The sequence below is a fragment of the Marimonas lutisalis genome (assembly GCF_005434965.1).
GTDB classification, from domain to species: Bacteria; Pseudomonadota; Alphaproteobacteria; order Rhodobacterales; family Rhodobacteraceae; genus Marimonas_A; species Marimonas_A lutisalis.
Window position 1 is genome coordinate 933,035 of the sequence record NZ_SKCI01000002.1, and the last position, 106,529, is coordinate 1,039,563.

Annotated in this window: 88 protein-coding genes and 1 tRNA gene (1 of these 89 cut by a window edge); 63 read left to right on the plus strand and 26 right to left on the minus strand. The window is 61.7% G+C overall.

Going from position 1 to position 106,529, the window contains the following annotated elements:
- The 3 genes in view from hisC to E0501_RS12715 are tightly spaced (each overlapping or abutting the next) and all read left to right on the plus strand, a layout consistent with a single transcriptional unit that may run on beyond the window.
- Nucleotides 1-373: the final stretch of a histidinol-phosphate transaminase gene (gene hisC / locus E0501_RS12705; RefSeq protein WP_137701708.1), read on the plus strand. It extends 710 nt beyond the left edge of the window; the window shows 373 of its 1,083 coding nt (coding positions 711-1,083); its start codon lies beyond the left edge, outside the window; the stop codon is at nucleotides 371-373.
- Nucleotides 373-1,290: a prephenate/arogenate dehydrogenase family protein gene (locus E0501_RS12710; RefSeq protein ID WP_137701709.1), complete on the plus strand. Its 918-nt coding sequence runs from the start codon at nucleotides 373-375 to the stop codon at nucleotides 1,288-1,290. Before hisC ends, E0501_RS12710 begins: the two co-directional genes overlap by 1 nt.
- Nucleotides 1,287-2,054 (plus strand): extensin-like domain-containing protein, encoded by a 768-nt coding sequence (locus tag E0501_RS12715; protein WP_137701710.1) that lies wholly within the window; start codon nucleotides 1,287-1,289, stop codon nucleotides 2,052-2,054. The genes E0501_RS12710 and E0501_RS12715 overlap by 4 nt, the downstream gene beginning before the upstream one ends.
- A gap of 435 nt (nucleotides 2,055-2,489) precedes the next feature.
- Here E0501_RS12715 and putA read toward each other — a convergent pair whose 3' ends face one another.
- On the minus strand, nucleotides 2,490-5,924 hold the full coding sequence (gene putA, locus E0501_RS12720; RefSeq protein ID WP_137701711.1) for a bifunctional proline dehydrogenase/L-glutamate gamma-semialdehyde dehydrogenase PutA: 3,435 nt from the start codon (nucleotides 5,922-5,924) through the stop codon (nucleotides 2,490-2,492).
- Between the two features lie 89 nt (nucleotides 5,925-6,013).
- Here putA and E0501_RS12725 point away from each other — a divergent pair, with 89 nt between their 5' ends.
- Both E0501_RS12725 and E0501_RS12730 read left to right on the plus strand, forming a co-directional pair.
- Nucleotides 6,014-6,505 carry an Lrp/AsnC family transcriptional regulator gene (locus E0501_RS12725; protein WP_235857836.1) on the plus strand — a complete coding sequence of 164 codons (492 nt, stop codon included), beginning with the start codon at nucleotides 6,014-6,016 and terminating at the stop codon, nucleotides 6,503-6,505.
- Nucleotides 6,506-6,535: 30 nt separating this feature from the next.
- Nucleotides 6,536-7,087 carry a tetratricopeptide repeat protein gene (locus tag E0501_RS12730; RefSeq protein ID WP_137701712.1) on the plus strand — a complete coding sequence of 184 codons (552 nt, stop codon included), beginning with the start codon at nucleotides 6,536-6,538 and terminating at the stop codon, nucleotides 7,085-7,087.
- 27 nt (nucleotides 7,088-7,114) lie between these two features.
- Here E0501_RS12730 and E0501_RS12735 read toward each other — a convergent pair whose 3' ends face one another.
- Nucleotides 7,115-7,585, minus strand: coding sequence for a hypothetical protein (locus E0501_RS12735; protein WP_137701713.1), 471 nt, complete (start codon nucleotides 7,583-7,585; stop codon nucleotides 7,115-7,117).
- Between the two features lie 99 nt (nucleotides 7,586-7,684).
- Between E0501_RS12735 and E0501_RS12740 the strand changes: the two genes are divergently transcribed.
- The 4 genes from E0501_RS12740 (at nucleotide 7,685) to E0501_RS12755 (ending at nucleotide 12,260) form a co-directional block, all read left to right on the plus strand.
- Nucleotides 7,685-7,770, plus strand: a tRNA-Leu gene (locus E0501_RS12740).
- 351 nt (nucleotides 7,771-8,121) lie between these two features.
- A complete protein-coding gene (locus tag E0501_RS12745; RefSeq protein ID WP_137701714.1) occupies nucleotides 8,122-9,087 on the plus strand; it encodes a TAXI family TRAP transporter solute-binding subunit in 966 nt (321 codons plus the stop codon).
- A 111-nt stretch (nucleotides 9,088-9,198) separates the two neighbouring features.
- On the plus strand, nucleotides 9,199-11,823 hold the full coding sequence (locus tag E0501_RS12750) for a TRAP transporter permease (RefSeq protein ID WP_137701715.1): 2,625 nt from the start codon (nucleotides 9,199-9,201) through the stop codon (nucleotides 11,821-11,823).
- A gap of 14 nt (nucleotides 11,824-11,837) precedes the next feature.
- On the plus strand, nucleotides 11,838-12,260 hold the full coding sequence (locus tag E0501_RS12755; RefSeq protein ID WP_137701716.1) for a universal stress protein: 423 nt from the start codon (nucleotides 11,838-11,840) through the stop codon (nucleotides 12,258-12,260).
- A 27-nt stretch (nucleotides 12,261-12,287) separates the two neighbouring features.
- On the opposite strand, the gene E0501_RS12760 is transcribed toward E0501_RS12755, so the two are convergent.
- Nucleotides 12,288-13,175, minus strand: coding sequence for a MurR/RpiR family transcriptional regulator (locus tag E0501_RS12760; RefSeq protein WP_137701717.1), 888 nt, complete (start codon nucleotides 13,173-13,175; stop codon nucleotides 12,288-12,290).
- A 120-nt stretch (nucleotides 13,176-13,295) separates the two neighbouring features.
- Here E0501_RS12760 and E0501_RS12765 point away from each other — a divergent pair, with 120 nt between their 5' ends.
- The gene (locus E0501_RS12765) at nucleotides 13,296-14,618 is read left to right on the plus strand and encodes an aspartate aminotransferase family protein (RefSeq protein WP_137701718.1); all 1,323 of its coding nucleotides are present in this window, start codon (nucleotides 13,296-13,298) and stop codon (nucleotides 14,616-14,618) included.
- A gap of 101 nt (nucleotides 14,619-14,719) precedes the next feature.
- Here the strand turns inward: E0501_RS12765 and E0501_RS12770 are convergent, their stop codons facing one another.
- On the minus strand, nucleotides 14,720-15,658 hold the full coding sequence (locus E0501_RS12770; RefSeq protein WP_137701719.1) for a LysR family transcriptional regulator: 939 nt from the start codon (nucleotides 15,656-15,658) through the stop codon (nucleotides 14,720-14,722).
- Nucleotides 15,659-15,875: 217 nt separating this feature from the next.
- Between E0501_RS12770 and E0501_RS12775 the strand changes: the two genes are divergently transcribed.
- The 6 genes from E0501_RS12775 (at nucleotide 15,876) to E0501_RS12800 (ending at nucleotide 21,791) form a co-directional block, all read left to right on the plus strand.
- Complete coding sequence (locus E0501_RS12775; RefSeq protein ID WP_137701720.1) at nucleotides 15,876-17,294, plus strand: form I ribulose bisphosphate carboxylase large subunit; 1,419 nt, start codon at nucleotides 15,876-15,878, stop codon at nucleotides 17,292-17,294.
- A gap of 89 nt (nucleotides 17,295-17,383) precedes the next feature.
- Entirely contained in the window at nucleotides 17,384-17,740 is a 357-nt protein-coding gene (locus E0501_RS12780; protein WP_137701721.1) for a ribulose bisphosphate carboxylase small subunit, read from the plus strand.
- A 108-nt stretch (nucleotides 17,741-17,848) separates the two neighbouring features.
- On the plus strand, nucleotides 17,849-18,658 hold the full coding sequence (locus E0501_RS12785; RefSeq protein WP_137701722.1) for a CbbQ/NirQ/NorQ/GpvN family protein: 810 nt from the start codon (nucleotides 17,849-17,851) through the stop codon (nucleotides 18,656-18,658).
- Nucleotides 18,659-18,725: 67 nt separating this feature from the next.
- Complete coding sequence (locus E0501_RS12790) at nucleotides 18,726-21,065, plus strand: nitric oxide reductase activation protein NorD (RefSeq protein ID WP_137701723.1); 2,340 nt, start codon at nucleotides 18,726-18,728, stop codon at nucleotides 21,063-21,065.
- Nucleotides 21,066-21,075: 10 nt separating this feature from the next.
- Entirely contained in the window at nucleotides 21,076-21,387 is a 312-nt protein-coding gene (locus E0501_RS12795) for a hypothetical protein (protein ID WP_137701724.1), read from the plus strand.
- Nucleotides 21,387-21,791, plus strand: a complete 405-nt coding sequence (locus tag E0501_RS12800) for a hypothetical protein (protein ID WP_137701725.1) — start codon at nucleotides 21,387-21,389, stop codon at nucleotides 21,789-21,791. Before E0501_RS12795 ends, E0501_RS12800 begins: the two co-directional genes overlap by 1 nt.
- Here E0501_RS12800 and E0501_RS12805 read toward each other — a convergent pair.
- The gene (locus E0501_RS12805) at nucleotides 21,788-22,258 is read right to left on the minus strand and encodes a MarR family winged helix-turn-helix transcriptional regulator (RefSeq protein WP_235857837.1); all 471 of its coding nucleotides are present in this window, start codon (nucleotides 22,256-22,258) and stop codon (nucleotides 21,788-21,790) included. The genes E0501_RS12800 and E0501_RS12805 overlap by 4 nt on opposite strands.
- A gap of 116 nt (nucleotides 22,259-22,374) precedes the next feature.
- Here E0501_RS12805 and E0501_RS12810 point away from each other — a divergent pair, with 116 nt between their 5' ends.
- From E0501_RS12810 to E0501_RS12850, 9 genes are all read left to right on the plus strand, one after another.
- A complete protein-coding gene (locus E0501_RS12810) occupies nucleotides 22,375-23,412 on the plus strand; it encodes a cupin domain-containing protein (RefSeq protein ID WP_137701727.1) in 1,038 nt (345 codons plus the stop codon).
- Nucleotides 23,409-24,107, plus strand: coding sequence for a fumarylacetoacetate hydrolase family protein (locus tag E0501_RS12815; protein WP_137701728.1), 699 nt, complete (start codon nucleotides 23,409-23,411; stop codon nucleotides 24,105-24,107). Before E0501_RS12810 ends, E0501_RS12815 begins: the two co-directional genes overlap by 4 nt.
- Before the next feature lie 85 nt (nucleotides 24,108-24,192).
- The gene (locus tag E0501_RS12820) at nucleotides 24,193-25,413 is read left to right on the plus strand and encodes a 3-hydroxybenzoate 6-monooxygenase (protein ID WP_137701729.1); all 1,221 of its coding nucleotides are present in this window, start codon (nucleotides 24,193-24,195) and stop codon (nucleotides 25,411-25,413) included.
- A 195-nt stretch (nucleotides 25,414-25,608) separates the two neighbouring features.
- A complete protein-coding gene (locus E0501_RS12825) occupies nucleotides 25,609-26,379 on the plus strand; it encodes a crotonase/enoyl-CoA hydratase family protein (RefSeq protein ID WP_137701730.1) in 771 nt (256 codons plus the stop codon).
- 1 nt (nucleotide 26,380) lies between these two features.
- Entirely contained in the window at nucleotides 26,381-26,857 is a 477-nt protein-coding gene (locus E0501_RS12830; protein ID WP_137701731.1) for a MarR family winged helix-turn-helix transcriptional regulator, read from the plus strand.
- Nucleotides 26,854-28,671, plus strand: a complete 1,818-nt coding sequence (locus tag E0501_RS12835) for a feruloyl-CoA synthase (RefSeq protein WP_137701732.1) — start codon at nucleotides 26,854-26,856, stop codon at nucleotides 28,669-28,671. Before E0501_RS12830 ends, E0501_RS12835 begins: the two co-directional genes overlap by 4 nt.
- 12 nt (nucleotides 28,672-28,683) lie before the next feature.
- The gene (locus E0501_RS12840) at nucleotides 28,684-29,559 is read left to right on the plus strand and encodes an amidohydrolase family protein (RefSeq protein WP_137701733.1); all 876 of its coding nucleotides are present in this window, start codon (nucleotides 28,684-28,686) and stop codon (nucleotides 29,557-29,559) included.
- Nucleotides 29,556-31,142, plus strand: coding sequence for an acyl-CoA dehydrogenase family protein (locus E0501_RS12845; protein WP_137701734.1), 1,587 nt, complete (start codon nucleotides 29,556-29,558; stop codon nucleotides 31,140-31,142). Before E0501_RS12840 ends, E0501_RS12845 begins: the two co-directional genes overlap by 4 nt.
- Before the next feature lie 248 nt (nucleotides 31,143-31,390).
- Complete coding sequence (locus E0501_RS12850) at nucleotides 31,391-32,722, plus strand: MmgE/PrpD family protein (RefSeq protein ID WP_137701735.1); 1,332 nt, start codon at nucleotides 31,391-31,393, stop codon at nucleotides 32,720-32,722.
- Nucleotides 32,723-32,799: 77 nt separating this feature from the next.
- Here E0501_RS12850 and E0501_RS12855 read toward each other — a convergent pair whose 3' ends face one another.
- The 3 genes from E0501_RS12855 to E0501_RS12865 form a co-directional block, all read right to left on the minus strand.
- A complete protein-coding gene (locus E0501_RS12855; RefSeq protein WP_137701736.1) occupies nucleotides 32,800-34,074 on the minus strand; it encodes an ABC transporter permease subunit in 1,275 nt (424 codons plus the stop codon).
- Nucleotides 34,071-34,889 carry an ATP-binding cassette domain-containing protein gene (locus tag E0501_RS12860; protein ID WP_137701737.1) on the minus strand — a complete coding sequence of 273 codons (819 nt, stop codon included), beginning with the start codon at nucleotides 34,887-34,889 and terminating at the stop codon, nucleotides 34,071-34,073. Before E0501_RS12860 ends, E0501_RS12855 begins: the two co-directional genes overlap by 4 nt.
- 135 nt (nucleotides 34,890-35,024) lie before the next feature.
- Nucleotides 35,025-36,032, minus strand: a complete 1,008-nt coding sequence (locus E0501_RS12865; protein ID WP_137701738.1) for a taurine ABC transporter substrate-binding protein — start codon at nucleotides 36,030-36,032, stop codon at nucleotides 35,025-35,027.
- A 369-nt stretch (nucleotides 36,033-36,401) separates the two neighbouring features.
- Between E0501_RS12865 and cuyA the strand changes: the two genes are divergently transcribed.
- The 5 genes from cuyA to E0501_RS12890 all read left to right on the plus strand — a co-directional run bounded on the left by cuyA (nucleotide 36,402) and on the right by E0501_RS12890 (nucleotide 46,876).
- Nucleotides 36,402-37,415 carry a D-cysteate sulfo-lyase gene (gene cuyA, locus E0501_RS12870; RefSeq protein ID WP_137701739.1) on the plus strand — a complete coding sequence of 338 codons (1,014 nt, stop codon included), beginning with the start codon at nucleotides 36,402-36,404 and terminating at the stop codon, nucleotides 37,413-37,415.
- A gap of 16 nt (nucleotides 37,416-37,431) precedes the next feature.
- Entirely contained in the window at nucleotides 37,432-38,742 is a 1,311-nt protein-coding gene (gene hisD / locus E0501_RS12875; RefSeq protein WP_137701740.1) for a histidinol dehydrogenase, read from the plus strand.
- A 64-nt stretch (nucleotides 38,743-38,806) separates the two neighbouring features.
- Nucleotides 38,807-40,633, plus strand: a complete 1,827-nt coding sequence (locus E0501_RS12880) for an acyclic terpene utilization AtuA family protein (protein WP_235857838.1) — start codon at nucleotides 38,807-38,809, stop codon at nucleotides 40,631-40,633.
- 455 nt (nucleotides 40,634-41,088) lie between these two features.
- Nucleotides 41,089-44,448 carry a glycosyltransferase gene (locus E0501_RS12885; RefSeq protein ID WP_235857839.1) on the plus strand — a complete coding sequence of 1,120 codons (3,360 nt, stop codon included), beginning with the start codon at nucleotides 41,089-41,091 and terminating at the stop codon, nucleotides 44,446-44,448.
- Nucleotide 44,449: 1 nt separating this feature from the next.
- Entirely contained in the window at nucleotides 44,450-46,876 is a 2,427-nt protein-coding gene (locus E0501_RS12890) for a DUF3131 domain-containing protein (protein WP_137701741.1), read from the plus strand.
- Nucleotides 46,877-47,136: 260 nt separating this feature from the next.
- Here the strand turns inward: E0501_RS12890 and E0501_RS21555 are convergent, their stop codons facing one another.
- The 3 genes from E0501_RS21555 to E0501_RS12905 form a co-directional block, all read right to left on the minus strand.
- Nucleotides 47,137-47,508 carry a hypothetical protein gene (locus tag E0501_RS21555; protein WP_235857840.1) on the minus strand — a complete coding sequence of 124 codons (372 nt, stop codon included), beginning with the start codon at nucleotides 47,506-47,508 and terminating at the stop codon, nucleotides 47,137-47,139.
- Nucleotides 47,509-47,716: 208 nt separating this feature from the next.
- The gene (locus tag E0501_RS12900) at nucleotides 47,717-48,583 is read right to left on the minus strand and encodes a dienelactone hydrolase family protein (RefSeq protein WP_137701742.1); all 867 of its coding nucleotides are present in this window, start codon (nucleotides 48,581-48,583) and stop codon (nucleotides 47,717-47,719) included.
- A 209-nt stretch (nucleotides 48,584-48,792) separates the two neighbouring features.
- Complete coding sequence (locus tag E0501_RS12905; RefSeq protein ID WP_137701743.1) at nucleotides 48,793-50,367, minus strand: ABC transporter substrate-binding protein; 1,575 nt, start codon at nucleotides 50,365-50,367, stop codon at nucleotides 48,793-48,795.
- Between the two features lie 99 nt (nucleotides 50,368-50,466).
- Between E0501_RS12905 and E0501_RS12910 the strand changes: the two genes are divergently transcribed.
- The 8 genes from E0501_RS12910 to E0501_RS12945 all read left to right on the plus strand — a co-directional run bounded on the left by E0501_RS12910 (nucleotide 50,467) and on the right by E0501_RS12945 (nucleotide 61,833).
- Complete coding sequence (locus tag E0501_RS12910) at nucleotides 50,467-50,817, plus strand: PqqD family protein (protein WP_137701744.1); 351 nt, start codon at nucleotides 50,467-50,469, stop codon at nucleotides 50,815-50,817.
- Complete coding sequence (locus E0501_RS12915; protein WP_137701745.1) at nucleotides 50,814-51,938, plus strand: ATP-grasp domain-containing protein; 1,125 nt, start codon at nucleotides 50,814-50,816, stop codon at nucleotides 51,936-51,938. Before E0501_RS12910 ends, E0501_RS12915 begins: the two co-directional genes overlap by 4 nt.
- Nucleotides 51,922-53,361 (plus strand): type III PLP-dependent enzyme domain-containing protein, encoded by a 1,440-nt coding sequence (locus E0501_RS12920; protein ID WP_161594613.1) that lies wholly within the window; start codon nucleotides 51,922-51,924, stop codon nucleotides 53,359-53,361. The genes E0501_RS12915 and E0501_RS12920 overlap by 17 nt, the downstream gene beginning before the upstream one ends.
- Before the next feature lies 1 nt (nucleotide 53,362).
- Nucleotides 53,363-55,558, plus strand: coding sequence for an urea transporter (locus tag E0501_RS12925; RefSeq protein ID WP_137701747.1), 2,196 nt, complete (start codon nucleotides 53,363-53,365; stop codon nucleotides 55,556-55,558).
- A gap of 118 nt (nucleotides 55,559-55,676) precedes the next feature.
- Nucleotides 55,677-56,258: a peptidoglycan-binding domain-containing protein gene (locus E0501_RS12930; protein ID WP_137701748.1), complete on the plus strand. Its 582-nt coding sequence runs from the start codon at nucleotides 55,677-55,679 to the stop codon at nucleotides 56,256-56,258.
- 155 nt (nucleotides 56,259-56,413) lie between these two features.
- Entirely contained in the window at nucleotides 56,414-57,517 is a 1,104-nt protein-coding gene (locus E0501_RS12935) for an efflux RND transporter periplasmic adaptor subunit (protein WP_137701749.1), read from the plus strand.
- A complete protein-coding gene (locus E0501_RS12940; protein ID WP_137701750.1) occupies nucleotides 57,514-60,594 on the plus strand; it encodes an efflux RND transporter permease subunit in 3,081 nt (1,026 codons plus the stop codon). Before E0501_RS12935 ends, E0501_RS12940 begins: the two co-directional genes overlap by 4 nt.
- Before the next feature lie 93 nt (nucleotides 60,595-60,687).
- Complete coding sequence (locus E0501_RS12945; RefSeq protein WP_137701751.1) at nucleotides 60,688-61,833, plus strand: NADH:flavin oxidoreductase/NADH oxidase; 1,146 nt, start codon at nucleotides 60,688-60,690, stop codon at nucleotides 61,831-61,833.
- Nucleotides 61,834-61,940: 107 nt separating this feature from the next.
- Here E0501_RS12945 and E0501_RS21365 read toward each other — a convergent pair whose 3' ends face one another.
- Nucleotides 61,941-62,084: a hypothetical protein gene (locus E0501_RS21365; RefSeq protein WP_205123493.1), complete on the minus strand. Its 144-nt coding sequence runs from the start codon at nucleotides 62,082-62,084 to the stop codon at nucleotides 61,941-61,943.
- Here E0501_RS21365 and E0501_RS12950 point away from each other — a divergent pair.
- Complete coding sequence (locus tag E0501_RS12950) at nucleotides 62,083-62,454, plus strand: M10 family metallopeptidase C-terminal domain-containing protein (protein ID WP_205123494.1); 372 nt, start codon at nucleotides 62,083-62,085, stop codon at nucleotides 62,452-62,454. The two genes, E0501_RS21365 and E0501_RS12950, sit on opposite strands and share 2 nt — an antisense overlap.
- 281 nt (nucleotides 62,455-62,735) lie before the next feature.
- Here the strand turns inward: E0501_RS12950 and eutC are convergent, their stop codons facing one another.
- Together eutC and E0501_RS12960 are read right to left on the minus strand one after the other, a co-directional pair.
- A complete protein-coding gene (gene eutC / locus E0501_RS12955) occupies nucleotides 62,736-63,494 on the minus strand; it encodes an ethanolamine ammonia-lyase subunit EutC (protein WP_137701752.1) in 759 nt (252 codons plus the stop codon).
- On the minus strand, nucleotides 63,491-64,903 hold the full coding sequence (locus E0501_RS12960; protein ID WP_328591475.1) for an ethanolamine ammonia-lyase subunit EutB: 1,413 nt from the start codon (nucleotides 64,901-64,903) through the stop codon (nucleotides 63,491-63,493). The genes eutC and E0501_RS12960 overlap by 4 nt, the downstream gene beginning before the upstream one ends.
- A 333-nt stretch (nucleotides 64,904-65,236) precedes the next feature.
- Here E0501_RS12960 and E0501_RS12965 point away from each other — a divergent pair, with 333 nt between their 5' ends.
- Together E0501_RS12965 and E0501_RS12970 are read left to right on the plus strand one after the other, a co-directional pair.
- On the plus strand, nucleotides 65,237-65,623 hold the full coding sequence (locus E0501_RS12965; protein ID WP_161594614.1) for a RidA family protein: 387 nt from the start codon (nucleotides 65,237-65,239) through the stop codon (nucleotides 65,621-65,623).
- A gap of 284 nt (nucleotides 65,624-65,907) precedes the next feature.
- Nucleotides 65,908-67,440 (plus strand): bifunctional aminoglycoside phosphotransferase/ATP-binding protein, encoded by a 1,533-nt coding sequence (locus tag E0501_RS12970; protein WP_235857841.1) that lies wholly within the window; start codon nucleotides 65,908-65,910, stop codon nucleotides 67,438-67,440.
- A gap of 183 nt (nucleotides 67,441-67,623) precedes the next feature.
- Here E0501_RS12970 and E0501_RS21155 read toward each other — a convergent pair whose 3' ends face one another.
- Complete coding sequence (locus E0501_RS21155) at nucleotides 67,624-67,845, minus strand: hypothetical protein (protein ID WP_161594615.1); 222 nt, start codon at nucleotides 67,843-67,845, stop codon at nucleotides 67,624-67,626.
- On the opposite strand from E0501_RS21155, the gene E0501_RS12975 reads away from it, so the two are divergent.
- Both E0501_RS12975 and E0501_RS12985 read left to right on the plus strand, forming a co-directional pair.
- Nucleotides 67,832-68,131 (plus strand): phasin family protein, encoded by a 300-nt coding sequence (locus tag E0501_RS12975; RefSeq protein ID WP_161594616.1) that lies wholly within the window; start codon nucleotides 67,832-67,834, stop codon nucleotides 68,129-68,131. The genes E0501_RS21155 and E0501_RS12975 overlap by 14 nt on opposite strands.
- A 509-nt stretch (nucleotides 68,132-68,640) precedes the next feature.
- Nucleotides 68,641-69,960 carry an ArgE/DapE family deacylase gene (locus tag E0501_RS12985; RefSeq protein WP_137701755.1) on the plus strand — a complete coding sequence of 440 codons (1,320 nt, stop codon included), beginning with the start codon at nucleotides 68,641-68,643 and terminating at the stop codon, nucleotides 69,958-69,960.
- Nucleotides 69,961-71,198: 1,238 nt separating this feature from the next.
- Here the strand turns inward: E0501_RS12985 and E0501_RS12990 are convergent.
- Complete coding sequence (locus E0501_RS12990; RefSeq protein ID WP_137701756.1) at nucleotides 71,199-72,218, minus strand: alpha/beta fold hydrolase; 1,020 nt, start codon at nucleotides 72,216-72,218, stop codon at nucleotides 71,199-71,201.
- 279 nt (nucleotides 72,219-72,497) lie between these two features.
- Here E0501_RS12990 and E0501_RS12995 point away from each other — a divergent pair, with 279 nt between their 5' ends.
- On the plus strand, nucleotides 72,498-74,234 hold the full coding sequence (locus E0501_RS12995) for a sugar phosphorylase (protein WP_137701757.1): 1,737 nt from the start codon (nucleotides 72,498-72,500) through the stop codon (nucleotides 74,232-74,234).
- Between the two features lie 12 nt (nucleotides 74,235-74,246).
- Here the strand turns inward: E0501_RS12995 and E0501_RS13000 are convergent, their stop codons facing one another.
- Both E0501_RS13000 and E0501_RS13005 read right to left on the minus strand, forming a co-directional pair.
- Entirely contained in the window at nucleotides 74,247-75,467 is a 1,221-nt protein-coding gene (locus E0501_RS13000) for a glycosyltransferase family protein (RefSeq protein WP_137701758.1), read from the minus strand.
- Nucleotides 75,460-76,254: an HAD-IIB family hydrolase gene (locus tag E0501_RS13005; protein ID WP_137701759.1), complete on the minus strand. Its 795-nt coding sequence runs from the start codon at nucleotides 76,252-76,254 to the stop codon at nucleotides 75,460-75,462. Before E0501_RS13005 ends, E0501_RS13000 begins: the two co-directional genes overlap by 8 nt.
- 206 nt (nucleotides 76,255-76,460) lie before the next feature.
- Here E0501_RS13005 and E0501_RS13010 point away from each other — a divergent pair, with 206 nt between their 5' ends.
- Together E0501_RS13010 and E0501_RS13015 are read left to right on the plus strand one after the other, a co-directional pair.
- The gene (locus E0501_RS13010) at nucleotides 76,461-76,880 is read left to right on the plus strand and encodes a hypothetical protein (RefSeq protein WP_137701760.1); all 420 of its coding nucleotides are present in this window, start codon (nucleotides 76,461-76,463) and stop codon (nucleotides 76,878-76,880) included.
- An 85-nt stretch (nucleotides 76,881-76,965) separates the two neighbouring features.
- Complete coding sequence (locus tag E0501_RS13015; RefSeq protein WP_137701761.1) at nucleotides 76,966-78,255, plus strand: NAD(P)H-dependent oxidoreductase; 1,290 nt, start codon at nucleotides 76,966-76,968, stop codon at nucleotides 78,253-78,255.
- Nucleotides 78,256-78,457: 202 nt separating this feature from the next.
- On the opposite strand, the gene E0501_RS13020 is transcribed toward E0501_RS13015, so the two are convergent.
- Nucleotides 78,458-79,447, minus strand: a complete 990-nt coding sequence (locus E0501_RS13020; RefSeq protein WP_137701762.1) for an MBL fold metallo-hydrolase — start codon at nucleotides 79,445-79,447, stop codon at nucleotides 78,458-78,460.
- A 331-nt stretch (nucleotides 79,448-79,778) separates the two neighbouring features.
- Between E0501_RS13020 and E0501_RS13025 the strand changes: the two genes are divergently transcribed.
- The 6 genes from E0501_RS13025 (at nucleotide 79,779) to E0501_RS13050 (ending at nucleotide 85,820) form a co-directional block, all read left to right on the plus strand.
- On the plus strand, nucleotides 79,779-80,639 hold the full coding sequence (locus E0501_RS13025; protein WP_137701763.1) for a helix-hairpin-helix domain-containing protein: 861 nt from the start codon (nucleotides 79,779-79,781) through the stop codon (nucleotides 80,637-80,639).
- Entirely contained in the window at nucleotides 80,563-82,299 is a 1,737-nt protein-coding gene (locus E0501_RS13030; RefSeq protein WP_137701764.1) for a DNA topoisomerase VI subunit B, read from the plus strand. Before E0501_RS13025 ends, E0501_RS13030 begins: the two co-directional genes overlap by 77 nt.
- Entirely contained in the window at nucleotides 82,296-83,495 is a 1,200-nt protein-coding gene (locus E0501_RS13035; protein WP_137701765.1) for a DNA topoisomerase IV subunit A, read from the plus strand. The genes E0501_RS13030 and E0501_RS13035 overlap by 4 nt, the downstream gene beginning before the upstream one ends.
- Before the next feature lie 239 nt (nucleotides 83,496-83,734).
- The gene (locus E0501_RS13040) at nucleotides 83,735-84,286 is read left to right on the plus strand and encodes a thiamine pyrophosphate-binding protein (RefSeq protein ID WP_137701766.1); all 552 of its coding nucleotides are present in this window, start codon (nucleotides 83,735-83,737) and stop codon (nucleotides 84,284-84,286) included.
- 5 nt (nucleotides 84,287-84,291) lie between these two features.
- On the plus strand, nucleotides 84,292-84,879 hold the full coding sequence (locus E0501_RS13045; RefSeq protein ID WP_137701767.1) for a thiamine pyrophosphate-dependent enzyme: 588 nt from the start codon (nucleotides 84,292-84,294) through the stop codon (nucleotides 84,877-84,879).
- Between the two features lie 167 nt (nucleotides 84,880-85,046).
- Complete coding sequence (locus E0501_RS13050) at nucleotides 85,047-85,820, plus strand: SDR family NAD(P)-dependent oxidoreductase (RefSeq protein ID WP_137701768.1); 774 nt, start codon at nucleotides 85,047-85,049, stop codon at nucleotides 85,818-85,820.
- A 29-nt stretch (nucleotides 85,821-85,849) separates the two neighbouring features.
- Here E0501_RS13050 and E0501_RS21370 read toward each other — a convergent pair whose 3' ends face one another.
- Nucleotides 85,850-86,044: a hypothetical protein gene (locus tag E0501_RS21370; protein WP_205123495.1), complete on the minus strand. Its 195-nt coding sequence runs from the start codon at nucleotides 86,042-86,044 to the stop codon at nucleotides 85,850-85,852.
- Nucleotides 86,045-86,193: 149 nt separating this feature from the next.
- Between E0501_RS21370 and E0501_RS13055 the strand changes: the two genes are divergently transcribed.
- The gene (locus E0501_RS13055) at nucleotides 86,194-86,913 is read left to right on the plus strand and encodes a serine hydrolase domain-containing protein (protein WP_205123496.1); all 720 of its coding nucleotides are present in this window, start codon (nucleotides 86,194-86,196) and stop codon (nucleotides 86,911-86,913) included.
- Here E0501_RS13055 and E0501_RS13060 read toward each other — a convergent pair.
- Nucleotides 86,853-87,560 carry an IS6 family transposase gene (locus E0501_RS13060; RefSeq protein WP_137701769.1) on the minus strand — a complete coding sequence of 236 codons (708 nt, stop codon included), beginning with the start codon at nucleotides 87,558-87,560 and terminating at the stop codon, nucleotides 86,853-86,855. The genes E0501_RS13055 and E0501_RS13060 overlap by 61 nt on opposite strands.
- 343 nt (nucleotides 87,561-87,903) lie before the next feature.
- On the opposite strand from E0501_RS13060, the gene E0501_RS13065 reads away from it, so the two are divergent.
- The 5 genes from E0501_RS13065 (at nucleotide 87,904) to E0501_RS13085 (ending at nucleotide 94,995) form a co-directional block, all read left to right on the plus strand.
- The gene (locus tag E0501_RS13065) at nucleotides 87,904-88,206 is read left to right on the plus strand and encodes a hypothetical protein (RefSeq protein ID WP_137701770.1); all 303 of its coding nucleotides are present in this window, start codon (nucleotides 87,904-87,906) and stop codon (nucleotides 88,204-88,206) included.
- A 158-nt stretch (nucleotides 88,207-88,364) separates the two neighbouring features.
- Nucleotides 88,365-90,503 carry an SdrD B-like domain-containing protein gene (locus E0501_RS13070; protein ID WP_137701771.1) on the plus strand — a complete coding sequence of 713 codons (2,139 nt, stop codon included), beginning with the start codon at nucleotides 88,365-88,367 and terminating at the stop codon, nucleotides 90,501-90,503.
- Between the two features lie 94 nt (nucleotides 90,504-90,597).
- Nucleotides 90,598-90,966, plus strand: coding sequence for a nuclear transport factor 2 family protein (locus E0501_RS13075; RefSeq protein ID WP_137701772.1), 369 nt, complete (start codon nucleotides 90,598-90,600; stop codon nucleotides 90,964-90,966).
- A gap of 1,235 nt (nucleotides 90,967-92,201) precedes the next feature.
- Complete coding sequence (locus tag E0501_RS13080) at nucleotides 92,202-92,918, plus strand: hypothetical protein (RefSeq protein WP_137701773.1); 717 nt, start codon at nucleotides 92,202-92,204, stop codon at nucleotides 92,916-92,918.
- 685 nt (nucleotides 92,919-93,603) lie between these two features.
- Complete coding sequence (locus tag E0501_RS13085) at nucleotides 93,604-94,995, plus strand: hypothetical protein (protein ID WP_137701774.1); 1,392 nt, start codon at nucleotides 93,604-93,606, stop codon at nucleotides 94,993-94,995.
- A gap of 909 nt (nucleotides 94,996-95,904) precedes the next feature.
- On the opposite strand, the gene E0501_RS13090 is transcribed toward E0501_RS13085, so the two are convergent.
- Together E0501_RS13090 and E0501_RS13095 are read right to left on the minus strand one after the other, a co-directional pair.
- Nucleotides 95,905-97,146, minus strand: a complete 1,242-nt coding sequence (locus tag E0501_RS13090; RefSeq protein ID WP_137701775.1) for a Coenzyme F420 hydrogenase/dehydrogenase, beta subunit C-terminal domain — start codon at nucleotides 97,144-97,146, stop codon at nucleotides 95,905-95,907.
- A 28-nt stretch (nucleotides 97,147-97,174) separates the two neighbouring features.
- Entirely contained in the window at nucleotides 97,175-97,999 is an 825-nt protein-coding gene (locus E0501_RS13095; protein WP_137701776.1) for an SAM-dependent methyltransferase, read from the minus strand.
- Nucleotides 98,000-98,293: 294 nt separating this feature from the next.
- Here E0501_RS13095 and E0501_RS13100 point away from each other — a divergent pair, with 294 nt between their 5' ends.
- From E0501_RS13100 to E0501_RS13115, 4 genes are all read left to right on the plus strand, one after another.
- Nucleotides 98,294-99,802 carry a flavin-containing monooxygenase gene (locus tag E0501_RS13100; protein WP_137701777.1) on the plus strand — a complete coding sequence of 503 codons (1,509 nt, stop codon included), beginning with the start codon at nucleotides 98,294-98,296 and terminating at the stop codon, nucleotides 99,800-99,802.
- A complete protein-coding gene (locus tag E0501_RS13105) occupies nucleotides 99,799-100,776 on the plus strand; it encodes an alpha/beta hydrolase (protein ID WP_137701778.1) in 978 nt (325 codons plus the stop codon). Before E0501_RS13100 ends, E0501_RS13105 begins: the two co-directional genes overlap by 4 nt.
- Nucleotides 100,777-100,988: 212 nt before the next feature.
- The gene (locus tag E0501_RS13110; RefSeq protein ID WP_137701779.1) at nucleotides 100,989-102,062 is read left to right on the plus strand and encodes a flavin monoamine oxidase family protein; all 1,074 of its coding nucleotides are present in this window, start codon (nucleotides 100,989-100,991) and stop codon (nucleotides 102,060-102,062) included.
- Between the two features lie 94 nt (nucleotides 102,063-102,156).
- Nucleotides 102,157-102,579, plus strand: a complete 423-nt coding sequence (locus tag E0501_RS13115; protein ID WP_235857842.1) for a thermonuclease family protein — start codon at nucleotides 102,157-102,159, stop codon at nucleotides 102,577-102,579.
- 227 nt (nucleotides 102,580-102,806) lie between these two features.
- On the opposite strand, the gene E0501_RS21560 is transcribed toward E0501_RS13115, so the two are convergent.
- From E0501_RS21560 to E0501_RS21375, 3 genes are all read right to left on the minus strand, one after another.
- On the minus strand, nucleotides 102,807-103,391 hold the full coding sequence (locus E0501_RS21560; protein WP_235857843.1) for a hypothetical protein: 585 nt from the start codon (nucleotides 103,389-103,391) through the stop codon (nucleotides 102,807-102,809).
- Between the two features lie 147 nt (nucleotides 103,392-103,538).
- Nucleotides 103,539-104,375, minus strand: a complete 837-nt coding sequence (locus E0501_RS21565) for a 3'-5' exonuclease family protein (protein WP_235857844.1) — start codon at nucleotides 104,373-104,375, stop codon at nucleotides 103,539-103,541.
- Between the two features lie 8 nt (nucleotides 104,376-104,383).
- Nucleotides 104,384-105,325, minus strand: coding sequence for a hypothetical protein (locus tag E0501_RS21375; RefSeq protein WP_205123497.1), 942 nt, complete (start codon nucleotides 105,323-105,325; stop codon nucleotides 104,384-104,386).
- A 575-nt stretch (nucleotides 105,326-105,900) separates the two neighbouring features.
- Between E0501_RS21375 and E0501_RS13130 the strand changes: the two genes are divergently transcribed.
- Complete coding sequence (locus E0501_RS13130; protein ID WP_137701780.1) at nucleotides 105,901-106,377, plus strand: hypothetical protein; 477 nt, start codon at nucleotides 105,901-105,903, stop codon at nucleotides 106,375-106,377.
- Nucleotides 106,378-106,529 lie beyond the last annotated feature (152 nt).

Sequence of the window (106,529 nt, forward strand, 5' to 3'; positions counted from 1 at the left end):
CGAGGTTATGACCCGCATCCGCCAGCCCTTCAACCTTTCGGAGCTGCAACTGTCAGCCGGGCAGGCGGCTGTACGCGATCGGGCATGGGTGGAAAATTGTGCGGCGCTGAACGCTGAACAGCGCGCGCGCCTGACCTTGGCGCTGCGCCAGCTCGGGGTGGCTTGCGATGACAGCCACGGGAACTTCGTTCTGGCCCGGTTTGCCGACGAGGCCGAGGCACTGGCCGCCGACGCGGCCCTGCAGGCCGACGGGATCATCGTGCGGCGTGTCGCCGGATACGGCTTCCCCGAAGGGTTGAGGATCACCGTGGGGGATGCCGCGCAGACCGGTCGCGTGATCGATGTGCTGACGCGCTGGCGGGAGGATATGTGATGGCCATTTCGTATGATCGTATCGCGCTGATCGGGCTGGGCCTGATCGCGGGCTCGATGGCGCTGGCGTTGAAGCGAGCGGGGTACAAGGGCGAGATCACCGGCTATGCCCGCACGCCGGAGACCCGCGCGGTGGCGCGCGAGATCGGCCTGGTCGACCGGGTGTGCGACAGTGCAGCCGAGGCGGTGGAAGACGCCGATCTGGTGGTGCTTTGCGTGCCGGTGGGTGCCATGGGGGCCGTTGCCGCCGAGATCGCGCCGGCGCTGAAATCGGGCGCAACGGTCAGCGATGTTGGATCGGTCAAGGCGGCGGTGGTCGACGCGGTGGCGCCGCATCTGCCTGAAAACATTCATTTTGTGCCCACCCACCCGATGGCCGGGACCGAACATTCGGGCCCGCGCGCGGGGTTTGCCGAGCTTTTCGACAACCGCTGGTGCCTGATCGTGCCGGCGGCCGGCAGCGATGCCGATGCGGTGGCCGCAATCGAAGCGATGTGGCAGGCGATGGGCGCCAATACCGAGGTGATGGAGGTGGAACATCACGACCTGCTCTGCGCAATCGTGAGCCATATTCCCCACCTGATCGCCTACACGATGGTCGGCGTGGCCGACGATTTCAGCCGCGTGAGCGAGCAGGAGGTGATCAAGTTTTCGGCCGCGGGCTTTCGCGATTTCACCCGGATCGCGGCCTCGGATCCGACGATGTGGCGCGATGTGTTCCTCAACAACAAGGAAGCGACGCTGGAAATCCTCGGCCGCTTCACCGAGGAACTTTTCGCGCTCCAGCGCGCGATCCGCACGGGCGATGGCGAACAGCTCTTCGACTATTTCACGCATACACGCGCGATCCGTCGTGGTATTATCGAAGCGGGTCAGGATACGGACGCCCCGGACTTCGGTCGGGCCAAGGTGAAATGAAGTTCAATAGACTGGTATCATTGGTAATTTTCCTCGGCTTGTCAGCGGGTGCGGCTTTTGCCAACGCACCGGACCGGTCGCTGCGCCCGATATCCCGGGCGGTGATCCCGGATGTTCCGCCGACACCTGCGCAGAAAACCGCCGAACCGGAACGACGCGGATTCCTGGGGCTTCTGCGTCCGAAACAGCGCAGCGAACGGGCGCAGCTTTTCGCTTCGAAAAAGCAGCGCGAACTGCAGCGTGGCATGGTGTGCGGAGACATTGCGATCCAGGGGGAGCCGGTCGGCCGCGTGCCGGGGCGGATAAGCGGCTGTGGCGTGAAGGATGCAGTCCGGGTGCGCTCGGTCGCGGGTGTCGGGCTCAGCCAGCAGGCGGTGATGGATTGCACCACAGCCAAAGCATTGAAATCATGGGTGGAAAAAGGCATGAAGCCGGCCGTGGGTAACCGTGGCGGGGGTGTGGCCCGGATCAAAGTGGCCGCGCATTACGCCTGCCGGACCCGCAACAACCAGCGCGGCGCGAAAATTTCCGAGCACGGCAAGGGGCGGGCGATCGACATCGCCTCGCTTACCCTGAAAGATGGCAGCGAAATCAGCGTGTTGCAGCATTGGGGGCAGGGCTGGCGCGGGCGTGCGCTGCGCGCCATGCATGCGCGTGCCTGCGGGCCGTTCGGCACGGTTCTGGGGCCGGATGCCAACCGCTATCACCGTGATCATTTCCACTTCGACACGGCGCGCTATCGCTCGGGCAGTTACTGCCGCTAATGTCACCGTCCCGGCGGCTTAACGCAGCCGCGGCGCGGCGAAAGCCGGGGGGTGATCTTCGGCTGTCCTCCGGCTGACATGCGTGCACCGCCGCAGCGCGGCAAATCTTTACGGTTTCTTTAGTTAACCGCGCGTGCGGTAGGCCGCCCCCCGGCACACGGCCCGCCCACCCACCCCCGTGCGCCGGGGGGCTTGGCGCGCCATGCCAAAGGCTGTGCGGGGGGAGAGGTTGGGATTTGAGTATTTGGACCAAGAAAGAGCGAAGGATCGGATGGCCCATGTCTCTTTCTTGGCAAAAATACTCAATGGCCTGACCTGTCGGAAGGCGGCGCGGTGGAGGATCAGGCAGGCGGATGATGGCCTGGCGGGGCCGAGGCGCCAGCCGAGGCCCCGCCCCGCCGCGACGCGTGGAACACGCGGCGCAAAACCTCGGGCTCAGGCCGCGCCTCCGAGTAGGGCTGCGTTTCCGCCCGAGGCGGTGGTGTCGACGCAGACATGGCGTTCGGTCATCACGTGGCCGGTATCGGGCTGGCCGGTGATCAGCGGCAGGATCCGGCCCGCGCGCGCGGCGAGTGCGCGGGCGTAGGCGCGGGCGTCGTCCGGATCGCCCCAGAAGATCGCGCCCGAGAACCCGCGGAGGGTTTGGAGCGCCGATGGGTCAAGCCGGCCCGATGCCTGCACCGCCCTTCCGCCGAGGGCGGTGACCAACGCCGCCTGTTCGGCGGCGGCTACGGCGCCCGGCCCGAGGCAGAGGAGAGGGGCGCGCGGCAGGGTGGTGAGGCGGTTCGATTCCCCGGTTGGCCCGGGCAGGGTGAGCGTGTTGCCATTCGAGGCGGCCGGGGCGGCGTCGAGCGCGCGCTGGGCTTCGTCCGCGCCCATGGCGCTGTCCCATGCCGCGGCCGTGGCCTGTGCGAGGTTGGCGCGGAAGCGCGCGAGGTAGTGCGGTCCGCCAGCCTTGGGTCCGGTGCCAGAGAGGCCCTCTCCGCCGAAGGGCTGCGAGCCGACGATGGCGCCGATCTGGTTGCGGTTGACATAGATGTTGCCGGCGTGAACCGCCTCGGAAACATGCTGTACGCGGTCGTCGATCCGGGTTTGCAGGCCGAAGGTGAGGCCATAGCCCGTGGCGTTGATGTCGGCGATCACCTGGTCGAGCTCCTCTGATTTGAAGGTGGCCAGATGCAGCACGGGGCCGAAGATTTCGCGTTCGAGATCGGCTATTCCCGCCACCCGGATCAGGGTGGGGGCGATGAAGGTGCCCGCGTTGGGGGTGCGCAGTTCGTGCACCAGTTGCCCTGCGGCGCGCGCCTTGTCGATATGGGCGGCGATCGGGCCACGGGCCTCTTCGTCGATCACCGGGCCGCAATCGGTAGAAAGTGCCCAAGGGGTGCCCATGGCCAGCTGGTCCATGGCGCCGGTAAGCATCCGGATGAAGTGTTCGGCGATGTCTTCCTGCACGTAGAGGCAGCGGAGCGCCGAGCAGCGCTGGCCGGCCGACTGGAAAGCGGATTCGACGATGGCCTGAACTGCCTGTTCCGGCAGCGCGGTGGAATCGACGATCATTGCGTTGAGTCCGCCGGTCTCGGCAATCAGCGGCGCGCCGGGGGCGAGATTTTCGGCCATGGCGCGGCGGATGATCTGCGCGGTTTCGGTGGAGCCGGTGAAGGCCACTCCGTCGACTCGGGCATCGGAGGTGAGCGCGGCGCCGATCGTCCCCGCGCCCGGCAGGAGCTGCAGCACGTCGCGCGGCACGCCGGCCTGGTGCAGCAGGTCGGCCGCGCGGTGGGCGATGAGCGGGGTCTGTTCGGCCGGTTTCGCCAGCACGGCGTTACCGGCGGCGAGCGCCGCGGCGATCTGGCCGGTGAAGATCGCCAGTGGGAAGTTCCACGGGCTGATGCAGGTGAAGGTGCCGGCCGGATCGCCGGCGGGGGCGTTGGCCGCATAGTAGCGCAGGAAGTCCACCGCTTCGCGCAGTTCGGCCACGGCGTCGGGCAGCGTCTTGCCCGCCTCGCGGGCGAGAAGGGCGAAGATCTCGCCGAAGTTTTCCTCGTAGAGGTCGGCGGCACGGTTCAGGATCGCGGCGCGCTCAGTCAGAGAGGCCTGCCACGGCGAGGCGGCGGAGAGCGCGGTTTCCACGTCGGCCGCGCTGGCCCAGGCGACGGTGCCGGGATGGTCGGCCGGATCGGCCGGGTTGGCGACCGGTTGCGCGTCGTCTGGGGCCGCATAGCCAGCCAGCAGCGGGCCGGCCTGCCAGTGATGGGTGAGGAACGGCGCGCGGGCGGCTTCGATCCTGTCGAGCGTCGGGCTGTGGGTGAGATCGAAACCTGTCGAGTTCGGCCGTTCGGGGGCGAAGAGTTGTGGCCCGGTGGGGATCTGTGGGGCGGCGTCCGACAGTGCTTCGAATGGATCGCGGGCGACGTCTTCGGGCGGCACGTCCTCGTCGACGATCTGGTTGACGAAGGAGGAGTTGGCGCCGTTTTCCAGCAGGCGGCGGACGAGATAGGCCAGAAGATCGCGATGCGCGCCGACCGGGGCGTAGATGCGGCAATGGGTGCCTTCGGCCTTGAGCACGATGTCATGCAGCGCTTCGCCCATGCCATGCAGGCGCTGGAACTCGAAATCGTCCTGGACCACGCCCATCTGGCCCGCCATGTCGAGCACGGCGGCGACGGTATGCGCGTTGTGGGTGGCGAATTGCGGGTAGATCCGATCGGTCATCGACAGGAGCTTGCGCGCGTTTGCGAGATAGCTGACATCGGTCGCCGGCTTGCGGGTGAAGACCGGGAAGCCGGCCATGCCTTCGACCTGGGCGCGCTTGATCTCGGTATCCCAGTAGGCGCCCTTGACGAGGCGGACCATAATGCGGCGGTCGAGCCTTTCGGCCAGCGCGTGCAGGTGATCGAGCACGAGGCCTGCGCGCTGGCCATAGGCCTGCACCACCACGCCGAAGCCGTCCCAGCCCGCGAGCGCGGGTTCCGAGAGCACGGTTTCGATGACATGGAGCGACAGCGTCAGGCGGTCGGCCTCCTCGGCGTCGATGTTGAGGCCCATGCCAGCGGATTTCGCCAGGAGCGCGAGCGAGCGCAGGCGCGGGACAAGCTCGTCCATGACGCGGGCATGCTGGGCGATTTCGTAGCGGGGAAAGAGCGCCGAGAGCTTGACCGAGATGCCGGGGTTTTCGCGGATGTCGGGGCGGGTGCAGGCGGCGGCGATGGCGGTGATGGCGCGGGAATAGGCGAGGTGATAGCGGCGCGCATCGCCCTCGGTGCGGGCGGCTTCGCCCAGCATGTCATAGGAGTAGGTATAGCCGCGTTTCTCCATCTTCGCGGCGCGTTCCATCGCGGCGGCGATGGTTTCGCCCAGCACGAACTGGCGGCCCATTTCCTTCATCGCGCGGCCGACGGCGGTGCGGATCACCGGCTCGCCCAGGCGTTTGACGGCGCCGCGCAGCGTGCCGATGAGGCCCGGTTCGGGATCGTCCAGCACCTTGCCGGTAAGCATGAGCGCCCAGGTCGAGGCGTTGACTAGCGGCGAGGTGGACTGACCCATGTGGCGGGCCCAGTCCGACGGCGCGATCTTGTCCTCGATCAGGGCGTCGATCGTATCGGCGTCGGGCACGCGCAGGAGGGCCTCGGCCAGGCACATGAGCGCGATGCCTTCGTCGGTGGAAAGGCCGTATTCCGCGAGAAAGACCTCCATCAGTCCGGGATCGGAGGCGCCGCGGATGCCGCGCACCAGCTCGGCGGCGCGGTCGGCGATTCGCGCGCGGGCGGTGTCGTCCAGCGCGGCGAGCCGGGTGAGATGGGCCAGGGTTTCGGCCTCATCGGCGTAGGTTGAGGCGTCGATCCGGGCGATGTGGGGCGGCAGGGACATGGTAATCTCCGTCTGTTTGGTCTAAATTATCACGAAGTTGGGAGGCATTTGGCCTGAAAGTTGCGTGTATTGCGGAGATTTGACCTGAATTGAGTGAAGAAAACGATCCAAAAGGTTTTGAGGAGCTGGACCGGTTCGACCGGAATATTCTGTCGATTCTGGCGAGCGAGGGCCGGATCAGCATTGCCGATCTGGCGCGGCGGATCGGGCTTTCGAAATCGCCGACGCAGGCGCGGGTGAAGCGGCTGGAGGAGAGCGGGGTGATTACCGGCTACCGTGCGATGTTCGACCCCATTCGCATGGGGCTGGATCACGTCGCCTTTGTAGAGGTGCGGCTGAGCGATACGCGCGAGGCGGCGCTGAGGGCCTTCAATGCCGGGGTTGCGAAGATTCCGCAGATCGAGCAGGCGCATATGATGGCAGCGAGTTTCGATTACCTGCTGAAGGTGAGAACACGGGACATGCGCGATTTCCGGCAGATCCTGGCCGAGACGATCACCACGCTGCCGCATGTCGCGAGCACGTCGACCTTCGTGGCGATGGAGGCGGTAAAAGAGGCCGATGTCGCAGATGTTATTTGACGCATGACCGGCCTGGCGCATGCTGGGGGTATGCGGTTCTTGCTATTCAGTCTGCTTCTTGCGGGCGCCGCGCAGGCCGAGACCTGCCCCGCGCCCCCCGATCATTCGGTCGCCTTTGCCCGGCTGGTCGAACGTTTGCGCGACGCGCCGGACGAGCGCGCGGCGCGACTGATCACCAACGAGATGTGGGAATTGTGGGCCGATGCGCCCAACCAGCAGGCGCAGGCGATCCTGGACCGGGGCATGACCCGGCGGGCGGGGTATGATTTCGCCGGGGCGATCGCCGATTTCGACCGGCTGGTGGAATATTGTCCGGACTATGCCGAGGGCTACAACCAGCGCGCCTTTGTGAATTTCATGCGCCAGGACTATGAGCCGGCGCTGGAGGACCTGAACCGCGCGCTGGAATTGTCGCCCACCCATATCGGGGCGCTGGCGGGGCGGGCGATGACGCTGATGGGGCTGGGGCGGATGGACGAGGCGCAGAACGATCTGCGCGTGGCGCTGGAGTTGAACCCGTGGCTGCCAGAGCGGGGGTTGCTGCAACCGGCCGAGACCGCGCCGGACGGATCGGATTTGTAGAACGAAATTTCCACCCGTCGAGGGTGGTCAGTGCCGGCGTTTGTCGCGGGAGCGTTGCCGGGCACGTTTCCAGGACCCGTGCACCGCCGCGAAGAGGGTGAAGAGCCCGAGGAACAGCAGGGCCAGAACGAAGAAGCCAATGAACCAGTTCCGGGCCATTTCGAGCGCTGTCATGTCGGCGCGCAGGCGAAGCGCCCCCAGAAGGGCCGAGAAGACGACGATCGTCAGGACCTGGCCGCGCTGGTCGCTTGGGATGCGTTCGTAGAGCCGGCCGAGGTTCAGGTTGGACAGGCGATTGACTGTGACCAGAAAGCCGATCCAGAGGCCCAGAAGGATGTAGCGCATGTTCGCATCGAAATCGCCGGGCTGGTAGCCGGACAGGAACAGACCGGTGGAGACAATCATCACCGGGACAAGCGCAATGCCAAGCGCGAGCATCATGCCGCGCTGAAACGCGCGCTTCGATGCGGATTTGTCATACGTTCCGTTCTGGTCCATGGGTGTTTTCTAGCCCCGGAATTTGGCAAGATTTTGGCCGGTTCGGGGTTTTGAAGAGCTTTACACGAGGTAATTGCCGGGTATGGTCGCCGGACCGGAGCGGGCGTGATGGAATGGTAGACATATCGGACTTAAAATCCGAAGGGGGAAACCCCGTGTGGGTTCGAGTCCCACCGCCCGCACCATAATCCGCAATCTGGGGCCGCGGCGCGCTGTCCGATCTGTTGCTACTGGCCGAACTCGCGAATCGCAAGGCCTGGACGGGCCGGGCGGCACGCCGCGATCCAAACGTTTGTTATGCATTGAAATCATCTGATTATCGTAGCAAATCCCCCGGATGCCTGCGAGATGACGACATTGGCATAACATATGTTCTGCTCTAGCGTGCCCGGGGGTAGACAACGGGGAGCAAGAGACCGCATTCTTTACCCACGACAGGCCGCCGCCCACCGGCGCGCGGTATGAGAACGGCACGCCGGGCCGGGGATGGCCCGAGCGGGTGCCGCAAGACCAACCGAAAGGGAGTTGTATCCGACATGAAAATGAAACTTTTCGCAGCCGCTGCCGCGAGTCTGATGGCCGTGGGCCAGGTGCAGGCCGCAGACCAGCAATTCATTTCTATCGGCACCGGCGGCGTGACCGGTGTGTATTATCCGACCGGCGGCGCGATCTGCCGCCTGGTGAACAAGGACCGCAAGGAACACGGCATCCGCTGCTCGGCCGAATCCACCGGCGGTTCGATCTACAACATCAACACGATCAAGGCCGGCGAGCTGGAATTCGGCGTGGCGCAATCGGACTGGCAGTACCATGCCTATAACGGCACCTCGAAGTTCGAGGAGCAGGGCAAGTTCGAGGGGCTGCGCGCGGTCTTTTCCGTGCACCCCGAGCCCGTGACGATCCTGGCGCGGGCCGACAGCGGCATTTCGAACATCACCGATGTGAAGGGTAAGCGCTTCAACATCGGCAACCCGGGCTCGGGCACGCTGGGCACGTGGGAAGTGATCGAAGGGGCCATGGGCTGGAGCCGGGGCGACCTGGCGCTGGCGGCGCAGATGAAATCGTCCGAGACCTCGGGCGCGCTGTGCGACAACAAGATCGACGGCTATTTCTGGGCGGTCGGCCACCCCTCGGCGCTGACGCAGGAAACGATTGCTTCGTGCGAGGCCAAGATCATTCCGGCCGTGGCGCCGGAGATCGACAAGCTGGTCGCGGAACGCCCCTACTATCGTAAGACGGTGATTCCCGGCGGCATGTATCCGGGCCACCCCGACGACGTGCCGACCTTCGGTGTGGGCGCGACCTTTGTCACCTCGGCGGATGTGCCCGAAGAGGTGGTTTACATCGTGGCCAAGGCGGTGATGTCGAACCTGGATGATTTCCGCAAGCTGCACCCGGCCTTTGCCAACCTGAAGGCCGAGGAAATGATCAAGGACGGTCTTTCGGCGCCGCTGCATCCCGGCGCTGTCAAGGCCTACAAAGAACTGGGCCTGATGGAATAATCGGGACCACGGGGCGGGGGCTTTGGCCCCCGTCTTTCGTTTTGGCAACGACGAAGACGCCGAAAACGGCGCGTGTGGCCCGAACCCGGGCCCGACAGACGGGGGAACAAGATGACCAGTGACGAGAGCCGGGGCCCGCAGCGCGTGGCCGATGCCGAGGCCTTTGCGGCCGATCTGGACGTGGGGGCGCGCAACCCGCTGGGCTGGCAGGGCAGCCTGATTGCCGGTGTGGCGCTGCTCTGGGCGGTTTTACAGGTCTATAACGCCTCGCCCATGCCGGCGCTGATCGCGCAATGGACCGGGCTGAACTGGTTCTACGTCAATTCGGATATCGAGCGGATCATCCACCTGGCCTTTGGCCTGACGCTGGCGACGCTGGCCTTTCCGATGTTCAAGGGCAGCCCGCGCGACCGGATCCCTTGGTATGACTGGCTGTTGATCGCGGGCGGGCTGTTTGCCACGTTTTACCTGATCGTTTTCTCTTCGGCGATCGCCGACCGGGCGGGCCTGCCGACGACGGGCGATTTGTGGGCCTCGGCCATCGGGCTGTCGGTGGTGCTGATCGCCACCTACCGGGCGCTGGGCCTGCCGATGGTGATCGTGGCGTTTTTCTTCCTGATGTACGTGTTTTTCGGCGATGCCGAGTTCTTTCCCGACGCGATGCAGTGGAAGGGCGCGAGTTTCGGCAAGGCGATGTGGCATTTCTGGATGCAGACCGAGGGCGTGTTCGGCCTGGCGCTGGGGGTGTCGGCGTCGATGGTGTTTCTCTTCGTGCTGTTCGGCTCGCTGCTGGAGAAGGCGGGGGCAGGGAACTATTTCATTAAGCTGGCCTTCGCGCTCATGGGGCATCTGAAGGGCGGCCCGGCCAAGGCTGCGGTTGTCGCGTCGGCGGCGACGGGGCTGATTTCGGGCTCGTCCATTGCCAACACGGTGACGACGGGGACGTTTACCATTCCGCTGATGAAGCGGGTGGGTTTTCCGGCCGAGAAGGCGGGCGCGGTCGAGGTGGCATCGTCCACCAACGGGCAGCTGACGCCGCCGGTGATGGGGGCCGCGGCCTTCCTGATGGTGGAATACGTTGGCATTTCCTACCTGGAGGTGGTGAAGCACGCCTTCCTGCCCGCGATCATTTCCTACATCGCGCTGGTGTACATCGTGCACCTGGAGGCGGCGAAGATGGGCCTTGAGGGCCTGCCGCGCAAAGGGGCGGCGCGCAGCCTGGCGCAGAAGCTTGCCAGCCTAGCGCTGGGCGTGGCGGTGTTCTGCGCGCTGTGCCTGGGCATCTACTATGGCCTTGGCTGGCTGAAACCGGTGCTGGGGTCCTGGTCGCTGCCGGGCATGATGGTGCTGTTTTTCGCCGCCTACCTGGTGCTGCTGCGCTGGGCAGCGCAATATCCCGATCTTGAGATCGACGACCCGAACGCGCCCTTTACCGAGTTGCCCGAACCGGGGCCGGTGGCGAAAACCGGCTATTACTACATCCTGCCGGTGGTGGTGCTGATCTGGAACCTGATGATCGAGCGGTTGTCGCCCGGCCTGTCGGCCTTCTGGGCGACGCTGGCGATGATTTTCGTCATGCTGACCCAGCATCCGCTGAAGGCGATGTTCCGCGGCGAGGGGCTGAGCGACTGGGCACGTGGCTGGGCCGAGTTCCTGGACGGGATGATTTCGGGCAGCCGCAACATGATCGGCATCGCGGTGGCGACGGGCACCGCCGGCATCATTGTCGGCACGGTGAGCCTGACCGGCGCGCACCAGGTGATCGGCGAGTTCATCGAGGCGATCTCGGGCGGCAACCTTCTTCTGATGCTGATCTTCGTGGCGCTGTTCAGCCTGGTGCTGGGCATGGGCCTGCCGACGACGGCGACCTATATCGTCATCACCTCGCTGATGGCGCCGGTGATCATCGCGGTGGGGGCGAAATCGGGGCTGATCGTGCCGCTGATCGCAGTGCACATGTTCGTCTTCTATTTCGGGATCCTGGCCGATGACACGCCCCCCGTGGGCCTTGCCGCCTTTGCCGCGGCGGCGATTTCCAAGGGCGACCCGATCAAGACCGGCGTCATCGGTTTCAGCTATGATGTGCGCACGGCGATCCTGCCGTTCCTGTTCATCTTCAACACCGAGCTGCTCCTGATCGACGTGACCCCGGCGAAGGCGGTGTTCGTCTTCATTGTCGCGGTGATCGCGATGATGCTGTTTGCGGCGGCGACGCAAAGCTGGTTCCTGACCAGATCGAAGATGTGGGAAAACCTGGCGTTGCTGCTGATCGCCTTTACCCTGTTCCGGCCGGGTTTCTGGCTGGACATGGTCGAGGACCCGTATGTCGAGGTGGAGCCGGCGAAGCTGGTCGAGCTGGCGGGCAACGCGCCGGATGGTGCCAGCCTGCGGGCGCGGCTGACCGGCGAGAACTTCGCCACCGGCAAGATCGACACGGTGACGGTGCGCCTGCCGCTGGGCAACCAGGCCGACGGAGATGGAGCAATGCGGCTGGACCGGCATGCCGGCATCGCCTTCCGCACCGAGGATGACGGCAAGGTCTATGTCGACAACCTGGCCTTTGGCGGTGACCTGCAACAGCAGGGCGTCGATTTCGACTGGGAGGTCGAAGCGGTGGAGCAGGAAGCCGACCGGATGCCGAAGGAAGTGTTCTATGCCCCGGCGCTCTTGCTGCTGTTGCTGGTCATCTGGCTGCAGCGCGGCCGTGTCCGCCGGGCGCAGCCGGCGACGGCGTGAAAAGGAGAGATGAGATGCAAAAGGTTCTTCTGGCGATCGACCTGTTTCACGAGGCCGGCTGGGAAAAGTCGATTGCGCACGCGGTGTCACTGGTGCGGGCGCACGGGGCCGAGCTGCATGTGCTGACCGTCATTCCCGATTACGGCATGGCGATCGTGGGGTCGTATTTCCCGAAAGGGTTTTCGGAAAACGCGATGACCGAGACGAAGGCGACGCTGGATGCCTTCATCAAGGAGCATTTCCCCGACGATGTGCAGCCCATCCCGCATGTGCGCCACGGCACGATCTACAAGGAGATCACCGGCGTGGCCGACAAGCTGGGCGTCGACATGATCGTGATGGCATCGCACCGGCCGGGCATGCAGGATTACCTGCTGGGCCCCAATGCCGCGCGGGTGGTGCGCCATGCCAAGCAATCGGTGACAGTGATTCGCTGAGCCCGACGCATGGGGCGGCGGGCAAAACTATTGTTTTGCCTTCGCACTCCAGTAGACGTTATGCGCCTTGCGCAACTCTTCGTAGGACGAGATGCGCTGCGCCGCGTCGGGGCCACCCATGTTGACGAGGAGCGCGAGCAGCGTTTCCAGCACCGACATCACCCCTGAGAACGTGCCGAAATGGTGGGTCGAGAGGGTGGAGGCGACAAGCGTCACCTCGGGGCGGAAGTTCGCGGCCATTACCTCGGAATCCGTGACGAGGATCAGCTTCACGCCGCGCTCCTGCGCGAACTCGCAGGCCTCGATCGTTTCGCGCGAATAGGGTGAAACGGTGATAGCGATCAACACGTCCTCGGGCCCGGCGGTGTTGAGATCGTCGATGGCCGAGTTCATGTGCTGCGGGATCAGTTGCAGCGTGGTCAGCGCCATGCGCCCGACATAGTGGAAGTGATAGGCGAGCCCATAGCTGGAGCGCATCGCGGTGAGATAGACGGTGCGCGCCGCGAGCAGCATGCGCACGGCGCGCTCCATGGTTTCGGGGGCCTGGCGGGCCAGAGAGTTCTGCACCACCGACAGCGTGTTCAGCGTGACATCGGCCTGCGCCTGTCCGATGTTGCCCTGGGCGCGCATCTCCTCGATCCAGCCGGGTATCGAGGCAATGGGCGCGGTCGAGGTGAGCGCGTGGCGGAAGGGGGCGCGGAAATCCTCGAACCCGTCAAAGCCAAGCCGTTCGGCCAGGCGGATCAGCGAATAGGTCGAGACGCCGGCCTTCTGTGCGCTGTCGCGGATCGAGTCGATTCCGAAAAGCGCGGGATTGTCGACCACGTATTTCGCGGCGGCCTGCAACTGCGGCGAGAGGCCCGGCAGCGCGGTTTTCAGGCGGGTGATGGTGCGGGCCTTGAGGGTGGGATCCATGCGCGTGCCATAGGTTGGGAGAGGTGAAATAACGTATGATATTTTTGCAAGGTTTTCGCAACTCTTGTAATGTCGCGGGGCGTGCAACCGGCCCGCAACCGGGATGAAAAGGACCCAGAGATGTCGCATGTGTTTCCCCGCCATACCAAGGCCCACCTGCCCAAGGCGGTGGCCGGAGACGGCTGCTACCTGATCGACAGCGACGGCAAGCGCTATTTCGATGGCTCGGGCGGCGCGGCGGTGTCGTGCCTGGGCCATTCCGATGCCGGCGTGCGCGAGGCGGTGAAGGCGCAGCTGGACAGCCTCGCTTTTGCCCATACCGGGTTTTTCACCTCGGACCCGGCCGAGGAATTGGCCGACATGCTGGCCGCCCGCGCGCCCGAAGGGCTGGAGCGGGTCTATTTCGTCTCGGGCGGGTCCGAGGCAGTCGAGGCGGCGCTGAAACTGGCGCGGCAGTATTTCCTGGAGATCGGTGAACCCAAGCGGCACAGGATCATCGCGCGGCGGCAGAGCTATCACGGCAACACGCTGGGGGCGCTGGCCGCCGGCGGCAACGAGTGGCGGCGCGAACCTTTCGCGCCCCTGCTGATTGACACGCATCTGGTTTCGCCCTGTTTCGAATACCGCGGCAAGCGCGCGGACGAGAGCGCGGCGGAGTATGGCGCGCGGCTGGCCGCGGAGCTGGAGGCCGAGATCGAACGTCTGGGACCGGAGACGGTGATGTGTTTCATCGCCGAAACCGTGGGCGGGGCCACGGCAGGGGCGATCACCCCGGTCGAGGGTTATTTCAAGGGCGTGCGCGAGGTCTGCGACCGGCACGGCGTGCTGCTGATCCTGGATGAGGTGATGTGCGGCATGGGCCGCACCGGCAGCCTGTTCGCCTGCGAGCAGGAAGGCATCAGCCCTGATATCGTGACCATCGCCAAGGGCCTGGGCGCGGGCTATCAGCCGATCGGCGCGATGATGTGCCAGAACCGGATCTACGACGCGATCCAGGGCGGCAGCGGGTTTTTCCAGCATGGCCATACCTACCTGGGCCATGCCGCCGCGGCGGCGGCGGGTGTGGCGGTGCTCAGGGCCTTCGAAGAGCGTGACCTGATCGCCAATGTGCGTGACAAGGGCGCCAGGCTGCGCGCGGCGCTCGAGGCCGAGTTCGGCCAGCACCCGAACGTTGGCGATATCCGCGGGCGGGGCCTGTTCCTGGGGGTCGAGTTCGTGGCCGACCGCGACACCAAGGAGCCGCTGGACCCCGCGCGCGGGGTGGCCGGGCGGCTGAAGGCGGCGGCGATGCAGGAAGGGCTGATCTGTTATCCGATGGCCGGCACGATCGACGGGCGGCGCGGCGATCACGTGCTGCTGGCGCCGCCTTTCATCATGGAGGATGCGCAGGTGGACGAGGTGGTGGGCAAGCTGTCGCGCGCGGTGGCGACAGCCCTGGCCTGATCCCCCGCTTCATCTGACCGGAAATACCTTCAGGGGGTGAATGCCGAAGGCAGAGGGGGCGCGAGCGCCCCCTGCCCATGCATGATGCGCGCCGCAGGCGCTCATTTCGAGGGCGGTGCGGCGTCGAGGTGCAGAAGGTGGGCGACTTCGGGTTCGCCCTCGTTCAGCAGGTAGTCGAGAAAGGCGCGCGCAGCGTTCGACAGGTGCTTGCCGCGGCGGTGCACCGCGTACCAGCGCCGGCGCAGGGGGAAATGTGCGACATCGAGGGTGACGAGCTCGCCCGCGGCCAGTTCCAGCCGCAGCGAATGCAGCGACAGGAACGCCACGCCCAGCCCCGAGATCACCGCCTGCTTGATCGCTTCGCTGTCATCGAGCTCCATATGCGGGGGCAGGGTGACGCCCTGTGCCTCGAACAGCCGCTGCACCGCCTTGCGCGTGCCCGAGCCGGGTTCGCGGCGGATGAAATCCTCTTCGGCCAGCCGCTCCAGCGGGATGTTGCGGGCCTGCGCCAGCGGGTTCGAGGGGTGGGCCACGACGACGATGACGTTTTCGAGAAACGGGTCGTCCTGCACGTCGAAGCCTTCGGGCACCTGGCCGGTGACATAGATGTCGTCGGCATTGGCCGACATGCGCGACAGCAGGGTTTCGCGGTTGGTGATCTGCAGCCGGGGGCTGACCTGCGGATACCGCCGGGTGAAGCTGCCCAAGAGCTGCGGCATGAAATACTTCGCGCTGGAGACGACGCAGACATTGAGCGGCCCGGCGATGTTGCCGCGCAGATCGTCGAGCGAGGTTTCCAGACCGTCCAGCCGGGCGAGCACGTCGGTACAGGCGGCAAAGACCTCTTCGCCCGCGGCCGTCAGGTGCAACGTTTTGCCGATCTGCTCGGTCAGCGGCATGCCGATCTTTTCCTCCAGCCGCTTGACCTGCATCGAGACCGTGGGCTGCGTGAGGTGCACCTCTTCGGCGGCGCGGGTGAAGCTGCGGTGGCGGGCAACCGCGGCAAACAGGCGCATCTGCTGAAGCGTCGGATGGATCATCTTGGTCGTCCCTTGCCGGTTTTTTCCTTGGATTCCCGCGGGCTGGGGCCGGGGGAGCAGAGGCATAAACAATAGTCTATGGTAATCATAAAAACAATCTAGTGTTCATTATTCAACCCTTGGCCTAGGTCTGAGCGTGACCTGGGGGCCCGGCCCGTTGCGCCAGCCCCTGTCAGAGATTTGGGACGTGCGAGACGTATGGAGGAGAGCTCAAGCCATGGCCAAGACATATAGCGCAGGGGTGAAGGAGTATCGGGAAACCTACTGGATGCCCGATTACACCCCGAAAGACACCGATTTCCTTGCCTGTTTCAAGGTGATCCCGCAGGAGGGCGTGCCGCGCGAAGAAGCGGCCGCGGCCGTTGCCGCCGAATCCTCGACCGGGACCTGGACGACGGTCTGGACGGACCTTCTGACCGATCTGGATTACTACAAGGGTCGCGCCTATGCGATCGAGGACGTGCCGGGCAACGATGAAGCCTTCTATGCCTTCATCGCCTACCCGATCGACCTTTTCGAGGAAGGCTCGGTCGTGAACGTGCTGACCTCGCTGGTCGGCAACGTGTTCGGCTTCAAGGCGGTGCGTGCGCTGCGCCTGGAAGACGTGCGGGTGCCGCTGGCCTATGTGATGACCTGTGGCGGCCCGCCCCATGGCATCCAGGTCGAGCGCGACGTGATGAACAAATATGGCCGCCCGATGCTGGGCTGCACCATCAAGCCCAAGCTGGGCCTTTCGGCCAAGAACTATGGCCGTGCGGTCTATGAATGCCTGCGCGGTGGTCTCGACTTCACCAAGGATGACGAGAACGTCAACAGCCAGCCCTTCATGCGCTGGCGCCAGCGCTTCGATTTCGTGATGGAAGCGATCGAGAAGGCCGAGGCCGAAACCGGTGAGCGCAAGGGCCACTACCTGAACGTCACCGCGCCGACACCGGAAGAGATGTACAAGCGCGCCGAATACGCCAAGGAGCTGGGTGCGCCGATCATCATGCACGACTACCTGACCGGTGGCTTCACCGCCAACACCGGGCTGGCCAACTGGTGCCGTGACAACGGCATGCTCTTGCATATCCACCGCGCCATGCACGCGGTGCTGGACCGCAACCCCAACCACGGCATCCATTTCCGCGTGCTGACCAAGATGCTGCGCCTGTCGGGTGGCGATCACCTGCACACCGGCACCGTGGTCGGCAAGCTGGAAGGCGACCGCGAGTCCACGCTGGGCTGGATCGACCTGCTGCGCGAAAGCTATGTCAAGGAAGACCGCTCGCGCGGGCTCTTCTTCGATCAGGACTGGGGCGCGATGCCCGGGGCCTTTGCCGTGGCATCGGGCGGTATCCATGTCTGGCACATGCCGGCGCTGGTCACGATCTTCGGCGATGACGCGGTTCTGCAGTTCGGCGGCGGCACGCTGGGCCACCCGTGGGGCAACGCGGCGGGCGCCGCGGCCAACCGCGTGGCGCTGGAAGCCTGCGTCGAGGCCCGCAACCAGGGCCGCGAGCTGGAGCGCGAAGGCAAGGAGATTCTGACCAAGGCCGCCGAGCACAGCCCCGAGCTGAAAATGGCGATGGAGACCTGGAAAGAGATCAAGTTCGAGTTTGACACGGTCGACAAGCTGGACGTGCAGCACCGCTGAGAAGGGCGGCCCCGCGAGGGGCCTGCCCAGGGCGCGGCCCCTGCAAGGGGCCACCCATTCCGAAATTCTGACATTGAAGGACTGAACCCATGAGTGAGATGCAGGACTACAAATCGAGCCTGAGTGACGTTACCAGCCGCAAGTTCGAGACCTTTTCCTATCTGCCCGAGATGAATGCCGACGGCATCCGCAAGCAGGTGGAATACATTGTGTCGAAGGGCTGGAACCCGGCGATCGAACATACCGAGCCGGAAAACGCCTTTGGCCATTACTGGTACATGTGGAAGCTGCCGATGTTCGGCGAAACCGACGTGGACCGGGTGCTGGCCGAAGCCGAGGCCTGCCACAAGGCGCATCCCAACAACCACGTGCGCCTGGTGGGCTTTGACAACTACAAGCAGTCGAAGGGCGCCGAGATGGTCGTTTTTCGCGGCAAGCCGGTGTGACAGGGTTCGGACCGCCCAGGGGCGGTCCGACCAGGGTGGGGGCTCTGCCCCCACACCCCCGAGGTATTTTCAGTCAGATGAAGCAGGGGATCAGGGAGGAATGATCCGATGACCGCGCATGACGTCAGCCAGTTCGAGGTGAAGGCCGAACCGTTCTACAGGGCGGTGGCCAATGAAGAGGCGCTTTACGAGGCGGCCTATAAGCGGCGGATGCCGGTGATGCTGAAGGGGCCGACGGGCTGTGGCAAGTCGCGCTTCGTGGAATACATGGCCTGGAAGCTGGGCCGACCGCTGATCACCGTGGCGTGCAACGAGGACATGACCGCGAGCGACCTGGTGGGCCGGTTCCTTCTGGACAAGGACGGGACCAAGTGGCAGGACGGGCCGCTGACCACCGCGGCGCGGATCGGGGCGATCTGTTATCTCGACGAGGTGGTCGAGGCGCGCCAGGACACCACAGTGGTGATCCATCCGCTGACTGACCACCGGCGCACGCTGCCGCTGGACAAGAAGGGCGAGCTGATCGAGGCGCACCCGGATTTCCAGTTGGTGATCAGTTACAACCCCGGCTACCAGAGCCTGATGAAGGACCTGAAGCAATCGACCAAGCAGCGTTTCGCGGCGCTGGATTTCGATTACCCCGAGGCGGAGATCGAGGCCGAGATCGTGGCGCGCGAGGCTGGGGTCGATGCGGAGACTGCCAAGAAACTGGTGCAGGTGGCGCATCGCACGCGGAACCTGAAGGGCCATGGGCTGGATGAGGGGATCTCGACCCGGCTGATGGTCTATGCCGGTCAGATGATCGCCGAGGGGGTCGACCCGGTGGCGGCCTGCCAGATGACGCTGGTGACGCCGCTGACCGATGATCCGGACATGCGCCAGACCTTGCAGGCGGCGGTGGAGACGTTCTTCGTTTGAGAGGGGAGGCGCGCCCGCGCGGGCGCGCAGGGCGGCGCCGCGCGGCGGCGCTTTCGGAGGGAACCGGATGAGCGTGAACCTCGAAGATTATCGCGACTGTTTCGCCAGGGCGCCGGAAGAGATTTTCGACACGCTGGAGGCGACCTTTCACGAGGCCGCGCGGGTGATGAGCCCGGCGGGGTTGAGCGATTACATGGAAGGCGCCAAGGGGTTGTGCAACCTGGGCCGCGGTTACGACGTGGTGCTGGCCTTCCTGGAAAACATGCCGCTGGTGGTGAAAGAGGTCGGCGAGGACGTGATCCGCGACTGCATCAGTGCCGCGATGAAGCTTTCCTCGATGACGAGCGGCGAGGTGATCGCCCTGATGTTCGCGAGCCTGCCGACGGCGGCGCGGCGCCTGGGCGACCCGGAGCTGGTGCGCGGGTACCTCACGCTCGTGCACCAGCTGTCGGCCAAGGCGGCGCGGGGGCTGCGGCCGATGCTGGCCAATATCGACGAGCTTTTGAGCAAGCTGACGCTTTCAGGGCTGCGGCGCTGGGCGAATTTCGGGGCCGAGGCCTATCGGCGCGACCTGAAGAACCTGGCGGCCTATTTCGCGCTGGAGAGCGCGGATTCGAAGAAGATGCTTCAGAAAGAGCGCAAGGGGACGCTCTTTATCGATACGCAGCGGAAGCTGAACTTCTATCTGCGGGCGCTGTGGGGGCGGGATTTCTTCCTGCGGCCGACAGCGGCGGATTACGAGGGGTTCCGGCCCTACCTGGAGCATCACGTGATGCACCTGCCCGACGCGGTGGATGACCTGGAGGGGATCACGGGGCTGGAGCTTTACCGGGCTATGGTGGCGCACCAGGCGGCGCACCTGATGTACACCAAGGACGCGATTTCCGCTGAGCAGCTGAGCCCGGCGCAGATGTTTTTCATCGCGCTGGTGGAAGATGCGCGGGTGGAATGGAAGGCGGTGCAGGATTTCCCCGGGCTGGGCAAGCTGTGGAGAAGGTGCCTGGGTCTGCGCCAGGAGGGCGATCTCGAGCATGAAACGGTGGAGTGGCTGGAGAAGTTCGCGGTGCTGCTGAACGATCCGGTCGCGGAGACGGGGCACGCGGAGCTGGATGCGCTGGGCGCGAAGTTCCACGCGGAAATTGCCGTGCGCGCCGATGATCCGATGTTCAGCTGGCATGTCGGCATGGAGCTGTTCCATGTCTTTGCCAGCACGCGCGATGTGCCGAGCCTGCGGATCCTCAACTCGATCCGGCTGCCCTATCGCTGTGACAACCGCTTTGTCTGGGAATTCGAGGAATTCGACTGGGACAAGGGGGTGGAATACGTCCCGGCCAGCCAGCGGCAGGTGCGCAAATACGTCTCGGTCATGGAAATGGCGCATGAGGTGGATGCCGAGCTGGCCGGCGACGACGCGCAGGAAATCTGGGTCTGCAAGGACGAGTTCCGCCCCTACGAGGACGCAGGCGAGGCGACGACGAGTTTCAACGAGATGTGGGGGAAGGAGCCGATCTCGGCCCCGTATCACTACCAGGAATGGGACTACCAGGTGCAGCTTTACCGGCCCGACTGGGCCACGGTTTACGAACGGCGGCCGAAGAAGGGCGATGCGGAGGACGTGGAGCGCATCCTGCTGGATCACAAGCCGGTGGCGCACCGGATCCGGCAGATCGTCGACATGCTGACGCCCGCGGGCGTGGAGCGGCAACGCGGGCTGGAGGATGGAGACGAGATCGACATCAACGCCGCCGTGGATGCGATGATTGCCATGCGGATGGGCGAACAGCCCAGCCCGCGCATCACCATGCGCAACGTGATCAAGACCCGTGACCTGGCGGTGACGGTCCTGATGGACCTGAGCGAGAGTACAAAAGATTGCATGGATGGCAGCGACAAGACGGTGCTGGAACTGACCCGCGAGGCGGCGGCGCTGGTGGCGACCGCGATCAACGGCATCGGCGACCCGTTCGCGCTGCATGGCTTTGCCAGCGACGGGCGGCATGACGTGCATTACTGGAAGTTCAAGGATTTCGGCGAGCGCTTCGATGCCGAGGCCAAGGCAAGGTTGCAGGGGATGCAGGGTGGGCTGTCGACCCGGATGGGGGCGGCGATGCGCCATGCCGGTGCGCAGCTGCTGAAACAGCCCGAGAGGCGGAAGCTCTTGATCCTGGTGACGGACGGCGAGCCGGCGGATATCGACGAGCGCGACCCCCAGCATCTGCGGCACGACACGAAGAAGGCGGTGGAAGAGCTCTATTCAAAAGGTGTGATTAGCTATTGCCTTACCCTTGATCCCCATGCTGATACTTACGTGAAACGCATATTCGGGGCGAACAACTACACGATCGTGGATCATGTGGAGCGGTTGCCGGAGAAACTTCCGCAACTGTTTGCAAGCCTCACCAGCTGAGGAGGCGCGCGTGCCAGAGCCCAAGACATATGTGGGCATCCATAATGACCTGAATGGCGGGATGACGGATACCGGCAAGATTATCCGCGATGCCTGGGTGTTCGGGATCATTCCGCCGACCGAGACCTGCGAGGGCTGGACCGCCGCCGGAATCGAGGATCTGTGGCGCAAGGTGAATGCCGAATGGGAGAAATACGGCTTTCTGGTCGGCAATCTGCCCGAGGAGATGCGCGCGCGGTTCATGGACATCCATGATGCGGCGGTTGAGCGGGCGAAGGCCGCCGGCTGGGATGGCGAGCGCGAACTGGCGGGCGACGAGTGATGTACTGGCGGCACGAGCAGATCGTGCGGCTGTCGGCCTGGCCCACCAAGGTGGAAGCGCGGCTTTACAACCTGGCGAAACGGGCGCTGGCACGGTTTGGCGACATCCGGATGGAGATGCGCGGGCTGAAGACGCTGGACCTGATCGTGCAGGAGGATGCCTGGATCATCGTCGACCGGGCGCTGAACGACATTCCGATCGCGGCCTGGACGGATTTCGAGGACGAGGAAACCCGGGGGTTGCACGAGCCGGTGATCTGCGAACTGCGCTATTATCACGGGCATGCCGGGCTGGTGATCAAGAAGGTGCTGCGGCGTATGGAGGAAGGCCTGGGCGAGATGCTGGACGATGGCGAGGAGCCCGGCCAGGTAATCGCCTTTCCGGGTCCGCGCGACGACGGTTAGGCGGTTTCGCTGCGTGGGCGCAGGGGCGCGCGCGACCGGGTATTACCCGCATCGGTGGTTTTCTTCAGCAGCGCCAGAAGCGAGGCCTTCTCGGCGTCGTCGAGGCCGGCGAGGATATCGTGCTGAAGCGCACGCACGACCGGCGCGACCTTTTCGAAAAGCGCGGTGCCGTCGTCGGTGATCGTCAGGGTGCGCGCGCGGCGGTCGCGGGGCGAGATATCGCGGGTGATCAGCCCCTTGCCCGCCAGCCGGTCGACGACACCGCCGATGGTGGCCTTGTCATAGGCGATGGTGCCTGCGAGCGTGGCCTGGTCGATACCGGGATTTTCGCGAATCGTCGTCAGCGCCGCGTATTGAACCGGGGTCAGCTCGACCCCGATATCGGACATGCGTTCGGAAAACACCGCCGTGGAAATCTGGTTGAGCCGGCGGATCAAGTGCCCGGCCATATTGTATATTTCGCTCACCTGAGCCTCCGCTGCCGCTTGCATCGACCCTAGCGATTGATAAGCATACATGCAAATTTGACGGGTGCCGTTATAGTATGTATACATACTAATAATTCAGGAGGAGGGAGACCGCGATGTCGCAACAGTTGGGAACGCTCGACGAGCTGCCCGAGGATTATCGGGAGGATATGACCAAGGCGGGTGTCGCGCCGCTGTGGCCGATGATGCGCAACGTGCTGCCGCATGGTGCACCGCAGCCGCAGACGGCGGCGGGCTACTGGAACTATGACAAGATCCGGCCGCTGCTGTTGCGCGCGGGCGAGCTGACGCCGGTGGAGAAAGCCGAACGCCGGGTTCTGGTACTGAGCGATCCGGGCCGCGGCGTGGGCGCGATGCAGGCGACGGCTTCGATCTACCTGGGCCTGCAACTGCTGCTGCCGGGCGAAACCGCGCCGGCGCATGTGCATACACCAAGTGCGGTACGCATCGTCGTAGAAGGCAAGGGCGGCTACACGGTTGTCGATGGCGAGAAGCTGCCCATGGAAGAGGGGGACCTGGTGCTGACGCCGGGCGGCGAGTGGCACGACCACGGGCACGAGGGCGAAGAACCGGTGGTGTGGCTGGATGCGCTCGACCTGCCGCTTTTCTATTACCTCGAAGGGTCCTATGCGACGGAAGGCCCGCTGCAGGCGCAGCGCAACCGCCCGGATGCGAGCCAGGTGGAGTACCTGGCGGCGGGGCTGGCGCCGACACGGCGGCCGGGTGCGGGCCTGCGCCGTTATCCGATGATGCGCTACCCCTGGGCGCGCACCGAGGCCGCGCTGCGCGAGGTGCTGGCCTATGGCGGCGATGACATCGCCGAGCTGGATTATGTGAACCCGGAAACCGGGGCCGACGTGCTGCCGACCATGGGCTTTACCGCCATGATGCTGCCGGCGGGCACCACGCACGCGCCCAACCTGCGTTCGTCCTCGGCCGCGTTCCACGTGATCAAGGGCCGCGGCAAGACGCGGATCAACGGCGAAGTTTTCGAATGGGGGCCGAAAGACACGTTCAGCGCGCCCGTCTTTGCCGAAATCACCCATGAGGCCAGCGAGGAGGCGTTCCTGGTGCGCGTCCATGACCGGCCGCTTCAGGACAAACTTGGATATTACGAGGAACGCGAAAGATGACCGACTACCTGTTCGATGCCCCCAAGGTGTTTTCCGTGCCCGTGAAGGGCGAAAGCGCGGAATACCCGGTGCGGCGCATTTTCTGCGTGGGCCGCAACTATGCCGCCCATGCCGCCGAGATGGGCGCCGAGGTGGACCGCGAAGCGCCGTGGTATTTCACCAAGTCCGCCGCGCATGGCGCGCATTCGGGTGACACCCGGCCTTATCCGCCGGGCACCGAGAATTTCCACTACGAGATGGAACTGGCCATCGCCATCGGCAAGCCGGTGTTCCGCGCCAGCAAGGCCGAGGCGGCCGATGCGATCTATGCCTATGGCTGCGCCCTCGACATGACGCGGCGCGACCGCCAGCAGGACGGCAAGGACAAGCGCCGGCCCTGGGACATGGGCAAGGATGTCGAGGGCTCGGCCGTAATGGCGCCGATGACGCGGGCGGTGGATTTCGGTACGGTTGCCGATCAGCGCATCCACCTGGAGGTCAACGGAGAGGTCAAGCAGGATGCGACCCTGGCCGAGCTGGTGTGGAGCTGCGAGGAGGTGATCGAGCACCTGTCGCGCTATTACCACCTGGCGCCGGGCGACATCATCATGACCGGCACGCCGGCGGGTGTGGGCCCGGTGGTGGCGGGTGACAGGATCACCGGGGGGATCGACGGGCTGGACCCGATCGAGCTGACGCTGACCGAGGCCGAATAACAGGCGCCGAGTAACGGTTTGAAACCAATCGGGAATATCGAGGCGGGGCGTGGCATGGGTCGGCCCCGGACGGAGGAGACGTACCATGAGTGAAGACAGGATCGTGATTGCCGGCGGCGGCATCGGGGGGATGGCCACGGCGATCGGGCTGGCACAGAAGGGCATCCGCAGTATCGTTCTGGAAAAGGCGCCGGAACTGGGCGAGATCGGCGCGGGTATCCAGCTGGGCCCCAATGCCTTCCACGCCTTCGACTACCTGGGTGTGGGCGATGCGGCGCGTGACATGGCGGTCTATATCGACAACCTGCGCCTGATGGATGCGATCAGCGGTGACGAGATCACCCGCATTCCGCTGGACGAGGGGTTCCGCAAACGGTTCGGCAACCCCTACGCGGTGGTGCATCGGGGCGATCTGTACGGCGTGTTCCTGCGAGCCAACCAGGCGCATGAGCTGGTCGAGCTGCGCACCGGCGCCGAAGTGATGGATTACGAGCAGGACGGCACATCGGTGACCGCGATCCTGAAGGACGGGGAGCGGATCACCGGCCGGGCGTTGATCGGGGCCGATGGGCTGTGGTCGAATATCCGCAAGCGGGTTGTGGGCGATGGCAAGCCGCGGGTCAGCGGGCACACCACCTATCGCAGCGTCATTCCGACCGAGCAGATGCCCGAGGACCTGCGCTGGAACGCGGCGACGCTGTGGGCGGGGCCGAAATGCCATATCGTGCACTACCCGCTGAGCGGCTGGAAGGTGTTCAACCTGGTCGTGACCTATCACAACGATGCACCCGAGCCGGTGGCCGGACTGCCGGTAACGAACGAGGAGGTGGCGCGCGGGTTCGAACACGTCAACCCGGTGGCACGCCAGATCATCGAGAAAGGCACGAACTGGAAACTTTGGGTGTTGTGCGACCGCGATCCGGTGCTGAACTGGGTGGATGGGCGCGTGGCCCTTCTGGGCGATGCGGCGCATCCGCAGTTGCAGTATTTCGCCCAGGGCGCCTGCATGGCGATGGAGGATGCCGTGGCGCTGGCCGCGACGCTGGAGGGGCGTCTGGACGATATGGAGGCGGCGCTGGACGACTACCAGAAGCTGCGCCGGCTGCGCACCGCGCGCATCCAGTTGCAGAGCCGCGAGATCGGCAACCATGTCTATCATCCGGGCGAGGCCCACGCGGCGCTGCGCAACGCGGTGATGCGCGCCAAGACGCCGGATGACTGGTATGACGAGGTCGAGTGGCTTTATGGCTCGACCGGGCTGGAAGGGGCGGTTTCGTCGGAAACTCTGCGAGACGCGCGGGCCTGAGAGGCGGTCTCGGAGCGCAAGGCTGGGGGGCCAGCCCCCCAGACCCCCCGGGATATTTGCGGCAAGATGAAGGGGGAGGGCGCCCGGTCAACCATGAGTTAGGAGGTGTTGAATGTGTGGTGAAGGGAATCGTTGCGCGAAAATAGATATGATGTATAACTATTATTGAAATTACCTATCCCGGGAGGCGGACCCATGGCCAGCGACATTCTGTTGATTGAGATCGAGGACGGTGTTGCGACGGTGACGATGAACCGTCCGGGCAAGCGCAACGCGATGTGCGATGAGTTGCTGCACGCGATTGACGCGTTCTTTTCCAACCCGCCGGAAGAGGTGAAGGCGGTGGTGCTGACCGGGGTGGAGGGCCATTACTGTTCGGGGCTGGACCTGAGCGAGCACCAGGCGCGGGATGCGGAAGGCACGATGCGCCATTCGCGGCATTGGCACGCGATCATGGACAAGATCCAGTATGGCGGCTTGCCGGTGGTGAGCGCGATGTTCGGCGCGGTGATCGGCGGGGGGCTGGAGCTGGCCACGTCGACGCATGTGCGGATTGCCGAGCCGTCGACCATTTTCCAGCTGCCCGAAGGGCGGCGGGGCATTTACGTGGGCGGCGGCGCATCGGTGCGGGTGGGCCGCATCCTGGGGGCCGACCGGATGACCGAGATGATGCTGACCGGGCGCAAGTACAACGCCGACGAGGGCTTCATGCTGGGGCTGGCGCATTACAGCGTGGGCGAGGGCGAGGCGCTGGCGCTGGCCAAGGAACTGGCGGCCAAGATTGCGCGCAATGCGCCTTTGTCGAACTACGTGATGATCCACGCGCTGAGCCGGATCGAGGACATGGACAAGGCCGGCGGCCTCTTTACCGAGAGCCTGTGCGCGGCATTGACCCAGACGAGCCCGGATGCCCTGGAAGGGCTGGCGGCGTTCCTGGAGAAACGCGCGCCCAAATTCGGGGTATAGTATGGGGCAGGCGCAGGCAAAACGGCCGACCCCGCGTGCCGGTGACGCGACGCTGCGCGGCTTTGTCGGCTATCACGTCAAGCGTGCGATGAGCGTGATGCTGGCCGATCTGATGCGTGCGTTGGAGCCTTATGAGCTGCGGCTGGTGACCTATTCGGCGCTGGTGGTGATCGTCGACAACCCGGGCCTGCGGCAGGCGCAGCTGGCCGACATCCTGGATATCGAGCGGCCCAACCTGGTGCAGATCGTCGATGACCTGGAGGGCAAGGGGCTGATCCGGCGCGAAAAGGTGCCGACCGACCGGCGCGCCTATGCGCTGATGGCGACGGACCGGGGACAGGAGGTGGCCGGCGAGGCGGGCTATGCCATCCGGGCGGCGGAGGAACAGCGCCTGGTGGCGCTGAGCGACGAGGAGCGCCGGGAGGTGATCCGGGCGATGAACCTGATTGAGCGTGGCCAGGGAGGGGCCAAGGCATGAAGAGAACCACACGGTTTCAACCGCATGACACGACACTGACCGACCGCGGCGATGGCACGCTGATCTACCGATCGAACAAGACGCTGGACCAGGCGGTGCCGCGCACCGGCGACTGGCTGCACCAATGGGCCGGGAAAGCGCCCGAGCGCGTGTTCCTGGCCGAGCGTTACGGCGCGGGCTGGCGCGAGGAGAGCTATGGCGCGGTGCTGGAGCAGGTGCGGGCGATCGCGGCGAGCCTGCTGGCGCGCGGGCTGACGAACCGGACGCCGATCCTGATCATGTCGGGCAACGGGGTGGACCATGGCCTTCTGGCGCTGGCGAGCCAGTATGCCGGTATCCCCGCGGTGCCGATTGCCGAGCAGTATTCGCTGATCCACGGGGCGCATGGGCGTTTGCGCCACGCGATCGAACTGGTGAAGCCGAAAATGGCCTATGTGGTGGATGCCGAGCAATATGCCGAGGCGCTGCGACTGGACGCGCTGGAGGGGATCGAGATCGTCGCGTCGCGCCCCGGGGCCAACACGCAGGTCACGCCGTTCGAGGAACTGCTAAAGGGGGACACGGGCGTGGACGTGGATGCCGCGTTTGACGCGGTGACGCCCGACACGATGGTGAAGATCCTGCTGACCAGCGGATCGACCAGTGCCCCCAAGGGGGTGATGACGACGCACAGGATGATGTGCGTGAACCAGGTGCAGATCGCCGATAGCCTGCCCATCCTGAAGGACCGGGTGCCGCGGATCGTGGACTGGCTGCCTTGGAACCACGTGTTCGGCGGGTCGCACAATTTCAACATGATGCTGGCCCATGGCGGCGCGCTTTACATCGACGACGGCAAGCCGGTGAAGGGGCTGATCGAACGGACGCTGGAAAACCTGTCGATGGTGACCGGCACGCTGGCCTTCAACGTGCCCGTTGGCTATGGCTTGCTGATCGAGGCGTTCCGCAAGGATGCGGGCCTGAAGCAGCGCTTTTTCGAAGACCTGGACATGGTTTTCTACGCGGGCGCGTCGCTGCCGCAGGAGATGTGGCGCGCGCTGGAGGAAATGGCGATGGAGGTGAAGGGCGAGGTGCCCTTGATGACCTCATCCTGGGGGCTGACGGAGACGGCGCCGGCGGCGATGTTCCAGCAGGAGCCGACCGACAGCGCCGGCCGCATCGGGGTGCCGATGACCGGTATCGAGCTGAAGCTGATCCCCGACGAGGACATGCGCTGTGAGGTGCGGGTGAAGGGGCCGAGCGTGATGCCCGGCTATTTCAACAACCCCGAAAAGACGGCGGATGCCTTTGACGAGGAGGGATTTTTCATCACCGGCGATGCGATGCAGTTCGTCGAGGTGGGCAACCCAAATCGGGGCATGAAATTCGATGGCCGCATTTCGGAGGATTTCAAGCTGAACACCGGCACCTGGGTGCGGGCGGCGCAGCTGCGGCTGGATCTGCTGGCGATCCTGGCGCCGATCGCGGCCGACCTGGTGGTCACTGGCGCGGACCGGCACGAGATCGGGCTGATGATCTTTCCCAACATGGCCGAGCTGGAAAAGGAAGGCTTTGGCACCGGGGACGAGGGCGGCGCGATGACTGACCGCCTGCTTCTGGGCGAGGTGCACCGGCGGCTGGCCGAGCGCGCGCGCGAGGTGTCGGGCAGTTCGGTGCATGTGGGCCGGGCCATGGTGCTGGCCGAGCCGCCCAACATGGGCGAGGGCGAGATGACCGCCAAGGGCAACCTGAACTATCGCAAGGTGCTTGACCGGCGCAAGGCGCTGCTTGAGCGGCTGTATTCCGACGGCGATCCGGCCGTCACCACGGTTTGAGGAGACACGACAATGGTCGATATTTCGAAGGTCCGCGCGATCGACATCCACACCCATGCAGAGGAGCCCTGCGGCTGTCACGCCGATGACGGCTATGACGATCTGCAATCGACGATGGCCAAGTATTTCGGCGCGCCGTGGAGCCACCCGCCCACCGTACCGCAGACCGCACAGCATTACCGCGAGCAGAACATCGCCGCGGTGATTTTCCCGGTCGATGCCGAGCGCGAGACGGGATACCGGCGCTACAAGAACGAGGAGGTGGCCGAGCTGGCCGCCGAAAACGATGACGTGCTGATCCCGTTTGCCAGCATCGACCCCTGGAAGGGCAAGATGGGCGTGCGCGAGGCGCGCCGCCTGATCCGCGAGTTCGGCATCAAGGGGTTCAAGTTTCACCCCACGATGCAGGGGTTCTGGCCGAATGACCGGATGGCCTATCCGCTGTACGAGGTGCTGGAGGAAGAGGGGTGCATCGCCCTGTTCCACACCGGGCAGACCGGGGTGGGCAGCGGTATGCCGGGCGGCAATGGCATGCGGCTGAAGTACTCCAACCCGATGGTGATCGACGACGTGGCGGTGGATTTCCCGGGCCTCAAGATCATCCTTGCGCATCCCAGCTTCCCCTGGCAGGAAGAGGCGCTGTCGGTGGCCCAGCACAAACCCAATGTCTATATCGACCTCAGCGGCTGGAGCCCGAAGTATTTCCCTGAAATCCTTGTGAAATACTGCAACTCGATCCTGAAGAAGAAGGTGCTGTTCGGCTCGGACTGGCCGATGATCACGCCCGAGCGCTGGCTGAGCGATTTTGAGAAGATCAACATCAAGGACGAGATCCGCCCGGATATCATCAAGAACAACGCCGCACGGCTTCTGGGGCTGGCGGAATGACGCCATTCAAGGCGCCGCTGGAGGACATCCTGTTCACGCTGAACCACGTGGCGGGGGCATCGGGGCTGAGCGATTGGGACGCGGAATTCGCCGCCGAGATCGGCGGGCATTTCGCGGCGTTTGCCGAGGGTGAGATCGCGCCGCTGGATGAACCCGGCGACAGGCAGGGTTGCCGGCTGGAAAACGGCCGGGTGCGGATGCCGGACGGGTTTCGCGAGGTGTACCGGGCCTATGCCGAGGCGGGCTGGCCCGGGTTGACTGCGCCCGAGGCCCATGGCGGGCAGGGCATGGGCGCGGTGATGCTGGCCATCATGTCCGAGATATTCTCGGGGGCGAACCAGTCGTTGCAGATGGTCACGGGGCTGGTTCCCGGGGCGATCCGGGTGCTGATGCGTTTTGGCACCGACGCGCAGAAGGCGCGGCATATCCCGGGGCTGGCGAGCGGCGAATTGCTGGCCACCATGTGCCTGACCGAGCCCGGGGCGGGCTCGGACCTGGCACGCATCCGCTGCCGGGCCGAGCCCGAGGGCGACGCGTGGAAGATCACCGGCGAGAAGATTTTCATCTCGGGCGGGGATCAGGACATGAGCGATGGTATCTTCCATCTCGTGCTTGCCCGGACATCCGATAACGGTTTGAAAGGGTTGTCACTTTTCGTTGTGCGCGACGTTGTCGACGGGCGGCGCAACGCTGTATCGGTGGCGCGGATCGAGGAAAAGATGGGGCTGCATGCCTCGCCCACCTGCCAGATGGTGTTCGACGGCGCCGAGGCCGAGTTGATCGGGCAGGAGGGGCAGGGCCTTATGGCGATGTTCACCATGATGAACCATGCGCGCAGCGACGTGGCGTTGCAGGGCGTGGCGCATGCGGCGCGGGCGCGGGACGTGGCGGCGCGCTATGCCGCCGAGCGGGCGCAGGGGCGCCGCGCGGATGGCGGCCCGGCGGTTCTGGCCGATCATGCCGATGTGCAAAGGATGCTGGACGAGATCGACATGCTGGCGCTGGGGGGGCGGGCGATTGCCCATCTGGCCTTTGTCACGATGGAGCGGGGGGACGATCCGGCGCTGGTGGAGTTCCTGACACCGGTGGCCAAGGTATTCTGCACCGAAGGCGGCATGAAAGCGGCCGAGCTGGGCCAGCAAGTGCTTGGCGGATATGGGTATTTGCAGGAATACCGGCTGGAGCAGACCTATCGCGACGTGCGCATTTCGGCGATCTATGAAGGTGCCAACGGCATTCACGAGCGGATGCTGGCGACCCGGTTGCTGAAAGGCGACGAGGCGGCGGCGTTCGAAGCCTTCGTGGACCGCGAATACGCTGCGCAACCCGTTGAAGAGATTGAACTTTGCCGCGACCATTGGCGCGCGGCAAGGGACGTGCTGCGCGCCGCAGACGACCCGACGCCGATGGCGCATGACTTCATGCAGCTGACTGTGCTGACGCTGCTGCAATGCCTGTGGGCACGGATGGAGCGGGTGGCCGATTTCCACCCCGAGCCCGACCGCATCCGGCGGCTGGCGGGCAAGGCACGGCGGCATGCGCGCGCCTTTGCGCCGGCTTATGCGATGCAGCTGGGCGTGTGAGACCTGTGCGGCGGTGATCCGTTCGCCCGGGTTAACGCGGGGTTCTGTGCGTTGATTTGGGGGGTGATCCGCGTGCACCGTCCGGCTGACATCCGGCTGCCGGGTGTGGGCGGCCGGCATTAACGGAGAATTCAGTTAACCCGGCGCGCGGTGGTGCGACGCGAGCGACATGGCATGCCGCAAGTGGACGGTTTTGCGCCCATCGTGCCGCTGAGCATTGGGGCAGGACAGCCGGAGGAGAGCCTGCCATGACATTCGACGAGATCGCCGGTTTCATTCTGGAGCCGCGTGAGATCCCCGGGAGCGCGTTGCGCATGGGCGCAACCCTGCTCATTGATACGCTGGGCGTGGCGGCGGGGGCCGAGGGGCTGGAGGTCGGCCACATCGCGCGAAACCATGCGGTGCGGTTCATGGCGGCGGGCACGCGGGCGGACAGGGCGACGCTGCTGTTTGACGGGCGGCAGGCGTCGATCCCCGGGGCCGGGTTTGCGTTGGCCAGCCAGATCGACAACCTGGATGCGCATGACGGCTATAACCCGACGAAGGGGCATATCGGCTGTGCCGTGGTTCCGGCGCTTTTCGCTTTTGCCGAGGCGCACCCCGAGCTGGGCGCGCGCGAGGCGCTGGCGGCGCTGGTGATGTCCTACGAGGTGTCGGCGCGGGCGGCGGTGGCGCTGCATGCGACGGTGGAGGATTATCACACCTCGGGGGCGTGGAACGCGCTGGGGGTGGCGGCGCTGGGCTGCCGGTTGAAAGGGCTGGGCCAGGGGCCCCTGCGCGAGGCGCTGGGCATTGCCGAGTATCACGGGCCGAGAAGCCAGATGATGCGCGAGATCGCGACGCCGACGATGCTGCATGACGGCTCGGGCATGGGGGCGCTGGTGGGTTCGATGGCGGTTCTGCTGGCCGAGGACGGGTTTACCGGGGCGCCGGCGATCACGGTGGAAGCACCGGAGGTGGCGCCATACTGGGCCGACCTGGGCACGGACTGGACGGTGGAGCGCAACTACATCAAGCCCTACCCGATCTGCCGCTGGGCGCATGGGGCGCTGAACGCGGTTGAAGGTCTGATGCGCGATCACGGGGTGACGGCCGGGATGGTCGAGCGGCTGGAGGTGCGGTGTTTTTCGCAGGCGGCCGAACTGTTCCGGAGCATACCGGACACGACAAGCCAGGCGCAATACAGCCTGCCCTTTGCGCTGGCGTCGATGCTGGTGCACGGGCGGCTGGCGCCGGGGCAGGTGATGGGCGAGGGGCTGCGCGATCCGGCCGTGGCGGCGATGCATGCGAAGATTTCGGTGATGGAAGAACCGCGCCATTCGGCGCGGTTCCCGGCAGGGCGCTGGGCGGATGTGACGGCGTATCTGGCAGACGGCCGGATATTGAAATCGGGCGACACGGATGCGCGCGGCGGACCCGAGGCACCGATGGCCGATGCCGAGATCGAGGCGAAGTTCATGGTGATGGCCGAGGCGCTGGGCAAGGATCGGGCGGCGCGCATCTGGGCGATGCGGGATCGGCTGCTGGAGCCGGGGGCACGGTTCGCGGAGCTGGCAGAGATGGTGACCGCGCCGGTTTGAGCCTGGCTGGAAAACGAAAAAGCGCCCGGCCAAGACCGGGCGCTTTTTCGTTTCGTGTGGCAGATGCCCTAGACGCCTCAGTGGCGGCCTTTCCAGGGCACCAGGATCTTCTCGGCCTTGCGCATCAGGATGTCGATGCCGAAGCCGATCACGCCGATGAGGATGATCCCCATGATGACGATATCGGTGAGCTGGAATTTCGAGGCCACCATGATCATCATGCCCGCGCCCTTTTCGGCGGCCACAAGCTCGGCGGCGACAACCGTGCCCCAGCAGACCCCCATCGCGACGCGGGCGCCGGTGAAGATTTCCGGCAGGGAGTTGGGCACGATCACGTGGCGCATGATCTGTGCCTTCGACGCGCCCAGCGAATAGGCGGCGTGGACCTTGGAGATAGTCACGCCCGACACGCCCGCGCGGGCGGCGATCGCCATGATCCAGAGCGCGGCGAGGAACAGCAGGATGATCTTGCCGGTTTCGCCGATGCCCGCCCAGATGATGACGAGCGGAATGAGCGCCAGTGGCGGCACCGGGCGCATGAATTCGACGATCGGGTCGAACCAGCCGCGGAACCAGTCGGAAAGGCCCATCGCATAGCCCAGCGGGATGCCCACCAGCGCACCGAAGAAGAAACCGGCGATGACGCGGAAGAGCGAGAAGCCCAGATGCTCCCAGAGCGTCGAGTCGCGGTAGCCGGAATTGGCGATCTCGACCAGGCGCGAGACCACGGCCTCGGGCGGGGGCAGCCAGATCGGCTCCATCTGCAGGCCTGTGGGCGGTGTGAAGCTGATTGCGCCCTTGTCGGTCAGGGTGAACCGGCCAGAGCCTGTCTTGATGGTTTCGCCGGGGGCGATGGGCGTGCCGTCGATGGCGACGATGCTGGCGCCTTCCTTGCGTTTGGCCTCGTCGTTCTTGTCGAAGATGATGGTTGTCGAGCGCGAGGCGGTCATGGCCTCGGCATCGTCCTTGGCGAAACCGTCGCCCGGATCGACCTCGAATTTCTCGGTTCGCTCGCCGAAGGGGAAGACCTTGACGAAGACGGTGGCATTGTCGGTGGCGCCGGTGCCGTCATCCAGCGTGTAGGTAAAGGACGTGTCGCCCACGAAGGGCGCCGGCGCGTGCAGGAAAGACGGGATCCATTTCGAGCCGGTGAACGAGCCCCAGATCAGGAAAATCGTCACGATCGAGACGACCGAGGCGATGCGGTTGGGGCGCACCGCGCTTTCATCGCCGAAGGTGACGGTCTTGAGCGAGGTGAAATCGTGGACGGTGCGGTGCACGAGGAAGCGCACCGCGAGGAAGGAGCCGACGAAGATCGCGACATAGACGAATAGGATGATGAGCCCGATCATGATGCTGCCCCTCCTGCCGCTTCGGCGCGGCCCATGATTTCTTCTTCCATGTCCCAGATCATGCTGAGGATTTCCTCGCGCTTGACGTTGAAGTCAGGGTGTTTCTTGACCTCGCGCAGGTCCTGGCCGACGCCGAGATCGGCGAAGGGCAGGCGGTATTCGGTATGGATGCGGCCGGGGCGCGGGGCCATGACCAGCAGGCGTTCGCCCAGGAGAAGCGCCTCTTCGACCGAGTGGGTGATGAGGATGATGGTCTTGCCCGTCTCTTTCCAGAGCTTGAGCACGAGGCCCTGCATCTTTTCGCGGGTGAGCGCATCGAGCGCGCCCAGCGGTTCGTCCATCAGGATCACGTCGGGATCGTTGGCGAGACAGCGGGCCAGCGCCACGCGCTGCTGCATGCCGCCGGACAATTCGTAGATCGCCTTGTCCTTGAAATCACCGAGGCCGGTCACGTCGAGCAGGTGATCGACATGTTCGCCATATTGCGAGGCGCGCTGGCCCTTCATGCGGGGGCCGAAACTGACATTCTCGCGCACGTTCATCCATTCGAAGAGCGCGCCCTGCTGGAAAACCATGCCGCGTTCGGCATCGGGGCCGGTGACGGTGTGGCCGTTCATTACGATCCGGCCTTCGGTGGGCGCGAGAAAACCCGCGACGATATTGAGAAGCGTTGTCTTGCCGCAGCCGGAGGGGCCGAGCACGCTCATCAGCTCGCCTTCCTCGAGATGCAGGGACACGTCCTTCAGGGCCTGGACCGAGGCGCCGTTGGGCAGGTCGAAGCGCATGGAGATGTTTTCAATGGAGAGGCCGGACATGGGCAAACCTTCCTGGGTGGGGCTTTGGGGTGGCTTGTCGCGCCGGTTTTGGCGCGTGTCGCGAGGCCGTCTGTCAGGACGGACGAGCAGCCGGGTGTGTGCGCGGCCCGGCATGAGCCGGGCCGCGGCAGTGCCTTACATGTCGCCGGCGGCCTGAAGCGGGCCGGTGTTGACGGCGTTCTCATAGGTGTCGAGTGCGGCGTCGATCGAGCCGGCCTCGACGAAGACATCGGCCACGCCCTTCATGAAGGTCTGGGCGTTGCCGCCGAGCCAAGCACCGCTGAGCTGTTCCTCGACGGTGGGGAACTTGAAGGTCGAGATGGTGTCCATCGTCGCCTGTTCGTCCATGCCCGCGTCCTTGGCGATCAGCGGCAGCATCTCGGCGTGGTTGGCCGGGTCGGCCCACATCGCGTTGGCATCCGCGGTGACCTTGAGGAACTTGGCCACCAGATCGCCGTTCTCGGCAACCCAGTCGGCCGGGCCCGAGGTGACGTCGAACACGAGGATGCCGAGCTCGGTCTTCTCATCCCCGGTCAGCAGCACGTTGCCATGTTCCTTGGCGCGGCGCAGCGAGCCGCCCCAGCCGCAGAACATGTCGACCGCGCCCTGCGCAATGGCCGCAGCGCCATCGGGCGGGTCCATGTCGACCACGTCCATCGAGGCGACATCAACGCCGAAATGGCTCATCTGCTTGAGGAAGCCGTAGTGGGCCGCGGTGCCGAGCGGCACGGCGACCTTCTTGCCGGCCAGTTCGCCGGCGTTGGTCTTGTCGATTTCAAGCTCGGAGCGCACGACGCAGTTGTCGTTGTCGGCGTAGGACACGGCCACGTCGAGGATCTGCAGGTCCTGGCCGGCCGAGGTGGCGACCACGAAGGGCGGCACGCCCTGGCTGACCGAAAGCTGCACGTCGCCCGAGGCCATCGCGGCCGACATCTTCACGCCGGATTCGAAGCTGACCCAGTTGATCTTGACGCCCATGACCTCATCATAGGTGCCTTTCTGCTTGGCGTATTCGAAAGGCATCGGCCATTCGAGGAAGTAGGCCACGGTGATCTCGTCCTGCGCCACGGCCGACGAGGCCGTCAGTGCGGCGACGCTGGTTGCGGTTGCGGCCAACAGCCCCTTGAGTGTGGTTTTCTTCATTTCGTTCTCCCTGTTTGTGATTGTTACTGAGGGGTCTTGAGTGCCCAAAAGGAGTCATGCCCTGTTGACGTCACCCTTGATAGGTCCAGCCCGCCCCCCGAAATAAGGCCAGTTTTCCTTCGCATCCCCGGTCATAGACATGCGATTGATTCGAGCCTGCAACAGCCGGGTCGAAAAATCAAACGCACGAGCGTGAAAGCCCCTCACTTTCAGGTTTCCGAAACGCCTGCTTCGGCTTTTCCGCAGGGGACGCAGATATTTAGCCCAATAAATGGGATTCGGGTGATAGGTTTTGACAATTCGGGCAGCCGGCGACAGGGTTCCGCGGAATCGTTCCTGAAATCTTGATCTGAACCGAGGATTGCCAAGATGCATCTTGCCCGTTTCCCCCGTCTCCACCTTGCCCACCTTCCAACTCCGCTGGAGCCGATGAAACGGCTGTCGAAGGAACTGGGCGTCGAAATCTGGATCAAGCGCGACGACTGCACCGGCATGAGCACCGGCGGCAACAAGACCCGCAAGTTGGAATTCCTGATGGCCGAGGCCGAGGCTCAGGGCGCCGACATGGTGATGACTCAGGGCGCCACGCAGACAAACCACGGGCGCCAGACCGCGGCCTTTGCGGCCAAGCTGGGCATGGACTGCCACATCCTGCTGGAAGATCGCACCGGCTATAACAATCCCAACTACAACAACAACGGCAACGTCCTGCTGGATCACCTGCACGGCGCCACGACCGAGAAATTCGCTGGCGGCACGGACATGGTGGCCGAGATGGAGCGCGCCGCGGAAAAGAAACGCGCCGAGGGGCGCAACGTTTATGTCATTCCGGGTGGCGGATCGAACCCCACGGGTGCGCTGGGGTATGTCAACTGCGCGTTCGAGCTGCTGAACCAAGCCAATGAGCGCTCGCTGAAGATCGACCGGGTGGTGCATGCGACCGGCTCGTCGGGCACGCAGGCGGGCCTGGTGACGGGGATGTGCGCGATGAACGCGCAGGTGCCCGTGCTGGGCATCGGCACCCGTGCCCCGCAGGAAAAGCAGGAGCAGATGGTATACGACCTGGCCTGCAAGACGGCCGAGAAGCTGGGCTGTGCTGGCGTGGTCAAGCGCGAGGACGTGATGGCCAACACCGATTACGTGGGCGAAGGATATGGCCTGCCGACCGAGAAGGGCATCGAGGCGATCCAGATGTTCGCCGAGCTAGAAGGTATCCTGCTGGACCCGGTCTATTCGGCCAAGGGGGCCTCGGGGCTGATCGACCTGGCGCGCAAGGGCGAGTTCAAGGACGAGCGGATCGTGTTCCTGCACACCGGTGGCGCGGTGGGTCTGTTTGGCTATGATTTCGCCTTCGATCACGAGAGCCGCTGGGTCAGCGCCTGAAACCGGAGTCTGAGCCATGGCCGTCACCTATCTGAAACGGGCCGAGCCGCGCCCGGTTGAGGAAAGCGCCGATCTGCGCGACAGCGTGGCGATCATGCTGGCGCGGATCGAGGCCGAGGGCGAGGAGGCCGCGCTGGCTTATGCCCGGCAGTTCGACCGCTGGGAGGGCGAGATCGTGCTGTCGGCCGAGGCGCGTGCCGCGGCAGCAGCGCGGGTGCCGCAAGACCTGAAGGATGCGATCGGCGTGGCGCATGGCAACATCCGCCGCTTTGCCGAGGCGCAGAAGGCGACGTTGCAGGAGTTCGAGGTCGAGCTGATGCCGGGCCACTGGGCCGGGCAGAAGCAGATCCCGGTGTCGAGCGCGGGTTGTTACGTGCCCGGCGGGCGTTATGCCCACGTGGCCAGCGCGCTGATGACGGTGACCACGGCGCGGGTGGCCGGCGTGGGGCATGTGACCGCTGCATCGCCGCCGCGGCCGGGCCATGGGATTCCCGATGCGATCGTTTATGCGATGGACCTGGCGGGCGCCGACATGATCCTGAACCTGGGCGGCGTGCAGGCGATCGCGGCGATGGCCAATGGCCTCTTTGGCGCGCGGCCGGCGGATATCCTGGTGGGGCCGGGCAACAGTTTCGTGGCCGAGGCCAAGCGCCAACTGTTCGGTCGGGTCGGTATCGACATGGTGGCGGGGCCGACCGATTCGCTGATCATCGCGGATGAGAGCGCCGACGCGGAGCTGGTGGCCTGGGACCTGGTGGGCCAGGCCGAGCATGGCGCGGACAGCCCGGTCTGGCTGGTGACGGACAGCCGTGCGCTGGCCGAGCAGGTGATGGCGCGGGTGCCGCAGCTGATCGAGACGCTGCCGCAGGTGAATGCAGATGCCGCGCGGGTGTCCTGGGCCGAACGGGCCGAGGTGGTGCTGTGCGCAAGCCGTGAGGAAATGGCCCGGGTGGCCGACGAATACGGGCCCGAGCATCTGCATGTGCAGGCGCGCGACCTGGACTGGTGGCTGGGGCGGTTGTCCTCCTATGGCTCGCTTTTCCTGGGCGAGCACACGACCGTGGCCTTTGGTGACAAGGCATCGGGGCCGAACCACGTTCTGCCGACCAGCGGCGCGGCGCGCTATACCGGGGGGCTGTCGGTGCACAAGTTCACCAAGACGGTGACCTGGCAGCGCACCGAAGCGCAGGCGATGCCGGTGCTGGCGCGGGCCACGGCGACGATCAGCCGGCTGGAGGGCATGGTAGGGCATGCGCGCTCGGCCGAGGTGCGGCTGGAGCGGATGCACGGCGACACGCCGGCCCTGCGGCGCGCCGCGGACGGCTGAGTTTGGCGTTTTGAATTCTGCCGGTGGGCTGTAGGCTGACGCCGCAACCGGCGAAGGCAGAGCGATGAGCGAGACCGAAAAGAGCCAGGGCATGGTGCGGATTGCCAGCGCATCGGCGGCATGGGGCGACACCATTCACGCAGTGCGCCAGCTGATGGCGGTCGAGGGGTTGGATTACCTGGTTGGCGATTACCTGGCCGAGGTGACGATGGCGATCCTGGCGCGCAAGAAGGCCGCGTCGGAGGCTGGCGGGTATATCCCTGACTGGCTGGCCTCGGTCAAACCGGTGCTGGGCGAGATCCGCGCGCGCGGCGTGAAGCTGATTACCAACAGCGGCGGCATGAACCCGCTGGCGGCACGCGAGGCGTTCGAGGCGATGGCCGAGGCGCAGGGGCTCGAGTTCAAGGTGGCGGTGGTGACGGGCGACGACCTCTTGCCGCGCGAGGGCGAGATCCGGGCGGAAGGCCAGCACGAGATGTTCACCGGGGCGGAGATGCCGGCGCGGTTTGCCAGCATCAACGCCTATCTGGGCGCGGCGGGCATTGCCCGGGCGCTGGACGCGGGCGCCGATGTGGTGATCACCGGGCGCGTGGTGGACAGCGCGCTGGTGCTGGGGCCGCTGATGCACGAATTCGGCTGGAGCGCGGACGACTGGGACAAGCTGGCCCAGGGGAGCCTGGCGGGCCACGTGATCGAATGCGGGGCGCAGGCGACGGGGGGATTGTTCACCGACTGGCAGGAGGTTGCCGAAGGCTGGGCCGACATGGGCTATCCGGTGATCGACTGCGCCGCTGATGGCAGTTTCGAGGTGACGAAACCGCCCGCTACCGGGGGGCTGGTGACTCCGGCCACAGTGGGTGAGCAGATCGTCTATGAGATCGGCGATCCGGGGGCCTACCTGCTGCCCGACGTGACCTGCGATTTTCGCGAGGTGCAGCTGGAACAGGTGGGGCCCGACCGGGTGCGGGTGAGCGGCGCGCGGGGCCGGGCGCCGGGCCCGGACTACAAGCTGTGCGGCACGTGGATGGACGGCTATCGCCTGATCACGACTTATATGATTGCCGGGGGGGATGCGGCGGCGCGGGGCCGGCGGATGGCCGAGGCGCTGATCGAGCGCACCGCGCGGCTGATCGCCGAGCAGGGGTTGGCGCCCTATCGCGAAACCCTGGTCGAGGTGATCGGGGCGGGTGATTGCTACGGGCCCGCGCATGTGGACCCGAAAGCACGCGAGGCGGTGGTCAAGATCGGGCTGCGCCATGACGACAAGCGCGCGCTTGAGATTTTCGCGCGCGAGTTCGCCATGCCGGGCGTGTCGATGGCGCAGGGGCTGACCGGTGTTTTCAGCGGCCGTCCGGCCCCGGCGCCGGTGGTGCGGGTGTTTTCGCTGCTTTGGCCCAAGGCGCGCACGCCAGTGCAGGTGGATGTTGAGGGGCAGGGTTTTGCCATCGACGTGCCAGACCTTGCCCCGGCGCGACCGCCCGCGCCATTGCCGCCGTTGAATGAAGATCCCGCGGCCGAGGGCGACCCGCAGGTGCCGCTGTGCGCGCTGGCCTGGGCGCGCAGCGGCGACAAGGGGACGGATGCCAATATCGGGGTGATCGCACGGCGGCCCGAATTCCTGCCGCGGATCGCGGCGGAAGTGACCGAGGCGCGCGTTGGGGCGTGGTTTGCGCACTACCTTGAGGGCAAGGTCACGCGCTTTGACTGGCCCGGGCTGAACGCGCTGAATTTCGTGCTGAGCGATTGCCTGAACGGCGGCGGCAGCGCATCGCTGCGCTATGATCCGCAGGCAAAGACCTTTGGCCAGATATTGCTGGACATGCCGGTGGCGGTGCCGCGTGAGTGGCTGGCCCCGGGCGGCGCACTGCATATCAAACCCGCGCGCGCCTAGCGCTTTTTCGGGCTGGGATCGGGGCAGGGGCTGCCCCAAAATGGCCCCAATTCAGTTCCGGGTCCGGCCATGCTGGCCACGTGGATTCGCCTGATTGTCATCCGAACCTGAAACAATTTGCGGGGATACGCGACACTTGCCCGGAGGTCGCAACAAAAATCGCCATATGTCGGGCAAATTCATCAAAGAATTGCCACGGTTTCGCCACATCCGGTAGGATCACCGGTGGGGGCAGATGTCGATTCTTGGAGAACGACTCTGGAAAAGCTTGCTCGCCCGTGGTGTTTCCCGGGAACGGTTTCAGAGTGGCGCGTCCGTCTTGGTTTGGGGTTTAGTGAGTTTCGCGTCATCAAATTGTCCGACTGGCCTGGCCGGCGCGGACCCATCGGTTTGGGTGGGGTCTGATGTCGCAGGGCGGTTACCAATTCATTTTTAACGTTGAGGAAGCGCGCGGCGTGCGCGTCTTTTCCGACCCGACGCATCGCCGCAAGGGCCGGGTGCGCCGCCTGACGCTGGCGGTGTTCCTGGTTTCCGTCACCTGGACGATCCTGTTCCTGGGCGGCGCGGTTTCGCTGTCGCGCGTGGCCGACGAGATCGCGCTGTGGTGGAACATCCGGACGCTGGATGAAACCGCGCAATCGCATCATGGCCACGGGCACGATGATGAAATGCGTTCGAGCTTTATAGCGGCGGCACGTGCGGCGCCCGGGCAGGGCCCGGCCTGTGAAGCGGTACGTGGAAGCGCACGCGATGATCGGGGACCGCTGTTCGGGCATGTGCCGACGGCGCTGGACTGGGCACCCCTGTCGCTGAACCAGAGCTGCGAGGTGCTGGACGTTGTCACGCCCGACTGGTTGACCCTGAAGGCGGGCGAGACGGGCGTTGCGGTGGAAGTGGCCGGGCATAGCGTGCGGGAGGCCGTTGAGACCTATCGCGCCAATGCCGATCGGGCGCCGGCGCTGATGCCGACGGTTCTGCTGGATGTGGAAGGCGATGCGGCGGCGTTTCTTGCCCGGCTGGTTGCGCCCGGTGCGGGCGAGGTGCTGGCCGGTGAGCTGGCGACGGCCACTGCCGGGCTGGATGCCGTGGGGGCCTGCCTGGATTTCCGCCAGCTGGATGCGGTGCAGCTGCGCGCGCTGGGACTGACCTTTGCGCAGGTGACGCAGGGCCTATCGGCGGCGGGGCTGCAATCGTGCATCGTGCTGTCGCCCGAGCAGGAGATCTGGGAAGACCGGGCTCTGATGGCGCGGTTTGACCGGGTGGTGCTGCGCGCCTTTCGCCAGCCCTGGGTGGGCAGCCCGCCGGGGCCGCTGGCCGAGGCGGCATGGCTGGAGGGTCTGGGGGGCCGGGCGCTGGCCGCGGTGGGGGCGGATCGCCTGACACTGGCGATCGGTAATTTCGCCGTGGACTGGCGCCCGCGCCAGCCGTTGCCCGAAGTGCAACCCTATGCCGAGGCGGTGAAGCGGGCCGCCGATGCCGGGGCCGAGTTGAGCTTCAGCCCTGAATCTTCGAACACCTTTACCACCTACCGTGACCGCGAAACGGGTATTCACAAGGTCTGGATGCTGGATGCAGTCACCGCGCATAACCAGATCGCGGCGCTGCGGGCGTTGGGTGTGGAAAGCTTTGGCCTGTGGTCGCTGGGACGCGAAGACCCGGCCATCTGGCGCGTGCTGGCCGATGACGGGGCCGATATGGCGGCACTGACGGCGGACCTGTCGGACCTGCGGTTCCCGAACTATGTCGCCTATCGCGGTGAAGGCGCGTTCCTGCGGGTGGTGAGCCGGGCCGAGCCGGGCTGGCGCGAGGTGAATGCCGATCCCGAGACCGGGCGGATCACCGACATGCGCTATGTGCAGATGCCGCAGCCCTACGTTCTGGAGCGCTATGGCCGCCCCGAGCCCGGCAAGCTGGTGCTGACCTTCGATGACGGGCCGCACGCGGAATACACCCGCGATATCCTGGACGCGCTGAAGGAGACCGATACGAAGGCCGCGTTCTTCGTGGTGGGCGCGCGGGTGATGGAAGAGCCCGGGCTGCTGGAACGGATGATCGCCGAAGGGCACGAGGTGGGCTCGCACACCTTTTCGCATCCGCGGATGGACCAGGTGTCTTATGCCCGCACGGATCTGGAACACGGCATGATGAGCAAGCTGATCGCCGGTTACACGGGCCATTCCACGCGGCTCTACCGCGAGCCGTTCCTGCGCGCGGGCGGCCCGATCGAGGCGGCGCGGGTGCGCTCGCTGGCGACGGTGCAGGCGAATGGCGGGATCATCGCCGGCATGGAGATCGTGCCCAAGGACTGGGAGGGGATGAGCGCCGACGAGATCACAGCCTATGTGGTGGACGAGGTGAACAAGGGCACGGGCAACGTGATCCTGCTGCATGACGGTGGCAAGGACCGCAGCGCCACGGTGGCCGCGGTGCCGCGCATCGTGCAGGTGCTGAGCGCGCAGGGCTATGAATTCACCACGCTAGCCGACCTGCTGGGCATGGAGCGCGCCGCGCTGATGCCCGAGGCGCAGGGCCAGTGGATGCTGTTCGACCGGATTTCCTTTGGCTTCATCTCGGTTGCCTGGGGCAGCATCGAGACGATTTTCTGGGTGGTGCTGGTGATCGGGGTGATCCGGATGCTGATGATCCTGACCCTGGCCCATATCCGCCGCCGCCAGCGCCCGATCGAGGCCGGCGCCGAGCCCAAGGTGACCGTCGTGATCCCCGCGCATAACGAGGAAAAGGTCGTGTCGCACTGCATCAACAGCGTGCTGGCCAGCCATTATGGCAATTTCGACGTGGTGGTGATCGACGATGGATCGCAGGACGAGACGTTCAACGAGCTTCTGCGCTATCGCAACAATCCGAAGGTGCATATCTTTGCCCAGCTTAACCAGGGTAAGTGGAGCGCGCTGAACGCGGCGGTGGCCCATAGCGATGCCGAGATCATGGTGTGCATCGACGCCGATACCGAGATCGACCCGGCGGCCATCGGCCACCTGGCGCGCCAGTTCCAGAACCCGAAGGTGGGCGCGGTGGCCGGCAAGATCACCGTGGGCAACCGGCGCAACCTGCTGACCCGGCTGCAGGCGCTGGAATATGTCACCGCGCAGAATTTCGACCGCCGCGCCTATGACCTGATCAACGGCATGCTGGTCGTGCCCGGCGCCATCGGCGCCTGGCGCACCGAGGCGGTGCGCGCGGCCGGGCGGTTCTGCAATGACACGATGACGGAAGACGCCGACCTGACCATCGCAGTGAACCGGGCGGGCTATCGCGTCACCTACGAGGAAAAGGCGGTGGCCTATACCGAGGCGCCCGAGACGGTGCGGCAGTTGCTGGGCCAGCGGCTGCGCTGGTCGCTGGGGATGTTCCAGTGCGCGTGGAAGCACAAGAGCGCGATCCGCGAGGGCCGCTCGGTCGGGTTGGTGTCGATCCCGGACATGGTGATCTTCGGCTACCTGTTCCCGCTGCTGGCGCCGATTGCCGATATTTTCGTGATGGTGCTGCTTTACAACTGGCTGTCGGGCAGCTGGAGCGGCGAGGTTGGCTCGGCGGTGGCGGACACACCCACGCACCTGATCTGGGCCTACATGATCCTGCCGCTGCTGGACCTTGCGGTCGGGGCTTATGCGCTGAAAACCGATGAGCGCGAGAGCCTGAAACTGCTGTGGCTGTTCCCGTTCCAGCGCTTTTTCTACCGGCAGCTTCTTTATTTCTCGGTCTACCGGTCGATCCTGCGGGCGCTGAGCGGGAGCCTGGCGGGGTGGGGCCGGATGCGGCGCACCGGGCACCAGTATGTCGAGCGGACGGCGTGACATGATGCGGCGGCGGAGTTTCCTGGCCTCGACGGCGGCCCTGGGCGTTGCGGGTGCGGTATGGGGCCTGCCCGCGCGGGCGGTCGACAAGATCGTGTCGACGGCGCTGGTGATCACCGACATTTCCGCGCAGAGCGATCCGACGCGGATCGCGGCGGTGGCGCAGCGATTGCTGGACCGTGGCGTCTGGCTGAGCTGTGTTATCGACCTGCCCGAGACCGATGATCCGGACCTCGCCGGGGTTGCGCGCGCGTTGCAGGGGTTGGGCGGTGGGGTCGAGTTCGCCGTGAACCTGCCGGGGCTGGCCGGGCAGTCGCCCTATTTCCAGGGACGGTCGGTGTTCGAGGCCAAGGCGCGGCTGGGGCTGCCGGTGCAGAGCGTTTTGTGCGAGGCGCAGGACACGCCGCAGAGCCCCGAGGGGGTGCGCGCCGCCGGGGTGCGCAACGTGCTGGTGCGCCCTGGTGAGAGCGCGCCGGTGCAATCGCAGAACTGGCCGGTTGGGGTGGCGCGGTTTTTCGGCGGACAATGGGTGGTGCCCGGCGCGATGCCGGATTTCGGCGAGACGGCCGTGGGGGCGGAAAACCGGGTGATCCTGTACCTGTCGGCGCGCGCGCTGGACACGGTGCCGGAGACCCGGTTGACCGCCTGGGCGGATGACCTGGGCGACGAGTTGCTGGCGCGCGAAGCGCAGGGCACCATCGCCCTGATGCCGGTATCCGACCTGTCGCTGCGGGACGATTTCGGCCAGGAACGGCTGGTGGCGGTGGTGCTGGAGGAGGGCGGCGATACCGCGCAGGCGCTGCGCCCGTTGCAGGAGGTGCTGCGCGGGGCGGGTATTCCGGTGACGGTGAAGCCCGAAGGCACCGATTTCTGGGTGAATGCGGCAGGCGAAGGCGCTGGCGCGATCATGCCGCTGCAGGTGGCTTGTGAAACCGGTGCCCCGGCCGGTTTGCGCGCGGCGGGCGCGGTTGGCCCCGGCCATGCGTTGCGCCTGGTGGCCGAAGATGGCAGTGGCCTGGGCCCGGATGGCTGTGGGCGCCTGCAGGTGCCGGTGTGGCGCATGCAGGGCGATGACCTGCCGATGACGGGCGACATGGTTCTGGCCATTCCCGCGGACGGGGCGGGCACGGGGCTGGCCCGGCGGCGGATCATGGCCGCGCTGGAGCCACTGCATGCCGATCCGGTCACACGTTTCGTGACGCTGGCGGACTTTGCCGAGGCGCTGCGGACAAAGGGCACGATCGAGACGCGGCACCGGCTGACACAGGCGGCGGTTGCCGGAGCGCCGGAGAAGGCCACGGCCTGGGGCGAGGCCGAGCGCGCGCGCCTGAGGGAGGATGCCGCGCATGCCTGGGGGTATTTCGAGAAATACACCAACGCGATTACCGGGCTCTCTCCGGCGACGGTTGATTCCGGCCCCGGCGGGATCAAACACGAGGCGGTCACGATGTGGGACGCCGGCAGCAACATCAACGCGATCGTTGCGGCCTTTGAAATCGGGCTGATCGACAAGGCGCGGGCGGAAAAGCGGCTGGCGACGATCCTGCCCAACATCTCGGGGCGGCGCACGCAGGGGCGGCTTTTACCGCAGGGCTGGATCCGGACGGACCGGTTTCACTGGGGCGACTGGAACTTCGATGGCTGCGACGCGGGCCGGTTGCTGGCAGCGCTGGACAATGCGCGGCGGCGGCTGGGCATGGGGGCGGCGCTGGAGAAGCTGGTGACGTCCTGGGACATGGAAAAGATCATCGTCGACGGCGCGATCCATTCGGTGACGAACCGCGAACTGGTGTCGACCTATGCCTCGCATTGCGCGCATTACGCGGCGCTGGCGTTCCGGCGCTGGGGCTACGAGGTGCGATCACCCTACGAGACCTTCGCCGAGCAGGCATCGGCGGATGGCGAGGTGGCGCTTCTGGAAGCGGTGTCGCGGATCGGGCCGCTGGGGGCCGAGCCGCTGTTGCTGGAGGCGATGGAACTGGGGATGTCGCCCGAAAGCGGTTACCTGGCCGATGTCCTGCACGCCGCGCAGGTTGAGGAATATGCAGCGTCAGGGCGGCTGGTCTGTGTGTCTGAGACACCGATCGACCGGTCGCCCTGGTTTATCTACCAGGGGCTGGAACTTGGCTCGGGCGCGCGCAGCTGGCGGTTGGATACCGTCGGGCACCAACCGCAATACCTGACGGCCGAGGCGGCCGAGGATTACCTGGCGTTCAGCAGCAAGGCGGCGTTCCTGTGGGCGGCCTACCGGCCCGGGGCGCATGCCGCGCGGTTCCTGGAAAAAGCCCGGAGCGAGGCGCGCAACGAGATCGGTTTCGCCTCGAGCGTGAACCTGAAGCGGGGTGCAGTGACCCGGGACTATACCGATCTGAATACCAACGCGATCATCCTGCAGGCGGTGGCGCATGTTTTGCGCGGCCGCGCCTGAGGCGGGCCGCGCTGCGCGCTGGCTCAGACGCCGCGGCAGTTGGACAGGGAAATTTCGCCCGCGTTGACAGGCAGGCCCGGGCCGGGGTTGATCACAACGTCCTGCAGGCCGGTGATCGATCGCATGCAGCGGTCAGCGGCGGCGGCGCCCACGGAGCGCCCGCCGACATAGATGTCAAGCCAGGGCCGGCCGCCATAGCCGACATGGCAGGGGCCGTTCTGGGGGCGCGGGCCATCGCCGCACAGATCCTCGACGATGCCTTATTTCTGGAGGTTGAGGAAATAGAAGCGCGTGCCGGCGGGGAAGTCCATGCGGCTGCGCCCACCGAATTTGGCATGTCCCACGGCCACGGTGACCGGATCGCTGTAAGTGCCGGAGCCGCCAGCCTTGCGATGGATGACCGGGCGGGCGATCTGGGCCGAGCCGGGCGGCGTGTTGTCCCAGAAGCTGTAGCCGGTGACATAGGCCTGCATCGTGGGACCCGAGGCGCCGAAGCTGGCCGGGACGGGCGTTGCCGTGCCCGAGGACGACACGACGATGCGGCGCGTCGACGTGTCGGATGCCGACATACAGCCGGCCAGGACGGCGGAGCAGAGGGCAAAGGTTAGGATGCGGGGCAGGGATCTGGGCATGGGCACCTCCTGAAGCGTGACAACCGGCCGGAGGGCCCGGAAATTGGCAAGCCGAGTGCGGACTGTCCGGCGAGGGCAGCTTGGGCCTGGAGGGTTAAGAAGAGCTTTCCCGCCGCCCGCGTATTGGAGGCAATTCTAGTTGAATGCCCGAAACCTGCCCGGTCCGGGCGGATACCTGCCGGGCCGTGGGCGCAGCCATGGCTTGCGATCAGAAGCGGCGGGTGGCGTGGGTCTTGATGAAGGACAGGATTTCGCGGCGGGCCTGGGTGGCGGCGGGTTGGTTGAAGCCCACGAGCTTGCCCAGGTAGCGCTGCACGGGGATGCGCAGATCGAAGGAATGCGCCGCGCCGGAATAGGTTTTCACGTGCACGCTGGCGCCGCGGGACGAAAAGCGCTTGCAATCGCGCGGCGGCACCCAGTCATCGCGCTCGCCGCCGAGGACCAGGAGTGGCGCGGCGAGGTTCAGGCTGACCGAGCCGGCGGCGCCACACCAGGGATAGAGCGCCACGACGCCGCGAAACCCGGCGCGGCCCGGGGCATAGCGCCGCTCGGTTGAGGCCTTGGCGGCGATCAGCCCGACGCTGCCGCCGTTGCTTTGGCCGATCAGAAACACGTTGTCGGGATCGACGAAGGGCTGGGACTTGAGATAGTTCAGCGCGTCATAGGCGTCCTGCGTGCGGTAATCGCGCGCGGCGGCGAGGCGCTGGTAGCTGTTGCAGACGCGGCCGCCGGAATTTCCGCGCGGGCCGAAACTGTCGAGGTTGAGCACGACCATTCCGTTGGACGAAAGGAACCGGGCGTAATCCTCGAGCGCGGCCAGAACCGGGGGCTGCCAGCCGCCGCATCCGTGCATCAGGATCACGGCCGGGGCCCGGCCTGAGCCGGAGGGGCGGTGCAGCCGGCCGTTCAGGGCAAGACTGGACTTGGCGCCCGAGGGAATGCTGACCTGCGTTGCCGCCTGTGCCGCGGGCGCCTGCGCCAAAACCGTGGCGGCGAGCAAGGCCGCCGGAACGGCGGCGCGTAGCCAGGTGAAAAGGGTATGGGGCGCCTTCCTGATGTCGCGCAGGATGTGCATGGTCGTGTCCCTCGGTCTGTTCGAGGCCTTCGCAGAAGAACCTCACCACTTATTCTACAACGAAAAAATGGCGCAAATTGGGCCGCTGGGGCGGACCCGGCGCCATTCGCCGCGATTGGTCCCGTACATTATGCGCCAATCGCCGCGCGTCCATAAACTTCGGGTAGACCCGCACATTCTGGCGGGAAACCGCCTTGGCCGCAGGTGGCCTACTGGTCGGCCGGAGCCAGTTGATAGTAGAGCGGGAACGGCCCCTGAAGCCCGCCGAGCGACGAGCGCAGGGCGAGTGGCTGGATGAACTGGCCCAGCACCGCGAAATTGCCGTTCTGCACGATCTTGTCCTGGATGCGCAGCGCCAGCGCCTTGCGCGCGGCTTCGTCTTCGGACAGGACGAATTGCGCGCGCAGGGCTTCGAGCTCGGGATCGTCGGGCCAGCCGATCCAGCCCAGCCGCGGATCGCCGGAAAACAGGATATGCATCGGATCGGAGAGATCATCGGCCGTCCACCAGGTGTGAAACATGTTCCACACCTGACTGGGTTCGCCGGTGCGTTGGGCGACCGCGTCGCGCAGCTCGCGCCAGCTCATCGGTTTGTGCACGACATTCATGCCCAGCTGACCGAGAAGATCGACGGTGACCCGGGTGAAGCCGGAGAGGACCGGGCTGTCGACCGGATCAACGACGACAACGGGCGCACCGGAATAGCCGGCTTCGGCCAGGGCCTTGGCGGCGAGCTGCAAATCGCCGCGCATGTAATAGGGCGCGGACACCACATGTGAGTAGGTGGTGTGACAGGGATAGATCGACAGGCAGGGCGACCAGTAGGCGCGATCACTGATCGCGGCGGAAAGATAGGAGGTCTGGCCCATCGCGATCAGCACCGCGCGGCGGATGCCGGGATTGTCGAAGGGCGGCATCTGGTGGTTGAAGATCGCGGTACCGAAATTGCCGGTGGGATCGAAGACCACGGTCTTGATATCACTGTCCGGGGGGAGCAGGGCAAGCTCGGGCATGGATGGGGTTTCGACGAGTTGGACCTCGTCGCTGGCAAGCGCCTGCAACGCCTCGCGCGGGTCGGAATAGGCGACGAGCTCGATCCGGTCGAAATGCGCAGTCTTGGCCCCGGCGGCAAACGAGGGGGGATCCTGGCGGGGCACGTAGGTTTCGTTCTTTTCGTATACGGCGATCTCTCCGGGAACCCATTCGGCGGCGACAAAGCGGTAGGGGCCCGATCCGGTTGCATCCGTGATCGGCTGAAACGGGCCGGTTTCGGCAATGCGCCGGGGCATCATGAAGGGCACGTTGAGCGAGGATTTCGCCAGGTGTTCGAGCATGCGCGGATAGGGCCGGCGCAGCGTGATCGTAAAGCTGTCGGGCGCGGTGGCGCGAATCGCGCTTGTGTTGGACATGAGCAACCAGCCCTGCGCGTCGCGCGCACCCCAGCGCAGAAGGGAGGCGACGCAATCCTCGGCGGTGACCGGGGTGCCATCATGCCATTGCTGACCGGGGCGCAGGGTGAAAGACCAGGTCAGTTGGTCCTCTGAGACGGACCAGTCGGAGACCATTTGCGGCTGCGGTTCGAGGTTTTCGTCGAGTGCGAAAAGCGTGTCGTACACGAGGTAGCCGTGCGAGCGCGTTATGTATTCCATCGTGATGACGGGATCGATCGAATAGAGATGCGCGTGCAGGGCAAGGCGCATGGTTTCGGCCCGAGCGGGCAGCGCCAGAAGCCAGACAAAGATCAGTGAGAAAAGGAGTCGCGCAAATCTGGTCGGTCTTGGCATGGCTTTGGCCTCCGCTTGCCTGTTGCTCCGCGCTGGTGCGCGTGGAACATCCGCTTGCCAAGGTAACGCATAACGCGCAGAACGATTTGACCGACATCAATGAAAATGCACCGAAAATGCCTAGGGTTGGGTCGATTTGAAAAGAGGTCACTGATGAAGTCTTCGGCAAGGTCCGCCGGAAAAACGCCGGCGGAGAGGGATATTCCGATCCAGGTTTTTCGTGAAAGGTTCGTCTTCAACCGCAGAACGGGCGCGTTTTTCACCAGCAGCCGCGAAGGCGCTTTCATCCTCGAGGCGGCGTGGCGGGGGTTGAGCCGCGAAGAGATCGAAAAGGAAGTGGCCTTGAAATTCGGAGTGAGTGCGGCCGTTGCGATGAGTGATACCGAACGGTTCCTGTTGCGGCTGAAAGAGATGCACCTGCTGCCCGAGCAGATGCGGGCGGGCAAATGAGCGGGTCGGATAGCCGGCCGGTCATCGCGGTAAGTGGCCTGCACCGCGGAGAGAGCCCGCAGCCTGGTGGCGCGGTGATCGAATCCGTACGCGCCGAACTGCCCGAGGCGCGGCTGATCGGCATCAGCTATGACCTGATGGAAACCGGCCTGCACAGCGTGGGGCCCGACCGCGTCGATGCGGCCTATCTGTTTCCCTATCCGGGTGCGGGGCCGAAGGAGTTCATCGACCGGCTGCGGTTCGTGCACGAGCAGGAGAACATCGCGCTGATCATCCCGACGCTGGACAGCGAGCTGGCGAACCTGATCGGGTTGTACCGCGAGCTGGACGAGATGGGCATCAAGGTGCTGGTGCCCTCGGCGGCATCGCTGGCCGGGCGGGAGAAACCGGCGCTGGCCGAACTGGGGCAGAGCGCGAATGTGCCGGTGCCCAGGACCTACGCGGCGCAGAGCGCCGATGTCCTGGCGCGCTGCGCGCTGGAAATCGGCTATCCGTGTTACGTGAAGGGCGCGCTTTACGATGCCAAGCTGGTGCATCACGAAGGCGAGCTCTTTGCGGCGTTCAAGGCGATCTACGATGTCTGGGGCGGGCCGGTCCTGTTGCAGCAGGCGGTGTTCGGCGAAGAGTTCGTCGTCGCCGGTATCGGCGACGGCAAAGGCGGGATCGTGGCGCAATGCGCGCTGCGCAAGCTGTTGCGCACGCGGCTGGGCAAGGCCTTTGGCGGGGTGGTGATCGACAATCCGGACATGGCCGAAGAGGCCGCACGGTTGATCAGGGCGCTGAAATGGGAGGGGCCGTTCGAGATCGAGTTCGTGCAGCCCCTGGGCGGCAAGCGCTACCTTTTCGAGATCAACCCGCGCTTTCCGGCATGGATTTCCTTCCCGGCCAAGCTGGGCTGCAACATGCCGGCCTGGGCCGCGTGCAAGGCGCTGGGGATGAGGCTGCCCGAGTTGCAGCCGTGCCCGCCGGGCAAGATGTTCCTGCGCCATTGCGAAGATATCGTGACCGATATTTCGGCGGTTGCGGACATGAGTATCGACCTGAAAACCGAGCGACGGCAAATCGATGTCGCGGCCGGTCGGGATGGCGACCGAGAAGAGGGGAATGCGCGACATGAATGAAACCTACAAGGGCCCGGAAATCTCGGACGAGCTGGGCAATCTGCCGATCGAGTCGGCGGCCGAGCGAAACCCGATTTCCCGCGGCATGTACAAGAATGTCCTGGACACGATCGACGGCGTGGCGGTCGAGGACCTGGCCAGGGAATACGACACCCCGGTGTTCGTCTTTTCGGAACGCACGGTGCGCGACCGGGCCCGGCGCATGCGCGAGGCGTTTCGCACGCGATATGCCGACACGAGCTTTGCCTGGTCGTTCAAGACCAACCGGCTGGATGCGATCTGTTCGATCCTGAAAGAGGAAGGCTGGCTGGCCGAGGTCGTATCGTCCTTCGAGTACAGCAAGGCCCGGCACCTGGGGTATCGGGGGGACGAGATCGTGTTCAACGGCCCCTACAAGCGCCGCAACAGCATTGAGAAGGCGATGGGCGAGGGCGCGCTGATCCAGATCGACAACTGGGATGAGCTGGCGACGATCGAAAACGCAGTCGAGGAGATGGGCGGCACCTATGACGTGGGTATCCGCATCTGGTTCAACAGCGCGCATGCGCCGCTGTGGTCGAAATTCGGGTTCAACCTGGCCAATGGCGAGGCCTATAACGCCGCGCGGCGCATCATCGACAATCCGGCGCTGCGGCTGCACACGCTGCATTGCCATATCGGCACCTACCTGCTGGACCCCGAAGCCTATCGACTGACCACGCAGGCGATGCTGGGTCTGCGCGCCGAGTTGAAGGAAGATACCGGCCACCTTGTCCCGTGCCTGAACCTCGGGGGCGGGTTCCCGTCTTACAGCCTGTTGCACGGGATGGCGGGCCCGGCCGAACAGGCGGTGCCGCCGATCGAATCCTACGCCGAGGCGATCACCTCGGAGCTGAAGGCGCTGCCCAAGGCCGAGCGGCCGGTGCTGCGCCTGGAATCGGGCCGCTTCCTGGTGGATAACGCGGGTTACCTGATCACCTCGGTCGTGGCGATCAAGGGCGCGTCTTACAAGCATCCGCCGGGATCGCCCCTGTCGAACCTGGCGCAGAAGGAGCAGAGCCTGGGCGCGCATCCGGCGAAGCTGGGCTATGTGCTGGACGCGGGGGTGAACCTGTTGTTCACGGCGGCCTGGTTCGCGATCGATGCAAGCCCGAGCAGGGCAGTGCCCGGCAAGCTTTACCCGACGCGGTTGCTGGGAGATCTTTGCATGGAGATCGACGTGATCCGCGAAACCATCAACCTGCCGCATCTGCGCGTGGGCGATAGCCTGACACTGCATCCCGTCGGCGCCTACAATTTCGACCAGTCGATGCAGTTCATCCATCTGCGTCCTGCCGTGGTTCTGATCGACGAGAACTCGGACGTGCACCTGATCCGCGAGAGGGAGGACATGGAGTACATGGAAAGCCGGGAGCGCCTGCCCAAGCATCTGACCGGCAAGTGACATGGCCGGAGGCGACGCGGCACGGGACAGTCAGCGGACGGCCCTGGTGGCGGCCTGGACGTTTCTGTCGCGGACCTACCTGATCCCGCTTGCGGGCATTTGCCTGGCGCATTCGCCCTGGGTGGGGCTGGGCCTTTGGGGCGTGCTTGCGCAACAGCCGCAACTGGCGCTGGCGGGGGTTCTGGCGCTGACGGGGATCGAGCTTCTTTCGCTCTGGTTGGTCCGGATTTCGGAGGCAGGCGAGCTGGGGGTTGCCGACCGGGCGAACGGGTTGCTGAGCGCGTTGGCCGGCGCCTGGTTGTTTGTCCCGGCCGAATTGTCGCCGGGTGTGAAGGGCCCGATGATCGCGGCGGTGGTGCTTGGGGGCGTATTGCTGACTTTCCTTGCCCGGGATCTTCTGGAGAAGCGTCGCCTGCCGGCCCTTGTCTGGCCTTATTGCGTGATCGCCGTGATCGTTTTCACGCTTTTCCCGCAGGCCTCGGCGCGGTCGCTGGAGTATTTCCATTGGCCGTTGATGCAGATCGAGGCGCTGGCCGACCTGCCGGAGGTGTTCCTGCGCTCGATGGGGGTTTTCCTGTTCTCGCCCTGGCCCTTGTCCGGCGCGCTGATTGCCGCTGTGCTGTTCCTGTGGTCGCCGGCGTTGTTCCTGGCGGGGATCACGGGCTGGGTGGCGGGCATCGCGGTGTCGTCGCTTATGGTGGCGGCGGGGGCGCAGGTGTTCTGGGCCGCGGCGTCCTACAACTTCTTCCTGTCGGGCGCGGCGCTGGGCGCGGTGTTTTTCGTGCCCGGGTTCAGGGGGCTGTTCTACGCGGTGATCGGGGGCGCGGTTGCGGCGCTGATCGCGGGATGGTTGCAGATCATCCTCGACTACAGCGCGGTATCGTTTCTGCCGATTTCCTTTGCGGTCACGCTTTATGCCGGGCTTCTGGTTCTGGCCGCGCCGCCCTTTGGGGCGCTTCAGGACCGGATCGAGACCTGGGCCGGCACGCCCGAGGACAACCTGGTGGCGCGCGACTGGCTGCGGGCGCGGTGGGGGCGTGCAGGCACGCCGATCGCGGGGGTGCCGATGCAGGGCGCGCTGGAAATCACCCAGGGGTTCGCAGGTGCGCTGTCGCATCGCGGGGCATGGCGCCATGCGCTGGACTTCCAACGCCCGGTGCCGTTCGGGGGAAGCGAGGAGATGCGCCCTTCGCTGTGGGGCGAGGCGGTCTATGCGCCGGTGGAGGGCGTGGTCACGGGCGTGAAGGCGGACGTGATCGACAACGCCCTGGGCGCGGTCAATTTTGCCGACAACTGGGGTAACCATGTCATCATGAAAACCCCTTCGGGCGAGCACGTGATGACGGCGCACCTGATGCAGGGCACCGTCGCGGTGGCGCCGGGCCAAAGCGTGGGGTTCGCCACCCAGATCGGGTTGGCCGGGAATTCGGGGCGATCGGCGGTTCCGCACCTGCATCTGCACGCCCAGAAAGGTGAAGAGGCGGGCGCACCGACACGCGATTTCCTGCTGGCCAATTTCTTCGCCTGCGATCGCAGCACGCTTTTGCCAGTCGAATGGCATGCCTCGGGTCACGTGGCCGAGGGGGCGGTCGTCATGGCGGCGGCGGCCAATCCGTTTGTGCGCAACATCCTGGCCGGGATGCTTCCGGGGCGGGGGATCTGGACGGTATCCGTGCCGGATCGCTTGCCTTCCGTGCATGGTGCCGGCGGGCCGATCGTGGTCGAGACGGCGTTGCAGGAGAACGGGCAATACATGTTCCGGCAGGCGCAGGGCGACTGGATGTCGGCGGCGCTCGAGTTCGACGGGTTGCGGGTGACGGGGCTGGGGGCGACGTCCTACAGCCTGGTATCGCTGCTGGCGGTGGGGCTGGCGACGGTGCCCTATGCCGCCTATCCCGGGCTGGCATGGCAGGACTGGTTGCCACGCGCCTATCCGACGGCGACGCTGAAATACCTTTATCGACAGTTCACGACGCGAAGGTTGCGGTTGACCCGGCTGGAGATGCGCTGCGAGGCGGTCGGCGAGCTGGCGGGGGCCGTGACCATCCTGTCGCGCCCAATGCCCCGCCCCGGGGATTTGCCGCGATCCTGTGCGCTGACCATCGCGCCGCGGCGTGGCCCGGTGAAGCTGGTTGTGGAGGACGAGGCCGGGACGCGGGTGTATGAACAGATATCGTTCGAGCCGCACGAGACATGACGGGCAGACAGGAGATGCATCGCCGGGCAGGCCGAAGAATTTGTTCTGGCGCAAGGCAGGGGTCTGCAAAGGCGCGCTAACAAGAGGGCATGGGTTTGATCGAAGGAAGGAAGGTTTCATGAAACTGCAGTCTGCCGTGCTGGCCGTGTTTCTTGTCGTGGCGCCCGCTGTGGCACAGGCCGATACGATCGTGAAATGCGTGCAGCAGGGGCTGAAGGAGGCCGGTTTCAACCCGCGGGGCATTGACGGCGTTATCGGTGAAAACACCCTGGACGCTGCGCAAGAGTGGGCGGAGAAGACCAGTGCCGGGCTGCCCGATCTGACCGAGGAGACCACGCCGCGCTGGTGCGCGGCCCTCGTCGCGGCGAATGAGGCGGTTCCGGAGCCCGCGCCGGAAACGGGGCAGTATTGCATCTGGTTCGAGGATATCCTGAGCGGCGTCTGGCTGGACCCCGACGGAAAGCCGCTGCTTGGCTTCCGGCTGGCCGCGCAGCAGGACGGCGCGGGATGCTATGCTTGGCTGAATACGGTGCCGGACTGGCAGATCGTCGAGACCGGATTGCAGATCCTGCGGATCACGCGGGATGGGTCCAAATGGACCTCGGGGGACGAGGAAAACGGGCTTTTCGCCGACCGGGAAAGCCGACGGGCCCGATACATTGTCAGCGGGTTCGTCACCGATGGGGTGCTGATCGACTAGGGCGTGGTGCGGCGTGAGCGGGGTACGGAGCGCAGAGGGTTCACCCGTATTTGACTGCCGGTGGGATCAAACAGATATTGCTATTCCCGAAACCTGCTTTACGTTCAGTCCATTGCCCGGCGCGGTGATCCGCGCAGCCATGGAAGCCGCATACAATGTCCCTATGGAAGCAGTTGCTCGTCGTGATCCTGTTGGCTGCCCTGGCCAATGGAGGATACGAGGGATACCAGCGTTACGTTGCCCCCGCCGAGACGGAGCAGGCCAGTAGCGGGCGCCGGGCGCCCGGTCCGGCGCCGGTCGAGGTGGCGATTGCCGAGACCCGCAGTTTGCGCGAGATCATCGAGGCCGTGGGCACGACGCGCGCGCGCCAATCGGTGGATATCGTGCCCGAGGCCAGCGGGCGGATCGAAGAGGTGGCCATTACCCCCGGTCAGCGGGTTGAAAAGGGCGCCGTCCTGGTGCGGTTGGATGATGCCGTGGCCCGGGCCGATCTGGACGAAGCCAATGCACGTCTGATCGAGCGCGAGCGGGCATTGGAACGGGTGACGCAGTTGCGCGGCTCGAACGCGGTGGCCGAGGCGACGCTGGAGGAGGCCGTCGCGCGGCTGGCCGAGGCGCGCGCCCAACTGGACCGGGCCGAGCAGCGGCTGGCCGAGCGCACCATACGCGCGCCGTTTTCCGGCACCGTGGGCCTGGCCGAGGTCGACCGTGGCGCCCGCGTCAGCGCGGGAACGTTCATCACGCGCCTGGATGATCTGGCGGAGGTCGAGGTCGAGTTTTCCCTGCCCGAGACGCTCTTTGCCCGCATCGAGACCGGGCAGGAGGTGACCGCCAGGAGCGTGGCCTTCCCGGGCCGGGGTTTCGCCGGGCGGGTCGACGCGGTGGATAGCCGGATCGACCCGGTGAGCCGGGCGTTCCGGGCCCGCGCGATCATTCCCAACCCCGACGGAACACTGCCCGCGGGCATGTTCATGTCCCTTGAGCTGGTCCTGTCGGAATCGCAGCACATCGTGGTGCCGGAAGAGGCGATCATCTTCCAGGCGGCGGAGACCTATGTCTTTGCAATCGTGGACGACAAGGCGCAGCGCGTCACGGTCAGGACCGGGCAGCGCCGTGACGGGCAGGTTGCCATCCTCGACGGGCTGGCGGAAGGCACGCCGGTTGTCGTGCGCGGGCTGCACCGGGTGCGGAATGGCGGCGCGGTCAAGGTGCTGAACGCGCCCGAGGGCGGCGCGGCCAGTGACGGGGCCGGATCGTGACGCTTTCGGATATTTCCGTCCGCCGCCCGGTTCTGGCGGCGGTGGCCAACCTGCTGCTGATCGTGTTCGGCATCAGCGCGCTGAGCGGCATTCCGGTGCGCGAGTTGCCGGATGTGGACAACGCGGTGGTAACCGTGACCACCAGCTATCGCGGCGCCGCGCCCGAGGTGATCGACACCGACATCACCGAAACCGTGGAAGGGGCTGTCGCCTCGATCTCGGGGATACGCTCGATCAGTTCGGAGAGCCGGCAGGGCCGGTCGCGGGTGACCATCGAATTCGAGGCGGGCCGCGACGTGGACGTGGCGGCCAACGATGTGCGCGATGCCGTGGGCCGGGTTCTGGATGACCTGCCGCAGGAGGCCGACCAGCCCGAGGTGGAAAAAAGCGATGCCGATGCCGACCCGGTGATGCGCCTTGCCGTGGTGTCCGACCGGATGAGCACCGCCGAGATCACCGATTACATCGACCGCTTCATCGCCGACCGGCTGGCGACACTGGATGGCGTGGCCAGCCTGCGCATCTATGGCGAACGCTCGTTCGCGGTGCGCATCTGGCTGGACCGGCGGGCGCTGGCGGCGCGCAAGCTGACCGTGGCGGATGTAGAGCGCGCACTGGTGCGCAACAACGTGGAGCTGCCGGCGGGCGAGGTGAGCTCGGTCAACCGGCAGCTGACCGTGCGGCTGAACAGCCGGTTGCAGAGCGTCGAGGATTTCCGCGAGGTCGTGCTGGACCGCGTGGCGGGCTATCCGGTGCGGCTGGGCGATGTGGCCCGGGTCGAGCCGGGGGTGGCCGACGATTCCACCATCGCGCGCAGCGACGGGCGCGATGCGGTCGGCGTAGCGGTTCAGCGGCAGAGCCAGTCGAACACGCTGCAGATCTCGAACGCGGTGCGGGATGAGATTGCGCGGATCACCCCGACCCTGCCGGAAGGCATGGAAATCCTGATCGGGTCGGATGACGCGCTGTTCGTCGGCGCCTCGATCCGCGAGGTGGTGAATGCGCTGTTGATTTCGCTGGGCCTTGTCGTGTTGGTGATCCTGCTGTTCCTGCGGTCGTTTCGGGCGACGCTGATCCCGGCGATCACAATTCCCGTGTCACTGATCGGGGCCTTCGTGCTGATCGGGGCCTGGGGGTTTTCGCTCAACACGCTGACGCTTCTGGCGCTGTTGCTGGCGATCGGGCTGGTGGTGGACGATGCCATCGTGGTGCTGGAAAACATCCAGCGCCGGATCGAGAATGGCGAGGCGCCGCTGGTGGCCGCGCTGAAGGGCGCTCGGCAGGTGACTTTCGCGGTGCTGGCCACCTCGGTGACGCTGATCGCGGTGTTCGTGCCGCTGTCGTTCATGCCGGGGCAGGTGGGCCGGCTGTTCATCGAGTTCGGCTGGGTGATGGCGGGCACCGTGGCGATTTCCACCTTCGTGGCGCTGACCGCCTGTCCGGCGCTCGCCTCGAAGGTGCTGCGCCGCGGCACAGGGGCCGTGCCCGAGGAGAGCGACAAACCGCGCGGCCGGTTGCAGCGCGGCTATGCCGCCCTGCTGCGGCAGAGCCTGCGCATGCCGCTGGTGGTTCTGGTTCTGGCCGGCGCGGTGGCCGGGGGAGCAGCATTTTTCTATGATGCCCTGCCGCGCGAGCTGGCCCCGCGCGAAGACCGGGGCGTAGGGTTCGTGCCGCTGACCGCGCCGCAGGGCAGCACCGTCGCCTATACCGACCGGGCCGCGCAGCAGGTGGAAGCCCTGTTGCAGCCGCTGCGCGAGGAAGGCGTGGTGGAAACCGTGTTCACCTTTACCGGCTGGGGCAACCGGGCGTGGCGATCCTTCGTCGTGTTCCGGCTGGCGCCCTGGGACGAGCGCGAAATGTCGGCCTCGGACGTGGCGCGATCGCTCGCGCCGAAGATGGGGCAGGTGACGCTGGCGCGCGGCTTCCCGATCACGCCGGCTGGGCTGGGGCTGCGCGGCAACTCGACCCCCGTGCGGGTGGTGGTGAGCGGGCCGGATTTCGACAGCGTGAAAGAGTGGTCGACCGCACTCTTGGCGCGGGCCGAGGAGATCGACGGGCTGGTCAACCCGGAGATCAATTTCGAGCAGAACCTGCCGCAGCTGGAGGTGCGGATCGACCGGGAACGCGCCGATGACCTGGGGATTTCGGTCGAGACGATCGCGTCGACCATGCAGTCGATGCTGGCCTCGCGGCAGGTGACGACATTCGTCAGCCGGGGCCGGGAATATCCGGTGATCCTGCAGGCCGAGGAGCGCGACAGAAGTTCGCCGTCGGATATCGACAACATCTATATCCGCTCGGGCGATGGTGAGACGCTGGTGCCGCTGGGCGCGCTGGTGACGGTCGAGGAAAACGCGGCGGCCCCGTCGCTGCGCCGGTTCGACCGGCTGCCGTCGATCCAGCTGTCGGGGGCGTTGGCGCCGGGGGCGGACCTGGGGGCGGTTCTGGGCCAGCTGGAAGAGATCGCCGCCGAGATCATTCCGGCCGGCGGCAAGCTGGGATATGAGGGCCAGTCGCGCACCTTCAAGGACACGACATCGGGCGCCAACCTGGTATTCGCGATGGCGCTGCTGATCGTCTTCCTGGTGCTGGCGGCGCAGTTCGAAAGCTTCATGCACCCGGTCATCATCCTGCTGACGGTGCCCGCGGGTGTCGCGGGGGCGATCTATGCAATGGCGGCGGGGGGGTTGTCGATCAACGTCTATAGCCAGATCGGGATCATCCTGCTGATCGGGCTGGTGGCCAAGAACGGGATTCTGATCGTCGAGTTCGCCAACCAGCTGCGCGACGAAGGCAAATCGGTGCGCGAGGCGGTGATCCTGTCGGCTGTGCTGCGCCTGCGGCCGATCATGATGACGGTTCTGTCGACGATCCTGGGCGCGCTGCCGCTGATCCTGGCGACGGGGGCGGGCGCGGAAAGCCGCAACGCGATCGGCACCGTGATCATCGCGGGGCTGGCGCTGGCCTCGGTTCTGATGCTGGTGGTGACGCCGGTGCTGTATGATCTGCTGGCGCGCTTCACCAAGCCGCGCGGCGCGGTGGAAAAGGCGCTTGAGCAGGAGCTGAGCGAGGCGTGAGCGCCTGTCCCGTCACGTCACTTGGCCGCGCCGGTGATTGAGGCGCGCGGCGCGGCGCGCTAGCCTTTGCTGAAAGCACGAAGGAGGCCCGTGATGTCAGCCATACCGCATCTTTTTCGTCCGATGAAATTGCGCAGCGTCGAGACGCGCAACCGCGTGGTGATTTCGCCCATGTGCCAGTATTCGGCGCATGACGGGCACCTGGAGGATTGGCACCTGGTCAACCTGGGGCGCTTTGCCATCGGCGGCGCGGGCATCGTCTTTACCGAGGCGACCGCGGTGCAGAAGGGCGGGCGGATCACCCATGGATGCCTGGGGCTGTGGACCGACAGCCAGATCCCGGGCCATGCCCGGATCGCGCAGTTCGCCCTGCGCAATGGCGCCATTCCGGCGATCCAGCTGGGCCATGCGGGCCGCAAGGCGGGGATGCAGCGCCCGTGGTTCGGCAACGGGCCCCTGACCGAGGAAGACTTCGCCCGGGGCGACATGCCGTGGTCGCCGGTTGGCCCATCGGCGATCCCGGTGGCGCACGGCTGGCCCGTGCCGCATGCGCTGAGCGTGGACGAGATCGCGACGCTGGTGGAGGATTTCGCGGTGGCGGCGCAACGGGCCCTGGCGGCGGGATACAAGATCGTCGAGATCCATGGCGCGCATGGCTACCTGCTGCACAGTTTCCTGTCGCCCCTGTCGAACAGGCGCACGGATGCCTATGGCGGAGACCTCGAGGGGCGCATGCGCCTGGCGCTTGAGATTGCCGCAGCAGTACGCGCGGTGTGGCCGGACGAATTGCCGCTCTTCTTCCGCACCTCGGCGGTGGATGGCACGCCGGAGGGCTGGCAGCTGGACGATACCGTGGTTCTGGCGCGCGCGCTGAAGGCGATTGGCGTCGACGTGATGGATTGTTCGTCGAGCGGGATTGCCGGGGCGGCGACGGCGGGGGCCACGGGCAAACGTCAGCCTGGGTTCCAGGTGCCTTACGCCGAGCGGGTGCGCGAGGAAGCCGACATGCCGACCATGGCCGTGGGCCTGATTACGCATCCCGAGCAGGCCGAAGCGATCCTGCAGCGCGGGCAGGCCGACCTGATCGCTATTGCGCGAGAGGCGCTGGTCAACCCGATGTGGGCACTGCACGCGGCGCGCACGCTTGGCTTTGACACTGACTTCGCAACATGGCCCGAGCAATCGGGCTGGTGGCTGGCCGGGCGCGAGAAGACCTCGGATTTCTACGAACCGGAGTAGGAGGCGGCCAGCCGTTGGACGGGGTGACGCGGCGCGCACTCCGCCGCGTGGAAGAGCAAGCGCCTATGGCCGGCTGAAATCCGGTGGGGGACGATCCGTTCGCCAACTCATGTCACGGATAATTCGAAGTCGAAATCCTCGGTGTATTTCGCGCTCAGGAAATCCATGAAGCGGTTGTGGAACTGGCGTGTATGCGCATGGGCCAGCGCGTCTGCGCGGGCAACATCGCCGTCGCGGATCGCGGCGATCATGTCGGCATGTTCCGATCCCAGCAACCTGTCGGTTGTCGAAGCTTGCAGGAAAAACGGCAATGATTACCTTAACGGGGGATTTGGGAATGATGTCCTTGCCGGAGGTCATGGTCGAGATGATCTTGTCGGCGGCAACGGCGATGACGTTTTTGTCTTTTCCTCCGATGGAGGAAGTGACCGGGTGCACGATTTTGAAGCTGGTGCTGACAAAATTGGGCTAAGCGGAGTCAGCTTTTCGGATTTGACCATTGTCGAGCGCGATGATGGCGCATTGATAAGCGATGGGAACGCAGAGCTCCTGCTGGCAGGTATTGGAGCGGATGAATTGTCCGAGACAGACTTCATTAGCGTCGAGTTCGACTACCTGTGAGACTCATCTTGCTACTTTTCTTCTGGAGTGCTGTGGGGGTGATCGCTTGCTCGTAAGCGCGGAAGGTAATCAATTAAGTTTTTCTGCGTTGGCTTGAGGTGTGCGTGTAGGGCTCAATATGCTGCGTTGACCGTTGGCGGCCACCTTTTCGTGCTACTTATCAATTACGGATCGATATCCCTGTTGGGAGGTCTTTCGGCGCAATCCGCTCGATCAGAAGCGGACGCGCTTAAGCGCCGGTTCGCTAAGTTTTGGGGTCCACACATGCGGCTGGGAAAACACTAGTCGCTCTGACTGGTCAGGGTGTTTTCTGCGCGTGCCATGCTCAGCTCTACTCCACTCAGGCCCGTCTCCCGCATGGCGACAATCAGTTGCTCTGCCTGTTCTGCTGCGTCCACAACATTTGTCCCTGCCTCACGGATGTTCGAAATACAATTCCGCGCGCTGTCCTGGGTCGTCGCCTTCGGGCGATGGGTGATGTAGACACCGAGGCTGTCGGCGGCCGAGAGCCCGGGGCGTTCGCCAAGGGCCACCACAACCGTCTCGGCCCCCAACGCTTGAGCTACTCTGTCTCCGATGGCCACCCTTGCCTGTCGCGCGCAGACGATCTTTCCGATCGTCAGGCCTCGAGCCAATAACCTTTTGGAAAGAGCTGTCACGAAAGCCGGGCCGTTGAGCGCAGCTGCAATTGCTGACAGCCCGTCCGCGAGCAGCAGAGCAACGTCCAACGGGCTTTCATTGTGAAGGGTTTCCGCGGTTGCTTCGGGTAAAAGGCGGCCAAGATCGGGACGCCGGATGAAGATGTCTCGGGTGCCTGCGGCGCTGGTCACCGTCTGGCTGTCGAGCCCGGCCGCTTTCAGAGCCTTTTGAATCCTCGGAACATCCAGTTCAGACAGTACCGCCTCGCGAGCTCTCGCGTGATCCAGCGAGAACTGAAGCGATGTGGACGTATCCATTGCGCGCCCACGAGGGCCAAAAGTCAATCGGGCCTCTGTCAGCGCCTTTATGTCTTGCCGGCTGAGATGGTGGAGCTGGCTCATGCTAACGGTATCTGCAGGTTTGCCAACGCATTATCCAGTGTCGGCAAGGTGACGCCCGGAGTGCCGATACCGTTGGCCTCCATCCATGACATGAACTCCGGTGCGGGCGGGCGACCCAGCGTGTCGCGGATGTACTGCGCGTCGTGGTAGGACAAAGACTGGTAATTCAGCATAATGTCGTCAGCGCCGGGCACGGTAATTACAAAGTTCACGCCCGCAGATGCGAGGACAGTCAAAAGGATGTCCATGTCCTCTTGATCAGCATAGGAGTGGTTTGTGTAGCACACATCGACGCCCATCGGCAGCCCCATCAGTTTGCCGCAAAAATGGTCTTCCAGTCCCGCGCGGATGATCTGCTTTCCGTCTGCAAGGTATTCTGGACCGATGAAACCAACCACAGTGTTCACCAGAAGCGGACGGTAGCGGCGGGCAACCGCATAGGCACGTGCCTCCATCGTCTGCTGATCCATGCCATGATGTGCATCTGACGACAGTGCTGCCCCTTGACCGGTTTCAAAATACATCAAGTTTGCTCCCTGCGGAGCGCGTCCAAGGGCTTTCACCGCGTCATGCGCTTCATCCAACAACGAAAGTGACACGCCGAACCCATTGTTGGCCTTCTCCGATCCCGCTACCGATTGAAAAACGAGATCGACCGGCGCGGCGCGCTCCATAGCGGCCAGCGCCGTACTCACATGGCCGAGGCAGCAATGCTGCGTAGGGATGTTCAACTGTGTCCGAATTGCCTCGAGAACCTCGCATATACGTATGTAGTCAGACAGGCTGTCAGTTGCCGGATTTACTCCGATTACGGCGTCTCCAGCGCCCATCAACAAGCCGTCGAGTGCAGACAGTGCGATGCCCCGGCTGTCATCGGTCGGATGGTTCGGTTGATTGCGTGTCGACAAGTGGCCCGACAGCCCAATGGTCGACCGAAAACGCGTGACGACTTCGATCTTCGCAGAAACCGTGATGAGGTCTTGCGAGCGCATGATTTTACTGACTGCAGCGACCATTTCCGGGGTGACGCCCCAGGCAAGTTCAGCCAGCGCCCGGCCATCTGTAGAAGGGTCAAGCAACCAGTCCCGAAATGCCCCGACAGTCAATGAGGCGATCGGTGCAAAGGCGTCGCGATCATGCTGCTCGGCGATCAATTCGGTTACGGCATCACCCTCAACTTCAAGTATGTCATCCAGAAATGCCCTGAGCGGCACGTCCGCCAGACAATGCTGAGCTGCAAGTCTTTCTATCGGTCCGTCTGCCGCCAAACCCGCCAGCACATCGCCTGACCTCTCTGGTGAGGCCTTTGCAAGCAACACCTTGAGAGACGGAAACTCGAACCGGGTCCCGTCAATATTTACTCGGTAGACCATACCGAAAGCATGTGCACACTGTTCTGTCTCGAGCAAGCATTGACATGCTTTGTTGGCTTGAACGTGGTGCAATCGCGAGGCTGGAGAAGTCGAGTTTCATGGTTTTTGCATCCAGGAAATCATCCCGCTCACTACGATCCAGGTCGAAGTCTGAAATGTTCGCCTAAAGGCTGTTAGGCTATTTCCCTCTCAAGCGGCTGTTGAACAGTTCGAACTTTCCTTGGTTCGTATCGCTAAACAGAACCTCGGAGCCGATCCGAAAATGTTAGTGTGTGACCTGCTGCTGAACTGCTTCGGGCTGCTATGGTTGCCCACAGACTTATCGTATCATCGAACTCACAACTTAATGGGCAAGAAAGGGGTGTAACCATGAACAAAAGTATTCAGACAGACAAAGCACCGCCGTCCTTCTCTGATTACAGCCAGGCGGTTGAAGTACCAGCGAACGCGAGGACGGTTTATGTTTCTGGTCAAGTCGGCGCGGAACTTGATGGCAGCATTCCAGATGACGTCGTGAAACAACATGAGCTGGCGTGGCGCAACGTCTTCGCTATCCTGAACGCAGCGGACATGGACAAGACGCACATCGTAGATGTTTTTGCGATCGTGACTGCTCGGGACGGGGTCAAAATCTTCCGTGAGGTGCGCGACAAGATGTTTGGTGGCCACCTTGCCTGCTCGACAATCATGATCGCGGGTCTCGCCAGTGAAAACTGGAAGGTCGAGATTGCCGTGAGAGCAGCAAAAGTGGATTGATCAAGAGGCAGATTATGCAATGTATTGCGCCGTCTTCCTCGATCGCGGTGACCACCTTTTGTAACAGCGGGATTATTGTGATCGGCTGTTTCTCAAAAGCAAGATTCCAGGGCGCAAGACAATGTTTGACGAAAAAAGTCAGATGCACGAGAGCTTTAACGTGGCTCTGCATGACCCACATCGGGGAAGTACTGGTAAACAAAACTTTCGAAAGTCAGTCTGTCTGGGCGTAACTGGCACGTGCAACATTTGTCGTAGCGGAATTTCAAGGCGGAGAAACGCAATTGAGCTTTGATGAAATCGTAAGGTTCTTGTCTGAACCGAAGACGTATAGCTCCGACACCCCCGTTGAAGCGGTTCAAACGCATGGCGCGATGGTTTTTCTGGTGGGCGATGAAGCTTACAAGATAAAAAGGCCAGTGCACTATGATTACCTTGATTTCACTGCATTCGAAACCCGAAGGATGATGCTCCAACGCGAGTTGGAACTGAATAAACCGAGTGCACCGGAGATTTATCTGGGCCTTGTTCCGATCACGCAGGAAGCTGATGGGCGCCTGGCACTGAATGGCACCGGAGAGGTTGCCGAATGGGCTCTGCACATGCGGCGCTTTCCCGCGACCGCAGAACTTTCCCGGGTGGCGGAACGCGGCGAGCTCAACTTCGCTCTTGCCGAAGAAATCGGACGAGCAATTGCTGACTATCACGCTGGCATCGAGGTGCGCGAAGCCGACGGGACGACCCTTGTCACCGAAATTGCGGCTGAGTTCAGACGCGAGTTCTCCGGGATGGCGGACATCTTTTTGGCAACGCGCATCGAACAGTTCCACAATCTTGTCGACGCAGCTATCAGTGCTCATGCGAGTCTTCTGAGCGCGCGCAGTCGTGCTGGCCATGTTCGGCGGGGGCATGGAGATCTACACTTGGGCAATATGGTGTTGCTGGACGGCCACCCGGTGCCGTTTGACGCGCTTGAGTTCGATGAGCGGTTGGGAACGCTCGATGTCCTCTACGATCTGGCCTTCGTGATCATGGACCTTCTGCACGGCGGCTTGAGACGACAGGCGAATGCTGTTCTCAATGCCTATCTCTATCGGGCAAACGAACCGGACCATTTCGACGGATTGGCGGTGCTACCGCTTTTCCTCGGCATCCGGGCTGGAGTGCGAGCAATGGTTCTGGTGCAGGCTGGGCGGACGGAGGGCAAAGAGGCCGAGACGATCTTCGAAAAGGCGCGAGCCTATCTTGATCACGCGATAGAGTACCTTTCTCCAGCCACACCCAGGCTGGTGGCGGTGGGTGGGTTTTCCGGCACTGGCAAGACAACAATTGCCCGGCATCTTGCACCCGATATCGATCCCGCGCCCGGCGCGATCCATCTGCGCAGCGATCTCGAGCGCAAGGCACTGTTTGGGGTAGATCCGCTGACCCGGTTACCGCAGAACGCTTATGATGCGAAGATTGGGCGCGAGGTCTATGCCCGGTTGCTGGATCGGGCCGAGCGCACATTGAGGGCGGGGCATTCGGTGGTTATAGATGCGGTTTATTCCGCTGTGGAGGAACGTCGAGCTCTAGCAGCGCTGGCCGAACGATGTGATGTTCGACTGACGGGGCTATGGCTTCAAGCCGGCGAAGCTGTGCTATTGAGACGAGTGGCCGAGCGACGCGGCGATGCTTCGGATGCGGATGAGGCGGTAGTGCGCCGACAGCTTGATGAAAACAAGATTGCCGCGCTGGATTGGGTGCCTGTTGAAGCAGAAGGGGCAATTCCTGAGGTGTTGCACAAGGCCAGAAGCGCCCTTGGTATCGCTGTCTGAAGGCGCCTCCGAAGTCTGAGAGCTTGGTCGAGTACCGGTCTGCCTCCCGGCAGTTCGGTTGCCGGGCCCATGAGGTACACCGTGGTCGGCTCGGACCAACTTTTGTTTGAACGTCTTTGACGAAGAAAAAGAACAGTCCGCCTCTCACCCCCTGAGCTTTTTTCGTTGGGAACCGGGCATGCATCAAATCTGAAAGCCGCCGACTTTCTTTTGGGCATTTTTGTGCTTACGATCCAGATAAACGCCCGTTTGTTGTGAAAAAGCCATAAAGCAACTTGTTGTTTTACGCCCAAAGGTGTCGAAATCGTTTGGTGTTGGATGCCGCAAAGGAGAACGCAACATGGGAAAACCCGACAAGACGAAACCCGGAAAGGACCCAGGAGCAGCCGCGATGGCTGCGCTCATGGCCTCAAGTCCGGCCGCGACGAAAGCTTGGCTGGACATTTTTTCGGAGAGCTCGCGATTTGTGACAGATCGTCTGCAGCATGACATGGAAACGCAAAAGGCCTTACTTGCTTGCAAGACGCCGGCGGAATTGCTGCAGGTTCAGTCAAGTTTTTTCAAAACCGCAATGGAGCAATACGCAGACGAGGCCAATAGGCTTTTCAAGATGATGTCCAAAGCGACGGAAGACACTCTCAAGGAAGCGCAATCAGGTCTTTCCCGTGAGTATGACGACGTACCACTCTGAATTTTGGGGCGGAAACAAAAGGCATCATGACATCAGGTGATGGGCTGATCTGGCGCGGGGTATGACATGTACGCTTTGCGGCCGTCGGATAAAACTATTGCGAAGGTCCGCTATCCAGCTTCATTACACTTGGACGGGCAGGAACGCGTGGATCATCTCTGAAGAAATATCGATCAATATCGACACGAAACCGAGTACCCCAATACCAGCAGGAAGGCGCCGCCATCTGGATTCGGATCGCGGAGTTGTTCTCGATCTCACGAACCGACCCTTTGAGCTTTGCCATTTACAAAGCATCGCGCATCGCTAGCGAGCAATGTCCTCTGACAAGTTCTTTGAGTAAACTGGGCGAGGGCGTCACGTCATGCTGGAATGCGTCTGAAAAGAAAGCCGTTTCTATGAGAAGGATATGAAATGTCTGCCCGGCTCAGCCCGAGTTAATTTGACAAAACGGGCCGGACAAAGGGTACAAATGGGGTCATCTGGCCGATTTCCAAAAGGTTCTCCTCATGAGCGCGAAAACTGAGACATCTCTTGACGAACAAACCAGAGGGCTCATTCGAGCTGCCGTCGCTGATCACTTTGAAGAGGAGCTCTCTTTCCTTGCTGATTTCGTGCGCATTCCCAGTGTTCGTTTCGAAGAAGCGCCGGCACAGGATTTCATCGCTGCTGCTCTTCGCGAGCGCCGCTACGAGGTCGATGAATGGACGATCGAACTCGATGACTTGGAACCACTACCGGGATTCGGACCGATCCACGGTGACTTTTCCCGCGCTCGCACCGTTGTTGGCACCCACCGACCAAGCGTGACGCGTGGTCAGTCGCTTATCCTTCAGGGCCATCTGGATGTCGTCCCAACCGGCCCTCTTGATATGTGGACGACCCCTCCTTTCGAGCCGACTATTGAAGATGGGTGGATGTATGGCCGCGGCGCAGGCGACATGAAGTCTGGAACTGTGGCGGCAATCTTCGCGCTCGACGCGCTGCACCACGCTGGCTTTGAGCCGGCGGCGCGAGTCCATATCCAGTCCGTGATCGAAGAGGAAAGCACCGGACTTGGTGCACTCTCTACCCTTCAGCGGGGGTATCGCGCGGATCTTGCCGTTCTGCCTGAGCCTTCTGACCACACCATTAATCGCGCACAAATCGGTGTGCTCTGGTTCCGCATTGCCGTGAAGGGCAAGCCTACGCATGTCGCCGTGGCTAAAGAGGGCTCCAATGCGATTATGGCGGCCTATGATGTAATCCGAGCCCTGCAAGAACTGGAGGTGGAGTGGAATGCCCGCGCTGCGAAAGACCCGATCTACGGCGATGTTGCGCATCCTCTGAATTTCAACGCGGGCAAGATTTCCGGAGGAGACTGGGCGTCGAGTGTGCCCGCTTGGTGTAACGTCGATTGTCGTATGGGGGTTTTGCCCGGTCAGAGTCTCGCGGCGGCAAAGTCCGAAATCGAGGCTTGCGTTTCCGCCGTCTCGCGCAATCATCCATTCTTATCCAATAACCCGCCAGACGTGACCTGGAATGGTTTTCAAGCCGAAGGGTATGTTCTTGGAAATGACGCCGACCCCGGTCTGGAGGCCATGCGCCGCAGTCATGCCGCCGTATTTGGGGAGGGGGCTGAACTAGAAGAGCGAAAGATGACTGCGCTTACCGATACGCGCTTTTACGGCCTATACTACGACATTCCCGCCTTCTGCTACGGCCCGCGCGCAGAAAACATTCACGGCTTCGACGAGCGTGTGAATCTATCTTCCGTGAAACAGACGACCGAAGTTCTTGCACTCTTCATTGCTGATTGGTGTGGCCTGAACCCTCTGCAAGACGATTGAGTGGCCGCGCGCGAGCAGGAGTCCTGAGCCTATGGAAGACAAGTGACCGTCGCGCCGAAGTCATCAAGCAGGGTTCTTCGAGCCATCCTTTTTCGTGGGCAACAAAAAGCACTTAGGGCCGTTTGGCACAGTAGAAGCTGCATTGATTAGAGCCCGGAAAATCCACTCAGCGTCCGTTCAACTTGACCGAATTCAACGGCATCCTCGAGCCAAAGGCAGAAGTACGTAGTTCTGCGACAAAGGTGCGGTCAATGAGCCACGTCGCGGCACCTTTTCGATTACTTGCCGCTCAAAAAGCTTACGAGGTAACTACTAACTGGTACTTTTCATGGAATTCTTGAACCTTACGGGAGCGAGGGAGAAATGCGTTTCCTGACAGCTTTGACCTGCGTAATGGTCGCGCTCAGCGTTGGTGCTGGGGCGCGCAGTCAGGAATCGGAGCCTGATCTGGACATGGGCGCAAGACTGGTCAAGGCACGCTGTACTGCCTGTCACGTTCAAAACGCTCTCCCAGAGCTCGTTGAACGCTGCGTCGGAGGACTTGGAGAAGAGTATCTCGACACTTTCCTCCGCACACACCACGCTCCGGATGACGATGCACGCGCAGATATCATTGCTTTTCTTACCTGCGACAAAGCTGAATAGAAATCTACCATTCCTTGCACCCGCGCCAATACCGAGGCTGACAGCCCAAAGCGAACATCTAACCCAACACGCTGTTTCTTGAGGCCGAGGCTCGTGTTCTTTTCTACGTGTTGAAAAGTATTGTCGTGTCCCACTTGGCTGCTTACCAACCTGAGACAGCCAACAGGAATACCAAGACTAATGAGCTCGTGTAGAGAGTAGCGGAGTGGCGGAATAGTAATTCTGGAACATCGTGCAGCATGGATAGCCGGACCCCCATCCGGTTCATCCTTAAGGGGTCATCAATATTTGTGACGTTAGTTTGCCGATATTGCGGCAACCTTTAGGCAAGCCATAAGTGAGGTTTCGCGTTTTGTTGAGCGACGGTTGCGCGGCGCCGATCAGGTCGACCTGGGCAACGAAAGTCCAGCGCCAAAAGCCTATATGGACCGATGAACGGGGGACTCCATATCGGGTGCGATCATCACGCGAACCTTTTCCGCATGGTAGACTCTTGCAACTCAGCTGTAGGGTGCAATTTGTTTGGCGCTGCCACTGAACAGCGCCAAGCGGCCGAAGCGCTTGGTTGTTCGCGACAGCTGCGAAATACTTGTTCAAGTGTTGAGAAGATCCCTTACCGCTCGGCGCAGAACAGCCTCATCTTCAGGGTTCAGAGCGGGGTTGCCCGCGCGATGCCCCCAGATAGAATCGATCGGACGGAATTCTGCGTCGGGCATCATCTCAGTCTCTATCCTGCTATCCTCAGGCGTGAAGTACAGGTCGGTGAGTGACGGCATGATTATGCTGCGTGCGCTGATCGCACGGAGTGCGGCAGTCAAATCGCCGTTGTAGATAACGTTGTCGGAAATATCCGATGCCATCCATGTGTCGATGCTTGCAAGCAAGTCATGCGCATCCCGGCGCAGGAAGTTCGCCTCCCAGGACCGCACCAGAAAGTCCTCAAGCGAGCTGAATCCGGCCTGCTCATAGAGTTTTTCGCGATAGAACGCCTGTGACATAGCCCAGCCGGCATAGACGCGTCCCATGGCGCGCAAGCCGCGCACGGGGTGGGCCGCGAAATGGTCCCCGCGCCAGTTAGGATCTCCTGTCAAGGCTGCGCGAACTCCTTGCAGGAAGACCTTGTTGTGAACCGATGTCCGGGCAGAACCGCAGACGGCACAAATCCGCAAGACCCGGTCGGGAAAGATTGCGCCCCAATGCAGAGCTTGCTGCGCCCCCATCGACCAGCCGTAGATCAATGCGACATGCTCGATACCGAACATTTCAGCGAGCATCTGGCGTTGGGCGTGCACGTTGTCCCAATGCGTGAAGACCGGGTAGCGATCCGGGCCGAAGGGCGATTGCATGTTCGACGGCGATGATGACAGGCCGTTGCCAAACATGTTTGGAATGACAATGAACCACTCAGTCGGGTCCAGAACCCGGCCGGGCCCGATCAGCCATTCGGTATCATAGTGTTGCGCCCCGTAGGAAGTGGGGTAGAGGATCACGTTTGACTTGTCCTCGGCCAATGTTCCGTGTGTTTTGAAGGCGATTTTCGCGCTTGGCAGGGTTATGCCCCGTTGAAGCGTGAAGTTCCTGAGTTCGAAAACCTGATAGTCTTCGGATGACATGCCTGGCCTCCTCTAAGCTTCGCGGGATATGCGAACCTGGTTCTGGTTTGAACATATCGGTTCGTATCTGACGTTTCTACGGAAAGCGCTCTTTGTTGTTCGCGACGGTCGGCCGTGCCGCTTGGTGGTAGATTAGGTGCCGCTTTATTACGCGGAAAACTATGAAACAGGCGTTCCGCGTCGAGCAGGGTTTGACTCTTCAAGAAAACCGGAAAACTCTTCAAGCCATGCCGCTTTTCATGCAATTTTATGTGCTTTGACCTCTGAGGTTTGATCCGCATGTCAAATCTGTTTCATACACGCCTCACCGAACTGATCGGCCAGATCTATCCTGATTTGGACGCAGATATCCTGTCGTCGCAAATGGTCGAAGCCTTCTGGCCGGATGGCACGCATCGCCGCAAACGATCACGTTTGCCCAGCAACGGACTATGGTCAGAACATGATGCGGTTCTCATTACCTATGGCGACACGATACGGGACGGGAAACACAAACCCCTTGATCTGTTGGAGGATTTCCTCGCACGCAACATGGTCGGTGTGGTGAATGGCGTTCATATTCTGCCGTTTTTTCCCTTCAGTTCGGATGATGGTTTTGCCGTTACTGACTACCATTCGGTTAATCCGCAGCTCGGCGACTGGACGGATATCACCCGGATCGCGCAAACATTCCATCTGATGTCCGATCTCGTCTTGAATCACGTGTCTTCGCAGGGTGCTTGGTTTACGGATTACAGGCAGGGCAAGGCCCCCTATGATCGCTTTTTCTATGAGGCAAACCCGGAGGATGACCTTTCCCTTGTCGTGCGGCCGCGCACAACGCCACTGTTGCAGGAAATTGAAACGCGCGATGGGCCCCGCCACGTCTGGTGCACGTTCAGCCACGATCAGATCGATCTCGACTTTTCAAACCCAGAAGTGCTGCTGGAAATGCTCCGGATCATCAGGATGCATATCGACAAGGGTGTGCGTATTCTGCGCCTCGATGCGGTGGCATTCATCTGGAAGGAGCCTGGCACGACCTGCATACACCTGCCGCAGACACACGCCATCGTTCAGCTTCTTCGGCTCTTGTGTGACTATGCGACCGAACCCGTCGTTCTACTAACCGAAACCAACGTACCGCGCTCCGAAAACCTCAGTTACTTCGGTAATCGCAACGAGGCGCACGCGATCTACAATTTTCCGCTTCCTCCGTTGATTTTGCACGCGATGCAGTCCGGGTCGGCGCGCTATCTGCACCGTTGGCAGTCGGCAATGCCCCCTGCGCAGCTGGGGTGCGCCTATCTGAACTTTACCGCCAGCCACGATGGAATTGGTATGCGGCCAGCGGAGGGTTTGCTGCCAAATGAAGAAAAAGAGAGGATGATCGAAACAGCCAAGGCAGCAGGTGGGCTGGTATCGATGCGCGCCTTGCCGAATGGGCAGGAAGAGCCCTATGAATTGAATTGTTCACTGTTTGATGCCATGCGCTTTACGTTCAAGGGCAGTGACATGCATCATTTGCAACGCTTTCTTTGTTCCCAGACAATCGTGATGTCGCTCGAAGGCATTCCGGCGTTCTACATCCATTCTTTTCTTGCCACGCCAAACGACCATGATGCAGTTGCGCGACGCGGCATGAATCGGGCAATTAACCGGCATCGTTGGCACTATCCTGATCTTCTGGAATGTTTGGCGGACCCTGCATCCGATCAGGCCCGCGTCATGCATGGGCTTTCCGAACGGTTGCGTATAAGGGCACGGCAACCTGCCTTTCACCCCAATGCCACACAGTTCACGCTTGCCATGGATGACCGATTGTTTGGCGTCTGGCGACAAAGCCTTGACCGTCACCAGTCAATTTTCGCAATTCACAATGTGAGCAGCGAAACCGTTCTCGTCAGCCCATCAAGGATAAACCTGATCGAGGGGGATTTGTGGGTCGATCTGCTTAGCGGAGAAGACATCCATCCGGCCGGTCCCGAAATCCCCTTTGCCCCCTATCAATGCCGCTGGATATCGAACCGTCAGTAGTGGGAGCCGGCGTCAGGTATACTCTTCTGCGTCGTCGGTGGCGGCTTTGCGCAGATCGGCAAGGAAGTCGGGATCCGCCGCGTGAACACGATTCCAAGTTGGGATGAACGGGCTTTCGTTGGGGTTCTCGAGGAATATTTGACCCGCACGGATTATGTTTTCGGCGAACAGTTCCACGGACTTTTCTTCGGCATGGCGGTCAACGCTTAACCCGTTCATTTTGGCATCGTTGTAATAGCTTTCCAGGAGATCCAGCGCGGTCCGATAGTATGTGGCCTTGAGCGTTCGGAAAAGATTGGGGGTGAATACCGTTCCATCGGCGGCAAGCTTGCGAAAGATTGCTTTGCAGATATCTGTCGACATCCGGCTTAGCCCCTGCGAAGCATCCTCAGGCGAAAGCGACTGGTGCTTGTGATCATACGAGTCGGCAATCTCGACCTGGCAGACTGACTGCGGCGCCAGATTGCGCCATGCCTCTGACAACACCCCTATTTCGAGGCCCCAGTCGGATGGGATGCGAAGGTCGGGCAGGATGGGGGTGCGCAATGCGAATTCGCCGGAAAGCGGATAGCGGAAGCTGCGCAGATAATCGAGGTAATCCCGGTCTCCAACTACGCGTTTGAGCGCGATCAAAAGCGGGCTGACCAACAGGCGGGTAACACGGCCATTGAGCTTTTGGTCGTCGATGCGAGGATAATAGCCTTTGGCCATCTGGTAAGGGAATGTCGGGTTTACGACGGGATAGACCAACCGCGCGAGCATATCACGCTCGTAGGTTACGATATCGCAATCGTGTAACGCCATCACGGATGTGTCGGCACACCCGATAAGGTAGCCGATGCAGCTCCAGACATTCTTGCCTTTACCTGGCTCTTTGGGCGCGAGCCCAAGCGCATCGAGCCGCGCACCAAGCGCCTTCATGCGCGGGCTGTCGTTCCAAATTACGATGTGGTTTTGCGGTAGTCGGGCAAAGTATTTCTGTGCGTATCGAAACTGTGTCTCATCGGCCTGATCGAGCCCGATGATAACACGGTGCAGGTATGGCACCTTCGAAAGTTCGTCTAGGATATGAGAAAGAGCAACGCCTTCCAGTTCGGAGTAGAGCGAAGGCAGGATCAAACTGATCTTGCGGGTTTCCGAAAAGGCGGACAGTTCATATGTCAGATCTTCGAGTGAGCGTGTTCGCAGATTGTGCAGCGTCGTGATGTTGCCGTTTTGGTGAAAGTCAGCCATGCGTTCTCGTCTCCTCGATGGGGGCGTGTTTATCAAGCAAGTCAGAGACGGCTACTGCCCAGCCTTCAGGACCTTCTAGGTGCGTACGCGTTGTGCGACCCGTTGTTTCGCCGGGCATCGGTGGAAGCTCGGGCGTTGCGTTATTTGCCACGATGACTCCAAAGTCGGCTTTTTGCAGCATTTCGATATCGTTTGGAGCATCGCCAAGTGCAATCGTAACCTTTGGTTTGAAGCGTTTTATTAACAAATCCATCTGCTCCGCCTTGGTGGCGCCAAATGATACCGACAAAAACCGCCCGCCATGCCTTAGTTCGAGCCCAGCTATCTCTGCGGCCTGCGTAAAGGTTTCCAGGTCTTCCGGAGTTCCCGTCCAGACGCCTGGCTCGCTGAACGCACGCTCTTTCGCGCGTGCCGCAGCTTCGAGGGTAAGACCAGTGATCTCGGCGACGTGTTGCGCTGACATGTCCCCAAAGCCCACGAAGCCATTCGGAAGGTTTCTTAGCAATTTCCGAATGGCGAAATACTGGGTTTGTGACTGTTTTTCAGACGTTTGCGGCTCCAATATGCCCCCACCGTTTTCAACGATGGCTGGCCAATCAGAAAACCCGATGTCAGATCGAATTGGTGCCACCTCAGATGCGGTCTTGCTTGTTGCAAGGATCAGACCGATGCCTTGTTTCCGCATGCGAGCAAGAACGCCATTTGCCGGAGCCCAGGAATATGTGTGATGATCTAGAAGTGTACCGTCGAGATCGCTGAAAACCAGGATTTGCGAAGGCTTCGTCATATCTGAGAAGATAAAGCAATAAGATGCAAAACGCGAGCGTTCAAAGATGCTAAGAACCGCCTGCGCCGCTGCAAACGATCAATGAACAATGCGGGCTTTAACCATCGAAAACCTCGCAGTAGCCTTTGCGAACGGATCTGCCAATGCACTGGGCGACAGCGAACATGTATTTCCCATCCGATCTCACACAAATCCGGAGAGCTATCTTGAACCTGATAACACCCTCGGTACTTCTCTTCCTGTTCGCCAGTGCCGCTCAGTCGGAAGCGTGGAAATGTTCCGTGCCATATGATGAGGTTAATGGCGGTGGAACCGTAACGATCGAAGACGAACGCCTGGTCTTTGTCTCCGATTGGCCGCATCGCATGCCGGAAATACTCAAGTGCATTAAGGTGGGCCACACAAGCGAATGCATGAACGCCAAACTTACTTCGACGAAAAGCGGTGGCGCATCTGTTTTTCTGAAACTCTACACAATAGTCTGGAAAGCTGACGGAGCCCCTGGAACAATAACAACGAGACAGCCTTCAGCCATATTCAAGAGCCAGGATCAGTCATATGAGATGATCGAGTCATTCCCTGCCAGCGGCTACACGTTTCCAGTAACAGATTGCATGGTTGACTAACCGATGGAAATACACCGCGACAGGACGGTGTGAGGCAAATAACAGTCGGGCGTTTACGTCGCCCGCTCAAGAAACGGAGAAAGACATGAACCTGGCGGGACTTGCGGCCGAGGCGGCCGACCGTGGAACCCCGGTCCGGGCCGGACTAATTGGCGCGGGCAAGTTCGGTTCGATGTTCCTGAGCCAAGTGCCGACAATAGCTGGTCTTGAGGTTGCCGCCATCGCCGATCTCGATCCCGACAAGGCGCGTAGGGCCTGCCGTACGGTTGGTTGGGATGATGCGCGTGTAGCGAGAACCGCCTTTTTGGAAAATGGTGCGGAACTTGCTTTGCGCGACGATGTCGACGTCGTGATTGAGGCAACGGGATCCCCCCGTGCAGGGATAGCAAATGCCGAGGCCGCCATCGCCGCTGGCAAGCATATCGTTATGGTCAATGTCGAGGCCGACGTTCTGGCGGGGCCGGTGCTTGCGCGCAAGGCGACCGCCGCGGGTGTGTGCTATTCAATGGCATACGGCGATCAACCGGCACTGGTGTCTGAAATGGTGGACTGGGCGCGCGCTACGGGGTTTCAGGTCACCGCTGCGGGGAAGGGAACAAAATACCTTCCCGCCTATCATGCCGTCACACCGGATGATGTCTGGGCGCACTACGGACTGACACAGGAAGAAGCGCAACGTGCCGGGATGAACCCGCAGATGTTCAACTCGTTTCTGGATGGCACCAAGAGCGCGATCGAAATGGTGGCCATCGCCAATGCCTGCGGGCTGGATGTGCCGGACGACGGCTTGGCTTTTCCGCCTTGCGGTGTCGACGACCTTGCGCATGTTTTGCGCCCTCGCGAATTAGGCGGACAGCTAGAGCGGCGTGGGATGGTCGAGACTATCTCATCATTGGAGCGTGATGGGCGGCCCGTGTTCCGCGATCTTCGTTGGGGCGTTTATGTCGTGCTTGAGGCGCCCAACGATTATGCGGCGGCTTGCTTTCAGCAATATGGCTTGCCGACCGATGACACAGGCCGCTTCGCTGCGATGTACAAACCATTCCACCTTATTGGGCTGGAGCTATCCATCTCGGTCCTGAGCGTTGCGCTCCGCAATGAGCCCACGGGTCAGTCTCGCGTTTTGAAAGGAACTGTGGCATCGGTTGCCAAGCGAGCATTGAAAGCGGGGGAGATGTTGGATGGCGAGGGCGGTTATACCGTATGGGGAAAAGCGCTGCCACTGAAGAAGGCGGGGACGGCGTTGCCGATTGGTTTGGCGCACGGAGTGCGTTTGAAGCGTGACATCGAAGCCGGGGGCGTTCTTATGCTGGAAGATGTGGACTTGGCTGAGGATTCAGTCACGGCGATCTACGAAGAAGCTACCGCTCGCTGAGGACAGTGTGGGCGCGGCGTCATCAGCTCTTCCGCTTCGCAGGTTGATAAGCGCCATTATGCTAAGTTTCATTTTTTCTAGGAAGCGTCAGGAGACGATTTCGTCGTCTCCTGCGTAAGTCGCAATTCTCCGCCAGGTTCCGAAGCTTTGGGTGGGTTCCCTCTCGAAACAAGGGACTGAGTTTGTAGAACTCAATGATATTTCATTTGCAGTTGAAGGCTGCGCTGACCTCATTGGCCAGTTTCGCGACATCGGCCCCGTAGCGAGCCGAGTAGTGAAATGGCGTGACGCGCCGCACGCCGGCAATGTGGGCGATTTCGCCGGCAGCGCGGGCGGTGAGGTGACGGGTCGCCTGTGCAACATCTTTGTCGGCGTGGAGAAACGGGGCCTCGATGAAGAGCTGATCGGCGCCTCGGGCGAGTGCAATGATCCGGGCGCGGTTGGCGGAGGTATCTGCGGCGTCGGTCACATAGGCAAAATGCTGGCCGGGTTTTCTTTCAAAAACCTGCGCGCGCAGCAGCCCGAGTGGTACCGGTTCCGTACCCGGCACGGCGATCATGTGGTCGTCAGGCAGCTCATCGCGCAATGCCTGCTTGGCTTCGTCGATCCAATGGCCCACCGGCAGGCCCAGCGTATCGAGCGCCGAGCGCCAGACGTTGAAGCGCTGGCGCTGTCGGAATGCGAAGGCGAGCGATGGAATGCCGTGATCGAGCGCGGCTGCACTGATTTCGAACTCGGCTTCGGAGCATACCGCCCCGCGCGGCAGCTCCGGCACCGCCAGGTCCCGCCGGGCGAACTGCTCGCGCGCAGCGAACTCGGCGACCTCGACGATTTGCGCGCCGTCGAATACCTGCACCGTCATACGGAAATCGACGGAGGTTTCGCAGAGCAGGTTCCAGCTGTAGCCGCCAAGACGGCTCTGCATCTGATCCGCGAACCCCGGCGGGCCGAGCAGCGTCAGCGGGAGGGGGCGATGCAGGCGCAAGCGGAGGAGACGCTCGAACCCGGCGATATGATCCATGTGCGCGTGGCTTACGAAAACATGTGAAACGCGGATGAGTTCACGCGCTGACAGGGTGGACGTGTCGCCGAGGTCGAACAGCATTGCACGTCGACCGAACTGGAAGTCGAGATAGAGGCCCGGATCTCCGCTGGGGACATTTATCAGTCGCGGTTGAACAAGAAGGCTCATCAGTACGCTGGCCCGAGAACTCTGGTCTTGTCGGGCAAAGGGAAAAACCAGGCGTGCGGAAACCTGTCGACATTGGTATCGATTCTATGTGCCTCTTCTTCTGGTTCAATTCGTCCGGCGCGCGCCATCTGGCTCTCCCGCATTTCGACAGTTTCTGACGAGGTTAGCAGGGAAGGTAGCGAGGAATAAGACCGGACGATCGGGCGCGGCATTGATCCCGGTGCGATTGTCGTCCAGCATTCTGGGAAGGGATGCGACCGTTAGGTTGGAATTCCTGGTTTTAGTACCTTTGTGCTGCTTGTTTTGGGAGCAAGGTTATGAGCGGAGGTGGATGTTCGTGCAAAGCCGGATCTCTCGCGACCAGATTGCGGACCGCTTTCTAGAAGCCGCCGAGCTTCTTGAGACGCAGGGAGCGGACCGGTTTCGTGTGCGCGCTTACAGGAAGGGTGCGGATACCGTGCGCGCGCTTGGAGAGGATCCGGCACGTATCCTGGAACGCGATGGGCTGGAAGGTCTGATTGCCCTTCCCGGAATCGGAAACCGGCTGGCCCGTGCGATTGACGAGATGGTAGCGACGGGGCGCTGGATTCAGCTTGAGCGGATGCGCGGTGAGGCCGAGCCCGAGAACTTGTTTCGGACCGTGCCCGGCATCGGAGAGGTGACTGCACGTGCAATTCACGATGAGCTTCATGTCGATACGCTCGAAGCCCTCGAAATTGCTGCGTATGACGGTCGGCTGGAGAAGGTTCCAGGTATCGGCCCCCGGCGCGCGGCCGCGATCCGTGCCTCGCTGGCCGCAATGCTGGCGCGCCGGAGAAGGCGTGGCCCGGACGACCACGAGGAACCGACGGTTGCCGAGCTGCTCAAGGTGGACGCGCTTTATCGCGAAAAGGCATGTGATGGCGGACTGCAGTTAATTGCCCCGCGACGGTTCAACCCGACGGGCGAAGCATGGTTGCCGATCTTTCATACCGAGCTGGATGGTTGGGCCTTCACCACGCTCTACTCCAACACGGCGCGCGCACATGATCTCGGCAAGACGAATGACTGGGTGGTCATCTACTTCGGCCGTCCGGGAGGGCCGGAGCATCAGCGCACGGTGGTGACGGAAACCCATGGCCCGCTTGAAGGGCGGCGCGTGGTTCGTGGCCGTGAAACCGAATGCAGGGAGCATTATTTCACAGATGGCTGACTCGTCCCCGAAACGTGATGGGCCCCGGCAGAAGGTATCGGCTCTGGAGCTTGCTTCCCGGCAAAGAGACATCTCGATTTCGGCCTTCTTCCTCAAGAACCGGCACCTTCTGGGATTCGACACGCCTGCGAAGGCGCTGGTGACGGCTGTGAAGGAGGCAGTGGACAACGCGATAGACGCCTGTGAAGACGCCGGTATCCTTCCCGAGATCGAAGTTCGGATCACCCGGCGCGGGCATGTTTACACCGTTGCGGTAAGGGACAATGGTCCCGGGATTGTCGAGCCGCAGATTGGCCGTATCTTCGGCAAGCTTCTCTACGGCTCCAAGTTCCATAAGCTCAGCCAGTCTCGGGGGCAGCAGGGCATGGGCATCGCGGCGGCGGGCATGTACGGACAACTCACAACCGGCAAACCCATGCATATTCTGAGCCGCGTCGAGGGAGAAGAACTGGCAACCTCTCTTTACGTTGCGATCGACACCGAGAAGAACCGGCCTGACGTGCATCGCAAGAAACACGTGGAATGGGATCACCTGCACGGAACAATGGTCGAGATCGTTCTGGAAGGGCATCTTCAGCGCGGGCGGCATTCAGTCGAAACCTACCTGCGCCAAACTGCAATCGCCAACCCGCATGTTACGATCCGCTATCAAGGACCGGAAAAGGACGTCCATGAGTACCCTCGCAGCATTCAAGACCTGCCGCTTCCGACGAAGGAGATCAAACCGCACCCGCACGGAATCGAACTGGGCCGGCTGATTCAGATGCTGCACGCCACGCGGAGTCGGACCCTCATGCAGTTTCTCGTCAAAGACTTTTCAAGTGTGGGCAGTAAAACCGCGGCGAAGATCATCGACGCAGCCGGCAGACGTTTGAGCGCACGGTCCTATCCGAAGCACGTCGCGCATAGCCAGGCCGTTGCTCTGCACCGCGCGATGGAGACGACGAAGATGCCAGCGCCCCGGGGGGATTGTATCGTCCCTATCGGTGAGCCGCAGCTGCTGAAAGGACTGAAAGCCGAGGTTGCCGCGGACTTCTACACCGTGACAACCCGGCCTGCCGCGATCCATCGTGGTAATCCGTTCCAGGTCGAAGTGGCGATTGCCTATGGCTACCCCAATGCGTCTCGACCCGATGCCGCTACGGTTACAGAGCCGGAGGCAAGGGCAGCGGATCTGTTGGGGGCGCGCGACGAACCAGCTGTTCTGCTCCGGTTCGCCAACCGGGTACCGCTGCTTTACCAGCAGTCGAGTTGTGCAATTGCCAAAGCTGCGATCCGGACCAACTGGCGCAGCTACGGCCTTCGCCAGCCAAAGGGAGCTTTGCCACATGGACCAATGGCTATCCTGGTCCATGTTGCTTCGGTCTGGGTTCCCTATACTTCGGAAGCAAAAGAAGCGATCGAGCCCAGCCCGGAAATCACGAGAGAGATCGTTCTAGGGCTTCAGCATTGCGGCAGGGAACTCGCGCAATACCTCGCCCGCAAATCCCGGGAGCGACGCGAATCGCAGCATCGCGCCTATATCGAAACCTACCTGCCGCATATCGGTGGCGCGCTTCAGGATATCCTTTTGCTCAGCGACAAGGAACGCGACAAAACAGTGGCGCAACTCGATACGGTGTTGCGCGACACTCGCCGCAAACAGGGGGGCGAACCATGAGCCGGACGGAGAAAACGAGCTATCACGGACGAGCCAATCCCCAAGCAGGTGCAGATGCCGAGACGCAGCTCGGAGGGGAAATCGGACGGGAAGATCTCGACAAGCGGACGCTTGAGCTGATCGACGCTCTCGCCCGACAGATCGTCGAGCGTATCGAGCAGGGGCTCCTGCCGGAAATCCATCTCCCCATCCGTAGCCTGGGAAATGTGGTCTATGACGAGGCCAAGGGCTATTTTGAGCTCGGCGCGCGGCGCAAGACGCGGACGCTGACCGTCAACACTGCGAAGTCGTTCGCGCAGACGCTGCGGATGATGGCAAGCTCGCATGCGATGGTCGAGCACGACGATTTCGCCACCAAACGCGAGGCCTACTACATCTCGAAGAATTGGGGCGATTGCCGGTTTGAGTCGCAGGCGGAGTCGGACGCGATCATGGACGATATCGAAGCGCTCGCCTCCATCAACGGGCTGACGCGCGAACAGCTGCGGTTCTTTCCTGAGGCGCATGGCGGATCGGTTGCGGGCCAGCTTTCGGTTATCGACCAAAACCCCGGCACCGGAGATGATATCGAAATCGATTGCAGCCAGCTCGGTAGTGGCGCCTACAGCATTCCGCGCTCGGTCGAACATCTGAGCTTCCGTACCGATGCCCGCTTCGTGCTTGCTATTGAGACCGGCGGCATGTTCCAGCGTCTTAACAACAACCGGTTCTGGGAAAAATCAGGCTGTATTATCGTTGAGATGGGGGGCGTGCCAACGCGTGCCACACGACGGTTCATCCGGCGTCTTTCTGACCAGCATGATCTGCCAGTCTATTGCTTCGTCGATTGCGACCCCTACGGCTTCACTAATATCTATAGAACATTGAAGGTGGGTTCGGGCAACGCCGCCCACATCAATCAGTTCTTTTGTGTGCCACGGGCCCGGTTTCTCGGTGTGATGCCGCAGGATATCGCTGATTTTGGTCTCGGTGATGCGACGCATCCGCTGTCAAAAACCGACGTCAAACGCGCGAAGGACGCGCTGAAGAATGACCCGTTCGTCGTGTCGCAGCCGGAATGGGTCGAAGCGATCGAGCAACTGCTGGATATGGGTGTTCGGGCAGAACAACAGGCACTGGCGAAATGGGGACTGAATTACGTGATCGATGAGTACTTGCCTACAAAACTTGCCAATCCGGAAGCCTTCCTGCCTTAAGCTCCCCGTTCGTGCTGCGCGGTCTTTCGGCGGTTGAATTGTTACCGGTCGATGAAGCCAGAAGCCTTCAGCGCCAATTCCGAGACGGTGTAATCCAGGCAATTGACGCGCTCTGAAAGGGTGGGTTGTTTGTGATCGTCGGGGTGCCCCATGCGTGTTGCTTCCTTTTGAGAATTGAGGGAACAAGGTGGGGCGACAAAAAGCGATTAATCCGACATTGCCATAGGGAGGGAGTTAAAATGTCCGTTGAACAGACGGAACAAGCTGTGAAAATCCGAGATGTTCCCCCTCAGTGGCCTGAGTCTCTCTACAGAATCCTGAAAGCAGCGGATATCCAGCAGATGTCTTATGTGCCGGACGCCGGCCATGCGACGCTGATCCGCCTGTTCTGTGCCGACTCCGAGGTTAGGTCGAACGTACTGTCCTCCGAGGAGGAAGGCATCGCAATTGCCACGGGCGCCTGGCTCGGAGGACAGCGTTCGGTCGTGCTGATGCAGTCCTCAGGCGTGGGTAACTGCATCAACATGCTGTCCTTGCCAGTGCAAAGCCGTACACCTCTTTTGATGCTTGTAACGATGCGCGGCGAGTGGGGCGAGTTTAACCCCTGGCAGGTGCCGATGGGTCAAGCTACCGAGGCCGCGTTGCGTGCCATCGGCGTTACGGTGTTGCGCGCGGAAACCGCGGCCGATGTGGTGGACATGGTAGAACAGGCGGCGGGCATGGCTTTTGAAGGTGACCAGCAAATTGCCGTGCTGCTAGGACAACGCCTTCTCGGAAAAAAGAAATGGTGATTGGCATGAAAGAACAGACAATGGATCGTCGTGCCGCCGTGGCCAAGCTCCTGGCAGCACGCAACGGCGCTTTGGTCGTCACCGGTCTTGGCTCTCCCAGTTATGACGTGCATGCGGCGGGTGATAGTCTTGGCAATTTCTATTTGTGGGGCGCGATGGGCGGCGCGGCGCTTACTGGCCTGGGTTTGGCGCAAGCCCAGCCGGACAAACGTGTGATGGTCATCACGGGCGATGGTGAGATGCTGATGGCCTTAGGCGCAATTGCGACGATTGCGGTGGCCTCTCCCAGGAATCTCGACATTATTGTCTTGGACAATCAGCAATACGGTGAGACTGGAATGCAAGCCAGTCACACAGCGCGTGGCATCGAGCTGGACAAGATCGCCGCGGCTGCAGGCTTTTCTGATACGGGTGAGTTGAGGAGCCTTGAGGAAGTCGAAGTCCTGACCGAGCGACTTGATCAACGCGCTCAGGGCCCTAGGCTGTTTGTCTTGAAAATCAACGCCGAGAACCTGCCACGGTCCTTGCCTCCGCGCGATGCGGTATTCATCAAGAACCGTTTCCGGGCCCATCTGGGCTACGCCACCTGCTGAGAACCACGCCGAAAGTGATTTGCGCGAAAGGCTTAGGGAGGGCTGAATGAGGCAAAAGGGGTACTGATCCTCTCAAGAGATCCTGGTTCGAAACGCGCTGGGGATGGTCGCAGAATTCGACCGGGCACGTCATTGTCGAAAAGTCTCGTCTATAGAGGGAGAATAGCATGCGTTTTTCAGGAAAGGTTGTCGTCATCACCGGCGGCGCGCAGGGCATCGGAAGATCGACAGCCGAACGGTTCGTCCAGGAAGGGGCGCGCGTTGTGATCGCAGACGTGAACTCTGAAGGACTTTTCGCGACTGCTGCAGAGATCGGAACAGATGAAAACGTCCTGGCCGTGGTAACGGATGTCGCCGAAAAAGATCAGGTCGACACGCTTATCGGGGAAACCTTGCGCAACTTTGGCCGGATCGACGTCATGGTCAACAATGCTGGCATTGCATCCGTTATGGATTTTCTGGAGGTCACGCCGGACATCTTTGATCATGTGATCGGTGTGAACCTGAAGGGTGCCTTCCTGGGAACACAGGCCGCGGCCAGGGCGATGATCGCCCAGGGCGAAGGCGGCGTGATCATCAATATGTCTTCGATTAATTCCGGGCTCGCCAATCCGAATGTGGCGACCTATGCGATTTCCAAGGGCGGTATGAACCAGGTTACGTCGACGGCCGCTGTCGCCTTTGCGCCGCATGGCATCCGGGTTTGTGGTATCGGCCCCGGCACGATTGCGACAGAGATAATCAAGGGGGCCTTCACCGAGCGCGCGGGGATGGATGCCATACTTTCCCGCACGCCCATGGGTCGCCTCGGAGAGCCAGAAGAAATCGCAGGTGTCGTCGCCTTCCTTGCATCAGAAGACGCCTCCTATTTCACTGGCGAGACTATCTATCCCGACGGAGGCCGCCGCATTCTGAACTACACCGTGCCGGTGCGGGAGTAGCTCTTTGATCCGATCTTCCCGAGCCTTTGTCAAAGAGGCCCGGCTTGAGAAAAGCAGACGGTTTCGATGCGCGTCGCAGGCATGAAAGGCGAAAAAATGCAGCAATCCATGATCGCGTCGAACTGGAAGAGCGTGGCCCCGGATAAGGCCGGCTTCCATCCTCGGAAAATGTCCGATGCCATTGACTTCGCCATCCGGAACGAGTCCGGGATGAAGCGCGACATTGGCGCGGCACTGGCCGAAGGTCATTTCGGGGAACCCTGGCCGATCGGGCAGACAATAGGACCGGTCAAGGATCGCGGTGACCCGAACGGCGTTATTCTCCGAAACGGAGCGATTGTCGCAAGCTGGGGGCGATGTGGAGCGCGTCGACATGACCTTCAGCGTGTCGAAAAGCTACCTGGCTCTATGTGCCGGAATAGCCGTTGATGAGGGGCTGATCCCGGACATTCACGCACCCGTGCGGGAACTTGTGCATGACGGTGGCTTCGACAGCGACAAAAATCGCGACATCACGTGGGTGCAGCTGTTGCAGCTCACCAGCGAATGGGAAGGAACCCTTTGGGATAAACCGGACTGGATCGACCACAACCGGAACCTGACTGCCAAGCCTGGTGCTGCATCGGAGAAAGGGACGAAACGTACCATGCAGGCGCCGGGAACTTATTGGGAATATAACGACGTGCGCGTCAACCGGTTGGCGCCGGCTTTACTGCGCGTCTTGAAAAGGCCGTTGCCTGAAGTTCTGAAGGAAAGGATTATGGATCCAATCGGGGCCTCGGACACATGGCAATGGCATGGTTACGAAAATTCCTGGGTCGAAATCGAAGGTGTTCGCATGCAGTCGGTGTCTGGCGGGGCCCACTGGGGTGGTGGGTTGTGGATCAGCACACTCGACCATGCGAGGGTTGGCCAGTTGATGCTCAATAAAGGGGCTTGGGGTGACCGACGGATATTGTCAGAAAACTGGGTGGAACAGGGTGCTGTCAGACGAATTCGAACTCGTCTCTGCAAGGACAGTGACGCTGTCCCTCATGCCGCGCAGAGATCGCGCCACTCGGCCAGAGCAGCGGATCGATTTTGTTTGAAGTGATCTCGTTTGGAGAGGCTTCGGTCCTGGTTGAAGTGGTTGAAGACGGAGGCGTGGACGACGACAAATTTCTGCAAACTTCGCATCCGACGAAAGCGCTGCATCGCCCGCTCTCGTCGTCGAAATGGCAGGTGCGAGTTCTCGACTCTGTTGTTCAGCCAGCGGCCACACTCTTGCCGATCCTCACATCCTATCTCGCGAAGCGCGGCCTTGTATGAAGCAAACCGATCGGTGACCAGCACCTCAGGCTGACCATATCGCCGCATCAATTTTCTCAGCATTTTCAATGCGGCGCGTTTGTTTCGCCGCTTCGTTACAACGCTCTCAAGCACCTCGCCTTCGTGATCGACAGCCCGCCAAAGATAGTGCCGTTCACCGTTGATCTTCACGAAAACCTCGTCAACATGCCATTGCCATGGCGAGAATGCACGCAGCTGCTGCACACGCCGCCGACGGATCTCAGATACAAACATCGGGCCAAACCGGTTCCACCAGAACCGGATGGTCTCGTGGCTGACGTCTATGCCGCGTTCGTGCAGCAGATCCTCGACGTTGCGGAGTGACAACGGGAAACGCACATAGAGCATCACCCCAAGGCGGATGATCTCGGGGCTGGTTTTGAAGTACTTGAATGGAGAGCGTTTGGTCATGGCCAGAGGCTACGCAAGCCCCCTGCCCGGCTCAAGCAAAGTTCCTCTGACAAGACCGTCCAGCGTGCTATCGATGCCATGGTCGACTCAATAGGGGTGCGTTGATGGAGCAGCAAGGCTCAATAGGCCTTGTTTGTAAGGGGTCTCGAAAGTTGTCGCTCTCCAGAAAGTTTTTTCCACTAACGGGGCGTTGTGTTGTTTTTCCTAACTTGGGAACGCAGGCAACTGGCCAAGTCGCTTTTCTGACAGCCTTTTTCTGACAGCCTTAAGAGTTGTTCACTTGAGGAAACAGCTGCTATTCTCGAGCTGATTTAGACCTTATTCTTTGACCAGGGAGTTCAACATGACCTCATTAAAAACAGCAGTATTGGTTGCTAGCCTGTATCTAGTGCCCAACGTTATCCTCGCAGATGGGAATGTAACTCTTCCTGGCAAAGCTGGTATTGCCAAGGACCTTCTTCGCGCGAACAAGTCAAGAATGGGTGGTTGGGGTACCGGCAAAGGCGATGCCGACAAACCTGTAGTTGTCGATTTGAATGAGCCCAAAGTTAAGCGATTGAAAAGTTGGGGAACTGGAAAAGGCGATGCTGATAAACCGACACTTCGCAATATGGACACAAATCGTAGCTTGTCATTCGACAGGTAAGTTTCCGCCACGAAATAGCTGCAAGTTAGAGGCGCACCTCGTTTTCGGATAGTCTTTGAAACCAGAACTTGTGAACAACTGACAAGTCAACCTTGGCTGGACCTCAAGCCCTCAAGCATCAATTACAGTGCCAAATTCGGTTCTTAAGGTGGGAAAAAATGGAAAAGACACTTATTTTTGTATCCTACATCATCTTGTTTATGTTTTCTTTTTTCGCTTCGCCCGCTGCAGCTGAAGACATTGCTACAGTTACTGGTGCCGTCTTTGAGGATTTGAATGGCAACGGGCAAATGGATCCCGAGGATAGGGGCTTGAGCAACATTGTCGTTGTGGCAATCGCGAATGCTAGTGGCAAGCCGACGACGTCAATGACAGACAGTGAGGGGAAATACCGTATTGAGGCCAATGCCATTGATCACCGTATAGTGGTGGATGAATCCAGCTTACCTTTCCCTGGACGCACCACGACTACCCGCGACGTATTCAACTTGAGAGTGCCATCTGGGTTCGTTGCCCTCAATGTGAATTTCGGCTTTCAGGAAACACAACCGGCTAGTGTCACTGGTCTCATTTTTCAGGACGAGAACAAGAATGGTATTCAAGATCCGCCGGAACCCGGCCTGTCGAATGTGAATCTAGTCGTAACGGATACCCAAACGGGGGAAACGACAGCGTTTCGGTCGGCTGATGATGGCTCCTTTCATTTCTCCACAACTGGCGAAATGAATCACTGGATAACCGTAGACCAATCCTCGCTGCCTTTCCCCAGTCAACTCACGACTGGTAGACAACGTATTCAGCTTCGTGTGCCACCGGGGTTCACCGCGCCAAACACGAATTTTGGCTTCGCTGAAGTTCAACCAGCTGAAGCTACAGGCGTCGTCTTCCGTGATGAGAATGCTGACGGCGTGCGAGACCCCTCGGAAACTGGAGTCTCGGGAGTTCGCCTAATCATTACTAACAAAGCGACGATGAAGACGATCACGCGCGTCACGGATGAAATGGGAGCCTTCCGCTTTTCGGCAAACGGTGAGATCGCGCACCGAATAGAAGTGGACCAGTCATCACTCTCATTTGTCGGACAGATAACCACCGGCCAGGAAAGCTATGAGCTTAACGTGCCGCCTGGTTACGTCGCCCCTAACGTAAATTTCGGTTTTGCAGAAGTTGAACCGGCCGTGACTACTGGAAGCGTTTTCAAGGATGAAAACGGAAATGGCTCCCGTGATCCGTCGGAACCGGGCCTTGCAGATGTGCGTCTCATAGTTACCAGTGACGAAACTGGGGCGGTAATCGCGCTCACAACAGAAGCTGATGGCAGTTATCGCTTCAGCGTTGACGGCTCCATTGATCACGGTATCGAAGTAGATCGCAGTTCATTGCCTTTCATCGGGCAACTTTCAACTGGTCGGGAAAACTACAGCCTAAATGTTCCACCTGGCTTCGTCGCTCTTAGCGTGAATTTCGGTTTTCGAGAGGTAGAGCCGTCGGTCGTCGTCGGGACGGTCTTCGAAGACATAAATGCTAACGGTGCTCTTGATGCCGGTGAGCGAGGTATTCCGGGCGCACTAGTGGAAATAACCCAGCGAAATGGCGGTGACGCTATCACGTTGTCTACTTCGGTCGATGGAAGTTACCGGGCTGAACTGCCGGAAGAAAGTTTGAGCGTCACGGTGGACATGTCTAGCCTGCCATTTCCTGACCCCATCCTGACTACACCCCGAGCAACATATACGTTGAACGTTCCTATGGGTTTTGTTGCGACGAGCACGAATTTCGGCTTTACGGGCGACCGTCCTCAAGATGATCCGTCTTTCACTTTGCCTTCCAGGCCCTCTAGCGAGAAAGCACCGGTTCCAGAACCTTCTGAGCCGGAAGCAAACATTGACGAACCCATGTTCAAGCCGCGCGCGGGAAATTACCGAAACAATCACATGGCCGGTGCAATGACCTGCACAAGCGGTGTGAGTTTCCCGATTCCCAGTTCAGTCGATATGGTTCGAATTGATTTCAGCGAGAACTGGGACACTCTATTAGCATCAGGCGATGGCTTCATGTCGCTTTCAAGCTCGGGCGGTCCAGCGATGACGGACGGCTTGAGTGTGGAACGTGCTTCTCCAGGGCGGTATGTAGGACACATGACGGTGTCCGAGGCTGGATCGACTGGGGAGGTGGAGTTCACTGTCACCTTTACGAGTGAAACAACGTTTGACGCGCTCATCGAAGGCAAGGCTTTGGCAGCGGGTCACAAATGCAATATTTCCCGTAAGGCGACTGGCGTCTGGATAAGTCCGTGAATAGACGACTGCAACCAGTCATTTTCGAAACTCCGAATTGTCCCTCAGCATTGTCTGCAATTCCAATGAGACCTAATTGACTGGAGCCATAGCTATGGTGAAGCACGATTCAGATTCGAGCGTTGAGATCGCGGAGACCGCAGAACGCTATTACCGAGCCATGGTGACCGGGGATCGGGATGCCTTGCGCGAACTGTTCGATGCCCGGGCCTCGATTATAGGCCGTTATGAGGGCGAATTACTCTGGCAAGACCTCGACAGCTTTATCGAAGAGACGGAAAGTCTTGTTGGACAGCACGGTCGGGAAGAGTGTCGCGTCGAGTGTATTAGAGTCGACGGGGATATCGCCACGATCTGTATTGGTGGTCGCTACGCAGGCTTGTGGTTCATAGATCACCTCGCGATGATCGAGAGCAACCACCGTTGGGTGATTATCAGCAAGTCCTTCAACGTGGCGTCCTAGCTTACAGGTGCTCGCTACTACCGGCTTCAAAGCCTGTAAGGCGCAGAAGTTGCTGCGCTTGCGCGTCAGATAAAGACAACTTGAATGTCCCCTTCGTCCCGCGATGCGGTCATTCGAACCGATCACGGCGAACGACAGCTTAGAGCCCAAAGTAGAAGCATGTTTAGCGAATTGGTTGCGGTTGAGTAGCGAAAAAGCTTCGGCGGGAGCCGTCGACTTTAACAAAGCCGTTACTACCCAAAGACGACCAGAAGAAATATCGCACCTAAAGTTGCGACATAGATCTCCGTGCCGTAGCAAATCAGTATGTTCCCAAGTTTCTTAAGCATGGTCGGGCATGAACGCTGTTTACGGGTGCAATTATGCGAACAATTCTTGGCCTCGGTATGACTTAACAGGGAAAACTCTGGGGCAACCCTATTTGGCGAGTGCGAAGGCGTCTTCGCAGTAGACTGCCTGATCGCTCAAGCCTGCTTGGGGCCATCACAAGCGCGACATGCACAACCATGCGTGGGGCAAGCAAAACTCTCGAACATTGCCGCTTGTCGCGAGGGCTGCCGGTTTGGTGAAGTACAAGATCAGATAGGAATGTTATCGATTAAATCTGACATCTTATTGCACAGATTGGACTTGCACACACCTTGTCTTTGCATAGAGTTTGGCCGTGGATGTTATCCCCCACAGATCATCCACTTTGGCCCTGGCGGTGCGCGACGTCGCATCTCCGGGGCTTTTGCATTTCGGGCTCATGATTAACCTCAAACACTTCCGGGACGAATTGCGACCGCGAAACGCGCTGTGGCCTATCCTGGCCTTGGCGCAAGAGGACCGCATCGGCCACTTTAGCTCGGCTGACGGCTCGCTTCACGACAAACCGCTTCCGCAGGTTTTTGGGAGGTTCACGACGAGGTGGCAAGAAAAGACCCCGCCCGCAGGGAGAGTGCGGGCGAGGCGACAGGAGGAAACATAATGAAACTTGTATCTGCTACATTACAAAACGGCGAAGATTCTCGCAACAAAATCGAGGTTTGAACGTGTGTCTCGCGCTATGAAGCTGCTAGGGAAGAAGGTTGATGCAGACTTAGCTCTATACTGGGATCAAGTCATCAGACTACACAGGCAACTATCTTCCGCCGAAAAGCGCTCTTCAGGAATGCCCCACATACTTGAAAAATGCGCCGTTTTCCGGCTATTTCTTGGTCACAATTTATATTTCCGAAAACTAGGGGTCTTCTTTGAAAGATTGCCTGGATAAAGAATCTGCGAAAGCACCGGTTCTGCCCCGTGCAGTTTTACGGCTCCTTATCTTGATGTGGCTGGCAGTATGCTTAGCTGGCGCACTAGTGAACGTGCTGCCCTTCATCTTGTCCCCCCAGCCTTTCAAGGGAACGGTATTTTTTCTCGAACTCCTCCAACTTGATCACGAAAACAATATCCCGACCTGGTTCTCCAGTGCGCTGCTCTTGATGAACTCAGTGCTACTCGCGTTTCTCGCAATGGGTCCCGATGGAAACCGAAATTACTGGTGGACGCTCTCAGCTGTGTTCGCAACGCTCTCGATTGACGAAATTGCCTCGTTGCATGAAGCCTCCGGTCGCTTTCTGTCACGTCTGATTTTCGGCGGTGTGGGCCAAGGATTCTTCTGGGTGTTGCTTGCTGCCCCTTTGCTGATGCTGATGTATCTTATCTTCCGAAATTTTATCATGTCCCAACCAGCGCGGACCAGAAAGCTGATGCTCATATCCGCGGCCATCTACGTCGGTGGCGCTCTTGGCATGGAAGTGGTTGGCTGGATCTACACGCAGCTGGATAACCAAATCTGGGCTATTTATCTCAGCATCACCTTCATTGAAGAAACCGCTGAAATGCTGGGGCAAATCGTCTTTTCCTTCGCACTTCTCGACCGGTTATGCACTCTTGGCTTCAGAATTGGCTTCGAAATCCAGAAATAACGCTAAGTCCGCAATACAGACCTTCTAGCCAGTCCTCGCGAATGTCTGCTTCCGATACGCCATCTTAGGCTTCGGCCCTGGACCCCCAACCACCTCCTCGGGCAGATACCCATCCCAAATCTCATCCACCAAGGCCTTAACCTCGGGGTGATCCGACCATCTATGAACATCTAGGGACCGAGAGAAATATGGATTAATCGGGGTCATGGGGCCTCTTCCTTCGGGTGTTACCTTCTAGGTGGGTCCTGCTAGAGGCTCTACAAGGGCTCCTTATTAGGTTCCTTCTCTTCCTTATTATCCATTACTTATACCTATTCCCCCTGATCTAACCCCCCGACCAGATCATGCTCCTGCTCATGGGTTATCAGCCCCCGAACCAGCAACCCCCAAGCTGGGGCATAAACTGGGGCACTTCTGAGCCCTTGGAGAGAGGCCGATCGATAGCGTTATGGCTCGGAGAAAGGTGGCTGTGTGCACAGTCTTCGGCCATCCGGTCTCGGGTGAAATTTCCCTGTTTTACAGTGAAAGAACAGGGAAATTCTGCGAACTCTGGGCTTTTTGGCTGTATTGCTTCATAAATCAAAGAGTAAATTCAGAGTGTTAGAGACGATTTCCCTGCTCAAAATAACAGGGAAAACTTGCGTAACTATCAGGGAAATTTTCCCAGGCAACAGGGAGCCCGGGTATGGCGTTGTCATCAAAACTCGACCGCCTTGCTGCAGGCCTGCTGATCCTGTTGACCTGTGTGTTCGGACTTGGTGAATGGGGAGCGCGTATCCCGGCATTTCTCATCGAAGGCTTGGCCTTTCTGATAATCGTACTACTAAGCACCCGAGTTCGGGCAACGCGGAAAGCGTTTGTCCTTGTCGGGCTGGCGCTTTCGGTATCGCTTGGTATTGTCGGCGACGATTGGCTCCGCCTCTCCCTGGATGGTCTCGATAAAGCCGCTTTCATCGCTGCATTCTTTACGGCGCTCTCCACCTTGCGGAACGCTGCTGAGACGTCTCCGTCTCTCCGAAAGACCGGTAAGTTCCTTGCCACTCAGCCGCCTGGTCGCAGGTATGCTGCATTGACCGTTGGCGGTCACCTCTTCGCGCTTCTCATCAATTACGGATCAATTTCACTGTTGGGCGGTCTTGCGACGCAATCCACTCGTTCAGAAGCGGACCCACTGATCCGAAGGCTTCGGACCCGTCGAATGTTGTTGGCAATACAACGTGGCTTCATAGCCTCGTTGCCCTGGTCACCTCTTGCATTCGCTATGGCAATCACGACCGCCCTGATACCTGGTGCTACGTGGGCGTCGTCCGTTTTACCGGGTTTTGGTTCAGCTGCGATAATCTTGCTGAGCGGTTGGGCTATGGACAGCATCTTCAAGCCGCGGCTTGCAAATGCGCCTCAGCGCACGCCGGTCGACGGATCATGGGGGCTACTGGCGCCGCTCTTCGTGTTGCTCGCCGTGCTTGGGGTCTTAGTGTTGAGCCTTCATTTCGCTCTGGAGATTCGTGTCGTTGGAGTTGTTATGCTGGTAGTGCCGGCTATCTCGATCGTCTGGGCGATAATGCAGCACCGTGGCATTGGTTCAGACGCCTCTTTCATCCTGCGGACGCAGCGCTACCTGAGCGAGGAGTTACCAGCTTATCGAGGTGAAATCGTTCTCCTTATGATGGCGGGATACATCGGAACGGTCGGAGCGCCTTTGCTTCAACCTCTCGTGCTGTCACTGGGGTTCGAAGCTGACACCCTACCTGCGTGGGTCGTGCTGACGCTTCTGGTTTGGGTCATTCCACTTCTTGGACAAGTCGGCATGAACCCAATTCTCGCAGTCACACTGATTGCACCGCTAATTCCCAATCCCGATGCTCTCAACGTCACTCCTTCCGCCCTTGTCGTTGCTATCGCTTCGGGTTGGGCACTCAGCGGTGCGACGTCGCCCTTCACTGCGACAACTTTGTTGATCGGATCCTTTGGAGGTGTCAGCGCACTTCACGTCGGCTTGAAGTGGAACGGTGGTTACTTCATTTTCACAGCATTCTTGTTAACGGTCTGGGTCTTGCTGTACGGCTTACTGCTTTAGGGGCAAAAGCATGGAGCCAGCATTTGTGGAACATAACGAGCAAGAAATGAATGACTATTGCTGCTCACCAGACGGTGGACGCGATGGATTGGAGCAAGTTCCAGGCATTTGAAAGTCGCTTTTTCTGCACAGGTGAGTTCTGTGAAGTTTCTCGGCAAGAGATTCATCTTCCGGCAACTCGTGGCGGCGTTAGTCGTGCAAGAACCGGTTCGCTAAGTTTTGCGGCCCTTGTGCTGACAGGCTTGCATCTGTGAACAAGTCTAAAAACTGAGGTTACCCAGAGGGTTGGGTATTAGTGCTTTTGTGGACATCAGCCGAAGTGCGCAGATTGGGCTCAAATCCGATGCCGGTGCGCCCAATTTTTCCAAAAAGTGCGCTATTCTTCTGCAGTCGCACCTTGGGGGCGTGCCATCCTGGTATGCGTTTGGCACCTCACACTCAGGGTCAGGCTGCTTATCCACAGGCTAGGGTCACCGTTGTGGGCACTCAGCGCAAGTGTTCGAATACTTAAAGAAGATTTGCTTTTTTTGTGGGTAAATAGTTTTTCTTAACAGGAATTCATAACTGATCTCATAACAAAAGTACCGAGATGGACTAATCCCTTGTGAAAAACCCGTCTTCGCAGCATCAAAACGGCCGGATTTCGGAGCAAGCCTGGTTTTTCGCGTTTTCGTGACCCACAGGCAGTCTTTATGCGAATTGTGCGGAGAAATCGTTCCTTCAAACCTCAAGCGAGACTCGCAGAGGCTCACGCAACTCAATGGAAAATATGAGTATATTTGAAAAACTGAAACTTTCGTCTCTGACAGATTAACGTTCTCGTGCTGCTGAGCGCGAAAAATTGCGGCAAACCCGGCCGAACACCACCAGAGCGGCGCGAATAAAAGACGGGAACGAAGACAGCTTCTTTTAGTCTGCGTAGTCCGCCTTTACGGCTTCATCGCCTTGACCCGCGCGAATGCGTCTTAGCGTGCCAGCGAAGTTTTTCGCCAGGGTATCCGGATCAAGACCCGCTGCACAGGCATTGAGCCCTAGGTCACTGAAGTTAGGTTCGGGCAGACCGGCGATACGGCCAGCGGCAAGCCGGGCAGCAAGGGCGCGCCGGAGGCTGACATGGTGAGGCTGGGTATCGGACACGAACTCTATATCGGAGTCCTCGAGCCAGATTTTGCCGGCTGCTTCGCAATCCGCCAGCAGGTGTTCTCCCACCTCGGTATGGGCGATCAGCATGTTCCAGCCGTCGTCCTCACCCTTGGGCCAGCCGCCTGGCCAGGCATCGCCGGTGGCGATGTCTGCCTGCAACCCCACCGCATCCGGACAAATTTTGCAGCGAAACTGCGTCGTCCAGTGGTTGTCGACCCAGAATTCGCGATAGGCGCCTTCAAATTCACGACCGTCTGCTGTGCGCGCATATGTCGGCCCCGGGCAACCGTGTCCACGCCAGCGAAACTCAACAATATCATTCCGCGTCAAACCGCGGCGGGCGAGAAAATCGTCCGAAGCCTCAAGGCTGGGGACTGTTCCGCAAAACAGCGCGATGGTGCATACAATCAACTTGCGTGCCCGCTCGTTCTCAGCCTGCAGATTTCGGATCGCCGCTATGTCGCAGGGCTTCATCGCGACGGCGATCGGTTCGCCTTCTGCCAGAATATCGGGCAACCTTTCGAGCGTGGCGCAGGTGGCATAGCGAGATCCGGAGCTCGCAAGCACTGACTCCGCGTCACGGTTCGCAACCGGCCGAGAGGCCACCGCATTCTCCGGGTCGGCCCGGACCTGCAGAACTTTGCTGACCCGGCCGCTCTCGACAAGAAACTGGCTGAGTGCGGTCATGATGCCGCCAGCCGCGGCTCTGAATCTGGTATCTGGATCGGCTGCATGGCCCCGAGCGACCCTTTTTACCGCTCCCCAGACAGGATCGGCATCGCCCATGGTTTTGCCGAATGGCCCATGTATGTTGATGCCGGGACAAAGTCTCATGATTGCAGCTTCCTGCTCGGTTTGAATGGGGTTTGAAGCACGCGGGCGTAGATGCCCGTTTTCGGACTCCACCATGGTGATGACAGCGCCAGGCGCCAACGCTTTGCACAGACCGCACCCAATACAAAACCCGTTGTCGATGATGTCTTCTAGGGTTCGGAAGCTGTGCGGCATGGGTGCTCTCTTCGCTGGAATTGAATTTTCAAACAGGGTTCGGCTTGCGCGCGACAAAGTAGGCCCAAGTAATATGGCCGCCTGCAAGCGCCCTCTGCCAGCGTTCTATACTGCTGGCAATGGAGGCCATAGCATCAGGGGAAAGGCCAGAGCTCTGTTCGTCGAGAACTTTGGCCAGTTTGTCGTAATGGATTTTGATGTCGCTCTGCCTCTCCTGGACGTGCTCGATCTTGAAGCCCGCATCGGTGGCCATGTCGACATAGCTTTGGACCGTGGCGCCAGGTGCCACGCCCAACCGGGCAAAAGCCGCATCGACCAGAGCGATGTCTGCTTTGTCGCCAGTGAGGATGTCGGAAAACACGAAAACACCGCCCGGTCGCAACACGCGAAACGCTTCGGCAAAGACCTTGGGGCGATCAGGCGAATGTATCAGCGATTCCTGGCAAATGACGGCGTCCCATTTGCCGGGTGGACTGTCGATCATGTGAAAGTCCCCGAGCGAGACGTTGATCCGATCGTCAAGCCCCGCTGCACGGTTGGCTGAGCGTGCAGCGGCCACGCATCTCTCGGAGATATCGATCCCTTCTACGTGGCAACCCAATCGAGCGAGAGTTCGAAGGGTCCCGCCGAAGCCGCAGGCTATGTCTAACACATATTGACCGGCAACGATGTGAGCATTCTGGATCAGTAGCTGAGTCATCGCGGCACACGCCTTGGCGATGGTTTCATTGCCTGGAGTATAGTGCCCGATATGAATGTCCTCGCCGTCCCAGCAAAGCCTGTAGAACGCAGAGACATCCGTATCGTTGTAGTAGCCAGCGGCTCCATCGGTGTCGTGAACGGTCTGCTGCATGTTTATCCCTGTCGAGGCCCGACACTTGTTTCTCAGATCCTTGCAGAAAGGCACCGCAAGGTCGAGACGCGGTATGTTTGCAGTCAGGCCGAACCGAGCCAGTCGGGGCAGTTGCCGTTCACGAAGCACGGGGACGCAACGCGGCCAGCAGTTTTTCGTTCGAGTGCTCTTACATCGAAGAGAAGAGCCTATTTGGTAACCGGCAAAGTGAATTCAATTCTTACGCAACGCTACTGCAGGCTCAGAAGAAAACCGGGTGAAAACGCACGTGAAGGACGCTAACCTGTTTTTTTAATGCAACCGGCCAGAAAAGATTTTCAAATGTCTGAACACTTTGATGTCCTGATTGTTGGCGCAGGCATTTCCGGCGTCGCAGCGGCCTATCACCTGCAAGATCAGTTGCCCGGCACCTCCTTTGCGATCCTTGAAAGCCAGGACGGTTTCGGTGGCACTTGGAAAACGCATCGCTATCCGGGCATTCGCTCTGACAGCGACCTGTATACTTTTGGCTATCGCTTCAAACCTTGGGTTGGACCTCCGATCGCCACGGCCGAGGAAATCCTGAGCTATTTGGGCGAGGTGATCGAGGAAAACGGCATGGCGCGCCACATCCGCTATGGCCACCAGGTCACCAATGCGCGCTGGTCGAGTGACGAAAACCTCTGGACGCTTACCGCAACACGGCTGGAGACCGGGGAAGAGACCCGGTTCACCGCCGGGTTCCTGTGGATGTGCCAGGGGTACTACCGCCATTCCGAAGGCTACACGCCGCAGTGGGAAGGTGTGGAGGATTTTCAGGGGCAGATCGTCCATCCGCAGACCTGGCCGGACGACCTCGATACCTCCGGTAAGCGCATAGTCGTAATCGGCTCAGGCGCGACGGCGGCGACGATTGTCCCGGCCCTTGCCAGCAAGTGTCAGCATGTCACCATGCTGCAGCGTTCGCCAACCTATTTCAATATCCGGCCCAATGTGCACGAACTGGCCCAGGCGCTGCGGGAGATCGAGGTCGACGAAGAGCTGATCCATCCGATTGTGCGAAAGCGCATCCTGTACGATCAAGATGCCTTTATCCGTCGCTGCATTAACGAACCCGAGGCCGTAAAGCAGGAGCTTTTGGGCCTCGTGCGTGCGCATGCCGGTGACGGCGTCGATGTCGAAAAGCATTTCACCCCCAGCTATCGTCCGTGGCGGCAGCGCATTGCGATGGTTCCGGATGGTGATCTGTTCAAGGTGATACGAGACGGCCATGCCTCTGTGGTTACCGACGAGATCGAGCGCTTTTCCGAGACCGGAATTGTATTGAAGTCGGGCGAAGAACTTGAAGCTGACATCATCGTCACCGCCACCGGGTTCAACCTAAATGTGCTAGGTGATATCGATTTCACCGTCGATGGCGTGCCGCTCGATTTCCATGAAACTCTGACCTATCGTGGCATGATGTTTACCGGAATTCCCAACATGGTCTGGGTATTTGGGTATTTCCGCGCCAGTTGGACCCTGCGTTCCGAACTCATCGCTGATTTCGTCTGCCGTCTCCTGGCGCATATGAACGCCATCGGTGCGAAAAGCGTCGAGCCGATGCCTCGGGCCTCCGAGCGAGATATGAAACTCAGCCCCTGGGTGGACCCCGAGGATTTCAACCCCGGTTATCTGATGCGTGGCATGCACCTGCTTCCGAAGCGCGGCACCACAAGGGAATGGCAGCACACACAGGATTACTGGCACGAAAAGGATGAGTTCCCAAACATCGACCTGACCGACGAGTTGTTCGTCTATGACGGCGGGCGAGCCAGCGCATGAGTATTCCCGAAGACGTTCACCCGCAGGTGCGGGCGATGCTGGAAAAGATGGCCGAACTCGGCATTCCAAAGGTGCACGATCTTTCTACGGCCGCGGCCCGTGATCTGGTCGAACAGTTGGCGGCTGCGCGGCTCGACAGCTATCCGCCGCCTGAAGTCGCCGAGGTCGTCAACACCACAACCGGGCCGGGCTTCGGCCACGTGCCGCTGCGCATTTACCGGGCCTCGGATGAGGCCAACGCGCCGGCCATCGTGTTTTTTCACGGTGGTGGCCATGTCTTCGGCAGTCTCGACAGTCATGACAGCGCCGCGCGATACCTTGCGCGCGCGACGGGTGCGACCGTGGTTTCGGTGGACTACCGGATGGGGCCTGAATATCCGTTTCCTGCCGCGGCGCAGGACGCCTACGACGCCACGCGCTGGGTCGCCGCGCGGGCCGACACGCTTGGCCTTGATCCCGCCAAGTTGGCAGTCTGCGGCGACAGCGCTGGGGGCAACCTGGCTGCTGTGGTTGCCCTGATGGCCCAGGCGGAAGGTGAGGTGGCCCTTGCAGCGCAGGTGCTGGTTTATCCGGTAATCGACTATCGCGGCGGCACTCCATCTCATACCCGTTATGCCCAAGGCTATGGTATCCTCGAGGCCGACACGGTGAAGTGGTTCATGGATCGTTACCTACCCGACGCCGCGCAGCGCGATGATTGGCGCGCCTGTCCGCGCAATGCGCCGTCGCATGCGGGTCTGGCGCCAGCGTTGCTTGTTACCGCCGAATGCGATGTGCTGCATGATGAAGGCATAGCTTATGGCGCAAAGTTAAAGTCGGCCGGCGTGGAGGTCGAGCACGTTGATTATCCTGGCATGATTCATGGCTTCTTTACCCAGCTTGGCCTTGTCGATGATGCCGAAAGGTCTCATCACGACATTGCCCGGTTTCTTTTCACGTGCTGGCAAAGGACACCGGGCAATACAGGCGCGTAAGTGCGGTTATACTAAATTTGTGTTGGGTAGAGTGATGGCGGATTTGTCTGGCGTTTTTTCTGCGACAAGATCAACCCTAGAAGTCGGGTCAAAAATTTTTCTGCTGAGCTGAATTATTGTCGGCGCCCGCCCGGGCGCCAAGTCTGTTTGCCCTTTCGTTCACCTCTCGATAATTGATCTGGTTCGCATGATCCATGGACGGAGCCTTGAGGATGAAGACTGAAGTGGCGATCGTCGGAGGCGGTCTGGCCGGATTGGCCCTCGCGGACCGCCTGCACAATGCCGGTGTGGAATTCCAGTTGTTCGAGGCGCGTTCAAGACTGGGAGGACGGATTTCGGCACTGAATACTCCGACAGGCAAGGTCGATCTTGGACCATCCTGGTTCTGGCCGGGACAGCCACGCATCGCCGGGCTAATCGAAGACCTCGGTCTCCGTGCTTTTCCCCAATACTCGGCGGGTGACCAGTGTTTCGAAGATGAAAGCGGGACCGTACATCGCGCCAAGGGCTTTGCCTCTATGGAAGGGTCGTTCCGTCTGGAAGGCGGCATGATCGGCCTGATTGAACGTCTGGCCGCGCGGTTGCCGCGCGATCGGCTGAACCTGCTCAGTCATGTCAATAAAATCACTCAGAACGGAATGGTTCTTCTCAATGAGCGCATGCAGTGCCAAGCAGAGCATATCATTCTTGCCCTGCCTCCGCGCGTCGCTGCGAAGCTGCAGTTCGAGCCGATGCTCGCGCCCGATGTCATGCAGGCGCTTTCCGCTATTCCCACCTGGATGGCAGGTCACGCCAAGTTCGTTGCCGTCTATGACAATCCGTTCTGGCGCGCGGCAGGATATTCGGGCGACGCGATGAGCCGTCGAGGCCCTCTCGCAGAAATCCATGATGCGTCCGGGGTGAACGGTACGCCTGCGGCGCTGTTCGGCTTTCTTGGCGTGCCGGCGGCGCAGCGTTTCGGGCGCGCAGAGGAAATCAAGGCCGCAGCACTTCAACAACTGGCACGGATTTTCGGCTCGGACGCCATGAGGCCTGTGACGACAGCGCTCATGGACTGGGCCTTTGAAGCGGAAACGGCCACAGACCGTGATCATAACCCACCAGGAGGACATCCGTCATACGGGTTGCCCCCGGCTTTAGAGAAGATCTGGGATGCCAGACTGCAATTCGCCTCGACTGAAATTGCCTCCGATATGGGAGGCTTGATGGAAGGCGCACTGTATTCTGCCGAACGCGTGTCCGCACAAATCCTTGGTGCCAGAACTCAGGATTATGGAGCTTCCTGATGGCCTCGGATCAATGTTGCATCTAATCTGGTCATAGAGGATGCCAAACTGGCCCGACTATTTAGCAATACGACAAAACCACGGAGAACAAGTTTTGAAGAAATCGGTCTGCCTGCCTGCCGTATTTGTGGCAATGATCGGAGTGCCCACCATAGCAGGGGAGTGGATCGAGGGCAGGGTCACACATGTGCGGGACGTCGATACCATCGAAGTCAGTAATCTGCCGGTCCGTTTGAATGGCGTTGATGGACCTGAACTCAATGAGCGGGGCGGTCGCGCGGCTAAAACCTGGATGCAGAAGCTCGTGCTGAGGAAACCTGTGCGCTGCTGGTTGAACGGAGAGAAAACCTACGACCGTTGGGTGGGCACCTGCTACCTCAAGAACGATCAGGATATTGGTGCACTTGCTATCGCGGCTGGGCACGCGCGCGATTGTCCACGCTATTCGGGCGGCAAGTATTCGAGCTATGAAACTGACGACAGCCGAAAGCTACCGAGCCATGGCTACTGCAAGTAGTCTTCGCATGCAGTGTTAGTGCCGCTTAACCCGGTCGTTCTCTGCAGTGGTAATGAACAGCAGCAGAGCGCCGGTAAGGGACAGCGCCGCCCTTGAGCGGTCTGGGCGGTGCTGTCTCAAGATTATTCCCAGAATTGGTTCTATAGGCCGGGTGCTGCAGGCAAAAGTCGTCGACGCTACCGACCAGTCCGGTTTTCTGTCCTGGGACGAGATCGAGTTGTTACATTTCAAGCTCGAACGAGTTTCACCTGGTAGCAGAAAGGTGCAGTTTCGACGACCTCAACAGCATCACCAGCGCGCGCAGTATTCCTTTCGAAAAAGTTCCGGACCCAAGACCGATCACGGAAGATCTTTTTTGAGCCGTCAATGTCGGTGGTAACCGTTACCGAGCCACCCCAGTCGATCGTCAAGGTGCATGGGGCAGCGCTGGCCCTGTTGCCGCCGCCGATGACCTCTGAGGGGAAAGCGCTGATGAATTCGCGCAGGTAGAAGTGGTTGTTGTTGAGATTGCCCTGGGTGAGCACGCTGCGCCCAATGATACCGTTTGTTGACCTGTGAACCGTCAGTGCCTCCTCGGCCTTCGCCGCAGCAAGCTCATGTCGAGGGGGAACGTCTGCGACGGGAGGAGTTGAAGGGATGAGTTCCTCATCTTCGATGACGTCAAAAACATTTTCGAGGCTCTTTGCTCCGCTCTCCGCCATCAGCACAACTTCCGCGGCTGCACGCGCGTCCTCGGCGGCGTCATGATGCTCGAAACGCAACCCGAGGTGCTGCTTCAGAGAAGCAAGGCCATGCCCGCCGTTGTCCTTCAACTCCGGCCAAGCCGCGCGCGCGACGGTAACGCTGTTTTGCCAGTTCCAGTTCGGCTCCGTTCGATCGAGCGTGGCGCAGGCCGCACGGATAGCACTGCGATCAAACTCGGAGTGCTGATAGACGGGGCATCCTACCAGGCGCCTCTCCTAGAGCTCGAGCACGTCTTCAATGCCAGGCGCTCCGACAATCATGTCCGCTGTGATCCCATGCAGATCGCTGAACACCCAACGATCGGTGCGCGGATCAACCAAGGTCACCCAGGTCTCGATGCGGTTATCGGGGCGGACGCAGGCAAGACCCAACTGACAGATGCTCGCGCGATCATGATTAGCGGTCTCTACGTCAAGCGCGAAAAAGCGGAAGGGCCCATCGGGAAGCGTCGGCAAGGCTCCGGAGAGGGCAGGCTTGATGCCACGAGGCACGCCAACCGGAGTGCCTTCGCGAAACCGCGCAAGCTGTCGTCCGATAGCCGCAAGCTCGACGGGCTTCAGATCCAGCTCCTCGATCAGTGCATCGACAAGCGCTTCTGGCTCTTCATAGGCCTCCATCCCGCGGCGGTTCCAAGCAATCATATCGGCGGGCGCAAGGGCAATGACCTGCGCCTCGAGACCGGAAATATCGGCATGGTCCGGCAAGGGAACCCAGACCGCAGCGCAATAGCGCGCGATGAACGCGTTGCGTAGCTTCTTGGCGACATCGCCGTCCGCCTTCGTGGCAGGGTCATTGCGCAGGCGCCACATCCGCCCGGTGTTATACATGCGGGAGAAGTAATGGCTCGTGCTCTCCGAGCCGGTGCGGTGACGTCGATGGATGCGCTTGTAGAAGGTCTCGGCCTCCGAAGAGGTCGAGCCGACATAACGGAAGGCGCCCGTGTGATCGAAGAGGCCATAGATGCCACGCGCATCACGCGGAGCTTCGGAGGTCGGTCGCGGCGTTGCCGCCCGGAGCAGTGCGAGGATCTCGGCTGCGGTAGGAATGGTCATGTGATGCCTCACTTCTTCTCGATACGCTGCCAGGCGACACCACTGACGATGCCCCAGATTCCCTTCTCGTTCGGCCGTCGCCAGCGGGGGACCGACATGGCATTCAGCCGCGACAGGGCCACTGAGAAATCTGCATGGTCCTCCTCTGCTCCCTTTGCTCCGATGCGATAGCTGCCGTTGCGCTGAAGGTCAGGCGTGAACATAGACCCATCCCGCGCGACAGGCACGAAGATCACCCTCTCCGGCACGACGTCGGCATTCTCATCGGCCTGCTCGACAAAAGGCCCCTCTTCCTGCCAGACCGAAGCGAGATAGCCCTTCTTTTTCTGCAACCAGGAGGCGGCGCTCAGCGCCTTGATCCCGCCATCAGGGCCGCGCTCAAGGGGGCCGTCGGACTCTGAAAGCAGGTTGCGCACACGGCCCTCGGAGACACCGCCAAGCACGGCCAGAGAGCGCAGATCAACCTCTCCCTCACCGAAATCGATCGCCAGTCGTGAGCAAGCGAGGCCAGAAATCCGCAACAGTGCATTGTCCCCGTCGTAGAGATGCGCAACATCGCTACGAGCCGCAAATGCCTTGACCTCGGCCACGAGCGCCCGAAGCCATGCAGGACGTTCACCATATTCGATCTCCTCCGGCGTCACGCCGAAATGGCCATACTGGGAAGCTTCAAAGAACCGAGCGGAAATCGGGAGAACACCGTAGAACGCAGAGACATCATCCATTGCTTCGCGCCAGGTTTCGACATTCGGGCGGCCGACATCTGCAATGGGCTGGACAAGCTGGCGCAACGGAGACGCAGACAATTCTGGGCCCATAAGGTCTTCGATCTGCTCCAGAGACTGCATCGTAAGCTCATGCAGGGCCTCGGCGTAGTCCCAATCGTCCCCCCCGAGCAAAAATTCTTTAAATGCATCGCGGCGGTCTGCTGCGGTCGGTACATCATTCATTTTCTTATCCTTTCAGCGGTGTAGGCGCCGGATTTCAGCGCGTACGTTCGTCATGTTGCGGTTATCGGAGGGGGTTACGGGTGCGGTCACGAAGCCTGCCTCGAAGTGAAGGCGACAGTGTTTGCCGCCACTTTCGATCCCGAGGAGCTCAAAGCCCTCCCGCACACACATGCGCCGATAGTCTCTCATCTGCTTTTTCGCCAATTTCGTTAGTCCGTGAATCACTTCATCATGCAGTCTTATAGCGGCAAGCTGGGCGCGCAGTCAATAGGTAATTTTCGTGAAACATGAAAGCACGAATAACGAAAATTCCAGATGTGCAGCGGAAGTGCTTCGACAGCGATTGGGCGAGACGCGCGGTATCCCTTATCCCACTACCGCGAAGCCGGTGTTTTTCGGACACTATAGGCTGAGCGGGCGCCTCAAGCGCCAGGCGCCCAATGCGCTCTGCCTCGATTACTCCGCAGGCATGGCGACCGGTCCTCTAGTTGCTTATCAGTTCAAACCTGGCGATCGAGAGATCCACTTGGAGCACGTCGTTGGTCACTCGACTTGAGCAGAAAGGAAGACCGCGCATGCATGATCGCATTCCCGTTTACATCCGGCGGCAGGTTATGAATGGTCGGGCATTGACGGCATGGGCTCGAGAGCTCGGGTTGTCCGGGATCATCGACCCGGTCGACTTGCATATGACCGTCCTCTATTGCCGAACGCCGGTCCATCCTGATCACATCACGCCTGCAACCGACAGCTTCTCCGTACAGTTGCAGAATGCAAAGCCTTTCGAAATCAAAGGCCACCTTGCCATTCCCTTGCTGGATAGCAAGATCTTCGCGGATCATGCGCGTCATCTGGCGCTAGGTGCAACGCATGACTATGCCGACGGCGTCTTTCGGCCCCACGTCACCGTAAAATACGACGTGGAGGAGGAAGATATCCAATTCTTCGTAGCGCGAGAGGGTTTTTCAGGTGTCATCGAACTCGGCCCGGAGAAGGTGTCGCCACTCGAGAAAGGGTGGCGTCCCGCTCCAAATGGCAAGCCTTTTTCATGAGGCTGTCCGCCGTCGATGCTATCGTCCGGTGTCCGTCGTCAGGGTTTTTGGGACAGATGGCCGCCTGAGCTAAGAGAGGATCTGGCTCATCTAGTTTTTGTGATTATGCGGCGGATTTGCGGTGAAGCAAGCGCCGGGTTTCGATGGTCCTT

What these genes read in the sequence shown, in the direction of transcription:
- E0501_RS12855 (WP_137701736.1), bottom strand. Translation starts at nt 34,074, where the DNA reads ATGATCGGGCTCATCATCCTATTCGTCTATGTCGCGATCTTCGTCGGC.
- E0501_RS13025 (WP_137701763.1), top strand. Translation starts at nt 79,779, where the DNA reads ATGTTCGTGCAAAGCCGGATCTCTCGCGACCAGATTGCGGACCGCTTT.
- E0501_RS12735 (WP_137701713.1), bottom strand. Translation starts at nt 7,585, where the DNA reads ATGGACCAGAACGGAACGTATGACAAATCCGCATCGAAGCGCGCGTTT.
- E0501_RS13105 (WP_137701778.1), top strand. Translation starts at nt 99,799, where the DNA reads ATGAGTATTCCCGAAGACGTTCACCCGCAGGTGCGGGCGATGCTGGAA.
- E0501_RS12845 (WP_137701734.1), top strand. Translation starts at nt 29,556, where the DNA reads ATGACGCCATTCAAGGCGCCGCTGGAGGACATCCTGTTCACGCTGAAC.
- E0501_RS13070 (WP_137701771.1), top strand. Translation starts at nt 88,365, where the DNA reads ATGGAAAAGACACTTATTTTTGTATCCTACATCATCTTGTTTATGTTT.
- E0501_RS12810 (WP_137701727.1), top strand. Translation starts at nt 22,375, where the DNA reads ATGTCGCAACAGTTGGGAACGCTCGACGAGCTGCCCGAGGATTATCGG.
- E0501_RS12945 (WP_137701751.1), top strand. Translation starts at nt 60,688, where the DNA reads ATGTCAGCCATACCGCATCTTTTTCGTCCGATGAAATTGCGCAGCGTC.
- E0501_RS13095 (WP_137701776.1), bottom strand. Translation starts at nt 97,999, where the DNA reads ATGCAGCAGACCGTTCACGACACCGATGGAGCCGCTGGCTACTACAAC.
- E0501_RS21155 (WP_161594615.1), bottom strand. Translation starts at nt 67,845, where the DNA reads ATGAGCGCAGCCATCGCGGCTGCTCCTGGGTCCTTTCCGGGTTTCGTC.
- E0501_RS12730 (WP_137701712.1), top strand. Translation starts at nt 6,536, where the DNA reads ATGCGGTTCTTGCTATTCAGTCTGCTTCTTGCGGGCGCCGCGCAGGCC.
- E0501_RS12905 (WP_137701743.1), bottom strand. Translation starts at nt 50,367, where the DNA reads ATGCCAAGACCGACCAGATTTGCGCGACTCCTTTTCTCACTGATCTTT.
- E0501_RS12800 (WP_137701725.1), top strand. Translation starts at nt 21,387, where the DNA reads ATGTACTGGCGGCACGAGCAGATCGTGCGGCTGTCGGCCTGGCCCACC.
- cuyA (WP_137701739.1), top strand. Translation starts at nt 36,402, where the DNA reads ATGCATCTTGCCCGTTTCCCCCGTCTCCACCTTGCCCACCTTCCAACT.
- E0501_RS12935 (WP_137701749.1), top strand. Translation starts at nt 56,414, where the DNA reads ATGTCCCTATGGAAGCAGTTGCTCGTCGTGATCCTGTTGGCTGCCCTG.
- putA (WP_137701711.1), bottom strand. Translation starts at nt 5,924, where the DNA reads ATGTCCCTGCCGCCCCACATCGCCCGGATCGACGCCTCAACCTACGCC.
- E0501_RS21365 (WP_205123493.1), bottom strand. Translation starts at nt 62,084, where the DNA reads ATGATCGCCGCGATCCGCGACGGCGATGTTGCCCGCGCAGACGCGCTG.
- E0501_RS13000 (WP_137701758.1), bottom strand. Translation starts at nt 75,467, where the DNA reads ATGGCTGACTTTCACCAAAACGGCAACATCACGACGCTGCACAATCTG.
- E0501_RS12760 (WP_137701717.1), bottom strand. Translation starts at nt 13,175, where the DNA reads ATGGATCCCACCCTCAAGGCCCGCACCATCACCCGCCTGAAAACCGCG.
- E0501_RS13045 (WP_137701767.1), top strand. Translation starts at nt 84,292, where the DNA reads ATGAAAGAACAGACAATGGATCGTCGTGCCGCCGTGGCCAAGCTCCTG.
- E0501_RS12965 (WP_161594614.1), top strand. Translation starts at nt 65,237, where the DNA reads ATGAACAAAAGTATTCAGACAGACAAAGCACCGCCGTCCTTCTCTGAT.
- E0501_RS12755 (WP_137701716.1), top strand. Translation starts at nt 11,838, where the DNA reads ATGCAAAAGGTTCTTCTGGCGATCGACCTGTTTCACGAGGCCGGCTGG.
- E0501_RS13050 (WP_137701768.1), top strand. Translation starts at nt 85,047, where the DNA reads ATGCGTTTTTCAGGAAAGGTTGTCGTCATCACCGGCGGCGCGCAGGGC.
- E0501_RS12840 (WP_137701733.1), top strand. Translation starts at nt 28,684, where the DNA reads ATGGTCGATATTTCGAAGGTCCGCGCGATCGACATCCACACCCATGCA.
- E0501_RS12765 (WP_137701718.1), top strand. Translation starts at nt 13,296, where the DNA reads ATGTCGCATGTGTTTCCCCGCCATACCAAGGCCCACCTGCCCAAGGCG.
- E0501_RS12985 (WP_137701755.1), top strand. Translation starts at nt 68,641, where the DNA reads ATGAGCGCGAAAACTGAGACATCTCTTGACGAACAAACCAGAGGGCTC.
- E0501_RS13090 (WP_137701775.1), bottom strand. Translation starts at nt 97,146, where the DNA reads ATGCCGCACAGCTTCCGAACCCTAGAAGACATCATCGACAACGGGTTT.
- E0501_RS21555 (WP_235857840.1), bottom strand. Translation starts at nt 47,508, where the DNA reads ATGCCCAGATCCCTGCCCCGCATCCTAACCTTTGCCCTCTGCTCCGCC.
- E0501_RS12930 (WP_137701748.1), top strand. Translation starts at nt 55,677, where the DNA reads ATGAAACTGCAGTCTGCCGTGCTGGCCGTGTTTCTTGTCGTGGCGCCC.
- E0501_RS12710 (WP_137701709.1), top strand. Translation starts at nt 373, where the DNA reads ATGGCCATTTCGTATGATCGTATCGCGCTGATCGGGCTGGGCCTGATC.
- E0501_RS12850 (WP_137701735.1), top strand. Translation starts at nt 31,391, where the DNA reads ATGACATTCGACGAGATCGCCGGTTTCATTCTGGAGCCGCGTGAGATC.
- E0501_RS13100 (WP_137701777.1), top strand. Translation starts at nt 98,294, where the DNA reads ATGCAACCGGCCAGAAAAGATTTTCAAATGTCTGAACACTTTGATGTC.
- E0501_RS12715 (WP_137701710.1), top strand. Translation starts at nt 1,287, where the DNA reads ATGAAGTTCAATAGACTGGTATCATTGGTAATTTTCCTCGGCTTGTCA.
- E0501_RS13015 (WP_137701761.1), top strand. Translation starts at nt 76,966, where the DNA reads ATGAACCTGGCGGGACTTGCGGCCGAGGCGGCCGACCGTGGAACCCCG.
- eutC (WP_137701752.1), bottom strand. Translation starts at nt 63,494, where the DNA reads ATGAGCCAGCTCCACCATCTCAGCCGGCAAGACATAAAGGCGCTGACA.
- hisD (WP_137701740.1), top strand. Translation starts at nt 37,432, where the DNA reads ATGGCCGTCACCTATCTGAAACGGGCCGAGCCGCGCCCGGTTGAGGAA.
- E0501_RS12890 (WP_137701741.1), top strand. Translation starts at nt 44,450, where the DNA reads ATGATGCGGCGGCGGAGTTTCCTGGCCTCGACGGCGGCCCTGGGCGTT.
- E0501_RS12915 (WP_137701745.1), top strand. Translation starts at nt 50,814, where the DNA reads ATGAGCGGGTCGGATAGCCGGCCGGTCATCGCGGTAAGTGGCCTGCAC.
- E0501_RS13085 (WP_137701774.1), top strand. Translation starts at nt 93,604, where the DNA reads ATGGCGTTGTCATCAAAACTCGACCGCCTTGCTGCAGGCCTGCTGATC.
- E0501_RS13040 (WP_137701766.1), top strand. Translation starts at nt 83,735, where the DNA reads ATGTCCGTTGAACAGACGGAACAAGCTGTGAAAATCCGAGATGTTCCC.
- E0501_RS12910 (WP_137701744.1), top strand. Translation starts at nt 50,467, where the DNA reads ATGAAAATGCACCGAAAATGCCTAGGGTTGGGTCGATTTGAAAAGAGG.
- E0501_RS13055 (WP_205123496.1), top strand. Translation starts at nt 86,194, where the DNA reads ATGACCTTCAGCGTGTCGAAAAGCTACCTGGCTCTATGTGCCGGAATA.
- E0501_RS12775 (WP_137701720.1), top strand. Translation starts at nt 15,876, where the DNA reads ATGGCCAAGACATATAGCGCAGGGGTGAAGGAGTATCGGGAAACCTAC.
- E0501_RS13020 (WP_137701762.1), bottom strand. Translation starts at nt 79,447, where the DNA reads ATGAGCCTTCTTGTTCAACCGCGACTGATAAATGTCCCCAGCGGAGAT.
- E0501_RS12770 (WP_137701719.1), bottom strand. Translation starts at nt 15,658, where the DNA reads ATGATCCATCCGACGCTTCAGCAGATGCGCCTGTTTGCCGCGGTTGCC.
- E0501_RS12745 (WP_137701714.1), top strand. Translation starts at nt 8,122, where the DNA reads ATGAAAATGAAACTTTTCGCAGCCGCTGCCGCGAGTCTGATGGCCGTG.
- E0501_RS12880 (WP_235857838.1), top strand. Translation starts at nt 38,807, where the DNA reads ATGAGCGAGACCGAAAAGAGCCAGGGCATGGTGCGGATTGCCAGCGCA.
- E0501_RS21370 (WP_205123495.1), bottom strand. Translation starts at nt 86,044, where the DNA reads ATGTCGCGCTTCATCCCGGACTCGTTCCGGATGGCGAAGTCAATGGCA.
- E0501_RS12750 (WP_137701715.1), top strand. Translation starts at nt 9,199, where the DNA reads ATGACCAGTGACGAGAGCCGGGGCCCGCAGCGCGTGGCCGATGCCGAG.
- E0501_RS12820 (WP_137701729.1), top strand. Translation starts at nt 24,193, where the DNA reads ATGAGTGAAGACAGGATCGTGATTGCCGGCGGCGGCATCGGGGGGATG.
- E0501_RS13065 (WP_137701770.1), top strand. Translation starts at nt 87,904, where the DNA reads ATGACCTCATTAAAAACAGCAGTATTGGTTGCTAGCCTGTATCTAGTG.
- E0501_RS12815 (WP_137701728.1), top strand. Translation starts at nt 23,409, where the DNA reads ATGACCGACTACCTGTTCGATGCCCCCAAGGTGTTTTCCGTGCCCGTG.
- E0501_RS12925 (WP_137701747.1), top strand. Translation starts at nt 53,363, where the DNA reads ATGGCCGGAGGCGACGCGGCACGGGACAGTCAGCGGACGGCCCTGGTG.
- E0501_RS12920 (WP_161594613.1), top strand. Translation starts at nt 51,922, where the DNA reads ATGCGCGACATGAATGAAACCTACAAGGGCCCGGAAATCTCGGACGAG.
- E0501_RS12825 (WP_137701730.1), top strand. Translation starts at nt 25,609, where the DNA reads ATGGCCAGCGACATTCTGTTGATTGAGATCGAGGACGGTGTTGCGACG.
- E0501_RS12865 (WP_137701738.1), bottom strand. Translation starts at nt 36,032, where the DNA reads ATGAAGAAAACCACACTCAAGGGGCTGTTGGCCGCAACCGCAACCAGC.
- E0501_RS12835 (WP_137701732.1), top strand. Translation starts at nt 26,854, where the DNA reads ATGAAGAGAACCACACGGTTTCAACCGCATGACACGACACTGACCGAC.
- E0501_RS13035 (WP_137701765.1), top strand. Translation starts at nt 82,296, where the DNA reads ATGAGCCGGACGGAGAAAACGAGCTATCACGGACGAGCCAATCCCCAA.
- E0501_RS13030 (WP_137701764.1), top strand. Translation starts at nt 80,563, where the DNA reads ATGGCCCGCTTGAAGGGCGGCGCGTGGTTCGTGGCCGTGAAACCGAAT.
- E0501_RS13005 (WP_137701759.1), bottom strand. Translation starts at nt 76,254, where the DNA reads ATGACGAAGCCTTCGCAAATCCTGGTTTTCAGCGATCTCGACGGTACA.
- E0501_RS12990 (WP_137701756.1), bottom strand. Translation starts at nt 72,218, where the DNA reads ATGTCATCCGAAGACTATCAGGTTTTCGAACTCAGGAACTTCACGCTT.
- E0501_RS13060 (WP_137701769.1), bottom strand. Translation starts at nt 87,560, where the DNA reads ATGACCAAACGCTCTCCATTCAAGTACTTCAAAACCAGCCCCGAGATC.
- E0501_RS21375 (WP_205123497.1), bottom strand. Translation starts at nt 105,325, where the DNA reads ATGAATGATGTACCGACCGCAGCAGACCGCCGCGATGCATTTAAAGAA.
- E0501_RS12995 (WP_137701757.1), top strand. Translation starts at nt 72,498, where the DNA reads ATGTCAAATCTGTTTCATACACGCCTCACCGAACTGATCGGCCAGATC.
- E0501_RS13130 (WP_137701780.1), top strand. Translation starts at nt 105,901, where the DNA reads ATGCATGATCGCATTCCCGTTTACATCCGGCGGCAGGTTATGAATGGT.
- E0501_RS13075 (WP_137701772.1), top strand. Translation starts at nt 90,598, where the DNA reads ATGGTGAAGCACGATTCAGATTCGAGCGTTGAGATCGCGGAGACCGCA.
- E0501_RS12785 (WP_137701722.1), top strand. Translation starts at nt 17,849, where the DNA reads ATGACCGCGCATGACGTCAGCCAGTTCGAGGTGAAGGCCGAACCGTTC.
- E0501_RS12900 (WP_137701742.1), bottom strand. Translation starts at nt 48,583, where the DNA reads ATGCACATCCTGCGCGACATCAGGAAGGCGCCCCATACCCTTTTCACC.
- E0501_RS12790 (WP_137701723.1), top strand. Translation starts at nt 18,726, where the DNA reads ATGAGCGTGAACCTCGAAGATTATCGCGACTGTTTCGCCAGGGCGCCG.
- E0501_RS12950 (WP_205123494.1), top strand. Translation starts at nt 62,083, where the DNA reads ATGTCGGCATGTTCCGATCCCAGCAACCTGTCGGTTGTCGAAGCTTGC.
- E0501_RS13110 (WP_137701779.1), top strand. Translation starts at nt 100,989, where the DNA reads ATGAAGACTGAAGTGGCGATCGTCGGAGGCGGTCTGGCCGGATTGGCC.
- E0501_RS12780 (WP_137701721.1), top strand. Translation starts at nt 17,384, where the DNA reads ATGAGTGAGATGCAGGACTACAAATCGAGCCTGAGTGACGTTACCAGC.
- E0501_RS21565 (WP_235857844.1), bottom strand. Translation starts at nt 104,375, where the DNA reads ATGACCATTCCTACCGCAGCCGAGATCCTCGCACTGCTCCGGGCGGCA.
- E0501_RS12830 (WP_137701731.1), top strand. Translation starts at nt 26,381, where the DNA reads ATGGGGCAGGCGCAGGCAAAACGGCCGACCCCGCGTGCCGGTGACGCG.
- E0501_RS12860 (WP_137701737.1), bottom strand. Translation starts at nt 34,889, where the DNA reads ATGTCCGGCCTCTCCATTGAAAACATCTCCATGCGCTTCGACCTGCCC.
- E0501_RS12975 (WP_161594616.1), top strand. Translation starts at nt 67,832, where the DNA reads ATGGCTGCGCTCATGGCCTCAAGTCCGGCCGCGACGAAAGCTTGGCTG.